Origin of the sequence: Sphingopyxis sp. MC1, from assembly GCF_000371385.1 — a bacterium.
GTDB lineage: Bacteria > Pseudomonadota > Alphaproteobacteria > Sphingomonadales > Sphingomonadaceae > Sphingopyxis > Sphingopyxis terrae.
Genome location: NZ_AOUN01000009.1, coordinates 114,849 through 222,325, shown reverse-complemented (window position 1 = coordinate 222,325; position 107,477 = coordinate 114,849). Strand labels below are relative to the sequence as shown.

122 protein-coding genes, 1 tRNA gene and 1 pseudogene (2 of these 124 cut by a window edge) are annotated in these 107,477 nt (G+C 65.0%); 72 read left to right on the top strand and 52 right to left on the bottom strand.

Features of this window, described 5'->3' with window-relative positions; translation table 11 throughout:
- Together EBMC1_RS13525 and EBMC1_RS18865 are read left to right on the top strand one after the other, a co-directional pair.
- A protein-coding gene (locus EBMC1_RS13525) for an AMP-dependent synthetase/ligase (protein WP_003047896.1) crosses the window boundary here: on the top strand, window positions 1-636 show its final stretch. It extends 1,194 nt beyond the left edge of the window; the window shows 636 of its 1,830 coding nt (coding positions 1,195-1,830); its start codon lies beyond the left edge, outside the window; the stop codon is at window positions 634-636.
- A 102-nt stretch (window positions 637-738) separates the two neighbouring features.
- Window positions 739-1,000, top strand: a pseudogene (locus tag EBMC1_RS18865) (IS5/IS1182 family transposase); the annotation flags it as partial.
- Window positions 1,001-1,037: 37 nt separating this feature from the next.
- On the opposite strand, the gene EBMC1_RS13515 reads toward EBMC1_RS18865, so the two are convergent.
- From EBMC1_RS13515 to EBMC1_RS13490, 6 genes are all read right to left on the bottom strand, one after another.
- Window positions 1,038-1,838, bottom strand: coding sequence for an acyl-CoA thioesterase (locus EBMC1_RS13515; RefSeq protein ID WP_003047890.1), 801 nt, complete (start codon window positions 1,836-1,838; stop codon window positions 1,038-1,040).
- Between the two features lie 8 nt (window positions 1,839-1,846).
- The gene (locus EBMC1_RS13510; RefSeq protein WP_003047886.1) at window positions 1,847-3,019 is read right to left on the bottom strand and encodes a saccharopine dehydrogenase family protein; all 1,173 of its coding nucleotides are present in this window, start codon (window positions 3,017-3,019) and stop codon (window positions 1,847-1,849) included.
- Between the two features lie 106 nt (window positions 3,020-3,125).
- Window positions 3,126-3,968, bottom strand: coding sequence for a 16S rRNA (adenine(1518)-N(6)/adenine(1519)-N(6))-dimethyltransferase RsmA (gene rsmA, locus EBMC1_RS13505; protein WP_003047883.1), 843 nt, complete (start codon window positions 3,966-3,968; stop codon window positions 3,126-3,128).
- Complete coding sequence (pdxA, locus tag EBMC1_RS13500; protein ID WP_081611205.1) at window positions 3,965-4,984, bottom strand: 4-hydroxythreonine-4-phosphate dehydrogenase PdxA; 1,020 nt, start codon at window positions 4,982-4,984, stop codon at window positions 3,965-3,967. The genes rsmA and pdxA overlap by 4 nt, the downstream gene beginning before the upstream one ends.
- Complete coding sequence (locus EBMC1_RS13495; protein WP_003047877.1) at window positions 4,984-6,324, bottom strand: peptidylprolyl isomerase; 1,341 nt, start codon at window positions 6,322-6,324, stop codon at window positions 4,984-4,986. Before EBMC1_RS13495 ends, pdxA begins: the two co-directional genes overlap by 1 nt.
- 128 nt (window positions 6,325-6,452) lie before the next feature.
- Window positions 6,453-8,768: an LPS-assembly protein LptD gene (locus tag EBMC1_RS13490; protein WP_040590306.1), complete on the bottom strand. Its 2,316-nt coding sequence runs from the start codon at window positions 8,766-8,768 to the stop codon at window positions 6,453-6,455.
- Window positions 8,769-8,900: 132 nt separating this feature from the next.
- Here EBMC1_RS13490 and EBMC1_RS13485 point away from each other — a divergent pair, with 132 nt between their 5' ends.
- The 4 genes from EBMC1_RS13485 (at window position 8,901) to ndk (ending at window position 11,991) form a co-directional block, all read left to right on the top strand.
- On the top strand, window positions 8,901-10,346 hold the full coding sequence (locus tag EBMC1_RS13485) for a leucyl aminopeptidase (RefSeq protein ID WP_003047871.1): 1,446 nt from the start codon (window positions 8,901-8,903) through the stop codon (window positions 10,344-10,346).
- A gap of 15 nt (window positions 10,347-10,361) precedes the next feature.
- A complete protein-coding gene (locus EBMC1_RS13480) occupies window positions 10,362-10,811 on the top strand; it encodes a DNA polymerase III subunit chi (protein ID WP_003047869.1) in 450 nt (149 codons plus the stop codon).
- Between the two features lie 118 nt (window positions 10,812-10,929).
- A complete protein-coding gene (locus EBMC1_RS13475) occupies window positions 10,930-11,466 on the top strand; it encodes a hypothetical protein (RefSeq protein WP_003047866.1) in 537 nt (178 codons plus the stop codon).
- A gap of 102 nt (window positions 11,467-11,568) precedes the next feature.
- Complete coding sequence (gene ndk, locus EBMC1_RS13470; protein ID WP_003047863.1) at window positions 11,569-11,991, top strand: nucleoside-diphosphate kinase; 423 nt, start codon at window positions 11,569-11,571, stop codon at window positions 11,989-11,991.
- Window positions 11,992-12,044: 53 nt separating this feature from the next.
- Here the strand turns inward: ndk and EBMC1_RS13465 are convergent, their stop codons facing one another.
- The 4 genes from EBMC1_RS13465 to purM form a co-directional block, all read right to left on the bottom strand.
- Window positions 12,045-12,473 (bottom strand): phage tail protein, encoded by a 429-nt coding sequence (locus EBMC1_RS13465; RefSeq protein WP_003047861.1) that lies wholly within the window; start codon window positions 12,471-12,473, stop codon window positions 12,045-12,047.
- Between the two features lie 102 nt (window positions 12,474-12,575).
- Complete coding sequence (cls, locus tag EBMC1_RS13460) at window positions 12,576-14,021, bottom strand: cardiolipin synthase (protein ID WP_003047857.1); 1,446 nt, start codon at window positions 14,019-14,021, stop codon at window positions 12,576-12,578.
- Window positions 14,022-14,190: 169 nt separating this feature from the next.
- The gene (gene purN / locus EBMC1_RS13455) at window positions 14,191-15,138 is read right to left on the bottom strand and encodes a phosphoribosylglycinamide formyltransferase (RefSeq protein ID WP_003047853.1); all 948 of its coding nucleotides are present in this window, start codon (window positions 15,136-15,138) and stop codon (window positions 14,191-14,193) included.
- Between the two features lie 153 nt (window positions 15,139-15,291).
- Entirely contained in the window at window positions 15,292-16,398 is a 1,107-nt protein-coding gene (gene purM, locus EBMC1_RS13450) for a phosphoribosylformylglycinamidine cyclo-ligase (protein ID WP_003047851.1), read from the bottom strand.
- 211 nt (window positions 16,399-16,609) lie between these two features.
- Here purM and EBMC1_RS13445 point away from each other — a divergent pair, with 211 nt between their 5' ends.
- From EBMC1_RS13445 to EBMC1_RS13430, 4 genes are read left to right on the top strand one after another with little or no spacing between them, the layout of a single operon-like run.
- Window positions 16,610-17,881, top strand: a complete 1,272-nt coding sequence (locus EBMC1_RS13445) for a hypothetical protein (RefSeq protein ID WP_003047848.1) — start codon at window positions 16,610-16,612, stop codon at window positions 17,879-17,881.
- Window positions 17,881-18,537 carry an HdaA/DnaA family protein gene (locus tag EBMC1_RS13440; protein ID WP_003047844.1) on the top strand — a complete coding sequence of 219 codons (657 nt, stop codon included), beginning with the start codon at window positions 17,881-17,883 and terminating at the stop codon, window positions 18,535-18,537. Before EBMC1_RS13445 ends, EBMC1_RS13440 begins: the two co-directional genes overlap by 1 nt.
- Complete coding sequence (locus EBMC1_RS13435) at window positions 18,528-20,699, top strand: RNA degradosome polyphosphate kinase (protein ID WP_003047842.1); 2,172 nt, start codon at window positions 18,528-18,530, stop codon at window positions 20,697-20,699. Before EBMC1_RS13440 ends, EBMC1_RS13435 begins: the two co-directional genes overlap by 10 nt.
- 3 nt (window positions 20,700-20,702) lie before the next feature.
- A complete protein-coding gene (locus EBMC1_RS13430) occupies window positions 20,703-22,187 on the top strand; it encodes a Ppx/GppA family phosphatase (RefSeq protein ID WP_003047839.1) in 1,485 nt (494 codons plus the stop codon).
- Window positions 22,188-22,211: 24 nt separating this feature from the next.
- Here the strand turns inward: EBMC1_RS13430 and rnd are convergent, their stop codons facing one another.
- Complete coding sequence (rnd, locus tag EBMC1_RS13425) at window positions 22,212-23,405, bottom strand: ribonuclease D (protein WP_003047837.1); 1,194 nt, start codon at window positions 23,403-23,405, stop codon at window positions 22,212-22,214.
- Between the two features lie 192 nt (window positions 23,406-23,597).
- Between rnd and aspS the strand changes: the two genes are divergently transcribed.
- The 5 genes from aspS to EBMC1_RS13400 all read left to right on the top strand — a co-directional run bounded on the left by aspS (window position 23,598) and on the right by EBMC1_RS13400 (window position 28,722).
- Window positions 23,598-25,388 carry an aspartate--tRNA ligase gene (gene aspS / locus EBMC1_RS13420; RefSeq protein WP_003047834.1) on the top strand — a complete coding sequence of 597 codons (1,791 nt, stop codon included), beginning with the start codon at window positions 23,598-23,600 and terminating at the stop codon, window positions 25,386-25,388.
- Window positions 25,389-25,392: 4 nt separating this feature from the next.
- Window positions 25,393-26,262 carry an alpha/beta fold hydrolase gene (locus EBMC1_RS13415; RefSeq protein WP_003047831.1) on the top strand — a complete coding sequence of 290 codons (870 nt, stop codon included), beginning with the start codon at window positions 25,393-25,395 and terminating at the stop codon, window positions 26,260-26,262.
- A gap of 61 nt (window positions 26,263-26,323) precedes the next feature.
- A complete protein-coding gene (locus tag EBMC1_RS13410) occupies window positions 26,324-27,265 on the top strand; it encodes a hypothetical protein (RefSeq protein WP_156001255.1) in 942 nt (313 codons plus the stop codon).
- Between the two features lie 81 nt (window positions 27,266-27,346).
- Window positions 27,347-28,132: a polyphosphate kinase 2 family protein gene (locus EBMC1_RS13405; RefSeq protein ID WP_003047825.1), complete on the top strand. Its 786-nt coding sequence runs from the start codon at window positions 27,347-27,349 to the stop codon at window positions 28,130-28,132.
- 53 nt (window positions 28,133-28,185) lie between these two features.
- Window positions 28,186-28,722 carry a DnaJ domain-containing protein gene (locus tag EBMC1_RS13400; protein WP_040590347.1) on the top strand — a complete coding sequence of 179 codons (537 nt, stop codon included), beginning with the start codon at window positions 28,186-28,188 and terminating at the stop codon, window positions 28,720-28,722.
- A 169-nt stretch (window positions 28,723-28,891) separates the two neighbouring features.
- Here EBMC1_RS13400 and rnhA read toward each other — a convergent pair whose 3' ends face one another.
- From rnhA to ispH, 3 genes are read right to left on the bottom strand one after another with little or no spacing between them, the layout of a single operon-like run.
- Window positions 28,892-29,338 (bottom strand): ribonuclease HI, encoded by a 447-nt coding sequence (gene rnhA / locus EBMC1_RS13395; protein ID WP_003047820.1) that lies wholly within the window; start codon window positions 29,336-29,338, stop codon window positions 28,892-28,894.
- A gap of 8 nt (window positions 29,339-29,346) precedes the next feature.
- Window positions 29,347-30,309, bottom strand: coding sequence for a homoserine kinase (thrB, locus tag EBMC1_RS13390; RefSeq protein ID WP_003047817.1), 963 nt, complete (start codon window positions 30,307-30,309; stop codon window positions 29,347-29,349).
- The gene (ispH, locus tag EBMC1_RS13385; RefSeq protein ID WP_003047811.1) at window positions 30,309-31,283 is read right to left on the bottom strand and encodes a 4-hydroxy-3-methylbut-2-enyl diphosphate reductase; all 975 of its coding nucleotides are present in this window, start codon (window positions 31,281-31,283) and stop codon (window positions 30,309-30,311) included. Before ispH ends, thrB begins: the two co-directional genes overlap by 1 nt.
- A 146-nt stretch (window positions 31,284-31,429) precedes the next feature.
- On the opposite strand from ispH, the gene EBMC1_RS13380 reads away from it, so the two are divergent.
- The 9 genes from EBMC1_RS13380 (at window position 31,430) to tatC (ending at window position 38,777) form a co-directional block, all read left to right on the top strand.
- Window positions 31,430-32,101 carry a hypothetical protein gene (locus tag EBMC1_RS13380; RefSeq protein WP_003047809.1) on the top strand — a complete coding sequence of 224 codons (672 nt, stop codon included), beginning with the start codon at window positions 31,430-31,432 and terminating at the stop codon, window positions 32,099-32,101.
- Window positions 32,102-32,240: 139 nt separating this feature from the next.
- Entirely contained in the window at window positions 32,241-33,968 is a 1,728-nt protein-coding gene (argS, locus tag EBMC1_RS13375; protein WP_003047806.1) for an arginine--tRNA ligase, read from the top strand.
- Complete coding sequence (locus EBMC1_RS13370; protein WP_003047804.1) at window positions 33,968-34,741, top strand: SPOR domain-containing protein; 774 nt, start codon at window positions 33,968-33,970, stop codon at window positions 34,739-34,741. The genes argS and EBMC1_RS13370 overlap by 1 nt, the downstream gene beginning before the upstream one ends.
- Window positions 34,742-34,849: 108 nt before the next feature.
- A complete protein-coding gene (gene nagZ, locus EBMC1_RS13365) occupies window positions 34,850-35,857 on the top strand; it encodes a beta-N-acetylhexosaminidase (RefSeq protein ID WP_003047798.1) in 1,008 nt (335 codons plus the stop codon).
- A gap of 18 nt (window positions 35,858-35,875) precedes the next feature.
- Window positions 35,876-36,646, top strand: coding sequence for a segregation and condensation protein A (locus EBMC1_RS13360; RefSeq protein WP_003047795.1), 771 nt, complete (start codon window positions 35,876-35,878; stop codon window positions 36,644-36,646).
- Entirely contained in the window at window positions 36,643-37,242 is a 600-nt protein-coding gene (gene scpB / locus EBMC1_RS13355; protein WP_003047793.1) for an SMC-Scp complex subunit ScpB, read from the top strand. The genes EBMC1_RS13360 and scpB overlap by 4 nt, the downstream gene beginning before the upstream one ends.
- 25 nt (window positions 37,243-37,267) lie before the next feature.
- Window positions 37,268-37,495, top strand: a complete 228-nt coding sequence (locus EBMC1_RS13350; protein WP_003047789.1) for a twin-arginine translocase TatA/TatE family subunit — start codon at window positions 37,268-37,270, stop codon at window positions 37,493-37,495.
- A 32-nt stretch (window positions 37,496-37,527) separates the two neighbouring features.
- Window positions 37,528-37,965 (top strand): Sec-independent protein translocase protein TatB, encoded by a 438-nt coding sequence (gene tatB / locus EBMC1_RS18860; protein ID WP_003047786.1) that lies wholly within the window; start codon window positions 37,528-37,530, stop codon window positions 37,963-37,965.
- Entirely contained in the window at window positions 37,962-38,777 is an 816-nt protein-coding gene (tatC, locus tag EBMC1_RS13340; RefSeq protein ID WP_003047782.1) for a twin-arginine translocase subunit TatC, read from the top strand. Before tatB ends, tatC begins: the two co-directional genes overlap by 4 nt.
- Before the next feature lie 12 nt (window positions 38,778-38,789).
- Here tatC and EBMC1_RS13335 read toward each other — a convergent pair whose 3' ends face one another.
- Together EBMC1_RS13335 and mgtE are read right to left on the bottom strand one after the other, a co-directional pair.
- Window positions 38,790-38,918: an entericidin A/B family lipoprotein gene (locus EBMC1_RS13335; protein WP_003047780.1), complete on the bottom strand. Its 129-nt coding sequence runs from the start codon at window positions 38,916-38,918 to the stop codon at window positions 38,790-38,792.
- A gap of 225 nt (window positions 38,919-39,143) precedes the next feature.
- A complete protein-coding gene (gene mgtE, locus EBMC1_RS13330) occupies window positions 39,144-40,604 on the bottom strand; it encodes a magnesium transporter (RefSeq protein ID WP_003047778.1) in 1,461 nt (486 codons plus the stop codon).
- 147 nt (window positions 40,605-40,751) lie between these two features.
- Between mgtE and EBMC1_RS13325 the strand changes: the two genes are divergently transcribed.
- Window positions 40,752-41,201: a peptidylprolyl isomerase gene (locus EBMC1_RS13325; protein WP_003047775.1), complete on the top strand. Its 450-nt coding sequence runs from the start codon at window positions 40,752-40,754 to the stop codon at window positions 41,199-41,201.
- A gap of 43 nt (window positions 41,202-41,244) precedes the next feature.
- On the opposite strand, the gene EBMC1_RS13320 is transcribed toward EBMC1_RS13325, so the two are convergent.
- Window positions 41,245-42,381: an NAD(P)H-dependent flavin oxidoreductase gene (locus EBMC1_RS13320; RefSeq protein WP_003047772.1), complete on the bottom strand. Its 1,137-nt coding sequence runs from the start codon at window positions 42,379-42,381 to the stop codon at window positions 41,245-41,247.
- A 94-nt stretch (window positions 42,382-42,475) separates the two neighbouring features.
- On the opposite strand from EBMC1_RS13320, the gene nadC reads away from it, so the two are divergent.
- The 3 genes from nadC to EBMC1_RS13305 all read left to right on the top strand — a co-directional run bounded on the left by nadC (window position 42,476) and on the right by EBMC1_RS13305 (window position 44,335).
- A complete protein-coding gene (gene nadC / locus EBMC1_RS13315; RefSeq protein WP_003047769.1) occupies window positions 42,476-43,324 on the top strand; it encodes a carboxylating nicotinate-nucleotide diphosphorylase in 849 nt (282 codons plus the stop codon).
- Window positions 43,311-44,012, top strand: a complete 702-nt coding sequence (locus EBMC1_RS13310; RefSeq protein WP_003047766.1) for a ribonuclease T2 family protein — start codon at window positions 43,311-43,313, stop codon at window positions 44,010-44,012. The genes nadC and EBMC1_RS13310 overlap by 14 nt, the downstream gene beginning before the upstream one ends.
- Before the next feature lie 95 nt (window positions 44,013-44,107).
- Window positions 44,108-44,335, top strand: coding sequence for a hypothetical protein (locus EBMC1_RS13305; RefSeq protein WP_003047763.1), 228 nt, complete (start codon window positions 44,108-44,110; stop codon window positions 44,333-44,335).
- A gap of 28 nt (window positions 44,336-44,363) precedes the next feature.
- Here the strand turns inward: EBMC1_RS13305 and EBMC1_RS13300 are convergent, their stop codons facing one another.
- Window positions 44,364-44,708: an arsenate reductase family protein gene (locus EBMC1_RS13300; protein WP_003047760.1), complete on the bottom strand. Its 345-nt coding sequence runs from the start codon at window positions 44,706-44,708 to the stop codon at window positions 44,364-44,366.
- 167 nt (window positions 44,709-44,875) lie between these two features.
- Here EBMC1_RS13300 and EBMC1_RS13295 point away from each other — a divergent pair, with 167 nt between their 5' ends.
- Entirely contained in the window at window positions 44,876-45,613 is a 738-nt protein-coding gene (locus tag EBMC1_RS13295) for a murein L,D-transpeptidase catalytic domain family protein (protein WP_040590304.1), read from the top strand.
- Between the two features lie 180 nt (window positions 45,614-45,793).
- On the opposite strand, the gene EBMC1_RS13290 is transcribed toward EBMC1_RS13295, so the two are convergent.
- From EBMC1_RS13290 to EBMC1_RS13275, 4 genes are all read right to left on the bottom strand, one after another.
- On the bottom strand, window positions 45,794-47,155 hold the full coding sequence (locus EBMC1_RS13290; protein WP_003047754.1) for a L,D-transpeptidase family protein: 1,362 nt from the start codon (window positions 47,153-47,155) through the stop codon (window positions 45,794-45,796).
- Between the two features lie 96 nt (window positions 47,156-47,251).
- Window positions 47,252-48,613 carry an acetyl-CoA carboxylase biotin carboxylase subunit gene (gene accC / locus EBMC1_RS13285; RefSeq protein WP_003047751.1) on the bottom strand — a complete coding sequence of 454 codons (1,362 nt, stop codon included), beginning with the start codon at window positions 48,611-48,613 and terminating at the stop codon, window positions 47,252-47,254.
- A 10-nt stretch (window positions 48,614-48,623) separates the two neighbouring features.
- Window positions 48,624-49,109: an acetyl-CoA carboxylase biotin carboxyl carrier protein gene (gene accB, locus EBMC1_RS13280; RefSeq protein WP_003047748.1), complete on the bottom strand. Its 486-nt coding sequence runs from the start codon at window positions 49,107-49,109 to the stop codon at window positions 48,624-48,626.
- Window positions 49,110-49,177: 68 nt separating this feature from the next.
- Window positions 49,178-49,630, bottom strand: coding sequence for a type II 3-dehydroquinate dehydratase (locus tag EBMC1_RS13275; RefSeq protein ID WP_003047744.1), 453 nt, complete (start codon window positions 49,628-49,630; stop codon window positions 49,178-49,180).
- Between the two features lie 78 nt (window positions 49,631-49,708).
- Here EBMC1_RS13275 and thiS point away from each other — a divergent pair, with 78 nt between their 5' ends.
- The 4 genes from thiS (at window position 49,709) to EBMC1_RS13255 (ending at window position 52,229) form a co-directional block, all read left to right on the top strand.
- Window positions 49,709-49,912, top strand: coding sequence for a sulfur carrier protein ThiS (thiS, locus tag EBMC1_RS18990; RefSeq protein WP_003047741.1), 204 nt, complete (start codon window positions 49,709-49,711; stop codon window positions 49,910-49,912).
- Window positions 49,909-50,679 carry a bifunctional sulfur carrier protein/thiazole synthase protein gene (locus EBMC1_RS13265; RefSeq protein WP_003047738.1) on the top strand — a complete coding sequence of 257 codons (771 nt, stop codon included), beginning with the start codon at window positions 49,909-49,911 and terminating at the stop codon, window positions 50,677-50,679. The genes thiS and EBMC1_RS13265 overlap by 4 nt, the downstream gene beginning before the upstream one ends.
- 70 nt (window positions 50,680-50,749) lie before the next feature.
- Window positions 50,750-51,931: a 5-demethoxyubiquinol-8 5-hydroxylase UbiM gene (gene ubiM, locus EBMC1_RS13260; protein ID WP_003047736.1), complete on the top strand. Its 1,182-nt coding sequence runs from the start codon at window positions 50,750-50,752 to the stop codon at window positions 51,929-51,931.
- A 115-nt stretch (window positions 51,932-52,046) separates the two neighbouring features.
- Window positions 52,047-52,229: a CsbD family protein gene (locus EBMC1_RS13255; protein WP_003047733.1), complete on the top strand. Its 183-nt coding sequence runs from the start codon at window positions 52,047-52,049 to the stop codon at window positions 52,227-52,229.
- A 78-nt stretch (window positions 52,230-52,307) separates the two neighbouring features.
- Here the strand turns inward: EBMC1_RS13255 and EBMC1_RS13250 are convergent, their stop codons facing one another.
- From EBMC1_RS13250 to EBMC1_RS13235, 4 genes are all read right to left on the bottom strand, one after another.
- A complete protein-coding gene (locus EBMC1_RS13250) occupies window positions 52,308-53,057 on the bottom strand; it encodes a hypothetical protein (RefSeq protein ID WP_003047730.1) in 750 nt (249 codons plus the stop codon).
- A gap of 87 nt (window positions 53,058-53,144) precedes the next feature.
- Window positions 53,145-53,585, bottom strand: coding sequence for a DUF1330 domain-containing protein (locus EBMC1_RS13245; RefSeq protein WP_003047728.1), 441 nt, complete (start codon window positions 53,583-53,585; stop codon window positions 53,145-53,147).
- Complete coding sequence (locus tag EBMC1_RS13240; RefSeq protein WP_003047726.1) at window positions 53,582-54,133, bottom strand: GNAT family N-acetyltransferase; 552 nt, start codon at window positions 54,131-54,133, stop codon at window positions 53,582-53,584. Before EBMC1_RS13240 ends, EBMC1_RS13245 begins: the two co-directional genes overlap by 4 nt.
- A 178-nt stretch (window positions 54,134-54,311) precedes the next feature.
- Window positions 54,312-54,716 carry a glycine zipper 2TM domain-containing protein gene (locus tag EBMC1_RS13235; RefSeq protein ID WP_003047724.1) on the bottom strand — a complete coding sequence of 135 codons (405 nt, stop codon included), beginning with the start codon at window positions 54,714-54,716 and terminating at the stop codon, window positions 54,312-54,314.
- A 176-nt stretch (window positions 54,717-54,892) separates the two neighbouring features.
- On the opposite strand from EBMC1_RS13235, the gene EBMC1_RS13230 reads away from it, so the two are divergent.
- Window positions 54,893-55,114: a hypothetical protein gene (locus EBMC1_RS13230; RefSeq protein ID WP_003047722.1), complete on the top strand. Its 222-nt coding sequence runs from the start codon at window positions 54,893-54,895 to the stop codon at window positions 55,112-55,114.
- A gap of 11 nt (window positions 55,115-55,125) precedes the next feature.
- Complete coding sequence (gene rarD, locus EBMC1_RS13225; RefSeq protein ID WP_003047719.1) at window positions 55,126-56,043, top strand: EamA family transporter RarD; 918 nt, start codon at window positions 55,126-55,128, stop codon at window positions 56,041-56,043.
- 21 nt (window positions 56,044-56,064) lie between these two features.
- Here rarD and pyrC read toward each other — a convergent pair whose 3' ends face one another.
- Complete coding sequence (gene pyrC / locus EBMC1_RS13220) at window positions 56,065-57,087, bottom strand: dihydroorotase (protein ID WP_003047717.1); 1,023 nt, start codon at window positions 57,085-57,087, stop codon at window positions 56,065-56,067.
- Between the two features lie 59 nt (window positions 57,088-57,146).
- Between pyrC and ygfZ the strand changes: the two genes are divergently transcribed.
- The 3 genes from ygfZ to EBMC1_RS13205 are packed head-to-tail and all read left to right on the top strand — an operon-like array spanning window position 57,147 to window position 59,475.
- Complete coding sequence (gene ygfZ, locus EBMC1_RS13215) at window positions 57,147-57,881, top strand: CAF17-like 4Fe-4S cluster assembly/insertion protein YgfZ (protein WP_003047715.1); 735 nt, start codon at window positions 57,147-57,149, stop codon at window positions 57,879-57,881.
- Window positions 57,882-57,913: 32 nt separating this feature from the next.
- Window positions 57,914-58,888 (top strand): hypothetical protein, encoded by a 975-nt coding sequence (locus tag EBMC1_RS13210; RefSeq protein WP_003047711.1) that lies wholly within the window; start codon window positions 57,914-57,916, stop codon window positions 58,886-58,888.
- Between the two features lie 35 nt (window positions 58,889-58,923).
- Entirely contained in the window at window positions 58,924-59,475 is a 552-nt protein-coding gene (locus EBMC1_RS13205; protein ID WP_003047707.1) for a retropepsin-like aspartic protease family protein, read from the top strand.
- An 84-nt stretch (window positions 59,476-59,559) separates the two neighbouring features.
- Here EBMC1_RS13205 and EBMC1_RS13200 read toward each other — a convergent pair whose 3' ends face one another.
- Window positions 59,560-59,823, bottom strand: coding sequence for a TFIIB-type zinc ribbon-containing protein (locus EBMC1_RS13200; protein WP_040590302.1), 264 nt, complete (start codon window positions 59,821-59,823; stop codon window positions 59,560-59,562).
- 257 nt (window positions 59,824-60,080) lie between these two features.
- On the opposite strand from EBMC1_RS13200, the gene EBMC1_RS13195 reads away from it, so the two are divergent.
- Entirely contained in the window at window positions 60,081-60,746 is a 666-nt protein-coding gene (locus EBMC1_RS13195) for an MBL fold metallo-hydrolase (protein WP_003047701.1), read from the top strand.
- 35 nt (window positions 60,747-60,781) lie between these two features.
- Here the strand turns inward: EBMC1_RS13195 and EBMC1_RS13190 are convergent, their stop codons facing one another.
- Window positions 60,782-61,222, bottom strand: coding sequence for an MAPEG family protein (locus EBMC1_RS13190; RefSeq protein ID WP_003047698.1), 441 nt, complete (start codon window positions 61,220-61,222; stop codon window positions 60,782-60,784).
- A 344-nt stretch (window positions 61,223-61,566) separates the two neighbouring features.
- Between EBMC1_RS13190 and rpmF the strand changes: the two genes are divergently transcribed.
- The 5 genes from rpmF to EBMC1_RS13165 all read left to right on the top strand — a co-directional run bounded on the left by rpmF (window position 61,567) and on the right by EBMC1_RS13165 (window position 64,634).
- Window positions 61,567-61,746: a 50S ribosomal protein L32 gene (gene rpmF / locus EBMC1_RS13185; protein ID WP_003047695.1), complete on the top strand. Its 180-nt coding sequence runs from the start codon at window positions 61,567-61,569 to the stop codon at window positions 61,744-61,746.
- 22 nt (window positions 61,747-61,768) lie between these two features.
- Window positions 61,769-62,803 carry a phosphate acyltransferase PlsX gene (gene plsX, locus EBMC1_RS13180; RefSeq protein ID WP_003047692.1) on the top strand — a complete coding sequence of 345 codons (1,035 nt, stop codon included), beginning with the start codon at window positions 61,769-61,771 and terminating at the stop codon, window positions 62,801-62,803.
- Window positions 62,800-63,765, top strand: coding sequence for a beta-ketoacyl-ACP synthase III (locus tag EBMC1_RS13175; protein ID WP_003047689.1), 966 nt, complete (start codon window positions 62,800-62,802; stop codon window positions 63,763-63,765). Before plsX ends, EBMC1_RS13175 begins: the two co-directional genes overlap by 4 nt.
- A 171-nt stretch (window positions 63,766-63,936) precedes the next feature.
- Window positions 63,937-64,230: an integration host factor subunit alpha gene (locus EBMC1_RS13170; protein WP_003047685.1), complete on the top strand. Its 294-nt coding sequence runs from the start codon at window positions 63,937-63,939 to the stop codon at window positions 64,228-64,230.
- 14 nt (window positions 64,231-64,244) lie between these two features.
- Window positions 64,245-64,634 (top strand): MerR family transcriptional regulator, encoded by a 390-nt coding sequence (locus EBMC1_RS13165; protein WP_003047681.1) that lies wholly within the window; start codon window positions 64,245-64,247, stop codon window positions 64,632-64,634.
- 36 nt (window positions 64,635-64,670) lie between these two features.
- Here EBMC1_RS13165 and EBMC1_RS13160 read toward each other — a convergent pair whose 3' ends face one another.
- Entirely contained in the window at window positions 64,671-66,203 is a 1,533-nt protein-coding gene (locus tag EBMC1_RS13160; RefSeq protein ID WP_003047678.1) for a class I adenylate-forming enzyme family protein, read from the bottom strand.
- Between the two features lie 101 nt (window positions 66,204-66,304).
- Between EBMC1_RS13160 and EBMC1_RS13155 the strand changes: the two genes are divergently transcribed.
- Both EBMC1_RS13155 and EBMC1_RS13150 read left to right on the top strand, forming a co-directional pair.
- Window positions 66,305-67,030, top strand: coding sequence for a response regulator transcription factor (locus EBMC1_RS13155; RefSeq protein ID WP_003047675.1), 726 nt, complete (start codon window positions 66,305-66,307; stop codon window positions 67,028-67,030).
- Between the two features lie 96 nt (window positions 67,031-67,126).
- A complete protein-coding gene (locus EBMC1_RS13150) occupies window positions 67,127-67,621 on the top strand; it encodes a hypothetical protein (protein WP_003047673.1) in 495 nt (164 codons plus the stop codon).
- A gap of 64 nt (window positions 67,622-67,685) precedes the next feature.
- On the opposite strand, the gene EBMC1_RS13145 is transcribed toward EBMC1_RS13150, so the two are convergent.
- The 3 genes from EBMC1_RS13145 to EBMC1_RS13135 all read right to left on the bottom strand — a co-directional run bounded on the left by EBMC1_RS13145 (window position 67,686) and on the right by EBMC1_RS13135 (window position 71,504).
- Window positions 67,686-68,237, bottom strand: coding sequence for a SixA phosphatase family protein (locus EBMC1_RS13145; protein ID WP_040590301.1), 552 nt, complete (start codon window positions 68,235-68,237; stop codon window positions 67,686-67,688).
- Between the two features lie 70 nt (window positions 68,238-68,307).
- Window positions 68,308-71,055 carry an ATP-dependent DNA helicase gene (locus tag EBMC1_RS13140; protein ID WP_003047666.1) on the bottom strand — a complete coding sequence of 916 codons (2,748 nt, stop codon included), beginning with the start codon at window positions 71,053-71,055 and terminating at the stop codon, window positions 68,308-68,310.
- An 80-nt stretch (window positions 71,056-71,135) separates the two neighbouring features.
- Entirely contained in the window at window positions 71,136-71,504 is a 369-nt protein-coding gene (locus tag EBMC1_RS13135) for a PilZ domain-containing protein (protein ID WP_040590300.1), read from the bottom strand.
- Between the two features lie 118 nt (window positions 71,505-71,622).
- Here EBMC1_RS13135 and EBMC1_RS13130 point away from each other — a divergent pair, with 118 nt between their 5' ends.
- From EBMC1_RS13130 to EBMC1_RS13110, 5 genes are all read left to right on the top strand, one after another.
- A complete protein-coding gene (locus EBMC1_RS13130) occupies window positions 71,623-73,224 on the top strand; it encodes a lysine--tRNA ligase (RefSeq protein WP_040590336.1) in 1,602 nt (533 codons plus the stop codon).
- A complete protein-coding gene (locus EBMC1_RS13125; protein ID WP_003047656.1) occupies window positions 73,221-73,706 on the top strand; it encodes an asparaginase domain-containing protein in 486 nt (161 codons plus the stop codon). Before EBMC1_RS13130 ends, EBMC1_RS13125 begins: the two co-directional genes overlap by 4 nt.
- A gap of 86 nt (window positions 73,707-73,792) precedes the next feature.
- The gene (gene bufA2, locus EBMC1_RS13120; RefSeq protein ID WP_003047653.1) at window positions 73,793-74,077 is read left to right on the top strand and encodes a BufA2 family periplasmic bufferin-type metallophore; all 285 of its coding nucleotides are present in this window, start codon (window positions 73,793-73,795) and stop codon (window positions 74,075-74,077) included.
- A gap of 57 nt (window positions 74,078-74,134) precedes the next feature.
- Window positions 74,135-74,986 (top strand): MNIO family bufferin maturase, encoded by an 852-nt coding sequence (gene bufB, locus EBMC1_RS13115; RefSeq protein ID WP_003047651.1) that lies wholly within the window; start codon window positions 74,135-74,137, stop codon window positions 74,984-74,986.
- Window positions 74,979-75,767 carry an HvfC/BufC N-terminal domain-containing protein gene (locus EBMC1_RS13110; RefSeq protein WP_003047649.1) on the top strand — a complete coding sequence of 263 codons (789 nt, stop codon included), beginning with the start codon at window positions 74,979-74,981 and terminating at the stop codon, window positions 75,765-75,767. The genes bufB and EBMC1_RS13110 overlap by 8 nt, the downstream gene beginning before the upstream one ends.
- Here the strand turns inward: EBMC1_RS13110 and EBMC1_RS13105 are convergent.
- Window positions 75,746-76,777 (bottom strand): fatty acid desaturase family protein, encoded by a 1,032-nt coding sequence (locus EBMC1_RS13105; RefSeq protein WP_003047647.1) that lies wholly within the window; start codon window positions 76,775-76,777, stop codon window positions 75,746-75,748. The genes EBMC1_RS13110 and EBMC1_RS13105 overlap by 22 nt on opposite strands.
- 211 nt (window positions 76,778-76,988) lie before the next feature.
- On the opposite strand from EBMC1_RS13105, the gene EBMC1_RS13100 reads away from it, so the two are divergent.
- Window positions 76,989-79,571 (top strand): EAL domain-containing protein, encoded by a 2,583-nt coding sequence (locus EBMC1_RS13100; RefSeq protein WP_231292925.1) that lies wholly within the window; start codon window positions 76,989-76,991, stop codon window positions 79,569-79,571.
- 11 nt (window positions 79,572-79,582) lie between these two features.
- On the opposite strand, the gene EBMC1_RS13095 is transcribed toward EBMC1_RS13100, so the two are convergent.
- The 5 genes from EBMC1_RS13095 to EBMC1_RS13080 all read right to left on the bottom strand — a co-directional run bounded on the left by EBMC1_RS13095 (window position 79,583) and on the right by EBMC1_RS13080 (window position 83,300).
- Complete coding sequence (locus tag EBMC1_RS13095) at window positions 79,583-80,860, bottom strand: metal-dependent hydrolase family protein (RefSeq protein WP_003047643.1); 1,278 nt, start codon at window positions 80,858-80,860, stop codon at window positions 79,583-79,585.
- A gap of 123 nt (window positions 80,861-80,983) precedes the next feature.
- Window positions 80,984-81,214 carry an RcnB family protein gene (locus EBMC1_RS18850; protein ID WP_003047641.1) on the bottom strand — a complete coding sequence of 77 codons (231 nt, stop codon included), beginning with the start codon at window positions 81,212-81,214 and terminating at the stop codon, window positions 80,984-80,986.
- Window positions 81,215-81,496: 282 nt separating this feature from the next.
- Window positions 81,497-81,850 carry a hypothetical protein gene (locus tag EBMC1_RS18845; protein WP_156001250.1) on the bottom strand — a complete coding sequence of 118 codons (354 nt, stop codon included), beginning with the start codon at window positions 81,848-81,850 and terminating at the stop codon, window positions 81,497-81,499.
- A gap of 112 nt (window positions 81,851-81,962) precedes the next feature.
- Window positions 81,963-82,508: a (2Fe-2S)-binding protein gene (locus tag EBMC1_RS13085; protein ID WP_003047638.1), complete on the bottom strand. Its 546-nt coding sequence runs from the start codon at window positions 82,506-82,508 to the stop codon at window positions 81,963-81,965.
- Between the two features lie 27 nt (window positions 82,509-82,535).
- A complete protein-coding gene (locus EBMC1_RS13080; protein WP_003047636.1) occupies window positions 82,536-83,300 on the bottom strand; it encodes a class II aldolase/adducin family protein in 765 nt (254 codons plus the stop codon).
- Between the two features lie 271 nt (window positions 83,301-83,571).
- On the opposite strand from EBMC1_RS13080, the gene rpsU reads away from it, so the two are divergent.
- Window positions 83,572-83,778 carry a 30S ribosomal protein S21 gene (rpsU, locus tag EBMC1_RS13075; RefSeq protein ID WP_003047635.1) on the top strand — a complete coding sequence of 69 codons (207 nt, stop codon included), beginning with the start codon at window positions 83,572-83,574 and terminating at the stop codon, window positions 83,776-83,778.
- Between the two features lie 83 nt (window positions 83,779-83,861).
- On the opposite strand, the gene EBMC1_RS13070 is transcribed toward rpsU, so the two are convergent.
- Complete coding sequence (locus EBMC1_RS13070) at window positions 83,862-85,643, bottom strand: ABC-F family ATP-binding cassette domain-containing protein (protein ID WP_040590299.1); 1,782 nt, start codon at window positions 85,641-85,643, stop codon at window positions 83,862-83,864.
- 135 nt (window positions 85,644-85,778) lie between these two features.
- Between EBMC1_RS13070 and EBMC1_RS13065 the strand changes: the two genes are divergently transcribed.
- Window positions 85,779-86,519 (top strand): SIMPL domain-containing protein, encoded by a 741-nt coding sequence (locus EBMC1_RS13065; protein ID WP_003047630.1) that lies wholly within the window; start codon window positions 85,779-85,781, stop codon window positions 86,517-86,519.
- Between the two features lie 46 nt (window positions 86,520-86,565).
- On the opposite strand, the gene EBMC1_RS13060 is transcribed toward EBMC1_RS13065, so the two are convergent.
- Window positions 86,566-87,246 carry a prolyl hydroxylase family protein gene (locus tag EBMC1_RS13060; RefSeq protein ID WP_003047628.1) on the bottom strand — a complete coding sequence of 227 codons (681 nt, stop codon included), beginning with the start codon at window positions 87,244-87,246 and terminating at the stop codon, window positions 86,566-86,568.
- 101 nt (window positions 87,247-87,347) lie between these two features.
- Here EBMC1_RS13060 and EBMC1_RS13055 point away from each other — a divergent pair.
- The 3 genes from EBMC1_RS13055 to EBMC1_RS13045 all read left to right on the top strand — a co-directional run bounded on the left by EBMC1_RS13055 (window position 87,348) and on the right by EBMC1_RS13045 (window position 88,996).
- Window positions 87,348-87,424: transfer RNA gene (locus EBMC1_RS13055), tRNA-His, on the top strand.
- 110 nt (window positions 87,425-87,534) lie between these two features.
- Window positions 87,535-88,584, top strand: a complete 1,050-nt coding sequence (locus EBMC1_RS13050) for a Glu/Leu/Phe/Val family dehydrogenase (RefSeq protein ID WP_003047625.1) — start codon at window positions 87,535-87,537, stop codon at window positions 88,582-88,584.
- Between the two features lie 58 nt (window positions 88,585-88,642).
- Window positions 88,643-88,996, top strand: a complete 354-nt coding sequence (locus EBMC1_RS13045; RefSeq protein ID WP_003047623.1) for a YbaN family protein — start codon at window positions 88,643-88,645, stop codon at window positions 88,994-88,996.
- A gap of 37 nt (window positions 88,997-89,033) precedes the next feature.
- Here EBMC1_RS13045 and EBMC1_RS18840 read toward each other — a convergent pair whose 3' ends face one another.
- Together EBMC1_RS18840 and EBMC1_RS18835 are read right to left on the bottom strand one after the other, a co-directional pair.
- Complete coding sequence (locus tag EBMC1_RS18840; protein WP_269208167.1) at window positions 89,034-90,497, bottom strand: TonB-dependent receptor domain-containing protein; 1,464 nt, start codon at window positions 90,495-90,497, stop codon at window positions 89,034-89,036.
- Between the two features lie 9 nt (window positions 90,498-90,506).
- The gene (locus EBMC1_RS18835) at window positions 90,507-91,646 is read right to left on the bottom strand and encodes a TonB-dependent receptor plug domain-containing protein (RefSeq protein WP_003047616.1); all 1,140 of its coding nucleotides are present in this window, start codon (window positions 91,644-91,646) and stop codon (window positions 90,507-90,509) included.
- Window positions 91,647-91,907: 261 nt separating this feature from the next.
- Between EBMC1_RS18835 and ccmC the strand changes: the two genes are divergently transcribed.
- Genes ccmC through EBMC1_RS13005 form a run of 8 tightly spaced genes read left to right on the top strand, consistent with a single transcriptional unit; the run spans window position 91,908 to window position 98,805 of the window.
- A complete protein-coding gene (ccmC, locus tag EBMC1_RS13035; RefSeq protein WP_003047613.1) occupies window positions 91,908-92,648 on the top strand; it encodes a heme ABC transporter permease CcmC in 741 nt (246 codons plus the stop codon).
- Entirely contained in the window at window positions 92,645-92,800 is a 156-nt protein-coding gene (locus tag EBMC1_RS18475; RefSeq protein ID WP_003047609.1) for a hypothetical protein, read from the top strand. Before ccmC ends, EBMC1_RS18475 begins: the two co-directional genes overlap by 4 nt.
- Entirely contained in the window at window positions 92,797-93,234 is a 438-nt protein-coding gene (gene ccmE / locus EBMC1_RS13030; protein ID WP_003047606.1) for a cytochrome c maturation protein CcmE, read from the top strand. Before EBMC1_RS18475 ends, ccmE begins: the two co-directional genes overlap by 4 nt.
- Window positions 93,231-95,198 (top strand): heme lyase CcmF/NrfE family subunit, encoded by a 1,968-nt coding sequence (locus EBMC1_RS13025; protein ID WP_003047603.1) that lies wholly within the window; start codon window positions 93,231-93,233, stop codon window positions 95,196-95,198. The genes ccmE and EBMC1_RS13025 overlap by 4 nt, the downstream gene beginning before the upstream one ends.
- Entirely contained in the window at window positions 95,195-95,725 is a 531-nt protein-coding gene (locus tag EBMC1_RS13020; protein ID WP_003047600.1) for a DsbE family thiol:disulfide interchange protein, read from the top strand. Before EBMC1_RS13025 ends, EBMC1_RS13020 begins: the two co-directional genes overlap by 4 nt.
- The gene (locus tag EBMC1_RS13015) at window positions 95,722-96,153 is read left to right on the top strand and encodes a cytochrome c-type biogenesis protein (RefSeq protein ID WP_003047597.1); all 432 of its coding nucleotides are present in this window, start codon (window positions 95,722-95,724) and stop codon (window positions 96,151-96,153) included. Before EBMC1_RS13020 ends, EBMC1_RS13015 begins: the two co-directional genes overlap by 4 nt.
- Window positions 96,150-96,800, top strand: coding sequence for a tetratricopeptide repeat protein (locus EBMC1_RS13010; protein WP_003047595.1), 651 nt, complete (start codon window positions 96,150-96,152; stop codon window positions 96,798-96,800). The genes EBMC1_RS13015 and EBMC1_RS13010 overlap by 4 nt, the downstream gene beginning before the upstream one ends.
- A 43-nt stretch (window positions 96,801-96,843) precedes the next feature.
- Window positions 96,844-98,805, top strand: coding sequence for a potassium transporter Kup (locus EBMC1_RS13005; RefSeq protein WP_003047592.1), 1,962 nt, complete (start codon window positions 96,844-96,846; stop codon window positions 98,803-98,805).
- 107 nt (window positions 98,806-98,912) lie between these two features.
- On the opposite strand, the gene EBMC1_RS18675 is transcribed toward EBMC1_RS13005, so the two are convergent.
- Window positions 98,913-99,140 carry a hypothetical protein gene (locus EBMC1_RS18675; RefSeq protein WP_196795425.1) on the bottom strand — a complete coding sequence of 76 codons (228 nt, stop codon included), beginning with the start codon at window positions 99,138-99,140 and terminating at the stop codon, window positions 98,913-98,915.
- A gap of 111 nt (window positions 99,141-99,251) precedes the next feature.
- Here EBMC1_RS18675 and EBMC1_RS13000 point away from each other — a divergent pair, with 111 nt between their 5' ends.
- Window positions 99,252-99,683: a hypothetical protein gene (locus EBMC1_RS13000; RefSeq protein ID WP_196795424.1), complete on the top strand. Its 432-nt coding sequence runs from the start codon at window positions 99,252-99,254 to the stop codon at window positions 99,681-99,683.
- A complete protein-coding gene (locus EBMC1_RS12995) occupies window positions 99,683-100,156 on the top strand; it encodes an AHH domain-containing protein (RefSeq protein ID WP_081611203.1) in 474 nt (157 codons plus the stop codon). The genes EBMC1_RS13000 and EBMC1_RS12995 overlap by 1 nt, the downstream gene beginning before the upstream one ends.
- Here the strand turns inward: EBMC1_RS12995 and EBMC1_RS12990 are convergent.
- Window positions 100,153-101,130 (bottom strand): NAD(P)H-dependent flavin oxidoreductase, encoded by a 978-nt coding sequence (locus EBMC1_RS12990; protein ID WP_003047583.1) that lies wholly within the window; start codon window positions 101,128-101,130, stop codon window positions 100,153-100,155. The two genes, EBMC1_RS12995 and EBMC1_RS12990, sit on opposite strands and share 4 nt — an antisense overlap.
- 377 nt (window positions 101,131-101,507) lie before the next feature.
- Here EBMC1_RS12990 and EBMC1_RS18470 point away from each other — a divergent pair, with 377 nt between their 5' ends.
- Entirely contained in the window at window positions 101,508-101,804 is a 297-nt protein-coding gene (locus EBMC1_RS18470; protein ID WP_156001241.1) for a hypothetical protein, read from the top strand.
- A gap of 12 nt (window positions 101,805-101,816) precedes the next feature.
- Here the strand turns inward: EBMC1_RS18470 and EBMC1_RS12985 are convergent, their stop codons facing one another.
- Entirely contained in the window at window positions 101,817-102,269 is a 453-nt protein-coding gene (locus EBMC1_RS12985; RefSeq protein WP_003047580.1) for a MarR family winged helix-turn-helix transcriptional regulator, read from the bottom strand.
- 104 nt (window positions 102,270-102,373) lie between these two features.
- Between EBMC1_RS12985 and EBMC1_RS12980 the strand changes: the two genes are divergently transcribed.
- Complete coding sequence (locus tag EBMC1_RS12980; protein WP_003047579.1) at window positions 102,374-102,805, top strand: nuclear transport factor 2 family protein; 432 nt, start codon at window positions 102,374-102,376, stop codon at window positions 102,803-102,805.
- Between the two features lie 31 nt (window positions 102,806-102,836).
- Here EBMC1_RS12980 and EBMC1_RS12975 read toward each other — a convergent pair whose 3' ends face one another.
- From EBMC1_RS12975 to EBMC1_RS12960, 5 genes are all read right to left on the bottom strand, one after another.
- Window positions 102,837-103,058 (bottom strand): hypothetical protein, encoded by a 222-nt coding sequence (locus EBMC1_RS12975; RefSeq protein WP_003047576.1) that lies wholly within the window; start codon window positions 103,056-103,058, stop codon window positions 102,837-102,839.
- 37 nt (window positions 103,059-103,095) lie between these two features.
- Entirely contained in the window at window positions 103,096-103,263 is a 168-nt protein-coding gene (locus EBMC1_RS18465) for a hypothetical protein (RefSeq protein WP_156001238.1), read from the bottom strand.
- Between the two features lie 80 nt (window positions 103,264-103,343).
- Window positions 103,344-103,607 carry a translation initiation factor IF-1 gene (infA, locus tag EBMC1_RS12970; protein ID WP_040590296.1) on the bottom strand — a complete coding sequence of 88 codons (264 nt, stop codon included), beginning with the start codon at window positions 103,605-103,607 and terminating at the stop codon, window positions 103,344-103,346.
- 2 nt (window positions 103,608-103,609) lie between these two features.
- On the bottom strand, window positions 103,610-103,816 hold the full coding sequence (locus EBMC1_RS12965; protein WP_003047572.1) for a cold-shock protein: 207 nt from the start codon (window positions 103,814-103,816) through the stop codon (window positions 103,610-103,612).
- Window positions 103,817-104,119: 303 nt separating this feature from the next.
- Window positions 104,120-105,115: a hypothetical protein gene (locus EBMC1_RS12960; RefSeq protein ID WP_003047569.1), complete on the bottom strand. Its 996-nt coding sequence runs from the start codon at window positions 105,113-105,115 to the stop codon at window positions 104,120-104,122.
- Window positions 105,116-105,269: 154 nt separating this feature from the next.
- Between EBMC1_RS12960 and EBMC1_RS18460 the strand changes: the two genes are divergently transcribed.
- From EBMC1_RS18460 to EBMC1_RS12950, 3 genes are all read left to right on the top strand, one after another.
- A complete protein-coding gene (locus EBMC1_RS18460; protein WP_156001235.1) occupies window positions 105,270-105,914 on the top strand; it encodes a DUF6610 family protein in 645 nt (214 codons plus the stop codon).
- Window positions 105,915-105,926: 12 nt separating this feature from the next.
- Window positions 105,927-106,550, top strand: a complete 624-nt coding sequence (locus EBMC1_RS18455; RefSeq protein ID WP_156001231.1) for a hypothetical protein — start codon at window positions 105,927-105,929, stop codon at window positions 106,548-106,550.
- A gap of 277 nt (window positions 106,551-106,827) precedes the next feature.
- Window positions 106,828-107,184 carry an endonuclease domain-containing protein gene (locus EBMC1_RS12950; RefSeq protein WP_003047562.1) on the top strand — a complete coding sequence of 119 codons (357 nt, stop codon included), beginning with the start codon at window positions 106,828-106,830 and terminating at the stop codon, window positions 107,182-107,184.
- A 208-nt stretch (window positions 107,185-107,392) separates the two neighbouring features.
- Here the strand turns inward: EBMC1_RS12950 and leuA are convergent, their stop codons facing one another.
- Window positions 107,393-107,477, bottom strand: partial view of a 2-isopropylmalate synthase gene (leuA, locus tag EBMC1_RS12945; RefSeq protein WP_040590327.1) — the end only. The gene runs 1,574 nt beyond the window's last position; 85 of the gene's 1,659 nt are visible here — the last part of the coding sequence; its start codon lies off the right edge, out of view; its stop codon occupies window positions 107,393-107,395.

Genomic DNA, 107,477 nt, shown 5'->3' with positions numbered 1-107,477 from the left:
GATACGGTCGGCCCGCCGCTGATGAACACCGAAGTGCGGATCGCCGACGACGGCGAAATCTGCGTCCGCGGCGAGCTCGTCATGAAGGGCTATTGGCGCAACAAGGAGGAAACGGCGCGGGTCCTCGTTCCCGATCCGGCCGAACCCGACAAGGGGCCGTGGCTTCATACCGGCGACATCGGCCATATCGACGACCAGGGCCGCATCGTCATCACCGACCGCAAAAAGGATCTGATCGTCAACGACAAGGGCGACAATGTCTCGCCGCAGCGCGTCGAAGGGATGCTGACGCTCCAGCCCGAAATCCTGCAGGCGATGGTCTATGGCGACAAGCGCCCGCACCTTGTCGGCATATTGGTGCCCGATCCCGAATGGATGGCCGAATGGGCCGAGGTCGAAGGACTGCCCAAGGATTTGAAACTGCTGCGCGAGCATGAAAAATTCCGCACCGCGATCCGCGAGGCGGTCGACCGGGTCAACGGCCAACTTTCGGTGATCGAAAAGGTGCGCAAGTTCGACTTTGCCGACGAACCCTTCACGATCGAGAATGAACAGATGACCCCGTCGATGAAGATCCGCCGCCATATCCTGCGCAAGGTCTATGAGGACAAGATCGCGGCGCTCTACAAGGGGTAGGGGCGGAGCGTCGGAGGCGGGAATTGACCGATGCTGTTGAAAAGCTCTTGCAGTGTTGGCAAATCCTGATCCAGAATCTCCAGGACCGGAGATTTTTTGCAGATGCTGGGTGAACGGACCGTAATGCAGGAGGCGCTGTTTTACAGCTTCGGCCTTGAGGGACATGTGTCGACAGATCACCTGCTCCGGTTGATTGACCGGTTCGTGGACCCGGGTGATCTGCGCAAGCATCTTCACCCTGTCACAGCGAGATGGGTCGGCCATTGATCGATCCGGAGCTGATGGTCCGGATGCTTATCATCAGCTATCTCAAGGGATGCGTTGGCAGCGTCGGCGGGGCGACGAGGTACATGCGAACCTTGCTCGCCAAAGAAGGATCGAACGACCGCTTCCGGTCGTTATCAGGCGTAAATTGCGATCGCCTGGCTGCCGTGCAGCACCGGTTCGCCGGCGCGGTTCCACAGCATCATGTCCTGCACCGACAGCCCGTTGCGGGCAAAGCCGGTCTTGGCCGAGAGCAGCCACCAGCCGTCCTCGGTCTCGGGCTTTGCGGTGAGCATGTTGACCGTCCAGTTCATCGAGCTGATCGGGCCGAATTCGGTGAACAGCGCCATCGCCGCGGGCGGCAGCGCATCGCCCATCGCGAGCAGCGCGACCGCCGGATGACAGGCGGGTTCTTCGACGAAGCGCACCCAGGTCAGATATTCGCCGACATCGCTTTTCCAGTTGAAGCGCGGGCCGGTCGTCGGGCGCATATCGAAATGGCGGGTGAAGCTGGGCCGCGCCTTATGCTCGGGCACCGGCTGAAGCGTTTCGGGGGCGGGCGCGTCGGGTATGGCGAGCCGGTTGTGATCGAGATGGCTTTGCCGGTCGGGCGAGAAGGCGAAGACCGCGGCGGTGCCGAAGCCCGCATCGCTGGTGACGCCCGCGTCGATGAACAGGCTCGATTTCGATTGGCGCAGCACGCGCGTCTGCACGGTGCAATCGCCGCTGACCGGTCCGACGAAGCTGATCTGTGCATAACGCAGCGGCGCCTCGGTCGGGTGGAGCGCCATTGTCCCGGCGAGCGCGACCGCCGAGCTGATCCCGCCATAGGCGGTGCGACCCTGCATCCAGCCGTCGTCGATATGTGCCGTCGCGACATCGCGGTCGACGCGCAGGGTGGAGAGCAGCGCGTCGAGCGCGCTGGGGGAGCTTGTCATCGGAAAACTCAATCCTCGATCTGGAAGGTCAGTCCGGCGTGGGCGGTCAGCCGGTCGATCAGCGCCTGGCCGAGCAGCGCGCCGGGGGTCCATACGCCGCCCGCGCCATCGGTTTCGAGCAGCGTCATGCCGGTTTCGGCAAGCATCTTCGACGTCGATCCATAGCCGGGGTCGCGGTCGCCCTGGACGCTGGCGCGGATCGTGGTGCCGTCGGGATATTCGCCAACGAAGAGGATGTCGTAGAAGCCGTTTTCGCGTTCTTCCTTGCTCGGCCCCTCGCCGGGTTGAAGCTTGGATTCGCCGAAGGGGTTCGCCTTTGCCATCGCTTCGGCCATCGCCTTTCCGGCCTCGCCGATCGTCGTCATCACCATCTCGTCATAGACAAGGTCGGATCCCCATGCGTGGCCGAGCAGGAAATTGGTGCGGTGGACATTTTTGGTGTTGATCGGCGCCATCACGAAGGGCGCGGTCCAGGTGCCGGTCGCATGATCATATTCGGGGATCAGACCCGACGGCTGGTGCGGACCTTCGAACCCCGGGGTCAGCGCGAAGGAGGATTTGAGCAACAGCGCGAGCGACGGCTTTTTGGCGACGGCCTTCAGCGTTTCGGTCAGGCTGGCGATGGTGCCGCCCGACGCGCCGCCCTGCATCTTGCGCACGCGGCCCTTCACCCGCGGTGCGGGCTTGCCGTGGCGTTTCACCGCTTCGGCCTGGAGAAACAGCACGCCGAGATCGAAGGGGATCGAATCGAAGCCGCACGAAAAGGTGATGCGCGCGCCCGATGCCTGCGCCTGATCCTGATGCGCGTCGATCATCTCGCGCATCCAGCCGGGCTCGCCGCACAGATCGGCATAGGCGGTTCCGGCCTTGGCGCAGGCATTGACGAGGTCGCTGCCATAAAGCTGATAGGGGCCGACGGTGGTCAGCACGACGCGCGTGCGATGCGCCATCATGTCGAGGCTGGCGGGCTCGCTGGCGTCGGCAACGACGAGCGGCGTGTCGGCTGGGGCGCCGATCAGGTCGCGCACCTCGGCAAGCTTGTCGAGACTGCGTCCCGCCATCGCCCATTTCGGCGCGTCCTTGCGGCCGCCATAATGCTGTACGAAATATTCGGCGACGAGGCGGCCGGTAAAGCCGGTCGCGCCATAGACGATGATGTCGAATTCGCGGGCCTCTGCCACGGCACCCTCCCATTTACGTAAACGTCAACTAGAGGCTAGCGCAGATGTTCGGCGGTGCCAAGGGGCGTCGCATCGCGCCCGGTCCGCGGAGCTCAATCCGCCAACGTCAGGCGGCGGGCGTCAGCGACCGCGCTAGTGCCACCCATTCGGCGACGCTGACTGTCTCGGCGCGGCGGGTCGGATCGATCCCGAGCGCATCCAGCGCGTCGATTGCGCCGGGGACGCCCTTGAGGCTCTGGCGCAGCATCTTGCGGCGCTGTCCGAACCCCTTTTCGGTGAGCTTCGACAGTATCGCAGGCGAGACGCCGGGCGGTTCGTCTCCCGGGGTGACATGGACGATCGCCGACATCACTTTGGGCGGCGGGGTGAAGGCCGAGCGGTGGACCTTCATCGCGAGCTTCGCCTGCGCCCGCCACTGCGCCAGCACCGCGAGCCGCCCATAGGCCGAGCTGCCGACAGGAGCGACGATGCGTTCGGCGACCTCGAGCTGGAACATCAGCGTCAGCGACAGCCATTGCGGCGGCCAGGCAGCGGGTTCGAGCCAGCGTGTGAACAGTGCGGTGCCGACATTGTAGGGAAGGTTGGCGACGATATGATAGGGGCCGCCCGCCAGTGCGTTCGCATCGACCGCCATCGCGTCGTCCGCAACAACGGTCAGCCGGCCGTCGAAGGCATCCGCAAGATCGGCGAGCAACGGCAGACAGCGTTCGTCGCGTTCGACCGCGATCACCCGCGCGTCGGCGCGCAGCAGCGCGCGCGTCAGCCCGCCCGGTCCGGGACCGACCTCGAACACCGTCGCGCCGTCGAGATTGCCGGGGATCGCCGCGACGCGATCGAGCAATTGTTCGTCGAAAAGGAAATTCTGCCCAAGCGCCTTGCTGGCCGAGAGGCCGTGCGCGCGCACGACATCGCGCAGCGGCGGCAGCGGACGATTGGGCTGCGTCGTCACGCGGCGGCGGCGCAGCCGCGCGCCCGCGCCCCAGCCATCCGCGCGGCCATCGCGATCGCGGCGATCGTCGGTCCGGGATCGGCGGTTCCCGAACCTGCGATGTTGAAGGCGGTGCCATGATCGGGCGAGGTACGGATGATCGGCAGCCCAAGCGTCAGGTTCACACCGTCGTGGAAATGCAGCGCCTTGAACGGCGCCAGCGCCTGATCGTGATAGCCGCAGAGCAGCGCGTCATAGCGGTCGCGGATGCCGGGCGCGAACAGCGCATCGGCGGCGAGCGGGCCATCGACGACGATCCCCTCGGCGGCAAGCTGCTCGATCGCGGGGGCGATGATGCGGATTTCCTCGTCGCCGAGTCGGCCGCTTTCGCCGGCATGCGGGTTGAGCCCGGCCATCGCGAGGCGCGGCTGGGCGATACCGAAGTCGCGGATCAGGCCGCGCACGACGATGCGCGCCTTGGCAACGATAAGCTCGGCGGTCAGGCGTTCGGGCACCTCGGCGAGCGGGATATGGACGGTCAGCGGTACGACCCGCAGGCCGGGGCCGGCGAGCATCATCACCGCATTGGTCGCCGTAACGCCGCAGCGTTCGGCGATGAATTCGGTCTGCCCCGGATGAGTATAGCCGATGCTTTGCAGCGCATGTTTCGACACCGGACCCGTCACCAGCGCCGCGGCGGCGCCGTTGCGGGTGAGGCCGATGCCGGTTTCCAGAGCATGCAGGGCGCAAGTCGCGCCCGCCGCAGTCGGTTCGCCGGGGGTGAGGGGGCCGCTGTCCTCGAGATGCCAGACGGGCAGCGCCGTGTCGAACAGCCGTCCGGCCTCGTCCATGTCGTTGACGCGAACGATCGGGCCGTCCCAGACGGCTTCGACCACCGCAGCGTCGCCGACCGTTACGAAGGGAGGCAGGTCGTGCTTGTGGCGTTCGGCCCAGGCGCGGGCCGCTACCTCGGGACCGACGCCCGCCGGGTCGCCCATGGTGACCGCGATCGGGCGTCGTCTAATCATAGCCGTCATCAATTATATTCGATCACCGCATCCCGGCGCAGGTCGCGCAGATAGCGTTGCGCGCGCTTGTTGACCTTGTCCTCGAGCAGCTTCTGCTCGATCGCCTGAACGTCGGGAGCGGTTGCCGATTCAGGCAGGTCGCGGCCGCAAAGAACCAGGACGCTGACCCCTTCATTGGCGGCGCCGAACGGTTGAGTGACTTGCCCGATCTGCATGTTGATCAGCGTGTTCTGCAGCTGCGGCGGCAGTGCGCGCATCGAGATATTGTCGCGCGACACGACATTCGCGCCGAGCTTGGCGGCGATATCGTCGGCCGCGCCGCAACCGGCGATGCTGCGCGTCGCGTCGGCGAACTGGCTGGCGAGCTCGCTCGCCTTTGCTTCGGTCGTGCCGGGGGCGAAATCGAGTGACACCTGCTTGAGACTGAGCACCGCGTCGCGCGGGTCGGCCGTCAGAACCTGGCGCCGGTCGATCATCAGCAGGATCGATATCCCGCCCGGGACTTCGACCGGGCCGACGAGCTGGCCGGGCTGCATGTTGAGCGCCGCCTGCGCCATCGACGGCGGGAGGGTCGCGGGGCGGACCCAGCCGAGATCGCCGCCAACGACCGCGGTCGAGGCTTCGGAGAATTGGCGTGCATAGGCAGCGAAGCTGCCGCCGGCCTGAAGCGCCTGAATGATTTTTTGCGCATTCGCCATCACGGCGGCGGCATTTTCGGGCGTCGTCGCGAGATAGATTTCGCCGAGGTGCAGTTCGTCCTGACCCTTGGCCTCCTGCAGCCGCTTGACCACCGCTTCCACCTCGTCGGTCGACACATTGGTCGTCGATTGGATATTGCGTGACAGCAGGCGGTCCCAAGCGAATTCGCCGCGGATTTGCTGCTTTACCGCGGCGGCCGAAGACCCCTTGGACGCGAGATATTTGCTGAATTCGTCGGGCGTCTGCTTGAAACGCGCCGCCAGCCGGGCAAATTGTTCATTGATGACATTTTCGTCGATGTCGATCTTTGCCGCGCGGGCTTCCTGAATCTGGAGCTTTTCGTCGATCAGGTTGCTGAACACCTGCTGGCGCAGCCGCTGAATTTCCTCGGCGGGCAGTTCCATATTGTTGTTCGCAATGCGGATCAGCGCCATGCGCTGTTCGATGTCGGTCGCGGTGATGACTTCGCCGTTGACGATCGCCGAGGGGCGATAGACGTTGGGCTTGCCGTCGCCGTAAAGCTGGACATTGCCGGGAATGGCGAGGTTGGTCGCAGGGGTTTCGCTGTCGGCTACGGTCTGGGCCGACACCGGGACGGACCCCACGGCCGCAGCGGCAATCAGTCCGAACATGGTCGAAATTTTGGTCATTGCCATCCTATTCGAGTAAGAATGCGACGCTCCGTATCAGCCGAAGCGCCCGATGGTCCAGCGCAATCCGCCATCCGGACCTTTGAAGCCGGGAGATAGCGGGAAAACGCTGAACGCAGGCTGAGCGATCAGAAACCGAGGTTGCGGAACGCGACGCGGAACGAGAAGCTGTTGCCGCGCCGCGCGTCGCCGGTGTCGACATAGTCGCGCCGCCAGGTGAAGGCGATCGACAGGCAGTCGTCGTCATAGGCGACGCCGAGCCGGTGGCGAATCGGGTCGAAGCCGTCCGATGTGCTGAGCGGATCGTCGGCCTTGCTGGTCAGATCGACGATCGCCGAGCCGAAGATCGACCAGTTTTTCGCGACCGCCACACGGCCGCCGACGCGCGCTTCTTCGCGATCCTGCAGATCTTCGCCGAGCAGGGTGATGTCGCGGTTGAGGCGCGAATAGCCGAGCACGGCATAGGTCGAGCGGCTGCCGATTGTCGCATCGAATTCGTTGCGGCGGATCGCCAGATTATCCTTGTCGAGCCGGAAGCGGTGGGTAAGGCGCAGGAAATCCTTGTAGGCGACGGTCGTCCGCCCGACGATGTCGGAGAGCCGGTCGGTGAGCCCGGTCCCGTCGGGGAACAGCGTCGGCTTGTCCGACAGGCGATAGCTTTGACCGATGACGCTGCTGATGTTGAAGCCGGGGCGGCTGAAATTCCATTCAACGCCATAGGTGATGCGCGCGCCGTCCTCGAACCGGTCGTAGCCGTTGAAGCGATTGATCGCGAAGAGATTGCCGTCCTCAAGATCGAAGGCGCGCGAATCCTCGTTCGGTATATCGACATTCTTGAGCGGCGGCGTCGCGACGATCTGCACCCGCGGGGTCAGCGTTTGGGTGCCGCCGAGGAATTCGCCGATGAAGGGCCAGCGCATGTCGGCGGCGATGGCGGCGATGCCGCGGGCCTGCCAACCCGACTTGCCGCGATAGTCGGCGATCGGCGTCAGCAGATTTTCGTCGCTGTGATAGACATCGCCGCGCACCAGCGCGGTCAGCGTGACTTCCTGGCCGAGCCCGGTCAGCCCGCGCAGATCCCAGCGGGCGCCGGCGAAGGCGCGCTGCGTATCCTGTCCCGCGGTGCGGGCGATCGACAGCGTGTTAAGCTGAAGCTCGAACTGACCGCCCAGCCACGGATCGGGCAGGCGTTGGCGATAGTCGATGATCGGAAGCGCGATCGGTTGCTGCCCCTGGCTGTCGCCCGCGCGCAGCGTCTGCGTCGCCCAGCCGGCGATCGACAAATAGCTCTGCCCGCCGATCCGCTCGAGCTCGAACATCGATCGCAGTCGGTCGTCGCGGCTGATATCGTAGCGGCGCATGAAGGTGCGGTCGGTGGTGATCCGGCCCGAATAGGTCAGGCTCCACTTGGGATCGAACTGGAACTTGCCTGCGCTTTCCAGATAGCCGCGAAAATCGTTGCGCTGATCGGCGGCGGTGCCGGTTCCGGTCAGCGGCACCACCGAGCTGTAGGTCGCGTAGCCATTGATGCGGAAAGCGCCGATATCGGTGAGCGCGCGGAACTCGCCTTCGATCATCGGCGCCGTATTGGTGTAGACGTGCGGTGTGATCGTCAGGTCGCGGTCGGGAGCGAGCCGCAGATAATAGGGTAGGGCAATTTCGAACCCGTTGGTGCGGCCGAGGCGGACGTCGGGGACAAGGATACCGCTGCCCGCATCATTGTTGGCGGGGTGGCTGAGCCCCGGGAGCGGGATGAGCGGCAGGCCGAAGACTTCGACGCGCGCGCCCTTGTAGCGGATCTTGTTCTTCGCCTGGTCGTAAACGACGCGGACGGCGCGGATCTGCCAACTGGGGTTCTTGGGGCAGCCCGCGTCATCCTCGACCGGGCAGGGCGTGTAGGCGGCGTTTTCCAGCTCGATATTGCCGTTGTCGAAGCGCCTACCCTTCACCGCCGCGAGCCGCGCGCCATTATCGAACACGACGAGCATATTTTGGACGATGCCGTCGCGCAGCGTGTCGGTCAGCACGATGCGGTCGCCATAGGCGGTGTCGCCTTCGGGATTCTTGATCGCGACATCGCCCTCGGCGACCACTTCGCCGGTCTTGCGGTTCCACGTCACCTTGTCGGCGCGCATCGAGATGGTGTCGCGGTTCATTTCGACATTGCCGTCGGCAACCACGATGTCGGCATCGCTGTCGTAATTCAGATTGTCGGCGGCAAAGCCGATCTGTTCTTCGTCACCGGGCTTCGGTGCATCGACCGTGACGGCCGAGACGTCACGATTCTGGAGGTCGGGCTGCGCAGCCGGAGTAGCAGGCTCGGCGGCGGGCGCGGGCATGCCGGTCTGCGCCGCGGCGGGCACGGCGACAAGGAGCATGCCGCTCGCGGTGGCGACCCAAAGGGGCCGCGCGCGCGCCGCGTGGGGGAACAAAGTCCGACTCATTTAATTTCTTTGTCCCACACCTTATCTTGCGTCCACCCTTTGCGGGCTGGTTGCTTTAGTTTTGCAACTCGCGAGCGAAACCCCTATCGGTCCGGCACGTTCCAATCAATCATCGCATAAGAGAGTTAAAAGATGGACATTCAGTTTGTCGCGCAAATCGATGCGTCTGCCGACGTTGTCGCTTTTCCGGTCCGCAAGGGCGAGGCCGGCGCGCTCGGTGCGCTGCTCGGCGCGCTGGCGAAGCAGGCGCGGTTCGATGGCGCCGCGGGTTCGGTGGCCGAAACCGCCGCCTTCGACGGCGACCGGGCCACGCGGCTGCTGCTGGTGGGCATCGGCGAGGGGACGGTCCATGATCTCGAGCGCGCTGGCGGCGCGCTGACCGCGCGGCTGCAGACGAGCGGCGTTGCGGTGCTGCACGTCGATTTCGCCAGCGCGGGCCAGATCGACGAGGATGACGTGCTCGCCTTCGCGATGGGTGCGAAGCTGCGCGATTGGCGTATCGACACCTATCGCACTCGCCTTTCCGACACCGCCAAGCCCAGCCTGAAAACCATCGTGATCGCGTCGCCCGCGGGCGATATTTCGGCGCGCTGGGGCAGCTATTCTGCGGTGGCCGACGGCGTGGCGCTGACCCAGACGCTGGTCGCCGAGCCGCCAAACATCCTCTATCCCGAAAGCTTCGTCGAGCGCTGCCAGCATCTGGCCGACCTTGGCGTCGAGATCGAGGTGCTCGACGAACGGCAGATGAAGGCGCTCGGCATGGGCGCGCTGCTTGGCGTCGCGCAAGGGTCGGTGCGGCCGCCGCGGCTGCTCGCGATGCGCTGGAACGGCGGCAATGCTGACGACAAGCCGGTCGTGTTCATCGGCAAGGGCGTGACCTTCGACACCGGCGGGATCAGCCTGAAGCCCGGCCCGGGCATGGACATGATGAAGTGGGACATGGGCGGAGCGGGCGCTGTCGCGGGCGCGATGAAGGCGATCGCGGGCCGCAAGGCCAAGGCGAACGTCGTCGGCATCGTCGGCCTTGTCGAAAATATGCCGGACGGTAATGCGCAGCGCCCCGGCGACATCGTCACCACCATGTCGGGACAGACGGTCGAGGTGCTCAATACCGACGCCGAAGGCCGGCTGGTGCTGTGCGACGCGATCACCTGGGCGCAGAAGGTCTATGAGCCCAAGGTCATCGTCGATCTGGCGACGCTGACCGGCGCAATGGTGATCTCGCTCGGCCACGAATATGCGGGCATTTTCGCCAATGACGACGGGCTTTCCGAAAAGTTGATCGCTGCGGGTGAGGCGACGAACAACAAGCTGTGGCGTTTTCCGCTGTCGTCGGCCTATGACAAGCTGATCGACAGCCCCATCGCCGACATGAAGAATATCGGTCCGCGCGAAGGCGGGTCGATCACCGCGGCGCAGTTCCTCAAGCGGTTCGTCGAGGACGGAGTCGCCTGGGCGCACCTCGACATCGCCGGCACGGCATGGAGCGACAAGGACGGCCCGGTGTGGGCGAAGGGCGCGACGGGTTATGGCGTCCGCCTGCTCGACCGCTATATCGCCGACAATCACGAAGGCTGATCCGGTTCGGGGAGCATGGCGCGCGTCGACTTCTATCGGCTGACCCGCGACCCGGTCGAACGGGTGCTCCCCGCGATCGCCACGCGCATATTGGATGGCGGCAACCGGCTGCTCGTCGTCGCTGCCGCTGCGATGCAGCGGCAGGCGATCGACGAGGCGCTGTGGACGCTGCAACCCGCGAGTTTCCTGCCGCACGGCGCGGCAGGATCGCCCGACGAGGCGATCGAGCCGATCCTGCTCAGCGGCACGCTGGGCACCCCGGCGATCAACGGCGCCACCCATGTCGCGCTTGCCGATGGCGAATGGCGCGAAGAGGCGCTGGCGTTCGAGCGCGCATTCCTGTTGTTCGACAACAGCCGCATCGACGATGCGCGCGCGACCTGGCGCGCGCTGACCAAGGCCGAGGGCGTGGAAATCCACTTCTGGAAACAGGATGAGCGCGGACGCTGGTCCGAAGGGCCGTGACGCGATAGGCTGGCCGGGCCGGGGAAAGAAGCGTCTTCTGTGAGGGCGATCACCGACGGCAATCGGGTCGCACCCTAGGGACAGCAGCCGAGAGATTCGGGGCAACAGGAGGTAGATTATGGCGACGCTCAGGACATTTACGCTTGGCACCGCAATCGCGCTGGCGATGACGCTTTCGGCGTGCGGATCGAAATCGGAAAAGGAAGTCGCGAGCGGCACTTACACCGACCCCGAAACCGGAAAGACCGCCGACTATAAGGTGACGTCCGACACCAGCGGCGAAAATGGCACGATCAGCATCAAGACCGAGGATGGCGAGATGCAGTTCGGCGGCGGCGCGGGCAATGCGAAATTCCCCGCGGGTTTCTCGCCCTATCCGGGTGCCAAGGTTACGGGCGGCTTCACCGCGACGAACAAGGATGGGGCCGGCGGCATGGCGAGCTTTGAGGTCAAGGGCCAAGCGGCCGACGTGATCGCGCATTTCCGCAAACAGGCCGAAGCGGCGGGCATGAAGATCACGACCGAGGTCAAGGCCGGCGAAACCGCGATGTTCGGCGCCGAACGGCCGGGTGACAGCAAGTCGGGTGTGCAGGTTACGGCGACGCAGGCGGGCGACATGGTCAACGGGTCGATCACCTACGGCCACGGCGGCTGACGCCGCGCCGGGAAAGCCCCCCGCGCTCTTTGCTTGCGGAGCGGCGAAAGCGCGGCTAGAGGCGCGCCCATTCCGACAAGATATAAAGCAGGAGCTTTCCCAATGGCGGTCACCCGCACCTTTTCGATCATCAAGCCCGACGCGACCCGCCGCAACATCACGGGCGCCGTCACCAAGATGCTGGAAGACGCCGGCCTGCGCGTCGTCGCGTCGAAGCGCATCCACATGACCAAGGAACAGGCCGAGGGCTTTTACGCGGTCCACAAGGAACGCCCCTTCTTCGGCGAACTCGTCGAATTCATGACCTCGGGCCCGGTCGTCGTCCAGGTTCTGGAAGGCGAGAATGCGATGCAGCGCAACCGCGACGTGATGGGCGCGACCAACCCCAAGGACGCGGCCCCTGGCACGATCCGCAAGGAACTGGCCGAAAGCATCGAAGCGAACACGGTGCACGGCAGCGACAGCGATGAAAATGCGGCGATCGAAATCGCCTATTTCTTCAAGCCCGAAGAAATCGTCGGCTGAACCAGCCGAGCCGCAAGGCCAAAGAGGCCGCCGGAGCGATCCGGCGGCCTTTTTCAGTTGCGCGACGGGTAGATGCCTTGGATCGCGACGCAGTAGCGAATGGCTAGTGTCGGCTGCGTTTTGACTGTGCCCGATGCCGCGGGGTCGCGGGCGACGCTGGTGTTGCCGCCCTTTTGGCCGAGCACCAGCGGCGGTACATCACGGCCGTTACCGACATGGACCGGCGCGCGTCCCCGCAGATCAGGGAGCGCAAAGGTCTTGCTCCCATCCCCGCCATAAGTCGTTCCCAGCAACGAAAAAAGCGCCATATTCTCGCTGATTGATACGAGTTGGCCATTGGCCTCGGTCCAACCGCGCGGACAGAAGGTCGCGGCTGTCATCATTACTTCGCCGATAAAAGGGTCGCTCGCTGCATGAGCTGGCACAGATGTGGCCAGCAGCGCCACGCCCACGATCGAAAATGCATTGAATTCCTTGCCCATCGTCAAATCCCCCAGATCTAGCAGTGCACTTCTCGGGAAGGGGCGGCGCGCTGTCAACATGCCCGCCATCAGGTGGAACGGGCGGTGGTGGAGCGGCTGGCGCTAGAGCAGCGGACTGACCGTCGCGACGAGGTTTTGCCATAGCCGCCGGACGATGCCGAAGGATACGACATCGGCGGCGCCGACGGGTATCGAATCGGCGCGGTAAACTTCCTGCCGCGTACGAAGTTCGGCAGCAAAAGCCTTGTCACGCAACAGGATATTATTCTCGAAATTGAGTTCGAAGCTGCGGCGATCGAGGTTGGCGGAGCCGATCAGTGCGACTTCGCCGTCGACCACCATCGTTTTGGCGTGGAGCAGGCCGGGACGATATTCGTAGAGCTTTACCCCCGCATCGACGAGGTCGGCATAATAGCTGCGGCTCGCGCCCGCGACGACGCGGCTATCGTTGCGGTGCGGCACGATCATCACCGTCGCGACGCCGCGCCGCGCGCAGTCGAGCAGCGCGAAGAGCAATTGTTCGTCGGGGACGAAATAGGGGGTGGTGACGACCAGCTCGCGCCGCGCCGAATGGATGAGCGCGGTGAAACAGGCGGTCATCGCGGCGTAGCGGACATTGGGGCCGGTCGCGATTACCTGCGCCGCGATGCCCGGATCGGCGGCGGCCGGAGGCTCGGCATCGTCCTGCAAAAGGTCGCCGATGTCGTCGCCGCGCTCGCTTTCCCAGTCGGCGGCAAAGACGAACTGGCAGTCTCGCACCACCGGGCCTTCCCAGCGCGTCATGATGTCGACCCACGGCGCATATTTCGACTTGATGCGAAATTCGGGGTCGGCGAGATTCTGACTGCCGCACCAGGCGATGCGATTGTCGATGATGAGTTGCTTGCGGTGATTGCGCAGGTCGAAGCGCCCGCGGATCAGCGTCCAGATCAGCCCGCCGATCGGCAGCGCGATGCGCGCATCGATCCCGGCATTTTCGAGTTCGATCCAATAGGCCGACCGGATGAAGCCGCGCGAGCCGAGCGCGTCGGCGAGGACGCGGACCTTGACGCCGCGCCGGGCCGCGCGGACCAGCGCGTCCTTGATCCTGAAGCCGTTATTGTCGGCGAGCCAGATATAGAAGCAGAGGTGGACGGTGGACTTCGCATGGTCGATATCCTCGACCATCTCGCGGATCGCGGCGTTGCTGTCGGCGGCGAGATGCGCGCGATTGCCCGCGGTGGGCGGTAGAGCGTTTACGGTCTCTGCGAGCGCGAAGGGGGCGGCCCAAGCGCTGCGCGCGAGCCTGCGGCGCACGTCGGCATTGTCGTGCGGATGCGGCAGATGCGCCTCGATCGCGGCATAGCGCGCGCGCCGCTTGGCGCTGATCCGCGCCTCCCCGAGCAACAGATAGGCAAGGATGCCGACCACGGGTACCGCGATCGTCGCGATCAACCACGCGAGCCGCGAGGCGGGCTCGCGCTGCGGCCGCAGGATGATCCGGCCCAGGATGACGATGAAGACCGCGACGTACGCGGCCCACAGGATCAGGGCGAAATCATACTCCATCGCCGCCAGTTCACCGTGCTTTGGCGCAAAAGGCCAGCGCGAATTTTGGACGGGGCAAGTATGGCGCCCTTGTTCGTCATTTGCGAGCGGCGACGCCGCGCGGCAATCCAGAGTGCGCGTGAACCGCTCTGGATTGCTTCGCTCCGCTCGCAATGACGCGGGTGGCGACTTAAAAGTCCTCGGCTGCCGCCATCAGCCCCGCGAGCTTTTTCGGCGCGATCGCCAGCCAGCTCTTGCGGAGCCAGTCGCCGATCGCATCCCAGTCGGTGTCGCCAAGGTCCAGCCGGATGCCGACCCAGTCGTCGCCGAAATAGGCGGGGCGGTAATAGCGTTCTTCGTCGAGCTCGATGAGTTGCGCCTGCTCGTCGGCGCCGCTGATTTTCACCAGCAGCGCGGTCTTGCCGTCGCCATGATGATCGTGGGTGAAATAGGCGAATTTCTTGCCCTTCACGATCCCGAAGCAGGGCATGCCGTGCGACGTCACTTCGTCGGCTTCGGGCAGCGCCATCGCCAGCGCGCGGACGCGGCCAAGCAGCCAGTCGGGCGCGCGTTCGCGTGTCACGAAGGCGGCGAGCGCGGCGGGGTAAAGCTGATGCTCGGCAAAACGGACGCGTTCTGCCAAGGTTTCGGCGGTGTCGCCGGGCACGATCGCGACCGGGGTCTGCGCCAGCACCGGCCCATCGTCGAGTGCGGGCGTGACGACATGGACGCTGCACCCGCCGAAACGGTCGCCGGCGTCGATCGCGCGCTGATGGGTGTCGAGCCCCTTGTAGAGCGGCAGCAGACTGGGGTGGATGTTGAGCATCCGGTCGGTCCAGCCGGCGACGAAATCGTCGCTGAGGATGCGCATATAGCCCGCAAGCGCGACATAGTCGGCGCCCGCGGCGCGCAGCCGTTCGTCGACCAGCGTGTCGAAAGCGGCGCGCGTCATTCCCTTGTGCGATTGCGCCCAGGTCGCGATGCCTTCGGCGGCGGCGAGCGCGAGGCCCGGGGCGGCGGGATTGTTGCTGGCGACCAGCACGAGTTCATAAGGGCAGTCGGCGGCCTTCGCGGCATAGAGCAGCGCCGCCATATTGGTCCCGGCGCCCGAGATCAGGACGGCGACGCGGGCTTTCATGCCGATCCTCCACGGAACGGGGAGGGGGACCATGCGAAGCATGGTGGAGGGGCACAAGCGGCGTCGTGCGGTGTCTTGAGGATGGATGGCACCGCATGTGCCCCTCCACCCCCCGCGACACGGGCGGTCCCCCTCCCCCTGTGGGGGAGGATATTATGCATTATGCGTCGCGCTCCACGCCGCCCGGGCGCTCCACGTTTCGGCGCCGCCGCTGACGGTGCAACCCTTGTCGCCCGCCGCGATATGCCCGATCCGGTGCACCGTCTCGCCCGCCGCTTCGAGCGCCGCTGTCACATCGGCGACGTCCGCCTCCGCTACGACGACCGCCATGCCGATCCCGCAATTGAAGGTGCGCGCCATTTCTTCGGGCTCGATATTGCCCTGCGCCTGCAGGAACGCCATCAGCCGCGGCTGATCCCAGGCATCGGCGTCGATGTGCGCGTGGAGCGTTTTGGGCAGCACGCGCGGAATATTTTCGAGCAGGCCGCCGCCGGTGATGTGCGCGAGCGCATGGACCTTGCCGGTCTTCACGAGCGGCAGGAGGCTTTTCACATAGATGCGCGTCGGCGCCATCAGCGCGTCGATCAGCAGGACGGTCTGATCGAACAGCGCCGGGCGGTCGAGCTTCCAGCCCTTGTCGGCGGCGAGGCGGCGCACGAGCGAAAAGCCGTTCGAATGCACCCCCGACGAAGCGAGGCCGAGGATCACGTCGCCCGCCGCGACCTTGTCGGCGGTGATTACGTGGTCGCGCTCGACCGCGCCGACGCAAAAGCCCGCAAGATCATAGTCGCCGTCCGAATACATCCCCGGCATCTCTGCGGTCTCGCCGCCGATCAGCGCGCAGCCCGCCTGTTTGCAGCCTTCGGCGATGCTGGCGACGACTTCGGTCGCTTGCGTCTGGTCGAGTTTTCCGGTCGCATAATAGTCGAGGAAAAACAGCGGCTCGGCGCCCTGCACGATGAGGTCGTTGGCGCACATGGCAACGAGGTCGATCCCGACCCCGTCATGCTTGCCCGATTCGATCGCGAGCTTCAGCTTGGTGCCGACGCCGTCGTTCGCCGCGACGAGCAGCGGATCGTTGAACCCCGCCGCTTTCAGGTCGAAAAAGCCGCCGAAGCCGCCGAGGTCGGCATCGGCGCCGGGGCGGCGTGTCGCGCGGGCGAGCGGGGCGATGGCACGGACCAGCGCATTGCCTGTCTCGATCGATACGCCGGCCTGCGCATATGTATAAGGGGCGGGTTGGTTATGCTTGGAATCCATGGCCCGCGCGACTAACGCTTCCGGCCGACAAATGCCATGATTTCCTTGTCGGTGACCTCGACTTTCGCGTAGGGCATGCAGGAATCGTCATCCCGGCGAAAGCTGGGATCTCGCCGGGGCATTATGGCACGAGGTCGAGATTCCGGCTTTCGCCGGAATGACGGACAGAGTGATGGTTGCATCTTGGTTGGGAACAAAGCGTAAGAACCCTATGACTTCGGCCGCTTTCCCCCGTTCGACTCCCGGTTTCCCGCTCCGCTCGTTCGGGCCTCGCGATCGGCGCTGGGCGGCGCTGTTCGGGCTGTTCCTGGCGGTTCTGATCGCGGGCCTCGTCCAGGGGCAGATCGCGCATGGCGACCGCGGCATCACGCCGATCAACAGCAGCGGCGATTTTCTGGCGAGCGGCATCGCGATCGACGTCACCGGCGACAATCCGGAGGATGCGCGCGAAAAGGGCTGGCGCGAGGCGCAGCGCAAGGGGTGGCAGCAACTCTATCGCAAGACCAACGGCAGCGACGGTCCGGCGCTGTCCGATTCGGTGCTGGACGGCATCGTCACCGCGATCGTGGTGGAAAAGGAACAGGTCGGGCCGCGCCGCTATGTCGCGACGCTTGGCGTCCAGTTCGACCGCGTCCGCGCCGGGCAGATACTGGGCGTCAGCGGCCGCACCCTGCGTTCGCCGCCGCTGCTGGTGATTCCCGTCTATTCGATCGACGGCATTCAGCAGGTGTTCGAACAGCGTAGCGCGTGGCAGCGCGCCTGGGCCGAATATAACACCGGGCAGAGCGCGATCGACTATGTCCGCACCGCGGGCACCGGCGCCGACACGTTGCTGCTCAATCCGGGGCAGACCGGACGGCGCGGCCGCGTCTGGTGGCGCGTCATCCTCGACCAATATGGCGCCGCCGACGTGCTGATCCCGATCGCGCGGGTCGAATACAGCTATCCCGGCGGACCGGTTGCCGGCCATTTCGCCGCGCGCTACAGCCCCGACAACCGTCTGATCGGCGCCTTCACGATGACCGCGCCCAACGCCGCCGCAATTCCCGACATGATGGAAAAGGCGGTGGCACGGATGGATGCGCTCTACACGCAGGCGCTCGCCGCGGGACAGCTGCGCACCGACGCCTATCTCGTGCTCGAAAAGCCGGTCGAGAAGGAGGATCTGCCCGAAGATGTGGCGACCGACGACACGGTGGTGGCCGGCGAGACCGACACCAGCCTGCCGACGACGGCGCCTGCGGGGCTGCAGACCTTCACGGTCCAATATGCATCACCCGACGTCGAATCGGTTTCGGCGACCGAACGCGCCGTGGGCGGCATTTCGGGGGTCCAGTCGGCAGCGACGAGCAGCCTCGCGCTCGGCGGCATGTCGGTGATGCGCGTCACCTTCCGCGGCGACGTCGGCGCGCTGAAGGCGGCGCTCGCGGCGCGCGGTTTCAAGGTGCAGGAAGGCGGCGGCCAGCTCAGGATCAGTCGCTGATGCCCCGCGGTTCGGGACAGATCGCGCTGCCGCTCGACTGGAGCGCCGGCGGCGCCAACGACGGTCCGCTGATCGTCGGGACGAGCAACGCCGACGCGGTGCGCTATCTGCGCCATGTCGCGACCTGGCCGGTGCGCACCGCGGTGCTGACCGGGCCGCGCGGATCGGGGCGCAGCCTGATGGGGCGGCTGTTCGCGCGCGAATCGGGCGGGCGCGTGATCGACGGTCATGCCAGCGTGTCCGAAGAGGAGATTTTCCACGCCTGGAACGCGGCGCAGGCGTCGGGAACGCCCCTGCTCATCATTGCCGATGCGCCGCCGTCCGAATGGGCGATCGCGCTTCCCGACCTCGCTTCGCGGTTGCGCGCAGTGCCGGTGCTGACGATCGGCGAGCCCGACGATTGCCTGGCGCGCGACCTGATCGACGCACTTTTTGCCCAGCGCGGGATGGCGATTTCGCCCGACGTCGCCGCCTATGTCGTGCCGCGGATGGAGCGCAGCTATGCGATGATCCACCGCGTCGTCGCGGCGCTCGACGCCGCATCGCTCGAAAAAGGGCGCGCCATTAGCATTCGTCTTACGCGTGAAACATTACTGTCACAGGGGCTCATCGATCCCGATTTGCTCGAAAGGCAGGAAACAGGCACATGTCGATAACCGGTCAGCCCCTTCGCGCCGATAATGATCCGGTGGTTCCGGGCTTCGACAAGACGAACCCCGACCGCTTTTTCAACCGCGAACTGTCGTGGCTCGCCTTCAACCGGCGGGTGATGGAGGAGGCGCGCAATCCGGCGCATCCCTTGCTCGAGCGGCTGCGCTTCCTGTCGATTTCGGGGAGCAATCTCGACGAATTCTTCATGGTCCGCGTCGCCGGCCTGAAGGGGCAGCAGCTTCAGGGGATCGACGATCCGTCGGCCGACGGTCGCTCACCGGGGCAGCAGCTCGCCGAGATTGAGGCCGAGGTGAACCGGCTCGTCGACGAACAGCAGAGCGAGTGGCAGAAGCTGCACGGTCTGCTCGCCGAACAAGGGGTCATCGTTCACGGCGCCGGGTCGGAGCGCGAGCGGCTGCGCGCTTCGCTCCGCCAATATTTCAGCGAACAGATATTCCCGATCCTGACGCCGCAGGTGCTCGATCCTGCGCACCCCTTTCCCTTCATCCTCAACCGCGGCCTTGGCGTGATCTTCGATCTCCAGCGCCAGGCGACGGGCGACACGGTGCGCGAACTGGTGATGATCCCCGCTTCGCTGCCGCGACTGGTGCCGGTACCGGGCGAAGCGACGAGCTTCGTGCCGATCGAATATCTGGTCGAACTGTTCGCCGACCTGATTTTCCCCGGCTATACGAGCCGCTCGATTGGCGTGTTCCGCATCATCCGCGACAGCGACATCGAAATCGAGGAAGAGGCCGAGGATCTGGTGCGGCTGTTCCGCACCGCGATCCGCCGCCGCCGGCGCGGACGGGTGATTCTGCTCGAACTCGAGGCCGACATGCCGGCCGAACTGGCCGCAGTGCTCAATGCCGATATTCAGGGGCATGAGGCGATCGTCGCGAAGATCGGCGGTTTCGTGGGGCTCGCGGCGCTGTCTGCGCTGGTCGATGTCGATCGCCCCGACCTGAAATTCCCGGCCTATTCGCCGCGTTTTCCGGAACGCATCCGCGAACATGGCGGCGATTGTTTCGCGGCGATCCGGTCCAAGGACATCGTCGTCCATCACCCCTATGAAAGCTTCGACGTCGTCGTGTCCTTTCTGCGGCAGGCAGCCGCCGATCCCGATGTCGTCGCGATCAAGCAGACGCTCTATCGTGCCGGCAACCAGTCGCCCGTCATCCGCGCGCTGATCGAGGCGGCGGAGGCGGGCAAGTCGGTGACAGCGGTTGTCGAACTCAAGGCGCGCTTCGACGAGGAGCAGAATCTGCTCTGGGCGAACCAGCTCGAACGCGCTGGGGTGCAGGTCGTCTACGGTTTCATCGAGTGGAAAACGCACGCCAAAATCTCGATGGTCGTGCGCCGCGAGGGGCAGGGGTATCGGACCTATTGCCACTTCGGTACAGGCAATTACCACCCGATCACCGCGCGCATCTATACCGACCTCAGCTTCTTCACCGCCGATCCGCGCGCGGGGCGCGATGCTGCGCAACTGTTCAACTATATCACCGGTTATGTCGAGCCCGAGCGGCTCGAGCTGGTGACGATGTCGCCGCTCAACATGCGCGCGCATCTGTGCGAGCTTGTCGATGCCGAGATTGCGGCGGCGCGAGCGGGATTGCCGTCGGGGCTGTGGGCCAAGATGAACAGCCTCGTCGACCCCGGCATCATCGACAAGCTTTACGAGGCGAGCGCGGCGGGGGTGCCGATCGAGCTGATCGTGCGCGGCATCTGTTGCCTGCGTCCCGGCGTTCCCGGCCTGTCGGAGACGATCCGCGTCAAATCGGTCGTCGGCCGCTTCCTCGAACATAGCCGCATCTGGGCCTTCGCCAACGGATCGCGCCTGCCGCACCAGCGCGCCAAGCTTTATATCTCGAGCGCCGACTGGATGCCGCGCAACTTCGACCGCCGCGTCGAATATATGATCCCGATCGAGAACCCGACCGTCCACGACCAGATATTGGATCAGGTGCTCGTCGCCAATCTGATCGACAATGAACAAAGCTGGGTGCTGCAGGCCGACGGCACCTATGTGCGCGTCGATCCGGGCGACAAGCCGTTTAACCTGCACCATTATTTCATGAACAACCCGTCGCTTTCGGGGCGCGGGACCGCGCTGCACAAGCGGCAGGATGTGCCGACCCTCGATTTCAACATGCGCGAAGACTGACACTTGCCGATCGCCCGTTCCAACAGACTGACCGCCCATCGTTCCGCCGTCATCGATATCGGGTCCAACTCGGTCCGCCTCGTCGTCTATGAAGGGCCGCCGCGCGCGCCCGCGGTGATCTTCAACGAAAAGGTGCCGGCCGGGCTGGGCCGCGGGCTCGCGATCGACAATCGCATCGCGCCCGAAGATGCCGAACGCGGGCTGATCGCGCTGCGCCGCTACGCGCTGCTCGCGCGGCACATGGAGGTGAAGGACCTGCAATGCGTCGCGACCGCGGCGGTGCGCGATGCAGAGAACGGCCCCGATTTCATCGCCGGTGCTGCCGATGCGGGATTGAAGATCCGCCTGCTATCGGGCGAAGAAGAGGCCGAAGCGGCGGGCTGCGGCGTCATCTCGGCAATCCCCGACGCGCACGGCATCGCGGTCGACCTGGGCGGCGGTAGCCTTGAGCTGGCCGAAGTGTCGGGCGGCACCGTCGGGCGGCGCGTGTCCTTCCCGCTCGGCGTGCTGCGCCTGCCCGCGCTGCGCAAGCAGGGGCAGCAGGTTTTCGAGCGATCGGTGCGCAAGATGCTCAAGGGCGCGGGCTGGCCGGACAATATGACCGGGCTGCCGCTCTATCTTGTCGGTGGATCATGGCGCGCACTGTCGCGTCTCGACATCGAACTGACGCAGGACCCGCTGCCGGTGCTCGACCATCATGTAATGCCGCGCGCCGCGCTGCGCCGGCTGCTACGCGCGACAAAGCGGATGAGTTTCGAGGAGTTGCGCGCGATTCCGGGCATGGCGTCGAACCGCGCTGCAACGCTCCCCGATGCCGCGGCGCTGCTCGCGGCGCTGGTCAATATCATCGATGTGCCCGAGATGACCGTCTCCTCATCGGGACTGCGCGAAGGGCTGCTCTATCAGGCGCTCGACCCCGCGACCCGGGCGCAGGATCCGCTGATCGTCGCGGCGGAGTTCGAGGGGCGGCGACTTGCTCGCTTCGCCCCGCACGGCCGCGCGATCGCCGAGTGGATCGCGCCGCTGTTCGCCAATGAGGAGGCGAGCGACAGCCGCATCCGGCTCGCCGCCAGCCTGCTCAGTGATGTCGCCTGGTCGGCCAACCCCGATTTCCGCGCCGAACGCGGGACCGAGATCGGACTGCACGGCAACTGGCGCAGCATCGACATTCCCGGCCGCATCCTGCTCGCGCGCGCATTGCACGCCGGGTTCGGCGGCGCCGACGTCGATTTTCCCGCTATGACCAGCCTCGTTCCGGCGGACCGCATCGACCGGGCGCGGCAGTGGGGGCTTGCGATCCGGCTGGCGCAGCGGCTCACCGGGGGGGTCGAGGCGCCGCTCAAGGCGAGCGCCATCGCACTCGACGACGGCAAGCTGCGGCTCAGCCTCGATCCCGGCTGGCATCATCTGGCGGGCGAATCGGTCGACCGGCGCCTGCGCGCGCTGGCGCAGGCGTTCGGGGTCAAGCCGGAGCTGGTGCTGCTCTAAGCGGGGCAGCGAGGGAGCGCGCCCTCAGGCGTCGGTTTCGGCCGGGGCGGGGGCTTCGATCTCGCTCATGACCAGCTTGCCGTTCTTGACCGCAAAGCCGACGCGGCCTTCGACAAGGTCGAGCGCGGCGTGGCCGAACACGTCGTAACGCCAGCCCCGCATCATCGGGATATCGTCGCGGCGCCCGGCCGCGAGCGCTTCGAGATCGTCGCTGCGCGCAATCAGCCGCGCCGCGGCATTGAGTTCGCGCGAGCGGATCTTGAGCAGCAGCTTGAGCAGGTCCGCGACGAGCGCGCCTTCCTTGCCCAGCCCCGGACCGCGCGGGGCGCGGTCGGGCATGTCGTCCTTGGGCAGCGGCTTGGCGTTCGCGAGCGCGTCCATCAGCCGCCCGCCGATGTCGTTTGACCGCCATGTCGCCGACAGGCCGCGCACGCTGCCGAGGCCGTCCTGACTTTTCGGCGGGTGCGCGGCGAGGTCGGCGAGCGTCTCATCCTTGACGATGCGTCCGCGCGGCAGATTCTTGTTGCGCGCCTCGCGCTCGCGCCATGCGGCGAGAGCCTTGAGCCGGCCGAGCGCATCGGGCTTGCGCGACGGCACCTTGATCCGCTGCCACGCCTTTTCGGGGTCGATCGCATAGTTGGACGGATCGGCGAGCTTTTCCATTTCCTCGTCGAGCCAGTGGCCGCGGCCCGTCTTGATGAGCTTTTTGAGCATCATCGGGAAAATCTTGGCCAGATGGGTGACGTCGCCGATCGCATAGTCGATCTGCCGCTTGTCGAGCGGCCGGCGGCTCCAGTCGGTAAAGCGCGCGCCCTTGTCGAGCTGCAGACCGAGCCACGCCTCGACGAGATTCGAATAGCCGACCTGTTCGGCCTGACCGAGCGCCATCTGGCCGATCTGGGTGTCGAAGATCGGGTGCGGCGTCTTACCGGTCAGGTTGAAGATGATTTCGACATCCTGCCCGCCCGCGTGAAAGACCTTGAGCACCTCCTCATTGTCGACGAGCAGGTCGAGCAGCGGGGCGAGGTCGATGCCCGGCGCCATCGGGTCGATGGCGGCGGCGTGGTGCGCGTCGGCCACCTGGATCAGGCAGAGTTCGGGCCAGAAGGTGTTTTCGCGCATGAATTCGGTGTCGACGGCGATGAAGTCGCTGCCCTTGATCAGGTCGACAAACTGGTGAAGCGCTTCGCTGGACTCGATTAACGGATGAATTTGCATGGGGAGCCTATACAGCGCCCGCAGCATAATCGTCAGGAAAATTTACCGCTGTTCATCGCAGGGACATGGGCGGCGCCGTTCGGGGCGAATCGCGGGTCCACCCTTGACAAAAGCCCCCGCGACCTGCCTTAGGCGCGGCCATATCGGCGCGTTTTCCGGCGCGCCTCCCCGGACATTTGAAAGACGAACATAATGCACGCCTATCGTACCCACACTTGCGCCGACCTTCGCGCCGCCAACGTCGGCGAGGAAGTCCGTCTTTCGGGCTGGGTGCACCGGACGCGCGAGCATGCCAATGTGCTCTTCGTCGATCTTCGCGACCATTATGGCATCACCCAGATCGTCGTGGAGACGGGTTCGGACCTGTATCCGACGGTCAACGGTGTCGGCCCCGAATCCGTCCTGACCTTCACGGGCAAGGTCGCCGCCCGGTCGCCCGAGACGCTGAACCCCAAGCTTGCGACCGGCGAGATCGAAATCTATCCGAGCGCGGTGACGGTGCAGTCGGCCGCCGACCGCCTGCCGCTGCCGGTGTTCGGCGACGCCGAATATCCCGAGGAAATCCGCCTTACCAACCGCTTCCTCGATCTCCGCCGCGAACGCTTGCACAAGAATATCGTGCTGCGCTCGAACGTCATTTCGTCGCTGCGCCGCCGGATGATCGATCAGGGCTTCACCGAGTTCCAGACGCCAATCCTTACCGCGAGCAGCCCCGAGGGCGCGCGCGACTATCTGGTCCCCAGCCGCGTCCACCCCGGCAAATTCTACGCGCTGCCGCAGGCGCCGCAGATGTTCAAGCAGCTGCTGATGGTTGCGGGCTTCGATCGCTATTTCCAGATCGCACCCTGTTTTCGCGACGAGGATGCGCGCGCCGACCGTTCGCCGGGTGAATTCTACCAGCTCGATTTCGAAATGAGCTTCGTCACGCAGGACGACGTCTTCAACGCCATCGAACCCGTGCTGCACGGCGTGTTCGAGGAGTTCGCCGATTTCGACGGCAAGGGACGCACCGTGTCGCCGCTGCCGTTCAAGCGCATTCCCTACCGCGAATCGATGCTGAAATATGGCAGCGACAAGCCCGACCTGCGCAACCCGCTGCTCGTCCATGACGTGGGCGATTTCTTCAAGGGCTCGGGCTTTGGCCGCTTCGCCTCGATGGTCGAGGAAGGGCAGGTTGTCCGCGCCGTCGCCGCGCCCGAAACGCACGAGAAGAGCCGCAAATTCTTCGACGAAATGAACAGCTGGGCGCAGTCCGAGGGTTTTCCGGGGCTCGGCTATGCGACGCAGAAGGACGGCGTGTTCGGCGGCCCGATCGCCAACAACCACGGCCAGGAAGGCATGCAGGCGATCGCCAACGCTATGGGCCTCGGTCCGAACGACGGCATCTTTTTTGCCGCGGGCATCGAAGCCAAGGCGGCGAAGCTCGCCGGTCTTGCGCGTACCCGCGTCGCCGAACAGCTCGACCTCATCGACAAGAGCCGCTTCGAATTCTGCTGGATCGTCGACTTCCCGATGTTCGAGGCCGACGAAGAAACCGGCAAGATCGATTTCAGCCACAATCCCTTCTCGATGCCGCAGGGCGAGATGGAGGCGCTGGAAACCAAGGATCCGCTCGACATCCTCGCCTATCAATATGACATCGTCTGCAACGGCGTCGAACTGTCGTCGGGGGCGATCCGGAACCACCGCCCCGATATCATGTACAAGGCGTTCGAGATTGCGGGCTACAGCCAGCAGGATGTCGACACCAATTTCGCGGGTATGATCAACGCCTTCAAGTTCGGTGCGCCTCCGCATGGCGGTTCGGCGCCGGGCGTCGACCGCATCGTGATGCTGCTCGCCGACGAACCGAACATCCGTGAGGTGATCGTCTTCCCGATGACGCAGAAGGCCGAGGACCTGATGATGGGCGCGCCGGCGCCGGTCAGCGACAAGCAGCTCAAGGAACTGCATATCCGCCTAGTGGACGGTCCCAAGAGCTGATCCGATGAACGGGCCGCGCGAACACCGGCTCGCTACGCCGGAAGGCGACATCTGCTGGTTCGAATGGGGTGAGCCGGGGGCGGGGCCCTCGCTGCTCCTCCTCCACGCGACGGGTTTTCATGCGCGGCTGTGGGATCAGGTCGTCGCGGCGCTGCCCGCGGACACGCACGTCATCGCGCCCGACCATCGCGGGCATGGGCGCAGCTTTCGCCCCGCGACGCTCGCCGATTGGGGGGCGACTGGCGACGCGCTGTTGCCGCTCGTCGATCGCTTTGCCGGAACGCCGCTGATCGGGTGCGGGCACAGCATGGGCGGCCATGCGCTGACCCGCCTGTCGGCGCAGCGGCGCGATGCCTTTCGCCACCTCGTCCTGATCGATCCGGTCATCATGGCGCCCGACCTTTATACGGGCCAGGATGCGCTGCCGATCCCCGATCCCGCGGAGCATCCCGTGGCGCGTCGGCGCAACGATTGGGACAGCGTGGAACAGATGCGCGCGCGCTTCGCCGACCGTCCGCCCTATGCGCACTGGCAGTCGGCGGTGCTGGACGATTATTGCCGCTATGGCCTGCTGCCCGCGTCCGGAGGGACGGGGCTGGAGCTGGCTTGTCCGCCGCGGCTGGAGGCGTCGGTCTATCAGAATGCGCTGCGCATCGACCCCTATCGCTGGCTATCGGGGCTGGCGGCGCCGGTGACGCTGATCCGCGCGCCGAGCGGCGAACGCGGCGGTTCGATGGACTTTTCGCAAAGCCCCACCTGGCCGGGGCTCGGCGCGCATATCGGCGCGGTGCGCGACGAGCGCTGGGACGACCATAGCCATTTCATCCCGATGGAAAACCCGGCGCGCGTCGCCGCGCTGCTCGCCGCGTTTTGACAAGGTGGCAGGGCTGCGATAGCTCCGCGCATCGGCAGGTTTGACGCGCAAGGGGGCGAAGATGCGACGTTGGCGAATGGCACTGGTGGCGCTGCTGTTCGGGTTCGCGATGCCGGCGGCGGCGGAGACTTTGACGATTGCCGCGAACGATCCGCCCGAGCGCGCGAACGTCAATGATCTGGTTCGCATCGCGGTCGATCGCTTCGAAGGCGAGGACGGGGCCGAACTTGCGCAGGGCATCGAAGCCGCGCTCGGAACCGTTCGGTTCGGTAATCGACCCTATTTCCGGATGATCGGCCTCGAAACCGGGGCGGCCTATGACGCGATCGTCACCGGTTCGGCGAAGACCGCGCTCAGCGAAAGCAATGTGACGGAAAAGCGCAAGCGCTGCGTCGAGAAGGATCCCGCGAACAAGGACAAGTGCCTGAAGGAGAACGAGGTCGATATTCGCTGTCGCAGGCGGATCGTCACCGTATCGAGCACCGTGCGGCTCGCGGCTGTCGCCGATGGCAGCGTTCGCTATTCGCGTCCGCTCGTCACGCGCGACGAGCAAAATATCTGCCCCGACAGGCAGGCCAGCCGGACCATCGAGGATTTTGTCGCGGAAGCGTTGAGAGGGCAGGTCGACACCATTCGCGGCGATGTGGCGCCTCGCGCTTACACGATCGACGTTCGTGTCGATGAAAATCGCAAGGGGCTCGACAAGCCGGTGGCCGAGGCGTTCAAGGCTGCGGTACGGCAGACCAAGACCGATCCCGCCGGCGCGTGCGATGCCTGGGCGGCGATGACGCGCGATGCCGAGCCGACCGCCGCGCTCGCTTTCAACCTGGGCCTGTGCGCCGAGCAAAGGCACGATTTTGCCGCCGCTGGCGACTGGTACGGGCAAGCGCAGCGGCTGGGTTCGAAGAGCCGCGATATCCCCGCGGCGTTAGAACGCATGGCGCGCACGCAAAGGACGCTCGCCGACTGGGAGGCGCGCCAGCGATTGATGGACGGCAACTGACGCCGGATGGAATGTTCCATAAGCTGACAGTCCGCATCGACCGCTTGGTGTGCGAGCGGCAAATGCGCTACGAGGTCGCCCATGACCATCTCTCTCGCCGACTATGAAGCCGGTACCAAATATGACGGCGATTATGCCAAGGATCTGGCGGCGCTGCAGGCGCGGCTTGAAAATGTCCAGGCGGCGCACATCACCCATGGGCAGCGCAGCATCATCATGCTCGAAGGCTGGGACGCGGCGGGGAAGGGCGGGATCATACAGCGCCTGACCGCGCAGCTCGATCCGCGCTATTTCGAGGTCTGGCCGATCGGCGCCCCCACCGACGAGGAAAAGGCGCGTCATTTCCTGTGGCGTTTCTGGACGCGCCTGCCCGGCAATTGCGACATCTCGATCTTTGACAGGAGCTGGTACGGCCGCGTCCTTGTCGAGCGGGTCGAGGGGTTCGCGACCGAGGCCGAATGGCGCAAGGGCTATGACGAGATCAACGAGTTCGAGGCGCAGTTGACCGGGAGCCGCACCAATCTGGTCAAGCTGTTCGTCCATGTGACGCAGGCCGAGCAGGACAAGCGCCTTGCCGACCGCCTCGACGATCCGTGGAAACGCTGGAAAACCGGGGCCGAGGATTATCGCAACCGCGCGCACCGCGGCGCCTATCTGGACGCGATGCACGACATGTTCGCGCACACCGATACGCGCTGGGCGCCGTGGAGGGTTATCGACGGCAACAACAAGAAGGCGGCGCGGATCGCTGCGCTGTCGCATGTTGCGGCCACGCTGGAGGCGGCGGTTCCGATGACCCCGCCCGACCGCGATCCCGCGGTCGTGAAGCTGGCGCAAAAGGCGTTCGGATATAAACCGAAGACTTAGGATTTTGGCCCGCTCGGGTAGCAATCGCCGTTGCGAGCCGCTACATGGTCCCGATGAGCCGCGCCAAGAGATCCGACGATTGGGGTTTCCCCCGCTGGCGCGCCTATGGGCAGGGCCGCGAGGCGCAAAAGGTTCGTCTGTGCGACCGTCATGGTTGCGACGCCCCCGGACAATGCCCCGCACCCAAATCGCCCAACAGTCCTGAACGCTGGTATTTCTGCGAAGCCCATGCCGCTGAATATAATCGCGGCTGGGACTATTTCGCGGGCCTGAGCGCCGAGGATGCCGCGGCGCGCGCCGCGGAGGAGGCGCAGGGCGCACGCAGCTACGCCCGCGCACAGCATTATGGCTGGGGCGGCCCCGGCGACGGCAGTCGCAGCGCGGACGAGATGCGCGCGCTGGAGGTGTTCGGGCTCGACAGCGACGCCGACTTCGACGCGGCCAAAAAGGCCTGGCGCGCCTATGCCAAGGAATGCCACCCCGACGTCAAGCCCGGCGACGCCGACGCCGCCAAACGCTTCGCGGCCGGGCAGGCGGCGTTCGAGGTGCTTAAGCAGGCCGAAGACCGCAAGAGCTGGAAGCCGGCCTGAGCGCGCTTTGCGGGCAAAGGCGGCGGGCGATGCGGAGGTGTTCGGGGCCGACCGGTGTCGGACTTATCCTTCGTCGTCATCCCGGACTTGATCCGGGATGACGAAGGGATGTTATGGCCTAAGCATCCCACGCCAGCCGCCAAAGCCGCATCGCGTCCGCCCGTGCCGCCTAACGTTTTATCGCCAATGCGGCGTCGCTCGCGAGTTTGTCGGCGAGTTCGTTGTCACCGTGGCCGGCGTGGCCCTTGACCCACAGCCATTCGATCTCGTGCCGTGCGGCCTCGCGCACCAGGCGTTGCCACAGGTCGGCGTTGGCGACAGGCTTTTTCGCGGCGGTTTTCCAGCCGTTGCGCTGCCACCCATGGACCCATTTGGTGATGCCGTCGCGGACATAGACGCTGTCGGTCGACAGTTCGACCTTGCACGGGCGCTTGAGCGCGGCGAGCGCCTCGATCGCGGCGAGCAACTCCATGCGGTTGTTGGTGGTATCCGCCTCGCCGCCCGACAGCGTCTTGACGACATCGCCCCAGCGCAGCACCGCGCCCCAGCCGCCGGGGCCGGGATTGCCCTTGCACGCGCCGTCGGTCGCGACGATTACGGTATGGCCCTTGCCCATTGCAGCGCTCATCCCGCGCGGAACAGATCGGCGGCGTCGGCGGCCTGGTAGCGGCGCAGGCGTTCGAGGAAGGGCGCGGGATTCTTGCGCGTGACCAGCGCATCAGCGGGGGTGTGGATCCAATCGTGCGCGCGGGTGAGCAGAAAGCGCAGCGCAGCGCCGCGTGCGAGCAGCGGCAGCGCGGCGACTTCGTCCGCGCTCAGATCGATTTCCGACGCATAGCCGCGCATCAGCGCCGATGCGCGCGCGCCGTCGCAGGTCCGGCCGTCGTCGGAAAAGGTCCAGGAGGCATGGGTGACCGCGAGGTCATAGGCCCGAAAATCGGTCGCCGCGAAATAGAAATCGATGAGGCCGGTGACGCGGTCGCCGAGCATCAGCACATTGTCGGGGAACAGGTCCGCGTGGATGACGTGGCGCGGCAGGTCCGTCGGCCAGCGATCGTCAAGAAAGGCCAGTTCGGCATCGACGATCGCCTGCAACCCCGGAAGCACGGTGTCGAGGTCGCCCGCAGCGGTGGCGACGCTGCGCCAATGCGCGCAGCCCATGCTGTTTTCGCGGGCGCCGGAAAAATCCTCGACCGCCTTGTGCATCGCGCCGAGCGCGGCACCCGCAGCGGCGCATTGCGCGGGGGTCGGATGCGTCAGCGAAATGCCCGCGAGAAACTGGATGATGCAGGCGGGGCGCCCCGAAATCTGCTGGATCGCGCGGCCGTCGTGGTCGCGGATCATCGCCGGCACCGGGCAACCCCGCCGCGCGAGATGGCCGAGCAGATCGACAAAGAAGGGCAGGTCGCCCTCCTGCACCCGCTTTTCGTACAGCGTCAGGATGAAGCGCCCGCCGGTCGTTTCGAGCAGGAAGTTGCTGTTTTCGACGCCCTCGGCAATGCCCTTGCACGACAGCACCGTGCCGATGTCGTAACGGCCGACCAGCGCGGCGAGATCGTCGGGGTCGACCGCGGTATAGACGGCCATCAGGCGGCCGCCGGCTCGAGGCCGCGGGGGAGCTTGAAGGTCATATGCTCCTCGGCCGTGACGACGACGTCCTCGACGATCGCGCGATGCGCCGCGACCGCGTCGATCACCTCGCGCACCAGCGTTTCTGGCGCACTGGCTCCGGCGGTAATGCCAAGCGTCGCGATCCCGGCCAGCCATGCCGGATCGACGTCGGTGCCGCGCTGGACGAGATGGGCAGGGGTGCCGAGCCGTTCCGCGACTTCGACGAGACGCAGGCTGTTCGAGCTGTTGGGCGCGCCGATGACGATGACGCGGTCGCACTGCCCGGCTATTGCTTTCACTGCTTCCTGCCGGTTCGACGTGGCATAGCAGATATCCTCGCCGCGCGGCCCCTGGATGGAGGGGAAGCGATGCTGCAGCGCCGCCACAATGTCGCGCGTGTCGTCGACCGACAATGTGGTCTGGGTCAGGAAGGCGAGATTGTCGGGATCGGCGGGCGACAGCGCGGCGACATCGTCGACCGATTCGACCAGCGTCATCGCGCCATCGGGCAATTGGCCGAGCGTACCGATGACTTCGGGGTGGCCGGCGTGGCCGATGAAGATGATGTGACGGCCCTGTTCGTTGGCGCGCTCGGCCTGTTTGTGGACCTTGGAGACCAGCGGACAGGTCGCGTCGATGTAGTCGAGCCCGCGCGCTTCGGCCTTGGCCGGAACCGCCTTTGGAACGCCGTGCGCACTGAACACGACCGGAACGCCGTCGGGCACCTGATCGAGCGATTCGACGAAAATCGCCCCCTTCGCCTTCAGCGATTCAACGACATAGCGGTTATGGACGATCTCGTGCCGGACATAGACGGGCGCGCCATAACGCTCGATCGCCAGCTCGACGATGCGGATCGCCCGGTCGACGCCGGCGCAAAAGCCGCGTGGGGCGGCCACCAAAACCTTGAGTTCCGGGGCTTCGGCGGCGGATTGCGTAAGATCTGTCATGACCCGCGCGCTCTAGCGCAGCGGCCGTGACAAGGTAAAGCCGCTTCGTCCATGTTGCGCCTTGTTCATCGCACCGATAAGAAGCGGCGCGCATGGAGCGGTGACGTTCGTCCTCCGCGGCCCGCGCCTGATTGGAAAGCTATATCATGATGCCCAGTTTCGTCCCGCCCCGTAAATCAATCGCCATGCTGTGCGGCGCGGCCGCCATGGTCATGGTCGCGGGGTGCGCGAAAGACAATGATATCGACCTGTCGTCGGGCGTCGGCATCACCGCGACGCGCAGCGCTTGTCCGGCGGTTGCCGTGCCGCTGCACACCGGCGACATCACGCTGTTCGATCCGGCGACGAGCCGCGATGCGAGCGCGGTCGACGTCGTTGCGACGATCACCCATGTTGTGCCGCAGTGCAACGATCAGGCCGAGAAAGTCTATCAGCTTGCCGATTTCGACGTCGTGGCGACGCGCCGCGATGCCGGCCCGGCCCGGACGGTCGAGCTTCCCTATTTCGCCACCGTCGTCCAGGGCGGCACCGCCGTCGTCGCCAAGCGGCTCGGCACCGTCACCGTCTCCTTCCCCGAAGGTCAGACGCGCGGTAGCGGCCATGCCCAGGCGGCCGCCTATGTCGACCGCGCCGCCGCGACGCTGCCCGCCGATGTGCAGGAGCGCATCAACCGCAAGCGCCGCGCGGGCGACGCCGACGCCGCGATCGACCCGCTGAGCATCCCCGAAGTGCGCGCCGCGGTGCAGCGCGCGAGCTTCGAACTGCTCGTCGGCTTTCAGCTGACGCAGGAACAGCTCGAATATAACGTCCGACGATAGGCGTCGCGGCGGCGCGCCCGTGCGCGCCGTTCGCATCCGGTTCGCCCTGCGCCGCCATCCGGGCGACGCGGGGCTTTTCGTGCCTGCCAAGCTGCGGTAGGGCGCCGACCGACCTTTTGACCGAAGATTGACCTGACCCATGACCCTGTTCAGCCGTTTTTCCGCCCATATCGATACCGCTCTGGATGCGCTTGTCGCGCGCGAGGCGCTGCCCGCCGGGCTCGATCGCGGCGCGATCAGCGTCGAACCGCCGCGCGACCCGGCGCATGGCGATGTCGCGACCAATGCCGCAATGGTGCTCGCCAAGCCCGCGGGGACGAACCCGCGCGCGCTCGCCGAATTGCTCGTCGGCGAACTGACGGCGATCGACGAGGTGACCGAAGCGAGCGTCGCCGGGCCGGGCTTCATCAACCTGCGCGTCGCCGATAATAGCTGGCGCGACGAACTGGCGCTGATCCATGCCGAGGCGGACGACTATGGCCGCTCGGCGATGGGCGCCGCGCGGCGCGTCAATGTCGAATATGTGTCGGCGAACCCGACCGGCCCGATGCACGTCGGCCATTGCCGCGGCGCGGTGGTGGGCGACGCACTGGCGGCGCTGCTCGAATATTCGGGGCACAAGGTCACGCGCGAATATTATGTCAATGACGCTGGCGCGCAGGTCGATGTGCTCGCGCGCTCGGTCCACATGCGCTACCGCGAGGCGCTGGGCGAAGATATCGGCGCGATCCCAGAGGGGCTCTACCCCGGCGATTACCTGAAGCCCGTCGCTGAAAAGCTCGCCGCCGAATATGGCGACCGCTATGTCGGCGCGCCCGAAAGCGCGTGGCTCGGCCTGTTCCGCGCCGAGGCGGTGAGCGCGATGATGGACATGATCCGCGCCGACCTCGCCAAGCTGGGCATCCATCATGATCTCTTCTCGTCGGAGGCCGAGCTGCAGGCCGAGGGCAAGCCCGCCGCCGCCGAAAAATGGTTGCGCGAGCATGATCTGGTCTATGACGGTGTGCTCGAAGCGCCGAAGGGCGAGACGCCCGAGGATTGGGAGCCGGTTGAACTGCCGCTGTTCCGCTCGACCAAATTCGGCGACGATCAGGACCGGCCGATCAAGAAATCGGACGGGAGCTGGACCTATTTCGGCGCCGACCTCGCCTATCATTATCAGAAGGCGCAGGACGCCGACGAGCTGATCGACATCTGGGGCGCCGACCATGCGGGGACGGTCAAGCGGATCAAGGCGGCGGTCGCGGCGCTGACCGGCGGCGCCAAGAAGTTCGACGTCAAGCTGGTCCAGATGGTCCGGCTGCTCAAGAATGGCGAGCCGTTCAAGATGTCGAAGCGTGCCGGCAATTTCGTCACGCTCGCCGACATCGTCGACGAGGTCGGCAAGGATGCGGTGCGCTTCACCATGCTGACGCGCAAGGCCGACGCGCAGATGGATTTCGACTTTGCCAAGGTGGTCGAGGCGTCGCGCGACAATCCGGTCTTCTATGTTCAATATGCACACGCGCGTATCGCGTCGCTGAAGCGCAAGCTCGCCGATGCGGGTATCGATGCGGCGACGCCCGACATCGCGCGGCTCGATGCCTATGAGCTGGGGCTGGTCAAGTTGCTCGCGCAGTTCCCGCGCACGGTCGAGGCGGCGGCGACGGCGCGCGAGCCGCATCGCATCGCTTTCTATCTGGGCGACGTTGCCGCCGCTTTTCATGCGTGGTGGAACATGGGCAATGATCGGCCCGACGCCCGTATCATTTTGGCAAATGACGCCGAACTGACCGCAACCCGCCTTTATTTGGCCGATGGAATCGGGCAGGTTATCCGCAACGGGCTGCACCTGATGGGGGTGGAGGCGCTCGAGGAGATGGCGTGATGGCGACGGATGCGGGATTGGGGCTGGAGGACGAGGATCGCCTGCCGTGGCTGGAACCCGCCGAAGGTTTCGAGGATGATGCCGAAGTTTCGCCCGCACGCCTGCTCATCATGGTGCTCGGCGGCTTGCTGCTGATCGGGGCGGTGCTCGGCGGGCTGTGGTGGGTCCAGAACGGCGGCGCGCGCGGGCAGGGCGAGCTGATCGTCGCCGACAAGGGCGACTACAAAGTGCCGCCAAAGACCGACGGCGCCAAGACGTTCGAGGGTGAGGGCGCAGCGAGCTTTGCCGCGAGCGAAGGATTGACCCCCGGGGGCAAGGTCGATCCGACCCGTATGCCCGAGGAGCCCGCGGTGACACCCGCCGAACGCGACGCGATGGCGCAGGCCGAGGCCGCGAAGGCGCAGGCCGACAAGGCCGCCGCTGCAAAGGCTGAAGCGGCGCGGATCGCGGCCGCGGACAAGGGCAAGCCCAAGCCCGCGGCGATGTCGGTCAAGACCGGCGAAGCGACAGGCGCGCAGGCCGAGGCCGCTGGCGCCGCGACCGGACTGGTCCAGCTCGGCGCGTTCAGCAGCGAGGCGGCGGCGAACAAGGCGTGGGGCAATTTGAGCAAGCGCTTTGCCTATCTGTCCGAATTGAACCGGTTCGTTTCGCCGGTGAAGACCGGGAGCGGCACCGTCTACCGTCTGCGCGTGGCGACGGGAACGGCGGCTAACGCATCGAATTTGTGCGGGAAATTGCGCGTCGCGGGCGAAAATTGCGTCGTCGTTCGCTGATATCGCCCGTTTTGCCGCACCCGCCGTTGGTTCGCCGCGGCGGCTATGGCATAGTCGATCCCTTGGCCGATGCCTGAGGGGGCGTCCGCCGGTGGAGGTTGACGTACGATGATACCCGCGATCTTCGGCCTGTCGGGCCTGACGCTGACCGACGACGAGCGCGCTTTCTTTCGCGACAGCGCGCCCGCGGGTTATATATTGTTCGGCCGCAATATCGAGAACCGCACCCAGCTTCGCCGCCTGACCGACACGCTGCGCGAGCTTGATGGGCGCGCCAATCTGCCGATCCTGATCGATCAGGAAGGCGGCCGCGTTGCGCGCATGAAGGCGCCCGAATGGCCCGATTTTCCGAGCGGGGCGGCGTTCGATGCGCTGTACGAACGCGCGCCGGCGAGCGCGATCGAGGCGGCACGGCTCAACGCGATGGCGCTCGCTTCCATGCTTGCCGAAGTGGGGATCACCGTCGATTGCCTGCCGCTGCTCGACGTACGCCAGCCGGGGGCAAGCGATGTGATCGGCGATCGCGCGCTGGGCAGCGAGCCGATGCGCGTTGCGGCGCTGGGCCGCGCGATCCTGAGCGGATTGCAGGACGGCGGCGTCGTTGGGGTCGTCAAGCATATTCCGGGGCATGGCCGTGCGCTGCTCGATTCGCACAAGGCACTGCCCGTCGTCGATGCCCACGACCGCGAGTTGCAGACCGACCTTGCGCCCTTTGCTGCTCTGCGTGACGCGGCGATGGCGATGACCTGCCACGTCATCTTCAAGGCGTGGGATCCCGATCTGCCCGCGACGCTGTCGCCGACGATCATCGGCAGCGTGATCCGTCAGCGCATCGGCTTTCACGGCCTGCTGATGACCGACGACCTCGATATGGAGGCGCTGTCAGGCGACGTCCCGTCGCGCGCGGCGGCGGCGATCGCCGCGGGCTGCGACCTGGCGCTCAACTGCTGGGCGAAGATGGACGACATGGTCGGCATCGCCAACGCACTCGACCCCATCGGCGCGGACTCGCTCGCGCGGCTCGAAGGCGCGATGGAGCGGATCGCCGGGATGCATGACGAGCGCCAGTTCGCGGCGCTGATCGACCAGCGCGACGCGCTGCTGGCGCTGGCGTGATGGCGGGCTGAGGCGTCGATGGAGGAACTGCCGCTCGAATATGAAGTCGTGCCGGCGGCGGCGGAGCGCGAGGATGCGCTCCAGCTCAATCTCGAAAGCTGGGAAGGGCCGCTCGACCTGCTGCTGACGCTCGCGCGCAGTCAGAAGGTGGACCTGCGCCAGATTTCGATCCTGGCGCTGGTCGAACAATATCTGACTTTCATCGCCGAGATGCGGGCAAAGCTGGAGGTTGCGGCCGATTATCTGGTGATGGCAGCGTGGCTTGCCTATCTGAAATCGGCACTGCTGCTGCCCAAGGATCCGACCGAAGACCCGTCGCCCGACGAACTGGCGCTGCGTCTGCAATTGCGCTTGCAGCGGCTCGCGGCGATGCGCGAGGCGGCGGCGCGGCTGCTGGCGCGCGACCGGATCGGCCGCGACGTCTTCCTGCGTCCGAATCCCGAGGGGTTGCAGGATGTAAAGGTGCGGCGCTGGGACGCGAGCCTCTACGATCTTCTCGCCGCCTACGGACAAGTCAAGCTGCGCACCGAACCCGTCGTGCATATGGTCGCGCGGCGCCCCGTGGTGACGCTAGACGCGGCGCTCACCCACTTGCAGCGGATGCTGGGCGTCCAGCTCGATTGGGCCGAATTGTCGGCCTTTCTGCCCCCCGATTATCAAGGGCCGCTGCGCCGGTCGGCGATCGCGTCGAGCTTTGTCGCCGCGCTGGAACTGGCGCGGCAGGGGCGGGTCGAATTGCGGCAGGAGGCGGCGTTCGAGCCCCTTTATCTGAAAGCGAGCCAGGGATGAGCGAGATCGACGACCGCGAACGCGCGATAGAGGCAATGGTCTTTGCCAGCGACGAGGCGCTCGACGCGCGCCAGATTGCCGGGCGTTTTCACGACGAACTGACGCCGGGCGAAGTGCGCGCGATCCTGCAGGCGATCGCGGCGCGCCACGCGGAGAGCGGTATCGAACTGGTCGAGCGCGGCGGCCACTGGCATTTCCAGACCCCCGCCGATCTTGCGCATCTGCTCCGCCGCGAACGCGACGATCCGCGCAAGCTGTCGCGCGCCGCGGCGGAAGTGCTGGCGATCATTGCCTATCACGAGCCGGTGAGCCGCGCCGAGATCGAGGCGATCCGCGGCGTCCAGACGTCGAAAGGGACGCTGGACGTGCTGATGGAGGCCGAATGGATCGCGCCTGCCGGGCGGCGCGAGGTGCCGGGGCGGCCGCTGATCTACAAGACCACCGACGCTTTCCTGCAGCATTTCGGGCTCGCGAGCCGCAAGGATCTGCCCGGGATCGAGGATCTGCGCGCGGCGGGCCTGCTCGACCCGGTCGATCTCGCCTTCGATGCGGCGATGGACGAACTGGACCTAGTAAAAGACGGCGAGGAAGCCTAGATAGCGGCCTCAAGGAGAATTTGAGATGGGTAGCTTCAGCATCTGGCACTGGCTCGTGGTCGGGATTCTCGTCCTGCTATTGTTCGGCAAGGGTCGCTTTTCGGACATGATGGGCGACGTCGCCAAGGGCATCAAAAGCTTCAAGAAGGGCATGGCCGAAGACGATGTGCCGCCGCCCGCACCGCGCCAGCTCGACGGTCAGCGCGCGCCCGAGGCCACCCCGACCCCCACCGCGGAAACCGAAAACCGCTGATCGCGGCCCGCACGCGGGGGAAGGCCTGAACGATGTTCGACGTCGCGCCGACCGAGTTGCTGCTCGTCGTGGTGGTAGCCCTGGTCGTCATCGGACCCAAAGATCTGCCGAAGGCGATGCGTTTTGTCGGCAAATGGGTCGCCAAGGCCCGCGGCATGGCGCGCCACTTCCGTTCGGGACTCGACACGATGATGCGCGAGGCCGAGCTTGAGGAACTGGAAAAGCAGTGGCGCGAACAGAATGACGCGATCATGCGCCAGTTCCCGCGCGTCGATGGCGTCGATGCGCCGCCAATGATTCCGGCGACCTCGCTGCCCGACGCGGGCGCGGCCGACGCCGGCGAAACGCCGCCCGTCGATCCCGATCATGCCGCGGCCCTGACGCCGCCTACCGCCGCCCCGGCCGGCTCGTCAACCGAAACTCCGCCGGAAACCCACGCCGTTCCGCCGAAGGACGGCCCGTTACCATGAGTGCCGATACGCCGGTCCATAAAGAGGATGAGGATGGCGCGGGCGGCAAGATGCCGCTGCTCGACCATCTGATCGAGCTGCGGTCGCGGCTGCTGAAATCGCTACTCGCGATCGCGCTCGCATTCGGCGTTTGCCTCTATTTCGCGCGGCCGATCTTCGGCGTGCTAGTGCATCCGCTCGTCGCGGCGGGGCAGGGCAAGCTGATCTATACGCAATTGTTCGAGGCGTTTTTCGTCGAGATCAAGGTTGCGCTGTTCGCGGCGATGATGATCGCCTTTCCGGTGATCGCCAATCAGCTGTGGAAATTCGTCGCGCCGGGCCTTTATCGCAAGGAGCAGCGCGCCCTGCTGCCCTTCCTCTTCGCAACGCCGGTCCTGTTCGCGATCGGCGCCTCCTTCGCCTATTTCATCACGATCCCGATCGCGCTGAAATTCCTGCTCGGCTATCAGGGCGAGATCGGCGGCGTGACGCAGGAAGCGCTGCCGTCGGTAGGCAATTATCTGAGCTTCGTGATGCAGTTCATCATGGCGTTCGGCATCGCCTTTCTGTTGCCGATCCTGCTGATGCTGGTTGAGCGCGCCGGGCTGGTGACGCGCCAGCAGCTGATCGGCGCGCGCCGCTACATGATCGTCGCGGCGTTCGCGATCGCCGCCGTGTTCACGCCGCCTGACGTGATGAGCCAGCTCCTCCTCGCGGTGCCGCTTGTCTTCCTTTACGAGATTTCGATCTTTGCGATCTGGTTTACCCAGCGCCGACGCAAAACAGGCGCCGAAGCGGCGCCTGTCGAGCCTCCGGAAGAGGCTAAAGGGTAAGTAACCCGCCGATCAGTGAATGGCGTCGTCGCCAGCTTGGCCGACCGATTCGATATCGCGGCCGACGCCCTTCACCGTGTTGCAGCCAGCGACCAGAAAGCTGGCGAGCAGGGTAAGAAGGATTACGCGAGCACTCGTCATAGTCTGTCACCTCTCACGGGATTTTTGCAAAATGGCCCGGCGCGCTTCGAGGGGGGGGGGAGGGAATGCGAGCCGGGCCAATGTTGCTGAGCAGCGCTGCGGGGGGGCGATGATCGCTGCTCGAATGGGAAACCCGTGTTGCGAGCGATAAGTTCCGCAAAAAAATCGCCGCGATGAAAAAATTTTCGGGGAGCCCGGCGAAGCGTGCAAATCCAGCGACTTGGGTCAGCCCATCGCCGTCAGGCCGCTGAGCACCGCGAGCCCGAGGAACGAGAAAAAGCCCATCATGTCGGTCATCGTCGTTACGAAGACGGCCGATGATACCGCCGGATCGATGTCGAAACGGTCAAGCGTTACCGGCACCAATATGCCCGCGAGCCCCGCGACCAGATTGTTGATGAGCATCGCCGAGGCGATCACCGCACCGAGCAGCGGGTTGCCGAAGATGAGCGCGGTGCCGGCGCCGATCAGAATGCCGAGCGAGAGACCGTTGACTGTCGCGATGCGAAATTCGCGCAGGATCATACGCATCGTGTTCGACGCGGTAAGCTGATTGGTGGCGATCGCGCGCACGGTCACGGCCAGCGTCTGCGTCCCGGCGTTGCCGCCCATGCCCGACACGATCGGCATCAGCACCGCGAGCAGCGCATATTTGGCGATCGCGGTTTCGAAGATGCCGACGACCGATGCGGCGAGCATGGCGGTGCCGAGATTGACGACCAGCCAACTCAGCCGGGTGCGGATGGTCAGCGCGATCGGTTCGTTGATGTCGCCGTCGCCGGCGCCCGACAGGCGCAAGATATCCTCGCCTGCCTCTTCCTGGATGATGTGGACGACGTCGTCGACCGTGATCATCCCGACGAGCCGCCCCGCCTTGTCGACCACCGCGGCCGAGATGAGCGCATATTTCTGGAAGCGCAGCGCGACCTCTTCCTGGTCCATGTCGACCGGGATCAGCGTCTGTTCGCGCCTCATGATGTCGTTGATCGCGACGCTGCGCGGCGCCCGCAATATCCAGCTCAACTGGCAGGTGCCGACCGGGCGGTGCATCGGGTCGACGACGAAGATTTCCCAGAAGTCGGTGGCGAGATCGACATCCTCACGCAGCCGGTCGATAACGTCGCCGACGGTGACATGTTCGGGCACCGCGACGAATTCGCGCTGCATCAGGCGCCCGGCGGACTCCTCGGGGAAGGAGAGGGCGTCCTCGATCGCGGCGCGATCTTCGGGCTCCATGGCGCGGAGGACGGCCTGCTGCTCGTCCTCCTCCATATCCTCGATGATCGCGACGGCATCGTCGGTGTCGAGTTCGGACGCGATTTCGGCGACCTGTTCGGGCGCGAGCAGATCGATCAGCCGCTCGCGCACATAATCGTTCATTTCCGCCAGCACGTCGGGCGACAGAAGGTCGCCGAGCACCTGGGCCAAGAGCGGGCGGTCTTCGTCCGAGACGAGCTCGAAAAGGTCGGCGATGTCGGCAGGGTGCAGGCGGCCGACGCGTTCGCGCGCCGCCTCGACCTCGCCCTCTTCGGCAAGATCGATGACGTCGCGCACGAACGCGGGTTTCAGGCGATCGTCTTCGTCGAGTTCGGTTTCGGTTTCGCGCGGGGGATGGCCGGGGTCATGATCGAGCCCGTCGGCGGTGAGCACGTCTTCGGGCGGCAGGGAATCTTCGCGTTTGTCCATCGCGCGGTCCTCCCTGGCTGCTACGGCGTCGAAGGCCCTCCACTAGTCGCGGACGCGCGTCATGGCAACGCTGCAGCCGAATTTAGTGCGTGGCATTGGCGCGGCGCACCGCTATGGCGGCGCCAACTCATTCGAAGGAGAGACACCATGTCCGAACAGACCCTTACCCTGTCGCTGTCGACCGGCGACGTCGTCATCCGCTTGCGCCCCGACCTCGCGCCGCAGCATGTCGAACGCATCACCCAGCTCGCGCAGGAAGGCTTTTACGACGGCGTCGTCTTCCACCGCGTCATCCCCGGCTTCATGGCACAGGGCGGCGATCCGACCGGCACCGGCATGGGCGGCAGCAAGCTTCCCGACCTTCCGGCCGAATTCAACGCCGAACCGCATGTCCGCGGCGTCTGTTCGATGGCGCGCGCGCAGAATCCGAACAGCGCGAACAGCCAGTTCTTCATCTGCTTCGACGATGCGCGCTTCCTCGACCGCCAGTATACGGTGTGGGGCCAAGTGATCGAAGGCATGGAAAATGTCGACGCGCTGCCCAAGGGCGAGCCGCCGCGCGAGCCCGGCAAGATCGTCAAGGCGACGGTGGCGTAAGACCTGATAGCTCCTCCCCGTCGCGTAGCGATGGGGAGGACACTTACTCTCCCACGAATCCATTCAGCCGTTCGCAGGCGGCGATCCAGTCTTCCTTGAACGCCTGGACGACCTGGCCCGCGCTCATCGCCTCGTTCATCAGGCCGACGCCCTGGCCGACCCAATAGGTTGCGAGCTGCTTGGCGCCTTCATGACCGCCCTCTGACAGCTTGTCGACCTTGCGCAGCGCGGGTTCGCTGACCAGCGATTGCAGCGGCATCGGGAGCGGTTTCGGCGCGCCCTCGGCCTCCCATGCGTCGGTCCATGGCGAGCGGAGCTGACGCGAGGGCTTGCCCGTCCGGCTCTTCGATCGCACTGTGTCGCGCGACGAGGCGGCGAGCATTTTTTCCTTCACCACCGGATTGGTCTCGGCCTCCGACGTGGTCAGCCACACCGATCCGCACCAGGCGCCATGCGCGCCCATCGCCATCGCCGCGGCCATCTGACGCCCGGTGACGATGCCCCCCGCAGCGAGAATCGGCGTCGTCGCGCCGACGGCATCGAGCGCCGCAGCCACCTCCGGCACCAGCACCATCGTTGCGACCTCACCGCAATGGCCGCCCGCTTCGCCGCCCGCAACGACAAGGATATCGACCCCGGCGCGGACCTGCGCCAGCGCATGATCGCGGGTACCGACGAGCGCGGCGACCGGCACGCCATGCCGCTTGCCGAGTTCGAGCATCAGTTGCGGCGGCACGCCGAGCGCGTTGGCGATCAGGCGAATCGGATGGCGAAACGCAACTTCGAGCAGCTTCGCCGCGCCTTCTTCATGCATATTGTCGCCGAAGCTCTGCCGCGCTTCGGTCGCACCGTCGAGGCCGGCCGCATCGACGCCGAATTTGTCGAGCACATCGGCCGCGAAGCCGAGATGCGTCTCGGGCACGCGCGCCGCGCCCGCCGCCGGTGCCTCGCCCTTGCCGGCGAAGCTGTTGGGGACGATCAGGTCGACGCCATAGGGCTTGCCGCCGATGTGCGCGTCGATCCACGCAAGCTCTTCCTCAAGTCGCTCGGGCGGCAATGATGCGGCGCCGAACACGCCCATGCCGCCGGCTTTCGACACCGCGACGACGACGTCCCGGCAGTGCGAAAAGGCGAGCAGCGGAAATTCGATGCCGAGCATGGCGCAGATGGGCGATTGCATGTCTCTCTCTCCAATTTGCTATTTGCACCCATGTCAGCGCCAGTTGACGTAAACGTCAAGTTGATTTGCGCCCGCCACGCTTTATCGCCGGGGCATGACCGGATTTTCCTTACCCGAATTCGACCTCGACGCCTTCGTCCGCGCGACGCTTGCCGAGGATCTGGGGAGCGGCGGCGACATCACGTCGATGGCCGTCATTCCCGCCGACGCCGTTTTCACGGGGGTGATGGACAGCCGCGATGCGATTAGCGTTGCGGGGCTGCCGATCGCCGAGCGATTCTTTCGCGCGCTGGCACCCGATATGGTCATCGAGATTCTGGTCGAGGAGGGCACATGCGTTCCCGCCGGCACCGACCTGATGCGCCTTTCGGGCAATGCGCGGGCGATGCTGACCGCCGAGCGGTCGGCGCTCAACACCGTCCAGCATCTGTCAGGCATTGCGACGATGACGCGAAGCTATGTCGATGCGATCGCCGGCACCGGCGCGACGCTGCTCGATACGCGCAAGACGATCCCCGGTCTGCGCGTGCTGGAGAAATATGCAACCCGCATGGGCGGCGCGACCAATCACCGCATGGGCCTGTGGGACGCGGCGATGATCAAGGACAATCATGTCGCGGTCGCGGGATCGGTCGAAGAGGCGGTGCGCCGCGCGGTGGCGGCGGGAATCGCCGATATCATCGTCGAGGTCGACCGTATCGACCAAGTCGAGGCCGCGCTGGCATCGGGCGCGACGCATCTGCTGCTCGACAATATGACCCCCGACCAATTGCGCGAAGCTGTGGGGATCGTCGCCGGGCGCGTTCCGACCGAGGCGTCGGGCGGGGTGCGGCTCGACACGATCGGCGCCATCGCCGCGACCGGCGTCACCTTTGTTTCGGTCGGGCGCCTGACCCAGTCGGCGCCGGCGGCCGACATCGGGCTCGATTTTGCGCTGGTCTGATACAATCGTCGCCCCCACCGCGGCGCAGGCGCAATCGCTGGCCTGTGTCGCGCCCGACCGGACGCCGGTGCCGCGGCTCGAGCGGCCTGCGCGCGGCGAGCCCGTCCGCAAGCCGCCGACGACCGGCTATCTCTTGAGCATGAGCTGGTCGCCGCAGCATTGCGCAGGTGCGCGCAATCCCAAGGATGCGCGCGACCGATTCCAATGTTCGGGCGAAAGCGGACGCTTCGGCTGGGTACTGCACGGCCTGTGGCCCGAAGCCGATACGCCGGCCTATCCCCAATGGTGCCGTCCCGCGAAGATCGTCCCCGCGCCAGTGCTGCGCCGCCATATGTGCATGACCCCTTCGGCGCAGCTTTTGCAGCATGAATGGGCGAAGCACGGCACCTGCATGAGTTCCAACCCCGCCGCCTATTTTCGCGCCGCCGAAATCCTGTTCCGCGCCGTGCGCTTTCCCGACATGAAAGCGCTGTCGGGGCATGTCCGCACCGCGGGCGACGTGCGGCGCGCCTTTGCGAAGGTCAATCGCGGCATCGACGAGCGGATGATCGCGGTCGCGACCGATCGCGGCGATTGGCTGACCGAGGTGCGGCTGTGCCTGGGGCCGCGGATGCGGCCGCAGGCGTGCAAACCCTTTCAGCGCGGCCTCGCCGATGCGCGCGCGGTGCGCGTGCGGCCGATGGATTAACACCTGCAGGGCAAGGCGTCCCGCGCCGGGACGGCGGCGATGTTAACACTCTTTTAACCTTATCGACTCGTTAACGGGCGCCTAGCCTGCCGGGCATGGATTCGGACGAGCATATCGACATCCGCGAGCGCATCCGCGCTTATGGCGCCCGGCAACTGGTCCTTGCGCGGCTGAGCGCGCCGGGGGATTGGCAAGGCGAATTACGCGGCGCGCTTGCGGCGCAGCGCGAGCGCCCGGCGCTCTGGTCGCGTGACAGCGATTTTCGCCTGTTTGCCGAAAGCTTCGCCGTATTCTTCACCGCGGCGATGATGTTCCTGATCTGACGGCCGATCGCCGATCAGGCGTCCACCCTTACAAAATCTCGCGCACGACATCCTGCGGGCGGCAGAGGCGGACGCCCTTGTCGGTTTCGACGAAGGGGCGGTTCACATAGGCGGGATTGGCGACCATCGCGGCGATAATCGCTTCTTCGTCGGCGTCGGGCAGGCCGCGTTCCTCGGCATCGGTGCCGCGCAGGCGCAGCGCGTCCCGCGCGCTCAGACCTGCGTCGCGAAACAGCTGGCGTAGCTTGTCGGCGCTGTAGGGCATTTTCAGATATTGAATCACCTCGACATCGACGCCGGGGGTTTCCTCGAGAATCGCCAGCGTCTTACGCGAAGTGCCGCAGGCGGGGTTATGCCAGATGGTTGCCTTCATGGCGCAGTTCCTAACGGGAGCGTAATGGAACGTAAACGCACTATTCATGGCATATATGGCACATTTGCCCGCATGAAGAGGCTTGGACTCCTTGCCTTTGGTGCGCGAACCACGGCTTATAGACGGCCGAGGGACCGCCAAAGGCGGCAATGAGGGCTGGGTTGCACGTGAAAGAATTGATCGATCGCAGGGCTATGCTGGCGGCGATGGCGGGCGCGGGGGCGCTGGCCGCGACATCGGCGCGCGCAGCCCCACTTCCGGACTGGATCACCGGGCATGGGCAGGCGGCGACACCGCCGTCGGTCGACTATCTGGCCGTCGCGCGGCAACAGCTGGCGCGGCAGGGCAACCGGATCGCGCAGGCCGACCGTGTCGGGATCGTCGATTTCGGGCTGCCCTCCTATCGCCCGCGCTTCGCGCTCGTCGATCTGATCGCCGGCAAGGTGGACATGTATCCCGTCACCCATGGCCGCGGATCGGACCCGCAGCATGACGGCTGGCTCAAGACTTTTTCGAACGTCCCCGGCTCGCTCGCCTCGTCGCGCGGCGCCTATCGCACGAGCGATTATTATTGGGGATCGAACGGATCGTCGATGCGGCTCGCGGGGCTGGAGGCCGACAACAGCAATGCCGACATGCGCGCGATCGTCGTGCATGGCGCCTGGTACGCCGAACCGTCGCTGATCGCGACGCAAGGCAAGCTGGGGCGCAGCGAGGGCTGTTTCGTGTTCGGCGAGGAGTTGCTGCCGCAAATTCTGTACAAGCTCGGGCCGGGCCGGCTGCTCTATGCCGACAAGCTGAGCGTAGCGCCCGCTTCGCCACCGCCCTTCGAGTTGCCGCCGGTCGCCGACAATATCATCCGCACCGGCGCCACGCAGGGATCGATGCCGACCAAGGCCGATTGAGGATTCTCGGGTTTCAAGCCTGGGATTCGTCATTGCGAGCGCAGCGAAGCAATCCAGAGTGCGCGTAAACCGCTCTGGATTGCTTCGCTGCGCTCGCAATGACGGGGATGTCAAAGCAAAGTTATCGGATTCCGCGAGGAAGCACGGGGCCGGGGGCATCGCCGCCCGGTCGCCGCTTCATCAGTAGATCGCGCCCTTTTCGGGTTTAGGCGCCTGCACCGTCTGCGTCGTCGGGACGACCGCAGACGGCGTCGGCGAAATCACCACCGCGGCGGCGCGGCCGGGCTTGGCGAAGCTCGTCACCACCGGCGCGTCGCGGCCGTAAAGATCGTTCAGCTTCTTGATGCCGCCTTTGCCGTCGGGGACGACGGTCCAATACGCGACATAGACAGGGAAGGGCCTTTCGAAGCCGAAGCGCGTCGTCTTGCCACTGGCGACCACATCGCCGAATTCCTCGGGCGTGCGGCCGGCGAACATCACCGCCATCAGGCCGGAGAAGTGCAGCGCCTTTTCGGTGCGGATGCAGCCGTGGCTAAAAGCGCGCGAATCGGCGGCGAACGCGCCCTTCGAGGGCGTGTCGTGCAAATAGATGGCGTGCGGGTTCAGCATTTCGAGCTTCATGACGCCCAGCGCATTGTTGGCACCCGGCTGCTGCACCACCGACAGCGACTTGCCGCTGCCCGTCCAGGTATAGCCCTGCGCGCGGGCGCGCGCCGGATTGGTCGCGATCGTCGATCCGATGCCTTCGGCGATGATGCTCTTGGGTAGCGTCCAGGTCGGGTTGACGATGATCCCCGTCGCCATCGGGTTGAGCTGCGGCGTCGGGGTCGACGGCTTGCCGACGACCGCCTTGTGCGTCGCGATGACGACGCCGTCATGAACGACGCGGGTCAGATATTCGGGCACGTTGCTGACGACATAGCCTTCGCCAAGATCGCGGGGCATCCAGCGCCAGCGTTCCATGTTGACACGGATCGCGTTGGCGTCGGCGGGCGTCTTTGCGGTCTTGAGCGCGGCTTTCAGCACCGCGAAATCGGGATGAACGGGGTCGAGGCTGATCAGCGCCTGCGCGACGTCGTTCGCGGTGAGCGCGCTGCCGAGCAGCGGGATCAGCGGTTCGGTCTGCGCGTCGCCATCGGTCATGAACCATTGTTTGCGCGCAGCATTGGGCGTGCGGCCTTCGCGCATGTGCGTGGCGAGCAGCAGGAAGCTGTCGGTCGCGACCTTGTCGAGCGTGATCTGATTGCCGCCATCGATCGCGGCCTTCAGCGCGTCGGGATTGTAATCCTTCGGGAACAGGCCTTCATCGCCCGCCGACTGGATGAAGGCGAGCAGCGCCTTGGCATTGTCGACGCTCCAGCTGGGCAGATTGGCCTCGGCGACCGTTTCGATCTCGGGCGCGTCATCGGTCACCTTGTCAGGTTGCAGAACGACCGAGTCCTCCTTGACGCTCGTCTGCGCGGCGACGGGCGCCGCAAGCAGGGTCAGCGGGAGGATCAGCGCCGCGGCCGGGCGCGCGTAAAGGGGGAGATTTCTGGCCATGGTTAAGGCCCATAGCCAATAATCCCCCCGTGCGAAAGTGAGCTGGGACACATTCCGTCGTGTCCGCGCGCGAACCCGGCGTCGATGGGCGCAGCGTCAGGCCTTGTTGTCGGCGTCCTGCTTCGCCAGCCATTCCTCCAGCCACTTGATCGTATAATCGCCGTGGATGACGTCGGGATCGGCGAGCAGCGCCTGATGCAGCGGAATATTCGTCTTCACCCCGCCGATAACCATTTCCTCGAGCGCGCGGCGCATCCGCATCATGCAGCTTTCGCGCGTGCGGCCATAGACGATCAGCTTGCCGATCATACTGTCGTAATATGGCGGGATCGAATAGCCTGCATAAAGCCCGCTATCGACGCGCACATGCATGCCGCCGGCGGCATGATAATTGGTCACCTTGCCCGGCGAGGGGAGGAAGTTGCGCGGATCTTCGGCGTTGATCCGGCATTCGATGGCATGGCCGCGGAATTCCAGCTCGTTCTGCTGCACCGAAAGGCCCATGCCGTCAGCGATACGGATCTGTTCGCGGACGAGGTCGAAGCCGGTGATCATCTCGGTCACCGGATGTTCGACCTGGATGCGCGTATTCATTTCGATGAAATAGAACTCGCCATTTTCCCACAGAAACTCGATCGTCCCCGCGCCGCGATAGCCCATCTTTGCCATCGCATCGGCGCAAATGCCGCCCATGCGGGCGCGCTCTTCGGCCGAGATGACGGGCGAGGGGGCTTCTTCGAGCACCTTCTGGTGGCGGCGCTGCAGCGAACAGTCGCGTTCGCCGAGATGGATGGCGTTGCCCTTGCCGTCGCCGAAAATCTGAAATTCGATGTGGCGCGGGTTGCCGAGATATTTTTCCATATAGACGGTCGGATCGCCGAACGCCGCCGCAGCCTCGCTCGATGCCTGACCCATCAGGCTTTCGAGGCCGGAGGGGTCGGGGACGACCTTCATCCCGCGGCCGCCGCCGCCCGACGCGGCCTTGATCAGCACCGGATAGCCGATTTCCTCGGCCATCCGTTTCGTTTCCTCGCCATAGGTGACGGCGCCGGGCGAACCCGGCACCACCGGCAGACCGAGCGCGACCGCGGTGCGCTTCGCCTCGACCTTGTCGCCCATCGTGCGGATATGTTCGGGCTTCGGCCCGACGAAGATCATGTCATGCGCTTCGATAATCTCAGCAAAGCGCGCATTTTCCGACAGGAAGCCATAGCCGGGGTGGATGGCGTCGGCGCCCGTCACTTCGGCAGCCGAAATGATTGCCGGGATGTTGAGATAGCTGTCCTTCGCCGCTGGCGGACCGATGCAGACGGCTTCGTCGGCCAGGCGGACATGCATCGCATCGGCGTCGGCGGTCGAATGGACCGCGACCGTGCGGATGCCCATTTCGTGACACGCGCGGTGGATGCGCAGCGCGATCTCGCCGCGGTTGGCGATCAGCAGTTTCTCGATGGCCATTGGCTGTCCCTCAGCCGATGGTGAACAGCGGCTGGTCATATTCGACCGGCTGGCTGTTCTCGACATGCACGGCCTTGAGCGTGCCCGAGGTGGGCGCGGTGATCGGGTTCATCACCTTCATCGCCTCGATAATCAGGATGGTATCGCCTTCCTTCACCGCCGAACCCACGCTCGCGAAATTGGGCGCACCCGGTTCGGCAGCAAGATAGACGGTGCCGACCATCGGGGACTTCACGGCGTCGGCGAAGCTGTCGGCGGCGGGGGCAGCTACGGCGGCCGGCGCGGCGGCCGCGGGTGCGGCAGCGACGGGCGCGGCAACCGGGGCCGGCGCGAAAGCGACCGGCGCCGCGGCGGCGGTCAGCGTGCGCGCAACGCGCACCTTGCGTTCACCGTCCTCGACCTCGATTTCGGAAAGCTGCGTGTCGTCGAGCAGTTCCGCGAGCGCACGGACGAAGGCCGGATCGATGTTGATGCCGTGCTCTTTATGGTCACCCATGAGATATTTCCTGTTGTTGCGGCACTGTTGATCGCGTGCCTTGACCCCGTTTCTGATCGCGCCTCTTGTCAGAAGCGCGCGGCGGCGTCCAGCGCCAGCATATAGCTGTCTGCGCCGTGGCCTGCAAAATGCGCGGCCGCCGCCATGCCGATATAGCTGAGATGGCGAAAGGATTCGCGCTTCATCGGGTCCGACAGATGGACCTCGATCACCGGAACGCGGATCGACTTGATCGCGTCGTGCAGCGCGACCGATGTGTGCGTATAGCCCCCGGCATTGAGCAGCACCGCCTTGGCGCCGGCGAAATGCGCTTCGTGCAGCCAGTCGATCAGCGTGCCTTCGTGGTTCGACTGGCGGCAATCGACGCGCAGACCCAGTGCCGCCGCACGCTCGGCGAGCCGCTGGTGGATGTCCTCCAGCGTGTCATGCCCGTAGATTTCGGGCTCGCGCGTGCCCAGCAGGTTGAGATTGGGCCCCGAAAGGACAAAGACGGCGGGCGTTTCGGAACACTCGTTGGACAAGGGCACGGTCTTTCGGTTGCGACGCGGGTCGCTCCCCCTATATGGGCTGCACGTCAAAAGGCAAAGCAGGCGGGACTCGTGATTTCCATCATTCTCAACGGCGATGCGCGGCAGGTGCGCGCAGGCAGCATTGCCGATCTGGTCGCGTCGCTGGGCCTCGACGTCAAGAAGGTCGCGGTCGAGCGCAATCGCGAGATCGTACCGCGCTCGACGCTCGCCGACGTCACGCTTGCCGAGGGCGATGCGCTGGAAATCGTTCATTTTGTAGGAGGCGGTTGTTGACCGACCAGTGGAGCGTTGCCGGACGGACCTTTAACTCGCGCCTGATCGTGGGCACGGGCAAGTACAAGGATTTTGAACAGAATGCAGCGGCGGTCGCCGTGTCGGGTGCGGAAATCGTCACCGTTGCGGTGCGGCGCGTCAATGTGTCGGACCCGACCGCGCCGATGCTGACCGATTATATCGACCCGAAGAAGATCACCTATCTCCCCAACACCGCCGGTTGCTTCAATGCCGACGATGCGATCCGCACCTTGCGGCTGGCGCGCGAGGCGGGCGGCTGGGACCTGGTGAAGCTGGAGGTGCTGGGCGAAGCGAAGACGCTCTATCCCAATATGCGCGAAACGCTGGAGGCGACCGAGGTGCTGGCCAAGGAAGGCTTTCTGCCGATGGTCTATTGCGTCGACGATCCGATCGCCGCCAAGCAACTCGAGGATGCGGGCGCGGTTGCGATCATGCCGCTCGGCGCGCCGATCGGGTCGGGGCTGGGCATCCAGAACCGGGTGACGATCCGCCTGATCGTCGAGGGCGCGTCGGTGCCGGTGCTGGTCGATGCGGGCGTCGGGACGGCCAGCGATGCGGCGGTGGCGATGGAACTCGGCTGCGACGGCGTGCTGATGAACACCGCGATCGCCGAAGCCAAAGACCCCATCCGCATGGCGCGCGCCATGAAGCTCGCGGTCGAGGCGGGGCGCGATGCCTATCTCGCCGGCCGTATGGGCCAGCGTCGCTACGCCGATCCGTCGAGCCCGCTCGCCGGGCTCATCTGATATTGATCCAGCGCAATGCGCCGCCCGCGCGGCGCTGCCATGCCGGTGTCTCTGACAAGGAGGCATGGGCATGGGTGGCACGCGGCGCCGGATCGTCATCGTCGGGGCGGGACCGGCGGGGCTGAGTTTCGCGCGCGCGCTGGCGGATACGCCCGCCGAGATTACGCTGATCGAGCGCGCGCCGCTTGCCGCGCTGGCCGAACCGCATTTCGACGGGCGCGAGATTGCGCTGACGCACCGGTCCGAGCGCGCGCTGCGCGACCTGGATGCCTGGTCGCGGATCCCGGCGGCCCAAATTCACCGCCTGAACCGTGCCGAGGTACTGAGCGGCCGGGCGCGGTTTGCGATGCGGATCGATCCGGGCGACGACGACGCGCGGCCGCTCGGCCATCTCGTGTCGAACCATCATTTGCGCCGGGCGCTGTTCGAAAGCATTGCTGGACGGGGCAACATAAGCCTGATGGCCGGGCGCGCGGTCGCACGGGTGCACGCCGGCCGCGACGGCGTGACCGTGGTGCTTGCCGATGGCGCTGCGATCGAGGCTGATCTTCTGGTTGCGGCAGACTCGCGTTTTTCGGCGATACGCGACCAACTCGGCATCGGTGCCGACGTCAGGCCGGTCGGCAAGACGATGCTTGTCGGCCGGGTAGGTCACGCGCCCTGCAAGGCGGGTATCGCGACCGAATGGTTCGCCCGGCACCACACACTCGCGATGCTGCCGCTGGGGGAGGGGCTTTCGTCGGCAGTCATCACCCTGACGCCCGAAGCCGCAGACGCCTTCATGGCCGAATCCGGCGAGGCCAAGGCGCGCCGGATCGCGGCGATGACGCGCGACAGATGGGGCGCGGTCAGGTTGGCGAGCGATTTTCACGCCTATCCGCTGACGACGACATTTGCGCATCGCTTTGCGGCGCCGCGTGCGGTGCTGATCGGCGATGCGGCGGTCGGCATGCATCCGGTGACCGCCCATGGCTTCAACTTCGGGCTGGCGGGCGCGGTCCGGCTCGCGAAGCTGTTGGCGTCGGCGGAGGATGTCGGCGACCCGCGCCGCCTTGCGCGCTACGCCGCCGCGCATCGTGCCGAGACCTGGCCGCTGTTTCAGGCGACGCGCGCGATCGTCGGCCTCTTCACCGATGACCGCCATCCGGCGATGGCGCTCCGCCATGCAGCGCTGCGGCTTGGCGCGCTGCCGCCGGTTCGGATGGGCCTGCGCGCGCTGCTGATGCAGCAGCGGGACGCGCGGGCTGCCTGAGCCGTCCGGTCGACGCTTCGTCTCGTTTCGTCCCGCGACGACGGAACAATGCGCGGGGGCAAGTCGTTGATTTGACAAAAGGCGCGATCGCCTCTTGCAGCAAAGGAGACTCCCCATGGGTGAACTGACGGAAAAGGCGAAAGGCCTGACCAACGAAGCGATCGGCAACACCAAACAGGCGATCGGCAAGGCGACCGACAATGAACGCCTGCGCGCCGAAGGCGAACTTCAGGAACGCAAGGGCGAAGCCCAGAATCTGAAAGGCAAGGTGCAGGGCGCGCTTGGCGACAAGGTCTGATCGACCGCCCCGGCCATCGGCCAACAAAAACCCCCGGGATCGCTCCCGGGGGTTTTTTGTTGGCCTGCGAATGCGGCGTTATTTGCCGCCGGACGCGACCAGATCGACGTCGGTCATCCCGCCATCGGTGCGGATGAACAGGACATAGGCAAGATCGCCCTTCGTTCCGCCCAGAATATGTTCGTTGCCGCGCACGCGGTGGTCGCTCGTATAACCCGCACGCACCGCCATCGTGTGATAATAGTCGAGAACGCCCTGGATCGAGGCGGCGGTCTGGAAATTGACGACGCGGATGTTGCACTTTCCGCCGGCCACCCCTGCCGCCTCTCGCAGCGTCGCGCGCGGATAGAGCTTGAACGCGGGCGGCAGACGGTCGGCCCACTGGTTGCCGTAGGTCAGCTTGGCGTCGCAGCTGCCCTTTTGCTGTTCGCGCGCCAGCGCGCCGATGGTGACCGGGCGCTTGGCGGCGCAATCGCCGTTGCAACCTTCCTCGAACGGCAGCGCCTTGGGCGCGGCGAGCAGCTTGCCCGCGGCCTGCGCCGCCGCCGCTTCGGCCGCCGCGGCCGCCTTGCCGCTCGCCACGCCCGGAACGCCGCCGTCGACGGGCCGGTTGCCCGGGGTCGCCGCATTGCGGTTCGCCTGCCCGGCCAGCTTGGGATCGACCATGATCTTGTCTTCAAGCGCGCCCTTCAGCGCGGGGTCTTCATTGGTCAGCCCGTCGTCGAGCGGTTTGAGGTCGGCCTTTGCCTGCGGATTGTCGCGGCACCCCGCGAGCGGGGCCGCGGCCATCAGCAGGCCGGCAATCAGCCATTTTCCCCGGACGATCATTGCTAACACTCCCTTAATCTCTCACCCGGACTTGCCGGAAGCTGGTTAAGAAGATGTGAGCAAAAAGCGTTAATTGGTAAGACTTTGTTAGCCGAAAACTGTCTCGGACCGAGACGGATTGCTCGCGCAGCGGATCAGACGGGAGGTTTCGACCGCCGCCTGACGGTGGACAACCGCCTGACGATAGACCGGATCGGTGACCATTTCCATGAAAGCGCCGCTGTTCGGATAGTGGGCGATGAACATCGCGTCCCAATGCTCCGCCAGAGGGCCGATCACCATCGCCTCCATCATGCCGCTCCAAACGACACTGCCGCCGACGCGCGAAAAGACGGCGCTGCTGTCCTTGCCATAGTTGGCATAGGCTTCCGCGCCGGTGAGCGCTTTGCCGGCGAGGGGGTGATCGTCGGGATAGGTCGCCCTGTCCTTGAAGCGGACGAGGTTGAGCATGTGGATCGGCGTATCGCGCGGTAACGCCTTGAACGCGTCGAACTGCGCGCGTTCGGGGTCGATGTGACGATCGCTCATGGCTGGAACTCCTTGCGTTTGATCCGCCATGCCTCGGCGCTTTGCGTCCAGGCATCGACGCGGGTCTGTTCGAACGGGGCGGGGAGGTGCGTCGGGCCGCTGTTGGTCGCGCCCAGCCTCTTGGCCAGCGCTTGCGAGCGGACATTGTCGGGAGCGATGCTGTGCATCAGCTCGGGCCATTTAAGGAATTCGACCGCGAAGTCGCAGGCGGCGACCGCCCCCTCGAACGCATAGCCTTTTCCGGCGAATTTGGCGCGCACGCCATAGGCAATCTCCGGCGCGGGCCAGCCGTCGGGCTCCCACGGGCCGAGCCGCCCGACCCATTCGCCGCTTGCGCGTTCGAGGACCGAAAACATCGAAAAGCCGCGGATATGCCATGCCCCCGCGAGCGTACACCATTGGCGCCACGCCTGCGATCGGGCGCAGCTGCCGCCGATGAAGGTCATTGTCTCCTCTTCGGCGCACATTTCGGCGAAGGCGTCGAAATCCTCGGCCGCGGGCGGGCGGAGGATCAGCCGCTCGGTGACGAGCAGGGGGCCGTTAAGCATCGATATTCTCCCGCAGCAGTGGCCGACGCTTCTGGGAGAAAGCAGGCTGGCGGGCAAGCCGAAACACGCGCCGCGGGCGCGCGATCGGCCTTGAGGGCGTCGGCCGGAACCGACGCCCTCGCCATCACAGAGTGCGGATGGAGGGGTCTCGGACCCGCACCCGGACGGTTTCTGTCAATTAGCGGCAGCGATATTTGTCGCGGTCGATCTCGCGGCCGAGGAGCGCGCCGGCGCCCGCGCCGAGGACCACGCCGAGCAGCTTGTCGCCTCTGCCGGCGATTTCATGACCGGCCAAGCCGCCGACCGCAGCACCGATCAGCAGGCCGGTGGTGCCATTATCCTTCTTGCAGTAATATCGGCCGTCGTTACCGCGCCAGATCCGCGTGTTGGCGCCGACGCGTTGGTCGCGGCTCGCATAATAGCGGCGGTCGTGATGCTTGCGCTTGTAAAAGTCGGCCGTGGTTTCGCTCTTGTGATAGCCCTGCGCCGGAATGGCGGTTGCCATGCCGGCATAGGCGGGGGCGGTCGCGACGACACTGGCGGCCGCAATTGCGCCCATCATGCCTTTGGTAAGAATAGCCATATCCTGTCCTTTCCTGGTTCGCGCCTCGACCGTTCGGGAACGAGCGCTTCACCCGAAACAACGAGAAGGGTCCGCACAGCGTTGCATGAACCTTCGGCAACAAGACGAAACGAGTGCCGTCATCGACGAACCGAAAGGCACTTGCCCGCCGTCCGGCGGCGTGCGAAACATTGGAAATGCTGAACATTGCTTCGATTTTCATCGGTCTGGTCGCGCTGATTCTCGCGATCCCCGCGTTCATTCCGTTTCTGGGCTGGGCGAACTGGGTCATCATCCCGATCGCCGTGGTCGGGCTCGCGCTCGGCGCGATGTCGAGCCGCACGAGCGGGCGCAATCTGAACATCGTCGTGATCGTCGTCGGCGTCGTCCGGCTGATGCTCGGCGGCGGTCTGCTCTAAACGCGCATAGAATGCCCGCGCCCGCCGCTCCGTCGGAGAGCCAGCAGAACGGCTTGCCCTTCGCGCTCGCCGCCTATGGCATCTGGGGTTTCGTCCCGCTGTTCTTCAAGCTGCTTGCGAGCGTGCCGCCGGTCGAGGTGCTGGCGCAGCGCATCGTCTGGTCGCTGCCGCTCTGTTTCTTCATCATGGCATTCCGGCGGCAGATCGCCGACTATCTTGTCGCCTTGCGCGACTGGCGGGTGCTTCGGATGCTGTTGGCGAGCGCGGTGCTGATCGCGGTGAACTGGCTCGTTTATATCTATTCGATCTTCACCGATCATGTCCTCGCTGCCAGCCTTGGCTATTATCTCAACCCGCTGGTCAATGTGATGCTGGGGATGGTCTTCCTCGGCGAGCGTCTGTCGCGATTGCAGATGGTGGCGGTCGCGATCGCCGCCGTCGGGGTGGCGATCCTGCTCGGCGGTGCGCTCGATACGTTGTGGATCAGCCTGACGCTCGCCTTCAGTTTCGGCTTCTATGGCCTGCTGCGCAAAGTGGTGCCCGTAGGTTCATTGCCCGGTCTCGCGATCGAAACGACGCTGCTCATGCCCTTGGCGCTCGCGGCGTCGGCCTGGTATCTGTGGATAGGCGACGGGCGCGGTTTCGGATCGGACCCGAAAATCAGCCTGCTGCTGATGGCGGGGGGCATCGTCACCGCGGTACCGCTGCTCCTTTTCGCCACCGCCGCGCGGCGGATGAGTTATGCGGCGCTCGGCTTCGTCCAGTATCTGGCGCCGACGCTGCAATTCCTGCTCAGCCTGTTTGTCTTCGCCGAACCGCTGAAGCCCGTGCAACTGGCGTGCTTCCTGCTGATCTGGATCAGCATTGCGGTGTTCAGTTTCGACATGTGGCGCAAGATGCGCGCCGACCGGATGGTCGAGATTGCCTAGGACCCATTAGATTACCTAGGCCTAGACGATCCGCCAGCCGAGCGTTTCGCCGGCATGGAAGGGCACCACATCGCCGATCCGGTCGGGAACCATGGTCGCGCCGCGTTCGAGTGTGATCGTGCCCTGATTGAGCGGCAGGCCATAGAAGCGCGGGCCATGTTCGCTCGCAAAACCCTCGAACCGGTCGAGCGCGCCGTCTTCGTCGAACGCCGCGATATAGCTTTCGAGCGCGAAGGGGGCGTTGAAGATGCCGGCGCAGCCGCACGGCGCTTCCTTGGTATGCACCGCGTGCGGCGCGCTGTCGGTGCCGAGGAAGAATTTGGGTGAGCCCGAAGTCGCGGCGGCGCGCACCGCGAGCCGGTGATGCTCGCGCTTGGCGACGGGCAGGCAATAGGCGTGCGGGCGGATGCCGCCGACCAGCATCGCGTTGCGGTTGATATGGAGATGCTGCGGCGTGATTGTCGCGGCGACATTGGCGGGCGCATCGGCGACGAACTGCGCTGCCTCCGCGGTCGTGATATGTTCGAACACGATCTTGAGCTCGGGCAGCCGCGCGACGAGCGGCGCGAGCGTGCGATCGATGAACACGGCCTCGCGGTCGAAGATGTCGACGTCATGGTCGGTGACTTCGCCGTGGATCAGGAGCGGCATGCCGATATCGGCCATGCGTTCGAGCACGCCCATGATGTTCGCGACATCGGTCACGCCGTGGGCGCTGCCCGTCGTTGCATGCGCGGGGTAGAGCTTGGCGGCGGTGAACACGCCCTCGGCATGGCCGCGCGCCATTTCCTCGGCATCGGTGCCGTCGGTCAGATAGGCGACGATCAGCGGGGCAAAGTCGAGCGCCGCGGGGATCGCCGCGACGATCCGCTCGCGATAGGCGCGGCCCTCGGCCACGGTCGTCACCGGCGGCGACAGATTGGGCATGACGATCGCCCGCGCGAACTGCCGCGCGGTATAGGGCGCGACATGCGTCAGCATCGCGCCATCGCGAAGATGGACGTGCCAGTCATCGGGGCGGCGGATGGTCAGGCGATCGGTCATGGCGGGCTCTCGGGCAAATCGTGGCTTGGCTTTGGCTGCCCCGCCCCTAAATTATCGGCATGGCCAATACCACCCTCAACGACCGCGCGCTGATCCGATTGTCGGGCGACGATGTCCGCGGCTTTCTGCAAGGCCTCGTCACCAATGACGTGTCGGGCAATCTGCCGGTATGGGCGGCGCTGCTGACCGCACAGGGCAAGGCGCTGTTCGACTTTCTGATCTGGGCCGACGAGGCGGATGTGCTGATCGATTGCGAAGCGGCGGCTGCCGACGATCTGACCCGGCGCCTGACGCTCTATCGCCTGCGCCGCTCGATTACGATCGAGCGCGAAGAGGTTTTGCGGGTTCATTGGGCGCCCGAGGGCGATCTTGGCGTCGTCGACCCGCGGCTTGCCGAACTCGGGCAGCGCTGGCTCGCTCCCGCCGACGAAGACGGCGCGGCGGGCGTCGAGGCGGCATGGCGCGCGCACCGCCTGGCGCTCGGCGTCACCGAAGGGCGGGCCGAACTCGGCGACGGCACGACGCTGTGGCTCGAATGCAATGCCGCCGAACTGAACGGCGTGAGTTTTTCCAAGGGCTGTTACGTCGGACAGGAAAATACCGCGCGGATGAATTGGCGGCAGAAGGTCAATCGCCGGCTCGTCGTCGTGCCGATCGCCGAAGCCGACGAAAAGCGTCAGATCATTGCCTACCCCGAACTCGGCTGGTCGGTGGAGCATCGGCGCGTCGAGGGCATCGATCCGGCGAAAGCACCCGCCTGGATGCGCAGCGCCCTTCTTTCGCCCGGTTCATGACCGGTGCAGCGCGGGCGCGGTAGAGGGGAAGGATGATCGCGCCGCTCGCCCTGCTTGCTCCCGCCGCGCTGGCCGCCGCCGGTCCGGCCTCCTGCCCGGAAGATAATGCGCGCACGATGACGCTGGCCGAAGCCGCTGCGGCGGAGCCGGGGCTTTGCGTGCGGCTGGAAGCCATCGCGTGGAACGGCCGCCTCTACGCCGATGTGGACGCCATCTATGCCGGGGTGTCGATTGCCTATCGCGGCGACGTGCCGGGCCGGCCGATGCGCGGCGGGCCCGCGCGGATGGTCTTCGACCCGGCCTCGCGCGAATTTGTCGATGCGGGAAATTCCGGTGCGCCGCGTGCGCCGATGCCGCAATGGCTGCACCTGACGGCGCTGACGGCGCGCTGCACGGGCGTGCAATGCGCGGCCGATGCGGCGCCGACGCTCGATATCGTGATGGCGGACAGGGTTCGCGACCGGCCGGTGGAACGGCAACTGCGCGCCGATGTCGCGCCGGCGGCATGGAAGCTTCGCCCGCTTGCCGCGGATTCGCCGTGGACGGCTCGCTTTGCCGCTGCGGCCGATGCGTTGTTTCCGGCACTCCGCTCGCGCGATCCGCGGCAATGGGTGCCGATGCTCGGCGGGCGCTGGCTGGCTACCGCCGACCGCGCGCGGGTCGAACGGCTGCTTGGTGCACAGACAAGCCCCTTTGCATCAGCGTTGCGCGCTCCGGCAAAGCTGCAGCGCGTGATTTTGGGTTGGGACGCGGCCACGCTCGATGCGGGCGAACGGGCGCTGGTCGATGCGGGGCAGGAGGCCGAGGCAATCGTTTGCTGGTCCGATCACGCCGATGCCGAGCCCCTGTGGCCAATCGCCGCCTTCGATGCCGACAACCGGCCGGGACGCCCCTATGCCTGCGCGCGGATAGCCTACAGCATCCGGGGCGGGGAGCCGCAATGGCGCGCCTTCATCGATCAGGCGGAAGGCGGTCTTGCCGAACCACAAAATCGCGGCGCCATTTAACCATTCTCCAACCCCGATTTGCGAATAAACCGGGCATGGTGAGGCGTTTCATTACCCTGGTAGCGGGGATCGCGGGCGTATCGATCGGCATGGCGAGCATCGCCGGCCGGCAGGTCGCCGATGTGCCGAAAGCGCCTGCGGATCCTTATGCCGGTGAGAGCAACTGGACGACCGGCGCGCACGATAAGGCCGCCGTGACTGCCAGCGACGCCGCGTCGCGGCCCAGCGAAGTCCGGATCCGGCGGGCATCCGATTCGCACTTCTATGCGGACACCCGTGTCCAGGGCAGGCAGGTTCGCATGCTGGTCGACAGCGGCGCATCGCTCGTCGCGCTGACGCGGAACGATGCCGAGGCGATCGGCATCGATGTCGACCGTCTGCCGATCGGCGGCACGGCCCAGACCGCGGGCGGCACGGTGCCGATGCGGACAGTCCTTCTCGACAGTGTCGAGGTCGATGGAATCACGATCCGCAATGTCGAGGCGGCGGTGGTCGATGCCAATATGGGGGTGTCGCTGCTCGGCCAAAGCTATCTTGCAAAGCTCGCCGCGGTGAATGTCGAAGGCGACACGATGACGCTGCGTTAGGGCGGCGACCAACCGCTGGAGGCTTGCCGTCGTTCACGGGATGCGACGGACGCGCCACCCGGATGGCGTGCCCGTCGCCGGGAGTCAGTCGAACAATTCCTCCAGGAAAGATTTGCGCCGTTTGGGGTAGCCGCGGCGATAGTCGTTGCCATGGCCGTAAGCTGGCGGCGGCGCTGCCGGGCGGGGAGCGGCTTCGGCGGCGCTCCGTTCGATGATCTTGTCGAGTTCGCCGCGATCGAGCCATACGCCGCGGCATTGCGGGCAATAATCGATTTCAACGCCTCGCCGGTCGCTCATCGCGAGCGGAACCTTGCAGATGGGGCAGGGCATATTGTGGGCAGATGTCATGGTCACCTCGTGGAAAGATTTCGATCCATCGAGGGTGCGCGGAGAGCGAAGGCCATGGCCGATCACGCACCGAGCACGCTCGATGCGGTCCGACATCACGATCCTGGGATCGCCAGAGGGGCCCGGCCCGCACCGGGTAAATGGGGACTGTCCGGGAACCTTCAAGCCCTCACGCAGCGGCATCGGTCGCGGCGCGGTTCTTTTTCGGGGCTCGCGCCTGCTTGCCATTTGCGCGGCATTTCCCCACATCTGCGAGCATGAACGCTCCCAATCCGCCGCTCAAGGCCGCCATCGTCCCGGTCACCGCCTTTCAGCAGAATTGCACCCTCCTTTGGTGCACCGAAACCAACAAGGCGGCGCTCGTCGATCCCGGCGGCGACCTGCCCAAGCTGCGCGAGGCGATCCGGCAGACGGGGGTGGAGGTCGAAAAGATCCTCGTCACCCACGGCCATATGGATCATTGCGGGCAGGCGGGGGTGCTCGCCCGGGAATTGGGCGTGCCGGTCGAAGGGCCGCACGAGGACGATCGTTTCTGGATCGAGCGGCTGGGTGAGGATGGCGCGCGCTTCGGCATGACGGGCGAGGTGTTCGAGCCCGACCGCTGGCTGGTCGATGGCGACACGGTTAAAGTCGGCAATCTGACCATCGACGTCATCCATTGTCCGGGTCACACGCCCGGCCACGTCGTCTTCTATCATGGCCCCTCGAAGCTCGCGATCGTCGGCGACGTGCTGTTCCAGGGGTCGATCGGCCGTACCGATTTTCCGCGCGGCAATCACCAGCAACTGATCGATTCGATCACCGGCAAGCTGTGGCCGCTCGGCGATGACACCATCTTCCTGCCCGGCCATGGTCCGCACAGCAGCTTTGCGCAGGAACGGCGCACCAACCCCTATGTCGCCGATGGCGTTGTGGGCGGCTGAGGCGCCGCCCTTACGCGCGCGGCGCCAGCGCTATTTCATTTCGGCTGGATGGCGACGGTTTCGGTGACTTCGGTGCTGACGATTTTCGTCGGGGTCAGGTAGACCGAGAGCAGCGCGGTGATCGCAAGCCCGAGCAGGGTCAGCATGGTGATAACGGTGCCGACCATGCGGCCCCACATCATGCCGTCCATGCCGATCGCGTGCAGGATGCGCCCGACGAGATAGAGCGCGCCCACCGCCCACAGCCAGATCGACGAGCCGATCCCCAGTTCGACCAGCGCAAGCAGGATCAGGACGAAGGGCGTATTCTCGACATAATTGGCCTGTGCGCGCATGCGGCGAATCAGCCGGTCGTTGCCGCCGTCGCCGATCGAGACTTTTTCCTGTCCGCGCACGCGCCCGACGCGGGTCGCGAGCCAGAGGTTGAGCAGGGCGGCGCCCGCGGCGATGGTCAGGCTGATCGGCAACATGAACATGAAATTCCCCCTCTTGTTATCGGCCGGCGCTCGTGCTGGCGCGACCGGGTGCAGATGTGGCACCGGCGCGCGTCCGCGGCAAGGGGCGACGGGGAAGGTGCATCCGCCCGGGTTCCGACGCGCGGCGAGGGGGTTGCCTTTGCGGGCAAAAACGCTATAGCCGCGCCCGATCCGGCACCCGACACCATCAGGCGTTGAGGCACCTTCCGGCGGAAGATTATACTGCAGTTCCAAAGCAGTTATGGTTTTCGGCGCGGCGGGCGGGCCAGTCATTCCCCGGCATCGGGGGGTGACAACACCGGGTTTGCCGATTCGTATAAACATTTGAGAATGCAGGATTTAAAATGGCCGTCCCCAAGCGAAAAACCTCGCCCTCGAAGCGCGGCATGCGTCGCAGCCACGACAGCCTGAAGGTCGAGGCCTATCAGGAATGCCCGAACTGCGGCGAACTGAAGCGTCCGCACAACCTTTGCAACGCCTGCGGCCATTATAACGGCCGCGAAGTGGTTTCGGCTGGCGCCTAAGCATTAGCCGGAGGGCGTTGGTATGAGCCTTACACCGCGAATCGCGATCGATGCGATGGGCGGTGACGTCGGCGTGCGCGTGATGCTCGCCGGCGCGGCGATGGCGCGCCACCGGCACGACGGCCTGCGGTTCCTGCTCGTCGGCGACGAGCAGCAGATCAAGGCTGCGCTCGACAACCACCCCAATCTGCGCGCCGCGTCGGACATCATCCACACCGACAAGGTCGTGTCCGGCGAGGACAAGCCCAGCCAGGCGCTGCGGAGCGGCCGCGGCAGCTCGATGGGGCTCGCCATCGATGCGGTGAAGCGCGGCGATGCCGGCGGCGCCGTTTCGGCGGGCAACACCGGCGCGCTGATGGCGATGTCGAAGCTGGCGCTGCGCACCATGCCCGGCATCGACCGACCCGCGCTCGCGGCACTGCTGCCGTCGCTTGGCGACAATGACGTCGTCATGCTCGATCTCGGCGCGAACACCGACTGCGACGCCAACAATCTCGTCCAGTTCGCGGTGATGGGCGCAGCCTATGCGCGCACCGCGATGGGGCTGGAGCGTCCGCGCGTCGCGCTGCTCAATATCGGCACCGAAGAGCTCAAGGGCACCGACGAAATTCGCGACGCCGCCGCGATCCTTCGCGATGCCACCGGGCTGCCGATGGAGTTCGCGGGTTTCATCGAGGGCGACAAGCTGTCGCGCGGCAACGTTGACGTCGTCGTCCACGACGGTTTTTCGGGCAATATCGCGCTCAAGACGATCGAGGGCACCGCGCGGTTCGTGACCGATCTGCTGCGGCGCGCCTTCACCTCGTCGGTGCGGTCGAAGATCGGTTTTCTGATCTCGCGGCCGGCGACCGAATTGCTGCGCCACCATCTCGACCCCAATAATCACAATGGCGCGGTGTTCCTCGGCCTCAACGGCGTGGTACTCAAGAGCCACGGCAGCGCCGATGCGAAGGGCGTCGCGAACGCCGTGCATCTGTGCGCCGAACTCGTCGAAAAGGACATTACACGCCAGGTGACCGAGGATCTTGCCAATTTCCGCAGCGACGCCGCGGCATGACCCGGCGCGCTGTCCTCGCCGGCACCGGCTCGGCGCTCCCGCGCACCCGCGTTTCCAACGCCGAACTCGCCGAACGCGTCGATACCAGCGACGAATGGATCGTCGAACGCACCGGCATCCGTTTTCGCCATATCGCCGAACCCGATGAAACGACCGCGACGCTGGGCGCCGATGCGGCGCGTGAGGCGCTGAAGGCGGCGGGTCTGTCGCCTGCGGACATCGGCCTGATCATCGTCGCGACCGCGACGCCCGACAACACCTTCCCCGCCACCGCCACCAAGGTCCAGGCGCTGCTCGGCGCGCCAGACTGCATCGCGTTCGACGTGGCTGCGGTCTGTTCCGGCTTTCTCTATGCCGTCTCGGTCGCCGATTCGATGCTGCGCACCGGCGCGGCCGAACATGCGCTGGTGATCGGCAGCGAAACCTTCAGTCGCATCCTCGATTGGGAGGACCGCACGACCTGCGTCCTGTTCGGCGACGGTGCGGGGGCGGTGGTGTTGTCGGCAAAGGACGTTGCGGACGACCAGGGCATCCTCGCGACGCGGCTGCACGCCGAGGGGCAATATTGCGACATGCTCTACGTCGACGGCGGTCCCTCGACCACCGGCACCGTTGGCCATGTCCGGATGCAGGGCCGCGAAGTGTTCCGCCATGCCGTCACCAATCTTGCCAATGTGCTGGGCGAGGTGCTGGCCGACGTCGGGCTGAAAGCCGAGGATATCGACTGGGTCGTTCCGCATCAGGCGAACAAGCGCATCATCGACGCAACTGCGAAAAAGCTGGGCCTGCCCGCCGACCATGTCGTGCTGACGGTCGATCAGCATGCGAATACGTCGGCGGCCTCGGTCCCGCTGGCGCTCGACCTTGCGGTGCGCGACGGGCGCATCAAGCGCGGCGATCTGGTCGTGCTGGAGGCCATGGGCGGCGGCTTTACCTGGGGTGCGGCGGTCCTGCGCGTCTAGTTTTTGCAGTCCACGAACGGGCTTTCGACGCTCGTCGCATCAACTCCACGCTCCATCCGTTTAAGTTTGGCGGATTAATTCGCTTTTGTTACATATAATCCCGGGACTCGCGACGGTGGGGGCTGTCTGGGTTCCTCTTGTGCATCCGCTTCAGGAGGGGAGGGGTCAATTATGACAGCAGGAACGCTTACCCGCGCCGACATTGCCGCGCGCATCAATCAGCAGGTCGGCCTGTCGCGAAACGAATCGGCGACGATCGTCGAATCGATTCTCGCGCATATGTCGGACGCGCTGGCCGCGGGCCAGAATGTGAAGATTTCGGGCTTCGGCACCTTTGTGCTGCGCGACAAGGCCGAACGCGTCGGCCGCAATCCCAAGACGGGGATCGAGGTTCCGATCCTGCCGCGCCGGGTGATGACCTTTCGCGCCAGCCAGGCGATGCGCGCCCGCGTTGCGGGCAAATAAGCCGGTCGTATCCGATGGGCGATCACGATAGCCGCAACGGGGACGGCAAGGCGGTCGGAGCGATGCTTGCCATTGGCGAGCTCGCAGACCGTATCGGGGTGCCGACCCACGTCCTGCGCTACTGGGAAACGCGCTTTCCCCAGCTTCGGCCGCTCCAGCGGTCGGGCCGCAGGCGCTATTACCGGCCCGACGATATTGCGCTGGCGGAACGCATCCATCACCTGCTTCACGTTAAGGGCTATACGGTCGATGGCGCCCGCAAGGCGCTGTCGTCGGAACCCGACGGCGCTGCCGCGATATCCCGCGACGTCCCGGTCGCGCGGGCGTCGCACAGTGAAGCGAAGGGTATTCCGGTCGCCGCGCTGGTGGCACTGCGCGAGCGGCTGGCCGCGGCGCTGCGCTGAGACAGCGGCGCCCCATCTGAACAATTCGCGCTCCGTCTACCGGGCGTAGGCGTCGCGCAATTCGCGTTTCAGCACCTTGCCGATCGGGCTGCGCGGCAGTTCGTCGACGGTGGTGATCGCGCTCAGCCGCTGGGTCTTGCCGACCTTGGCGTTGCAATCGGCGCGCACGCTTTCCGCATCGGCGCCGGGTTTCAGCACAACGAAAGCGACGGGGGTTTCGCCCCACTCCTCGCTCGGCATGCCGACCACCGCCGCTTCGACCACGCGGTCGTCGGCGAGCAGGATCGCCTCGAGGTCGCTTGGGAAGATGTTGAACCCGCCCGAAATGATCATGTCCTTGGCGCGGTCCATCAAGGTCAGGAAACCGTCCTCGTCAAAGCGGCCGATGTCGCCATGACGATAGAAGAGATTCCCTTCCGCATCGTGCCAGTGCATGGCCTTGGTCGCATCGGGGCGGTTGTTGTAGCCGGTCATCATCGCCGGGCTGCGACCGACGATTTCACCGACCGACCCTTGCGGTAATTCCCGGCCTTCTTCGTCGATGACCTTAGCGATATGGCCCGGTGCGGGCTTGCCGACGGTGTGCAGCTTGTCGGGGAATTGATGCGCCTCGAGGATGAAGGCCGCGCCGCCCTCGGTCATGCCATAGATTTCGACGAGGCCGCCCGGCCAGCGCTTCAACACATCGGCCTTGAGTGCGGCGGCGAAGGGCGCCGAGGTGCAATATTTCATCACGAAGCTGGACAGGTCGAAGCGGTCAAAATCGTCGAGTGCCATGATGCGGCGATACTGGACGGGAACGAGCATCGTGTTGGTGGCGCGTTCGCGCTCTGCCAGTTCCAGAAAGCCGCGCGCATCGAATTTCTTCATCAGCACGACCTGCCCGCCCGAACCGACCGTCGGCAGAAAGCTCGCCATCGTCGTGTTCGAATAGAGGGGCGTCGACAGGATCGTCACCGCGTCCGGCCCATAGGCCGGAACGCCGCGCTGGATGTGTTGCCAGCGCATCGCATGGCTGTGGACGATCCCCTTCGGCGTTCCGGTCGTCCCCGACGAATAGATGATGTTGAATCCGTCGAGCGGATCGATCGCGACCGCCGCAGGCGTGGTGCCTACGGGCGCCATCCATTCGTCCAGCGCGACGCCGACGTCGCTGCCGTCCATCGCGATGCGATCGCTGGCGGTGACGGTCTGGCCTTCGAGGCTTGCCGACGCCGCGCTGTCGAGGAACAGGTGACGCGCTCCGGTATCGGCGATCATAGCCGCCATCTGTTCGCCCGTGGCGCTGTTGGTGATCAGCCCGGCAACGCCGCCGGCCCGCAGTGTGCCGAGAATGACCGCCATCTGTTCGACGCTGTTCAGGCCCGCAATCGCCGTCCGGTCGCCCTTCGCCAGTCCGTCCTGCTGCAGCCGCGCGGCGATTCGGTCGACCATCTGATCCAGTTCGGACCAGCTCAATCGCCGCGCCGGGTCTGCGGCCGCTACGGCATCGGGACGTTCGGCGGCGTGGGCGCGAACGAGGTCGGGCAGGGTGGCGAAGGTGCTGTCAAGCAATTCGATACTGGTCATGGCTACCGGTTAGCACAGCAGGGGGGCGGTGCAATGCCGGTGGGGCGGCGGCGCGACAACAAGTTGCGTCACGGCAGGGGCGAACGATGCATCCATCGGGGATGGCGGCAGAAAGCGACACGAAGTTGCTCGTCGCCCTCTATCATCCGGAGCCTGCCGTGGCGGCACGGATCGCCGCGACGGTGGTCGCGGCGGGCTGTGCGGTCGACATTCTGCCCGACCCCGACGCGGGGCTGCGCCCCTGGCTCAGCCAGTGTTTCGATCTGTTGCTCCTGGGCTCATCGGCTGGCGCCGCGGCGGCCGATGCGCTTGCGGCCGTCCGTCTCGCGCGCTCGGTCGCAGGACGCCGGCCGCTTTTCGTTTTGACCGATCGCGATTCGCCCGCCGCCCGGCTGACGGCGCTTGCCGGCGGCGCCGACGACGCGCTCGGCTGGCGCGGCAACCTGCCCGAGGTGGCGGCGCGGATCGCGGCCTTGCTCCGGCGCAGCCAATTGGCCGCCGGGCAGCTTGGTGCGGGCGATCTGCGCATCGACCTGATCGACCGCCGCGTCGAGCGCGCCGGAAAGCTGATCCGCCTGCCGCAGCGCGAATTCGACCTGCTCGCCCATCTCGCCCGCGTTCCCGGCCGCCCGATGTCGCGCGCCGCGCTGCTCAAGGCGGTGTGGCGGATCGACTTCGATCCCGGCACCAACCGCGTCGAAGTTCATGTCGCGCGGCTGCGCGCCAAGATCGACCGCGGCTTCGACTGGCCGATGCTGCACACGATCAAGGGCGAAGGCTATGCGCTGCACCCGCATCGGGGCGTGCTCGGTCTCACGACGTGTTAGCCTGAGCTGGCATCGGGAAATTTGGGCGGCTGGGAACGATCGCGATCGTGCCTGGCAATTAGGACTCCCTTCACCAGGAGATGCAATGCTTGTCAGATGCAAGCGCTCGAACCAACAAACAGGATTGAACAGCTGTTCATTCCCGCGGCGGCAATTTTTCTTCCCGCCCGGGAAGTTGAGATCATTCGCCTGAACAACGGTTCGTTGAGGTACTCTTGGCAGTCGCCCTGCAGTGCATTGGAGCGTCTAAACGCGCATATCCTAGAGAGCGAGATCATGCTTTCTACGAAAATCAGTCACACCCATATTGAGGGTTGGCGATTTGGGCAGGGCGAGTTGAATGAAGACCAGCGTGCCGTTCGTATTGCCGTTGGCGCGATCAAAGAGATACTGGAGATAATGGACGGCGATCTGGTCTTTACAAAAGACTATGATTCGGCGGGAAACGAATTGACGTCATCGGGCATGTCACCGAGGACCGTCTGGTTGTATCCACCTTCCGACATGTCCAGCCACAAGTCGCATACCGCGAACGGTGTCACTGAACGTGCATGGGATTGGTTCGGTGAGGTGACACGCACGAAGGCCTGAAAGGGTTGATACTGGAGGTTGGGTCAAAAATTACCGCTTCCCACCTCGAAGCCGCCAAATCCCCTCAGTCGTCGTCCATCGCGGGGGACAGCGACGCGTCGAGGTCGCGCGGCCGGATGAAGGCGACGAAACGCGCGCTCTTTGTATCGAGGTCGCGCCAGTCGGCGATATCGAGTTCGAGGCGGGCGAGTGCCGATGTCGGCAGTTTCTCCTCGACCTTGGCGCGCAGTTCGTCGTCGGGCGATTCGGGGACGAGTTCGAGGATCAGGTCCTCCAGCCCCGGATTATGGCCCACGATCAGCAAATTCTGCGAGTCCTTGCCGATGTCGCGGATTACATCGATCAGCGTCGCCGACGAGGCAAGATAGATGCGGCGGTCCCAATCGGGTTCGATTGCGTCGATTCCGGCGGCGGGTTGAAACAGATCGAGCGTTTCGGTCACGCGCACAGCGGGCGAGGCTATGATGCGGTCGATCGCCATCGCCTGCCGCCTTGCATATTGGCCGACGAGTTCGGCGCCGCGGCGGCCGCGCGCGTTGATCGGGCGGTCGAAGTCGCGTTCGACGGTCGCGTCCCAGCCCGATTTCGCATGACGCAGGATAGTCAAAGTCTTCAAAATCTCTCCCCGCGCCGCTGCGCCAGCCCCCGAGCCCAATAGCCTTGCTGCGCTGCCTTCTGCCGGAAACTCATGACGGTGAAAAGGCAGCAAACGCTCTTTTTCGCTGTTCGCCGTTCGCCGCCGCAACATGGTTCACGACCTCGTCGAGCGGCAGGCGGCGGATCGGCGTCCCGGCGGGAAAAGCGCTGAGCAGCCGCGACGGAAAGCTGGGCGACAGCATGACGAACTGTCCGAAATCGTCGGCGCGGCGGATCAGGCGGCCGAACGCCTGCCCGATGCGCGCCCGGATGACGGCGTCGTCATAGGCGCCGCCGCCCTGCGCCGCGCGCCGCGCCGCATGGAGGATGGTGGGACGCGGCCACGGCACCCCCTCCATGACCACGAGCCGCAACGATTCACCCGGCACATCGACCCCGTCGCGCAGCGCATCGGTGCCGAGCAGCGAGGCGTGCGGATCGGCACGGAAAATGTCGACCAAGGTGCCGGTGTCGAGCGGATCGACATGCTGGGCATAGAGCGGCAGTCCGGCGCGCGCGAGCCGGTCAGCGATGCGGGCGTGGACGATGCGCAGCCGGCGGATCGCGCTGAACAGGCCGAGCGCACCGCCACCCGACGCCTCGATCAGGCGGCTGTAGGCGCCGGCGAGGGCGGGGAGATCGCCGCGCGCAATATCGGTAACGATCAGCACTTCGGCCTGCCGCGCATAGTCGAAGGGGCTTGGCACTGCGAAATGGCGGACGCCGCCGTCGATGTGCCGCGCGCCGGTGCGGATGTCCGCGTCGGTCCAGCCGCTGCCTGCATCGTCGGTCGCTTGCGCGCCGCTGCGCAACGTCGCCGAGGTGACGAGCACGCCCTGCGCCGGCGCGTAGACGATGTCGGCGACGGGGCGCGCCGGATCGAGCCAATGGCGGTGCAGACCGATATCATATTCGCGCCCGTCGAAGCGGTCGACCGCCAGCCAGTCGACGAAGTCGGGGTCGGCCGGGCCGCCGACGCGCCCGAGCAGCGACAGCCACGCGCCGAGCGTGTCGATGCGCGTGCCGAGGCTGGCGCGGGCGCCGTCGACACGGGCGCGGGCCTGTCCGTCGAGCCAGTCGGGCGGATCGTCGACCAACGCGTCGAGCCGCTTGCCGAGCGCCATCAGCGGCCGCAGCAGCGCCTCGATCGCATCGCTCGCGTCGGCGGCAGCCGCCACCAGATCGGGGCCGGGATCGGCAAGTTCGGTTTCGAGGCCATAGCCGCTGTCGGCATTTTTCGGATCGGCGCCGCGTGCATAGACTTGCCCGCGCGCGGCGACGAGCAGCCGCTCGATCGCGCCCCAAGGGTCGTTCTCGGCAATGCGCGCGAGCCACCCGTCGCCGGGAAGCTGGCCCGCCGCCTCGATCGCCGCCTGAATCGCCGTGTCGCCGGCCTCGTCATAGCTTGCGACGTCGGCCAGCCGCGCCGCGAGACCGCGGCGGCGGCCGCGCGACTTGCCCTCCGGCCCCAACACCCAGCGGCGGATCTCGATCGCTTCCTGCCCGGTGAGCGCGGCGGCGAACATGCTGTCGGCGGCATCCCACAGATGGTGGCCCTCGTCGAAGATCAGCCGCGTTGCGGGGGCGCCGCCGTCGCGGGGCCGTGCGGCCTGCACCATCGTCAGCGCATGGTTCGCAATGACGATGTCGGCCTGCGCTGCCGAGCGGGTCGAGCGTTCGATGAAACATTTGCGGAAATGCGGGCAGCCCGCATAAATGCACTCGCCGCGCCGATCGGTCAGCGCGGTCGTGCCGTTGCGGCGGAACAGCGCGGGGAGCCAGCCGGGCAGATCGCCGCCCACCATGTCGCCGTCGCGCGTATACGCGGCCCAGCGCGCGACGAGCTGCGCCAGAACGGCCGCGCGGCCCGAAAAGCCGCCTTGCAGCGCATCCTCCAGGTTGAGCAGGCAGAGATAATTTTCGCGTCCCTTGCGCACCACCACCTTTTCGCGGTGCGTCCGGGCATCGGGGTATAGCCGCTCGGTCTCGCGCGCCAGCTGGCGTTGCAGCGCCTTGGTATAGGTCGACACGCAGACGCTGCCGCCCGACTGATCGATCCATTGCTTGGCGGGGGCGAGATAGCCCAGCGTCTTGCCGATGCCCGTGCCCGCCTCGGCGACCAGCATCTGCGGCCGGTCGCGGCGTTCGCGCGGTTCGAAGATCGCGGTCGCGGCGCGGGCATAGTCGCGCTGCCCCGCACGGCGTTCGGCGCCATCGCCGGTGAGCCGGTCGAGCCGGGCGGTCACATCGTCGGGATTGACCGTTACCTGGCGCGGCTGCGGGCGCGGGGCAGCTTCCTCCCATTCGGGCAGCCGCGCGAACAGCCAGCGCTCGCTGCGTTCGGGCGCGCCGATGCGCGGCTGCAGCAGCGGCGCCCACGGCCAGCGCTGGCGCGACAGCGCCTGCAGGCCGTGCCACGCGCCCTCGCGCTCGGGCCACGCGGCATCGCCCGCGCGATCGAGCATCGCGGCGGCGGCGCGCGGCAGGAACGCCGCAACATCGGCTTCGCTATCGGGCGGGGCGATGCCCATCGCGGCGGCGATCCCCGCCGGCGTCGGCACCGCGAAGCGCGCGGGAAACAGGAAAGCGAAGAGTTCGAGCAGATCGAGCCCCGACAGCTCGGGATAGCCCAGCCGGTCGCCCGTCAGCGTCGCGCCGAGCAGGACATGCGGGGTTGCGGCGACCGCCGCGATCGCTTCGCCGCGTCCGACGCGCTGGACGCGGCCCGATGCGTCGGCGATCCAGATGCCGACATGGCTCGCGTGGATCGCGGGGAGGGAGAGCGGATCGGGCGGCATTGCCCCACGCTAGGCACAAAAGGCGAACGCGGCAAGGCGGGTAAATCCGACGCGTCTTTAGGGCTACGCGGAAAGGTGGCTCAGCTTAGCCCGCGCCGTCCGAAACCTGCGCTGCGGTTGGACAGAAATATCTGCGCGGGATGCGCGCTGGCGGCGCTGCGCGCGCGTTCGAGCGCATTGAACAGCGGGCCGTGTGACAGTTCATAGGGAAAGCGAACGCCCATGCGGTCGAATTCGGACCACATGACGACCGCATAGACGACCTGGCCACCATAATGGATTTCGCAACGCGACCGAGCCGGCATGCTCGCGCCGTCGATGCGGGCGCCGCCTTCCGACAGGTCGCAGATGCGCCCTTCGATCTGGTTGAGCACGCCGTTGACGATCACCTCGATGGCGACCGGGGTGCGCTTGTGAGCGCGGGTGATGGGAGTGTGGGGACTCGTCATGGCCCGAGGCTAAGACGGACGTGGTTAATTTGGCGTAACCATGTTTGGCGCCGTTCCGTTGCGGCGTGCGGACAATTTTGCCTTTCGATTCGGGGGCGCTTGCCGCTATGGGCGCCCCATGACCGACTTGCACCTTCATCCTTCGCTGCGCGAGCCCGCGCAAACGTCCAAGGCCTGGCCGTTCGAGGAAGCGCGCAAGCTGATCAAACGCTATCCCGACGGCAAGCCCAGCGGCGCGCCGGTGCTGTTCGAAACCGGCTATGGCCCCTCGGGCCTGCCGCATATCGGCACCTTCAACGAAGTGCTGCGCACAACGATGGTGCGGCGCGCTTATGAAACGCTGACGGGCGGTGCGCCGACGCGGCTCGTGGCGTTCAGCGACGACATGGACGGGCTCCGCAAGGTGCCCGACAATGTACCGCAGCAGGAAATGCTACGCGAACATCTTGGCAAGCCGCTTACCGCGATTCCCGATCCGTTCGGCAAGTATGAGAGTTTTGCGCATCACAACAATGCGATGCTGCGCGAATTTCTCGACCGCTTCGGCTTCGAATATGAATTCGTCAGCTCGACCGAACGCTATCGCTCGGGCGCGTTCGACGATGCGTTGAAGAATGTCCTGCGCCACAATCAGGATATTCTCGACATCATGCTGCCGACGCTGCGCGCCGAGCGCGCCGCGACCTATTCGCCAATTCTGCCGGTGAGCCCCAAGTCGGGGATCGTGCTGCAGGTGCCGGTGACGGTCGTCGATGCCGATGCGGGCCTCGTATCGTTCGAGGATGAGGGCGTGACGATCACCCACAGCATCCTGTCGGGCGGTGCCAAGCTGCAATGGAAGGTCGACTGGGCGATGCGCTGGGTCGCGCTCGGCGTCGATTACGAGATGTACGGCAAGGATCTGACCGACAGCGGCATCCAGTCGGGCAAGATCGCCAAGGCGCTGGGCGGACGCAAGCCCGAGGGGCTGATCTACGAAATGTTCCTCGACGAAAAGGGCGAGAAGATTTCGAAGTCGAAGGGCAATGGCCTGTCGATCGAACAATGGCTGAGCTATGGCAGCGAAGAGAGCCTGGCTTTCTACGCCTATCGTGAGCCGAAGGCGGCGAAGCAGCTTCATATCGGCGTCATCCCGAAGGCGGTCGACGAATATCTGCAGATGCGCGGAAGCTATCCGGCGCAGGAACCTGACAAGAAGCTGGGGAACCCCGTGCATCACGTCCATGTCGCGCGCGGCGAAGATGTGCCCGACGCGGTGCTGCCGGTGACCTTCGGGCTGCTGCTCAACCTTGTCGCCGTGATGGGCGCCGATGCGGCGAAGGACCAGATCTGGCGCTACCTCGGCCAATATGTCGCGGGCGCCGACGCGGCGACCTGGCCCGAACTCGACCGGCTGATCGACAATGCGATGGCGTACAATCGCGACTATGTCGCCCCGACGCTGAAGCGCCGCAAGCCTGTGGGCGGTGAGGGCGCTGCGCTCAAGGAACTCGACGACCGGCTTGCCGCGCTTTCCGCCGATGCGTCGGCCGACGACATCCAGAACATCGTCTATGAGATCGGCAAGAGCGAAGCCTATGGCTTTGAAAATCTGCGCGATTGGTTCAAGGCGCTTTATGAAACGCTGCTCGGGTCGAGCGCAGGTCCGCGCATGGGCAGCTTCATCGCGCTGTTCGGGATCGACAACACGCGGCGCCTGATTGCGGAAGCTTTGGCATGATCGACATCTTCACCACCGGCGGGACGATCGACAAAGTCTATTTCGACGCGCTGTCGGAGTTCCAGATCGGGCCGGCGGCGATTCCCGACATGCTGCGAGAGAATAATGTTCATGTGCCGCACCGCGTCACCCAGTTGATGCGCAAGGACAGCCTGGAACTCACCGACGCCGACCGCGAGGCGATCCGCGCGGCAGTCGCCGCGAGCGATTCGGCGCATGTTCTCGTCACGCATGGCACCGACACGATGGTCGTCACCGGCCGGGCGCTGGCGGGAATTGCGGGCAAGACGATCGTGCTGACCGGCGCGATGCAGCCTGCGTCGGTGCGGGCGAGCGATGCCGAGTTCAATGTGGGCTTTGCGCTGGCGGCGGTGCAGACGCTGCCGCCCGGTGTCTATGTCGCGATGAACGGCATGATCTTTGATCCCGAGACCACGGTAAAGGATCGCGCGGGCGGCCGTTTCGTCGCGGCGGGCGAATAGCGCCGACTGTAACCTCGCGCGCGCGCCTCCGAATATAGGAGCATGGACGGACATATTGTCCCTCCATCCCGTCTTCGGAGGATAGCATGACCAACACGAAATTCGCCGCTGCCATTGCCGCTTCGGCCACTGCCCTCGCACTCGCCGGCGCCGCTTTGGCCGCTCCGGCGCCTGCCGGCAGCTCGGGCGCCGCGGTCGGCGCCAAGGACACCGTGCATTGCTATGGCGTCAATAGCTGCAAGGGTACGGCCGACTGCAAGACCTCGGCCAACGAATGCAAGGGTCAGAACGAATGCAAGGGCCATGGCTTCAAGGCCATGACCGCCGCCAAGTGTCTGACCGGCGGCGGCGTCATCGGCGACCTCGGCTGATGCCATTCCCTCCTGCGCGGCTCTGCACCGTGCAGGAGGGAATAATCGAGCCCGATCATGCCTCAAGATCAGCGGATCGCGATCCCGTCGCCCGGCTTCGGTTTGGGACTGCGCCCCGTCCATTATCCCGATTTCCTGGCGCGGCCCCAACCGGTCGAGTGGCTGGAGATCATATCGGAAAATTATATGGTGCCCGGCGGACGCCCGATGGCGACGCTCGACCGGATTCGCGCCGATTATCCGATCGTCATGCACGGTGTGTCGCTGTCGATCGGGTCCGACGAGCCGCTCGATAACATCTATCTGTCGGCGCTGAAGGCGCTCGCCGAACGGGTCGAGCCGCTGTGGATCTCGGATCATCTGTGCTGGACCGGGATCAACGCGCATAACAGCCATGATCTGCTTCCGCTGCCCTATGATGCACCGACATTGCAGTGCGTCGTCGACAATATCGGCCGCGTGCAGGATTATCTGGGGCGGCGGATCCTGATCGAAAATCCGTCGAGCTATGTCAGCTTTCGTGCCTCCGATCGCAGCGAATGGGATTTTCTGGCTGAAATGGCGGAACGTGCCGACTGCCTGCTGCTGCTCGACGTCAACAACATCTACGTCAGCGCGCGCAACCATGGCTTCGATCCGCTGGACTATCTGAGCGGCTTGCCCGCCGGGCGTATCCAGCAAATCCATCTCGCGGGCCACAGCGACATGGGCGATTATGTCATCGACACGCACGATGCAGCGGTATGCGATGCGGTATGGGATCTTTACGCCCGCGCCATTGCGATGGTCGGCCCCGTCGCGACGATGATCGAACGCGATGACGACATTCCGCCGCTGGCGGCGCTGTTGTCCGAACTCGAACGGGCCCGCAAGCTGGCGCAGGCGGCGCTGGAGCCGGTCGGTGGCTGACGCACTGTACGCCATCCAGCAACGCTTTCTCGCCGCGATCATGGGCGAGGATGCGGATGCCGAAGCCCTGATTGTCGATGACGCGCGCGTCGGCGCGGCCCGCCGGATCGGCATCTATCGCAACAATTACCGCGCGAGCCTGACCGGCGTCCTCGCCGATCATTTCGAGCGGCTGCACGCCTATCTGGGCGACGCGCAATTTGGCCATATCGCCGATGCCTATGTAAAGGCGCACCCGTCGACGACCCGAAATCTGCGCTATTACGGCGCCGCGCTGCCCGGCTTTATCGCGCATCATTTTCCGGAAGACGGCGAATTGGCCGAACTTGCCCGGCTGGACTGGGCGCTGCGCCACGCCTTCGACGCGCTCGACGCATCGCCGCTCGATGCCGGTGCGATCGGCATGCTCGGCGAGCAATGGGTCGGCGCCAGCCTCGCGCTGCATCCGTCGGCTCGGCTGCTCACCATGCACCATAATAGCGCGGCCCTGTGGAGCGCGCTCGACGCCGGCGAAGCCCCTCCGGCGGTGGCGGTTCTTGCCGCGCCCGTGGATGTGTTGGTGTGGCGCAGCGGACTCCAGCCGCATTTTCGCAGTCTGGCCGCGGTCGAGGCGGCTACGCTGGTGCGGATCGGGCGCGGCGCCAGTTTCGCGGATATCAGCGCGCATTTAGTGAACGAAGTTGAGGAAGCGACCGCGATGGAAACGCTGGCCGCGCTGCTCGCCCGGTGGCTGGCCGACGGCGTGCTGATATTGGCCGATCAGGCCGCAGCGGTAACTTGACGCAGCACCGCAGCGTAATTCGGCGCGATGGTCATCGCATCATGCTTGCCGGCGCGGCCGAGCGCGGCATGGACTTGGGGCAGGCGATAGCAGGGCACGCCCATGAAGAGGTGATGCTCGGCATGATAATTCACCCAATATGGCGCAACCGTCGCGCGCGCGAGCCAGCCGGCATGCGTCGTGCGCGCGTGGCTGAAGGGATCGTCGCTCCCTGTCGCGGTGCAGGCGTGTTCGGCGATGTTACGGATGCGCAGATAGAGCTGAAAGGTCGTCGCCAGTCCGGCAAACCAGAGCAGATAGGGCGTCCAGCCGTAGAGCAGCAGCGACGCCGCGAGCAATATGGCCTGAACGAGTAGAAAGCGGCCGACAGACCGTGTAACCGTCATCGCGCCGGCAACATCGATCGTGGGCGATGTGACGCCATCGTCGGATTGCTTGTTGAACGGCGTTCCAGCCTTGGTGCTCGCGCCTATTTTTTCTGCCCGTTCGCCGCGAAGCATTGCCCTCAATCCGACGAGCGCTAAGCGGAACTGGGCGATGCGTTGTTTGAAAAATGTCTGTCCGGTCAGGTCGCGAACAATCTTTCGCATCAGGCTGGCGCGGGTGGTCGGGAATGGCTTGGACAGCGCAAGGTCGGGGTCTTCGGCCTGCTGCGTATATTTATGGTGCTGGAGATGATAGGTGCGATAGGCGATCAGATCGGACCCGACCGCCGCTCCGGTGAGCCACTGCCCCAGAAAATTGTTGATCTTGCGATCGGGGTGCAGCGCGCCGTGCGCGGCGTCGTGCATCAGGATCGCAAAGCCGAGCTGTCGTCCGCCGACAACGATGATGGCGAGCAGCCAGGCCAGGGGATTGCCACTCCACGCCGCCAGGCCGATGGCAGCGACGCTGACGATCCAGCCGTGTGCGACGAGCCAGATGCCGTACCAGGCGGAGGGCTTGGTGATCGCCGCCCACTGCTGGCGGTCGAAAAAGCGATCGGGCGGCAAGAGGCGGACGGCGGGCATGCGCCGGTGTAACCCGTTGCGAAGCGAAACCCAACCCCTTCCATTTTGGCACAGCAATGGGGTTAACGATCCGCCCGCGGTAAGGATTTGGAAACCCCGCCGGCGACAGAGCGGTGGGCGGGACCAGATAGCGGGATTGGCGAACACATTGGGGGTCAGGCACAGCATCAGCCGGGGCGCAAGCGGCGGGTCGTCCGACGACGAATCGCTGTTGCAGACACCCGAATTCGTGGGGCGCATGATGCGCGTCGCGCAGCTGTGGCACTATGTGCTGATCGGCCGGACCGTCGCCTTCTTTGCCTTTGCTTTCGTCCCCGGCCTGTCGGGCTTCCTATCGCATCCGCTGCAATGGGCGACTTTGGTGGCCGGACTGCTGTGCGATGTCGCGCTTACCGTTATCGGCCAATGCTCTCGCTTGCGCTGGGCGCATCGGATCGAATGGCTGCCGACGCTTGCCGCCGCCTCGCTGGCGCTGGTCGGCGCAGGAACATTCTTCGTTTCAATCGGCACCTTCGCAGCGCTCGGGACGCCTGACGCGCTGTCCCACCTCGATGCCTTTTCGGCAATCCGGCTGGGTACCGTTCTCGTAGCCGCGGCCGCGGCGGCGATTGTGCGTCCGGCCTTCTTTGCCTTTGCCGGCGGCACCGCGATCGGCGGCGCGATCGGTATCGCATCTTGGCCGTTCGGGATTGCGGGTATCATCTTCCTCGGCATGCTCGTCGTGATGATGCGCGAGGATATCCGGCATCAGCGGCGCGCGACGCGCGTGCGCCGCCAGTCGGGAAGCGAGCAGCAGCGGGCGCTTGGACTGATGCGCGATTTCGAGCGCGCCGGACGCGGCTGGTTCTGGGAAACCGACCGCAACGGCGACCTCGTCTATATTTCGCCGACCGTCGCGGCGAAGCTCGATCGGCCGGCCGAAGACCTGCTCGGGCGCCCCTTTACTGACATGATCCGCAAGCGCGGCGGCGCCGACGAGAGCGAGGAGCGCACGCTGGGCTTCAGCCTGTCGTCGCGGACGCCGTTCAACGACCTGACGGTCCAGGCGGCGGTCGCGGGCGAGGAGCGCTGGTGGTCGATTTCGGGCCATCCGATTTCGAACGCGCTCGGTAATTTCCAGGGCTTTCGCGGCAGCGGCACCGACCTCACCGAAAAGCGCAAGTCCGAACAGCAGATCAATCAGCTCGCGCGGTACGACACGCTGACCGGCCTCGCGAACCGCCTGCATATCACCGATCTGCTCGAGCGCGCGCTCAAGAATCATCTCGGGCAGGCGCAGCCCTGCGCGCTGCTGCTGATGGACCTCGACCGGTTCAAGGCGGTCAACGACACGATGGGGCATCCTGTCGGCGACCAATTGCTGCAACAGGTCGCGGCGCGGCTGACGCAGGTCGTCGGCGACAAAGGGCAGGTGGGTCGACTGGGCGGCGACGAGTTCCAGATCGTGTTGCCGCAGATCACCCAGGTCGAAAAGCTGGCGGGGATCGCCAATGCGATCATCCTGAGCCTTGCCAAGCCCTTTCTGATCGAAGGCGAGCGCATCCGCATCGGATCTTCGATCGGCATCGCCATTTCGGAAAGCGACGGCATCGGCTCGTCGGCGCTGGTGCGCAACGCCGACCTTGCGCTCTATGCGGCGAAGGACGCCGGGCGCGGCGTCTATCGCTTCTATGCCGACGCGATGCATAATCAGGCAAGCGAGCGCAAGGCGATCGAAGATGCGCTGCGCGATGCGCTGGCAAAGGACGAACTGAAGCTGCTGTACCAGCCGATCGTCAACGTCGGCAGCGAACGGATCAGCGGCTTCGAGGCGTTGATCCGCTGGCAACAGGGCGGCGATGCGGTCATCAGCCCGTCGAAATTCATTCCGATTGCCGAAGAATCGAACCTGATCGTTCCGATCGGCGAATGGATCATCCGCACCGCTTGCGCCACGATCGCCCGGCTGGGGTCGGGGTATCGCGTTGCCGTCAATGTGTCGCCGCGCCAGTTCGCCAATGAAAAATTGCCCGCGACGATCCTGAGCGCGGTCGCTGCCGCGGGCATCCGGCCTGATCAGCTCGAACTAGAAATTACCGAAGGCGTCTTCCTCGATGAAAGTCCCGAAAATCTGGAGATGTTCCAACGGTTGAAGCGCACCGGGGTACGGCTCGCCCTCGACGATTTCGGCACCGGCTATTCGGCGCTCGGCTATCTGAAGAAGGCGCCGTTCGACAAGATCAAGATCGACCAGAGCTTCGTGCTCGGCGCGGCCGATCCCAGCAGCATGAACGCCGCGATCATTTCGTCGATTGTCGGACTGGCGACGGCGCTCAAGATGGAAACCACCGCCGAGGGGGTGGAAACGCACGACGATCTGGCGCTGATCCGCGGCCTCGGCTGCAGCCATGTCCAAGGCTATATCTACGGCAAGCCGATGACCGTCGAGGAAGTGCTGGCTTTGCTCGCCGACGGCAATGGCAAGGCGGTCGCGCAGGGTTACAAGAGTGCGCGCGAAGCGCGGATGCGGACCTTCCGGACGATCCAGATCGCGAGCGGCGGCTATCGCTATGAAGCGATTGTGCGTAATCTGTCGTCGCGCGGTGCGCTGATCGAAGGTTTGTGGAATGTCCCCGAAGGAACGTCGCTGTTGATCGAATTTGGCGCTGATGTGGTGATGGACGCCGAAGCGCGCTGGTCCGACGGGAACCGCGTCGGCGTCCGTTTTGCGCAAGCGGTCGACATCGGTGCGCTGGTCGGCGGCGCCGGGGCGAAGGAACGCCGGACAGGCGGGCGGATCGACCGCGCCGCCTGATCTCCCACGTCTCAGTCGGCGATACGTCCGCGCGCCATCACCCAGCGCACATGTTCGAGGGTCGTCACATCGCCGAGCGGATCGCCATCGACCGCGATCATGTCGGCAGACATGCCCGGTGCGATGCGGCCGATCTCGTTTTCCATCGACAGCAACCGGGCGGCGGTGGTCGTCGCGCTCGCCAACGCCTCGCGCGGGGTCAGCCCCGCCTTGACGAGCAGCGCGAACTCGCCAGCGTTGCGGCCATGTTCGAACACACCGGCGTCGGTGCCGAACGCGATCGGCACGCCCAGCGCCTTTGCCCGCGTCACGGCCTGACCCACGCGGCCGAGCGTCATGCGGACCTTTTCCTCGACAGTGGGGGTGTAGATGCCCTTGCCGAGCCGTTCGCGCACGCCCTCGAACGCCATCAGGGTCGGGACGAGATAGGTGCCTTTGGCCTTCATGACCTTGAGCGCCGGATCATCGGCGAAGGTGCCATGTTCGATGCTGTCGATCCCGGCGGCGGCCGCCGCCTCGATCCCCCGCTCGCCATGCGCATGCGCCATGACCTTGAGGCCCAGCGAATGGGCGGTATCGGCGATGCTGACGAGTTCATCATTGGAGAAATGCGCACCAAGGCCGCGGCCCTGCTGCGACAGGACGCCACCGGTCGCGGTGATCTTGATGACATCGGCGCCGGCGCGCGATGCCTTGCGCACCTTTTCGGCGCATTCCACGGCGCCCGTGCAGGTATATCCCTGATCGAGTATAGCGTGGACATCTTCGCGGAAGCCCGTGACGTCGCCATGGCCGCCGATGATCGACAAGGGCACACCGGCGGCGACGATCCGCGGTCCTTCGATCAAGCCTTCGGCGGTACCGCGGCGCAGCGAGAAGGCGGTATATTGCGCCGACCCCGCCTCACGCACGGTGGTAAAACCGGCGCGCAGGGTGATTGCGGCATTTTTGACGCCGACGACAACGCCCCATTCGTCGGGATCGACCGCCTCGTTGCGGAAATCGCCGCCCGGATCGCCGGTTAGATGAACGTGGAGGTCGATCAGGCCGGGAAGCAGCGTCTTGTCGCCCAGGTCGATGACATCAGCCCCTGCCGGCGCGGCAGCACGGCCCGGCTCGATCGTCATGATCCGGCCATCGGTGACGGTCACGGTCGACGGGCCGAGCGAAGGCTTGTCGGGATCGGTAATGACGCGCGCGGCATAGACGAGCGTCGTTTTCGCTTCGGCGGCAACCCCGCCCAGCATGGCGGCAACCGCCACGGCGGCGAGCAGGCTTTTCTTCAGCATGATGTCTCCCCTGTCTTTCGCCCACCGTGGCGCGACCGGAGCGCGAGGGCAAGGGGAGGGTGCATAAAAGAAGGGCCGGACGAACCGGCCCTTCAGTTTGGCTTCTGATAACCGAAAGGAATATTACCAGAAGAAGTCGTAGATCACGTCGACGACCTGACCCGTGTAGGTGTTCACGAGCAGCGCATCGTCATAATAGCGCACCCAACGATAGGGGCCGTAAGCGGGCGGCAGGCGATAATAGCCGGGATCGTTGATCCAGTACCGCTGGCTGTAGAAGAGCGAACCCAGCGAAAAACCGATGCTGAAGCGCGTGTAATTGCGGCCCCGGTACGGGTTGTAATAGCGCGGCATCCGGTAATAGCTCCGGTTGTGGTCGCGATAGCTGCGCCAGTCGTAGCGACGGTCGCTGCGCCAGCTGCGGTTCCAGTTGTTGCTGCGCCGATTGTCGTAACGACGGTCGTTATCATAGCGCCGGTTGTTATCGTACCGGCGGTGGTCGTTCCGGTCATAGCGCCGATTATCGTTGCGGTCGTAACGCCGGTCGTTCCTGTCATTGTCCTGACGATAGAAACGGCGGTCGGGCTGGCCGCTGCGATCGCGGCTGCGGTCTTTCGTGCTACCGCGCTGGCCTTGTCATTGCTGGCGCTGGCTGTCGCCGCGCTGACCCTGCCATTGCTGCGGGCGCTGCGTATCGCTGCGCTGTCCCTGACTCGGCTGCCCCTGCGGCGGCGCGCGCCGGTCGGTGCGGTAATTGCGCTGCTGCGGCTGGGCCTGCGGTTGCGGTGCGGGCTGGGCGGTCCGGTTCTGGCCGCGATTGCCGCCGTTCCAGTCGCCACGGCGGCCATCGGTCCCGCGCGAACCGCGGTGGTCGCCGCGATCGCCACGCTGGGCAATCTGAATCCGCTCGCCATTCGCCTGAGCGGCGGCGGGCGCGATGGGGGTGAGGATCGTCGCTGCGATCAGCAATCCTCCGAATGTCTTCTTCATTTCGGCACACTCCAGATCCATGTCCCATGCGGCACCCGGCCGATCGGGATGATGAATCGGAAATTACCGCCGGTCAGATGAGTGAGCGCTGAACCGGACTGTTGCCTGTCGTTCAGTTTCCCTCCGCCGGGCGCAGCGCCGGGACGGCGCGTGCGGCATCGTCGGGACGGATGCCCGGCGGCGGTGCGGCGGCGATGCGCTCCTCGCCCCGGATTACCCGGCCGGCGCGGCGGATCGCTTCGCGCATCCGGGGGTAACTGCCGCAGCGGCAGATGCCTGTCATCGCGGCGTCGATTTCGGCGTCGCTGGGGTTGCTGTTCTTGCGCAGCAGTGCGGCGGCCGTCATGATCATGCCCGACTGGCAAAAACCGCACTGCGGCACCTGTTCGGCGACCCAGCTTTGCTGGACCGGGTGACTACGGTCGCGTGACAATCCCTCGATCGTGGTGACGAAACGGCCCTCGCATTCGGCAATGGTCACAAGGCAACTGCGGATCGCTTCGCCGTCGATATCGACGGTGCAGGCACCGCAATCGCCCGTACCGCAGCCATATTTGGTCCCGGTCAGGTTCGACGCATCGCGCAGCGCCCAGAGCAAGGGCGTTTCGGGATCCATGCGATATTCGACCGGGCGGTCGTTGACCGAGAATTTCGTCATGCCGCCCGTCTTAGCGAAACGCGGTGATTAGTCACGCCAGCTCGTATCGATCTTGTCGACCTTGCGCACCATCGCGTCGAATTCGGCCTTGCCCGACTGGCCGGGAATCGCGGCCATATAGAGGTCGCGCTGATGGACCTTGATCACGTCTTCAGGGACGGTGATCGGCTTGCCCATGCTCATCGTTGCGAGCTGGATTTCGCAGGCGCGCTGGAGCGCCCAATATTTGATGAAGGCGTCGGTCAGCGTCTTGCCCATCACGACGGGACCGTGATTCTTCAGCATCAGGATGCGCTTGTCGCCCAGATTTTCGACGAGACGTTCGCCCTCTTCCTCGCGCACCGTCACACCCTCGAAATCATGATAGCCAAGCTGGCCCATGAAATTGCAGGCATAGAAGTTCACAGGCTGGAGCCCACCCTCGAGCGAACAGACCGCCGTTGTCGCGGTGGTGTGAGTGTGGATGATCGCATGGGCGTCGGGCAGCACGCGGTGGAACAGGCTGTGCTGGACGAAGCCCGCCTTGTTGACGTGCCAAGGATTGTCGGCGTCGACCTTGTTGCCGTCGATGTCGATCTTGATCAGACTCGACGCAGTCACTTCGCTGAAGTGCATGCCATAGGGGTTGATGAGGTAGCTGCCGTCCTCGTCCGGCACCTTCACCGTGATGTGGTTGAAGATCATTTCGTCCCAGCCCATCATCGCGAAAATTCGGTAGCAGGCGGCGAGTTCTAGCCGCGCCGTCCATTCGGCTTCGCTATATTTGCTGTTGCGCTTGAGCTGGGTTGCCATCGGGCGATCCTCTTCCTGTCGGTTTCGTCTTGCTACCTATGCCACAGGCGAGCGGGCGCGCGCAATGGCGGCGGCGGGCATCTGCGCGCGGAAGAGCGACGCTTTGCCGCGTGGGGGCTTGCATTTTGGCGCGAATCTCTCTAGTGGCCGCCCCAACGGAACGTCGCGCCTTTGCGACGCTCTTTTTATTGCCCGAATATCGGCGACCTATGGCAACCCGGATTTCCGCCGGAAGCCTCGGCCGTCTGACGAACAGGAGACGACACGGCGTATGCAGATCATCGTTCGCGACAATAATGTCGACCAGGCCCTCCGCGCGCTCAAGAAGAAGCTGCAGCGGGAAGGCGTGTATCGCGAAATGAAGCTGCGCCGTCACTACGAAAAGCCGAGCGAAAAGCGTGCGCGTGAACGCGCCGCCGCCGTCCGCCGCGCCCGCAAGATGGAGCGCAAGCGGATGGAACGCGACGGTATCAAGTAAGACCGTCTTCGATACGAAATCCTGTTTCGTAAAAGGGCGCTGCGGCAACGCAGCGCCCTTTTTCTTTGCCGGTGGCGCGGGGCTTATCCCAGCGCTTCGACTTCTTCGGCCAGCGCCAGCCAGCGATCCTCGGCTGCGGCCTTTTCCGCGCGCAACGCGTCGAGCTTTGCCGTCAGGGCACTGAAACGCGCATTATCGCGCGTGAACAGACTGCCGTCGGACAATTCGGTTTCGATGCCCGCCATCTCCTTCTCGATCTCCTCGATACGGCCCGGAAGCAGGTCGTAGTCGCGCTGGTCCTTGTAGGAGAGTTTCCGGCGTGCCTGCGGCGGTGGGGGCGGCGCGGTATCGGCGCCGGCCGCCTTGGCTTTCGCCGACGCGGGCTTGCTGCGCTTGGCTTCCCAGTCGGCATAGCCGCCCGCGACGATATCGACCTTGCCCGAGCCGTCGAGGCCGAGGGTGACCGTTACGGTGCGATCGAGGAAGTCGCGATCGTGGCTGACCAACAGCACGGTTCCCGCATAGTCGGCGATGACCTCTTGCAAAAGGTCGAGCGTTTCGAGATCCAGATCGTTGGTCGGTTCGTCGAGGACGAGCAGGTTCGATTCGCGCGCGAATTCGCGGGCGAGCAGAAGCCGGGAGCGTTCACCGCCCGAAAGCGCGGCGACGCTAGCCTCGGCAACCGAAGGATCGAAGAGGAAGTCCTTGAGGTAACCCTGGACATGCTTCTTGACGCCGCGCACCTCGACCCAGTCGCCGCCGTCGGCGAGGATGTCGCGTACGGTCTTTTCGGGCGACAGCAGGCTGCGCTGCTGATCGATGACGATGCCGTCGAGCGTGGGGGCGAGGGTGACCTTGCCCTCGTCGGGTTCGATTTCGCCAGTGAGCAGCTTGAGCAGCGTCGATTTGCCCGCGCCATTGGCGCCGACGATCCCGATGCGATCGCCGCGCTGGACGCGAAAGTCGAAGTCCTTGATGATCGTGCGGTCGCCGAAGCGCTTGCTGATGTGGTCGGCGACGATCACCGATTTCGAGCGGACGTCGTCGTTGGCCAGGCCGAGCTTGGCGACGCCGGGACCGCCGATCATCGCCGCGCGCGTGGCCCGCATCTCCATCAGCTTTTCGAGCCGGCCCTGGTTGCGGCGGCGGCGCGCCGTCACGCCGCGCTGGAGCCAGTGTGCTTCCAGCTTCAGCTTCGCATCGAGCTTTTCCGCGGCGCGCGTTTCTTCGGCATAGATGGCCTCCATCCACGCATCGAAGCCGCCGAAGCCGATTTCCTTGCGCCGGATGCCGCCGCGGTCGAGCCAAAGGGTCTGGCGGGTCAGGCGCGTCAGAAAGGTGCGGTCGTGGCTGATGGCGACGAAGGCGCCGGAGAAGCGCGAGAGCCAGCCCTCGAGCCAGTCGATTGCGGCGAGGTCGAGGTGGTTGGTCGGTTCGTCGAGCAACAACACGTCGGGGTTCTGCGCCAGCGCGCGCGCGATGGCGGCGCGGCGACGCTCGCCCCCCGATGCGCTCGCCGCTTCGCGTGCCATGTCGATGCCAAGCTGGTCGGCGATCGCCGCCACCTCATGCTCGGCGGGCGGGTTCGCGCCGCCGATCGCATAGTCCATCAGCGTCGCATAGCCCGTGAAATCGGGTTCCTGTTCCAGCAGTACGACGTGGGTACCGGGGACGATCGTCCGCTTGCCCTTGTCGGGCTCGATGCGTCCGGCGAGCAACTTGAGCAGCGTCGTCTTGCCCGCGCCGTTGCGGCCGATCAGTGCGAGCCGATCGCGCGCGCCGACATAGATGTCGAGATCCTGAAACAGCCAGCCGGTGCCCTGCACCAGGGCCAGGCCTTCGTAAGAGAGAATGGGAGCTGCCATGATGAACGGCTCGCTACATAGGCGTTCAGCGTCATGCAAGCGCCGAGCGCCCAAAGGCGGGAACGGGCCCGCTCCGTCCTGCGTATGGGGTAGGTATCCACGATCGGCCGGGGGTCCGGCCTACAGGAGTTTGACATGACCAAGCATATGTTCACCGCCATGGCGACCGGCATCGCGCTGCTGGCTGCGACGCCGGCCATTGCACAGCAGGGAGGTTCGACGGTGACGACAGCGACAACGGAAGGCCCGATCCTGAGCTTTAGCGTGAGCGAGGAAGTGCGTTCGCGGCCCGATCAGGCGACGGTGGGCGCCGGCGTGACGACGACCGCGCCGACCGCAGTCGAAGCGATGCGGCTCAATGCCACCGCGATGGACAAGCTGATCGCCGCTGCCAAGGCGCGCGGGATCAAGGCCGAGGATATTCAGACGAGCGGCATCAGCCTGTCGCCGCAATATGACTATAATAATCGTAGCGACGGTCAGCCGCCGCGCTTCCTGGGCTATCAGGTCAGCAACAGCGTGCGGGCGACGACGCCGAAGATCGACGATATCGGGCCGCTGCTCGATGCGCTCGTCGCGGCGGGCGGGACCAATATCGATGGCCCCTGGTTCGCGATGAAAGACCCCGATGCGCAGCTTGTCGGCGTTCGCGGCGCGGCGATCAAGGCCGCCGAAGCGAAGGCGGCGGACTATGCCAAGCTGGCCGGCTATCGCGCCGCCGAACTGGTTTCGATCAGCGAAGGCGGCGCGGTCGGTGGACCGGTGCCCATGCCGCGCGTGCAGATGATGGCCGCAGAGGCCAAATCGACGCCGGTCGAGCCGGGTCAGGTCGGCAACACGTTGACGCTGAGTTTCCAGTATCGACTGGTACGCTAAAGGCTTGGGCCGTGTCTCGGTAGGCGCCGGGGCACGGTCGGCCGGATCAGCCTAGCTCGCCCTCGGCCCATGGCCAGGCGCGTTCGCGGAACCATTTGGTGATGATATATTTGCGGCCCTTGCGCACCTTCATCCCGTGATGGAGCGTCTCTGGGTTCGGCTTTCCGTCCGCGCGGACATTGTTCCACGCGACGAGTTTGCCCGTTTCGGGCTGGTGCATCTTGCCCGTGGCGAGAAAGCGCGTCGCACCGCCAGCCTCGGGCTGGTTTAAATAGACCATCAATGTCCAGGTGCGCTGTCCGGGAATCGCGCAATAGGTCTCCCAGTCGGCGCCTTGCGGGTCGAAATAGTCGGTATGCGCCTTGAATTCCTGCCCCACATCATAGCGCTGCCCCTGTAGCGGCTCGCCATGATCCAGCGGTATTCCGGTGATGTCGTGCAGCCGAGCGTTGACCGTCCGCACCAGCGGATCGCGGTGATCGAGGTCGCAGGTCGTGCTGGTCCGGAACGCTTCGTCGCCATTGGGATCGGCAATCGTCGAAGGGCGCACGTCGCGGTCGATCTGCGCCATCAGCCCGGCGCATGTTGCGGGATCGAGAAAACCCGCCAGCATGAATTGTTGCAGCTTGGAAGTCGGCGCGCGTCGGATGCCGGGAAGCAGCGCGAGCCGCTCGGCGGTGCGGTCGGCGCCCGATGGCGCCATATCGACATGCTCGTTTCCGGACATGGCCTCTTTTAGGCGGCGTTGGCCATGCGAACAATGCTTGACGAAAGGGGTAGCCGCGCCTATCGCCGCGCGCTGTCGCAGGCGGTCTCGCCCGGCATATGGCGATCGTAGCTCAGTTGGTTAGAGCACCGGTTTGTGGTACCGGGGGTCGCGGGTTCAAGTCCCGTCGATCGCCCCATTTTCAAAGCTTTTCGTTGATCGGAAAACCGGCGATCCCTTTGGGGGTGACTCGCGCGGGCTATTTCATTATTACGTCCCTACGTAATTTTTTAACGCGAGGGTGACGCCATGTCCGCAGTCTGGGATTTCGCCGATTTCGACGATCATGAACATGTTCACATGTTCCGCGATCGCGACAGCGGACTGACGGCGGTCATCGCCGTGCATTCGACCCACCTCGGCCCCGGCGCGGGCGGGGTGCGCTTCTGGCACTATCCGCAGCGGTCGGCCGCGATCGTCGATGCGCTACGCCTCTCGCGCGGCATGAGCTATAAGAATGCGATGGCGGGGCTGCCGATGGGCGGCGGCAAGGGCGTAATCCTGGCCGACGAAGCGGGCACCAAGACCCCCGAATTGCTCGCCGCCTTCGGGCGCGCGGTCGAATCGCTGGGCGGCGCCTATGTGACCGCGGAAGATGTCGGCATCACCGACGCCGACATGGTCCAGATCGCGAAGCAGACCAAACATGTCAGCGGCCTGCCGGTGGCGAGCGGCGAGGCGGGGGGCGACCCCGGCCCCTATACCGCACTCGGCGTCTATCTGGGCATAAAGGCGGCGATCCGCGAAGGGCTGGGTACCGACAGCGCTGCGGGCGTGCGGATCGCGATCCAGGGGGTAGGCAGCGTCGGCGGCGGTGTTGCGCGGCGGCTCGCGGCCGAAGGCGCGAAGCTGACCCTTGCCGACGTCAATCTGACGCGCGCAAAGGCGCTGGCAGAGGAATTGGGTGCCGATCTCGCCGACTCGGCCGCGATCATGGAAATCGAAGCCGATGTGCTCAGCCCCAATGCGCTGGGGGCGATCCTGACCGAACGCAGCATCGAAAAATTGCGCGTGCCGATCGTCGCGGGCGGGGCGAACAACCAGCTCGCGACCGCCGCCGACGGGCAGCGCATCCACGATCGCGGCATCGTCTATGCACCCGATTATGTGATTAACGCCGGCGGCATCATCAACGTGGCGCTCGAATATCTGGGGCAGGGCAGTCAGGAGGAGGTCGAAAGCCGCATCCACCTGATCCCGGGTCGCCTCGCCGAGATCTGGGCCGAGAGCAAGGCAAGCGGCACGCCGGCATCGACGGTGGCGGATCATATGGCGCAAAAGCTGATCGGGCGGCGCTGACGACCGGCCGGTTGCAACATGGGATGGCGCGCGCGCCAAAACGCGCTAAGCCGCTCCCATGAAGCGGCATTTCTATCTGGTTTCGGGATGGGCCTCATTGGGGCTCGGCGCGCTCGGCGCGTTTCTGCCGCTGCTGCCAACCGTGCCTTTCGTGATCCTTGCCGCCTTCTGTTTCGCGCGCTCGTCACCGCGCCTTGAGGCCTGGTTGCTCACGCATCCGACCTTCGGACACCATATTGTTGCCTGGCGCGAGAAGGGGGCGATCAGCCGCCGCGGCAAGCTTGCCGCAAGCGCCGCCTTTGTTTTCAGCATTGCGCTGGCGCTGCTCTTTGCGCCGTGGCCGTGGATGATGGCGCCGATCATCGCGGCCATCGTAACGGGAAGCTGGATATGGACAAGGCCGGAGGCATAGCCCCCGGCCTTGGCCGTTTCAGCAATGTCGTCCGAGCTTAGAAGTCGACCGACACACGCCCATAGACGAAGCGACCGCTGAAGCCGAACGGCGACTGCGACGAATAGGGCAGGAAGCTGTTGTTCGTTCCAAAGTTGACCCCGTTTACCGTCCCGTAGGGCAGGCGGTCCGGATATTCGTCGAGCAGATTGTTTGCCCCGACAGCCAGACCCACAGTGTCGAACAATTTGTAGCGCAGCTCGAGATCGACAACCCATTTTGGCGACAGCGTGATATCACCTGGGGCGTCGCCCTTGCCGACCCGGATATCGTCGCGGACCGCCGGGTTGCTCAGGGTAACGGGCTGACCGTTTGCCGCGACCGAGGTCACGCCGTCGGGAAGGAAAACGCTCCCGTAGCGGTTGGCATTCACCGTCAAGCCGAAGGCGCCGATGTCCCAGCTGATGCCCGCGTTGAACTTGTTGCTCGGCTGGCCGTCGGTCAGTCGAAAGCTTTCCTGTCGTGCATAAAGGCGCTGTGCGTCAAAGGCCGAAAAGGCGCGGCGGTCGGTAATCTTTGTGTCGTTGATATTATAGCCGACATTGATGCGCAGCGTTCCGAGGCCGAAGTCCGGTACGCGATAGCTACCGACAATATCCAGGCCCTGCGTTCGCGTGTCGATCCCATTGATGAAGAAGCGTGCCGATGTGCCCTGCACATTGGCAGCCTGAAGGATCGCGACGACATCGGCGCCTTGCAGATTTTCGGTGAGCGTGATGCGGTCCTTGATCTTGATGCGGTAATAATCGACCGTCAGGCTAAGCCCTTGGACCATGTTAAAGGCGATGCCGCCGCCGAAGTTGACCGATTTTTCCGGCTTTAACGGCTGCGCGCCGAGTGCGACGGCAATCGGCGACGCCACCGGGAAGGTGCCGATCTCGATCAGCGTGCCGCCGACATTGTTCGTCGAGGTGGTCGAGAAAAACTGCTGCGCCATCCCCGGTGCACGGAAACCGGTCGAAACCGACCCGCGAAAAGCAAGCCCGTTGACGGGTTCGAACCGCGCCGCAAGCTTTCCGTTTACCGTGTCGCCGAAGTCCGAGAAATGTTCGTAGCGGCCGGCGGCCTGGACGTTGAACATATCGCTGATATCGGCATCGAGTTCGAGATAGCCGGCAAAGCTGTCGCGCGATTTGTCGATCGCGGTGGTCGGCGAAAAGCCGGGGAACACCTGCGCGCCCGGCGCCGCGCCGTTCGAGAAGGTGTAGGGGCCTGCGATATAGCTTTCGAGCTGCCCCGGAACGATCCGGTAATTCTCGTTCCGCCATTCCGCGCCGAGCGCCAGCGTGGTGCTGCCGATCCCGACGTTCAGGTCGCGGCTTGCGTCGAGGTTGACTGACGTCTGCCCCGAACGGAGACCGCCAGCGTCGAACTTGCGCGGGCTATGCAGGCTGCCGAGCGAGGTGTTGATGCTGTCCTCGACACCATAATCGAGCCGGTTCGATCCATAATTAACCGACAGGTCGAGGTTTCAGCCCGCAGTTTCGCCGCGCAGCCCGCCGGCGATGGCGATGTCCTGAATGGTGCTGGTGATCAGCGGCAGGAAGCCGTCGGGATAGATCGGCTGGCCACCATTGTCCCAGTCGGCGTTGCGCGAGTCGAGCGAGCGACGGTAGAAGCCAGCGCCATTGGCGTCGCGGATGCCGTAGCTGCCGAAGCTGTAGAGTTCGAAGCTATCGCCAACATCCATCCCGGCGTTGAAGAAGAAATTCATGTCCTTCGATTCGCCGTCGCCGAAGCGGTGTTCAAAACGGTTGAAGGTCACTTCGCGCGGATCACCCGCACCGGCATAGTTGCGGCGCAGATCGGGGCCCGATCGGTTGGTCGGCGAACGGTCCTTATATTCCGCCGTGAAGTTGAAATAGCCGCCATCTCCCACCGGCAGACCGATGTTGGTCGCCATGGTGAGCGTTCCGCCGTCACGGCGTTTGCGATCATTATCGGACAGCGTGATGACCGGATTTTCGCTGGAGCTGCCGGTCAGGGTCGGCGAAACGCTGGCGACGTCCTTAACATCCTCCATCGTTGTGATATATTTGCCGTAGGTGATCTGCGCGCGTCCTCCGACGCTTTTCTTGAGCTGGATGTTGATAACACCCGCAATCGCGTCCGAGCCATATTGCGACGACGCCCCGTCGCGCAGCACTTCAATACGCTCGATCGCCATCGGCGGAATCGTGTTCATATCGACGCCCGCCGAGCCGCGTCCGATCGAACCATTCAGGTTGAGCAGCGACGACAGATGGCGGCGTTTGCCGTTCACGAGCACGAGCACCTGATCGGGCGCGAGGCCGCGCAGCGTCGCCGGACGCAGCGAGTCCGTTCCGTCGGTCAGCGACGGTTGCGGAAAATTGAACGAAGGCACGAGCTGGTTGAGCAGCCGGTTCGTTTCGGTCGTCCCGCTATTCTGCAGCGATTCGCTCGAGATCACGTCGATCGGTACGGTGCTGTCGGCGATCGTTCGGTCGGTCCGGCGGGTGCCGGTTACGATGATCGTTTCGTTCGCATCCGTGTCGTTGGCGCCTTGCTGTGCGAAAGCCGGTGCAGTCCACCCGCTTGCGACCAGAGCGGTGGCGAGCGCGAGGCTCGATAATTGGGTCGTGTTTTTCATGGTCATCTTTCCCTGTTGATTGCCCCTAGAGACGACCTGCACAGGTTTGATGAGAAATGCCGACGCTTCCACCCCTCACGCGGTCGAACGAGGCGCTATTATTTCGTTTTGGTGACATCTGTGGCAATTGAGCCACACAATCTCCGCACGCCAAGTAATTTTATGTCTCCTAAGCATTGCTATCGATATCATTCGTGCGCACTGCCGATGGCGTCAATTGTCTAGACCGCGGGCGTGCGCTCGCCTAAGGCTCGGCGCGCGATGCACGCCTATGCGAATCCGACCCGTTTTCTGGCCATTGCGCGTCCGCTGACGCCGTGGCTGCTGTGGCTGGGACTGGCGTTCCTGCTCGCCGGGGCGTGGGCCGGGCTGACGGTGGTGCCGGGTGAAGCCAAGCAGGGCGAAACGGCACGCATTCTCTATGTTCATGTTCCTGCCGCCTGGCTCGGCATGGGTGGTTGGACGTCGCTCGCTCTTGCAGGGCTGGTGCAGCTCGTGTGGCGGCACCCGCTGGCCGGGATTGCCGCGCGTGCGATCGCGGTGCCCGGCATGCTGTTCACCGCGCTTTGCCTTGCGACCGGATCGATCTGGGGAAAGCCCACCTGGGGCACCTGGTGGGAATGGGACGGGCGCATGACGTCGATGCTCGTCCTCTTGTTTCTCTATGCCGGTTTCGTCGCTTTGACGACGGGCGACGAAAGCGAGCGGCAGGGTGGAACGCTGTCGCGCGGGGCCGCGATTTATGCGCTGGTCGGCGCGATCAACATCCCGATCATCAATCGCAGCGTTGTGTGGTGGAACAGCCTGCATCAAGGGCCGAGCATCACCATGCGCGGATCGAGCATCGACGGCAGCCTGTTGTGGCCGCTGGGCTTGACCTTGGCCGGATTTTCGCTGCTATTCGGGGCGATCGTGCTGATGCGCATGCGGCGGATCATCGCCGACAATCGCGTCGCTGCGCGTCTGCGCCGACTGGCCGACGATGAGGGGACCGACTTTTGACCGGCGTCATAACCGGAAACGGCCAATGGGCCTATGTCGCGGCGGCCTATATGCTGACCGCGCTCCTGACCGGAGCGGTGATCTGGCATAGCTGGCGGGCGATGACGAAGGCTGAAAGGCGTAGCGACGCGCTGCGCAGGGACCGGGCATGAAGGCGAAACATCAACGACTGATCCTGGCGGCGGTGGCGCTGTGCGGGGTCGGCGGCGCGGGGGTTCTCGCGGCAAGCGCGCTGCGCGACGAGGCGGCCTATTTCCGCACGCCCGCCGAAGTTCAGGCCGGCAAAACCGAAGTGGGCGAGGCGATGCGGCTGGGCGGAATGGTCGCGGCCGGCAGCATCAGGCATCAGCCCGACGGCGTGACGATCCGCTTCGTCGCCACCGACGGCAAGGCGTCGATCCCCGTCGAGTACAAGGGCATCGTCCCCGATCTGTTTGCGGAAAATTCGGGAATGGTCGCCGACGGCCGGATGCGGGCCGACGGTATTTTCGTGGCCGACCGTATCCTCGCCAAGCATGACGAACGCTATATGCCGCCGCAAATGGGCGATATGCCCAAGGCCATGAAAGCGGCGCCGAAAGCATGATCGCCGAACTGGGTCTCGCGCTGTTGTGGATGGCGGCGGCGCTCGCCTGCCTGTCGCTGGTCGCCGGCAGCCTCTATCTGCGGAACGGGAAGAGCGATCTTGCGGCCCTCGTCCGGCCCGCGAGTGTCGCGCAGGGCGTTTTGACCGCCGCGGCCTTCGCGATGCTGATCGCGCTTTTCGTGCGATCCGACATGTCGGTCGAACTGGTGGCGCGCAACAGCCACAGTTTGAAGCCGATGCTGTTCAAGGTCGCGGGCGCCTGGGGCAATCATGAAGGGTCGATGCTCCTATGGCTCACGATCCTCGGCCTGTCGGGCGCGCTCGTTGCGATCTTCGAAAAGCGGCTGCGCGAGGATACGCTGGTCGCAACGCTTGCTGCGCAGGCAGCGCTGAGCCTCGGCTTTTTTGCGTTTCTGCTCTTTTCATCGAACCCCTTCAAGCGGCTGCCGATCGCGCCGCCCGACGGGCAGGGGCTGAACCCGCTGTTGCAGGATCCCGGGCTCGCCTTTCACCCGCCGACGCTTTACGTCGGCTACGTCGGTTTGTCGGTCGCCTTCAGCTTTGCGGTCGGCGCGCTGATCACGCGCGAGATCGGCCCGGCCTTCGCGCGCGCCATGCGGCCGTGGGTCTTGGGAAGCTGGATTTTCCTGACTCTGGGAATTACCGCCGGCAGCTATTGGGCCTATTACGAGCTGGGCTGGGGTGGCTGGTGGTTCTGGGACCCGGTCGAAAATGTATCGCTCATTCCGTGGCTTGCAGGGGCGGCGCTGCTCCACTCGGTGAGCGTGACCGCGACGCGCAACGCGTTGCGCGCATGGACGGTGATGCTCGCGGTTGTCGCTTTCTCCATGTCGATGGTCGGCACGTTCATCGTGCGGTCGGGCCTGCTCACGAGCGTCCATAGCTTTGCCGTCGATCCCGAGCGCGGAACATTTCTCCTTGCGCTGATGGCGATATATATCGGGGGCGCATTGACGCTGTTCGCGCTGCGCGCCAGCAGCGTCGCCGAAGGAAAGAAGTTCGCGCTGCTCAGTCGCGAAGGTTCTTTGGTCATCAACAATCTGTTGCTGACGACGATCCTCGCGCTCGTCCTGCTCGGTACGCTCTATCCGATCGTCGCCGAGGCGATGGGCGAAAAAATCTCGGTGGGACCGCCTTATTATAACAAAGTTGCGGGCCCGCTTGCGCTGATCCTGTGTCTGGTCATGGTGGCCGGTCCGCTGCTCGCCTGGCGCAAGGATGATGGGCGCAAGCTGTGGTCGCGACTTCCTGCCGCGATCTTTGCCGGGTCGGCGGTGCTGTTCGGTCTGATCCTGTTCGGCGGCAAGGTCGGCGTGCTGCCGCTGCTTGGCATGACGGTCGCCGGGATCGTGGCGGTCGCCAGCCTGGCGCCGCTGTGGGGTCGCAACCTGCGCCGGACGCCGCTGCCGACATGGGGCATGGTGATCGCGCACTTCGGCGTCGCAGTCGCGCTTGCCGGGATGGCCGCCGAAAGCGCATTCATCAAGGAACGGCTGGTGGCCGCCGCGCCGGGCGAGACCGTCACCGTCGATGATTTCACGGTGAAGTTCGTCGGCGTCCGCCCGATCGCTGGCCCCAATTATACCGCGGTCGAAGGAACGCTGATCGCGACAACGCCTTCCGGACACAGCTTCACCCTGCGGCCCGAGGCGCGAACTTTTCCCGGGCTGATGGGCGGCGCGCCAACCGAAACCAATGAGGCTGCACTGCTGACGCGGCCGGGCGGGCAGCTTTATGCTGTGCTCGGCCAGCCCGTCACCGGCGCCGATGGCCGAGCCGATCGCTATCAGCTTCGCCTGTGGTGGAAGCCGCTGGTCTGGTGGATCTGGCTGGGCGGGGCCTTGATTGCGATCGGTGCCGCGCTGTCGCTGCTCGGCCGCGCCCAATTGCTGACCCTGTGGCGCAGTCACCGCGCGCGCAAGGCCGAAGGGCGCTACGCATGAAGACCCGCTGGATCCTGTTCATGCCGTTGGCGATTACCGCGCTGCTATTCGGGGCCTTCATCTATCGCCTGACGACTCCGCCCGAAACGCTGATCCAGTCGCAGTGGATCAACAAGCCGATGCCGTTGTTCGACCTGCCGCCCGCAACTGCCGGCGTCGAAGGCCTGAAAAGCAGCGACCTTGCCGACGGGCGGCCGCGCCTCGTCAACGTCTTTGCCAGCTGGTGCATCCCGTGCCGCGCCGAGGCGCCGCAGCTTGAGGCGCTGAAGGCCGCGGGCGTGCCGATCGACGGAATCGCGATCCGCGACCGGCCCGACGATGTGGCGCAATTCCTGCGGGAAAATGGCAATCCCTTCGACCGCATCGGGTCGGATGTGCAAAGCAGCGTCCAGATCGCGCTCGGCTCGTCGGGCGTCCCCGAAACCTTTCTGATCGACGGAAAGGGGATCATCCGCGAACAGATACAGGGCGTAATCCTTCAGGAGCAGGTGCCGGAAATCGTCGCCAAGCTGGAGAAGATGAAGTGAGGGGCTGGACCATCCTGCTCGCCTCGCTTGTTCTGGCCGCTGTGCCTGCGGCCGCGCAGGATCGCCTGCCGCCGGCGCCCTATGCCTATCAGGAGCTTCCTGATCCCGCGCAGGAGGAAAAAGCGAAGGCACTCATGGAAACGCTGCGCTGCCTCGTCTGCCAGGGGCAGTCGATCGCCGACAGCGATGCGCCGCTCGCCGGCGACATGCGGCATGAGGTGCGCACCAAGATTGCCGCGGGAGAAAGCCCCGAGGCGATCCGCAAATGGCTGGTCGCGCGCTATGGCAATTGGGTCAGCTATGATCCGCCGTTCGATGCGGCCACCGCCCTGCTGTGGCTCGGCCCGCTCGCTTTTCTTTTGCTCGGGGGATGGCTGGCCTTCGGACGCTTCCGCCGCGACGCGGGCGATGCGGAGAACGCTCCATGATCTGGATGTGGATATTGCTTGTCGCCTTGGTCACGCTGGGCGCCATCTTCTTGTTCGGCAAGCTGCCGGCAGCGGCTCGGCCGCTCGCTGTCGCTGCGGTCATGGTGGGCGTCGCCGGTTATGCGTTGCAGGGTAGCCCATCCTTGCTCGGCAAGCCTATCGTAGCGCCCGAACAGCTTGAAGGTTTCGGCGAGGCGATCACCGATCGTCAGCAGGGTATGGCCGACCGTTTTGGACCGGCCGCACAGTGGATCGCGATGTCAGATGGCTTTGCGCGAACCGGCAAGACGGCGCTCGCTGCGCAAACGCTCGAAAAGGGGCTGGAGCGTTATCCCGACAATGTCGATCTTTGGGTGGGCTTGGGCAATGCGCTTGTTGCGCATGGCGGCGGCGTGATGTCGCCCGCCGCCGCGCTCGCGTTCGATGAGGCCGCAAAGCGCGATCCGAACCATCCCGCGCCGCCTTTCTTTGCGGGCCTTGCGATGGCGCAGAGCGGCGATCTGAAAGGTGCGGACGCGGTGTGGAGCCAGCTTCTGGCGCGCACCCCGCCCGATGCGCCGTGGCGCGCGGACCTCGAGATGCGGCTGGCCCAATTGCGACAGGCGATGGGGCCGGACCTGTCCCCCAATGCGCCGACCGGGCCTTGATTCAATGCTATTCCTGTCTCTCCCGCTGGTCTAAGGCGCGCCAATGACTGTCGAGTCGCAACAGGGTCAGGCAAGCGCCGAAAGCGCCGCGCCCACCGGAATCGAAATGGGCCAAACGGGTCACGGCCATCACGGTGACGGCACGCTGAAGCTGGCGGTCGGCGCCGTCGGCGTCGTTTTCGGCGATATCGGCACCAGCCCGCTCTACGCTTTCCGCGAAACCTTCGCCGGCCATCATTCGATCGAAGCCGACCAGCTGCACATCTATGGCGTGCTCAGCCTCGTCTTCTGGTCGATGATGCTCGTCGTCACTTTCAAATATGTGATGACGATCATGAAAGCCGACAACAAGGGCGAGGGGGGCAGTCTGGCGCTGCTCGCGCTGATCAGTCGCTCGTCGGGCGGTGCCCGATGGACCTGGCCGATCGTTTTGCTCGGCGTTTTCGCCACCGCGCTCTTTTACGGCGATAGCATGATCACTCCGGCGATGTCGGTGTTGTCGGCCACCGAAGGCCTGCAATATGTCAGCCGCGGTTTCGAACCCTATATCGTCCCGATCGCGCTTGCGATCCTGATCGGCCTCTTCGCGATCCAGTCGCGCGGAACGGCGAAGGTCGGGATGCTTTTCGGGCCGATCATGCTCGGCTACTTCCTGATGCTCGCGGTGTTGGGCGTGATGCATATCGTCGATCATCCGACGATCGTCATGCACACGCTGAACCCCATCAATGCGATGCGCTTTTTCTATTATGACGGGTTCACCGCCTTCATCGCGCTTGGTGCCGTCGTTCTCGCGGTGACGGGCGCTGAGGCGCTCTATGCCGATATGGGCCATTTCGGACGCGCGCCGATCGGGCTGAGCTGGTTGTGTTTCGTGCTACCCGCGCTGATGCTCAATTATATGGGGCAGGGCGCGATGGTGCTTGCCGGACAGGTCGCGCCCACGGCGCAATTGATTCAGGATCCCTTCTTCCTGATGATGCCCGACGCGTGGCGCGTCCCCGTCGTGCTGCTCGCGCTGCTGGCGACGATCATTGCCAGTCAGGCCGTCATTTCGGGCGCCTTTTCGCTGACTCAGCAGGCCATCCAGCTCGGTTTCGTACCGCGCCTGCGGGTCGAACATACCAGTGCGTCGGCGCAGGGGCAGATTTACATTCCCGTCGTCAATTGGGGCCTGATGGTCATGGTCATCCTGCTCGTGCTGTTCTTCGGCTCGTCGAGCAATCTGGCCGCGGCTTATGGTATCGCCGTGACCGGCGCGATGTTCATCGACACCTGTCTGATGAGCGTGGTGCTGTTCAGCCTCTGGCGCTGGCCGGCGTGGAAAGCGCTGCCCGTTCTCGCGGTGTTCTTCATCGTCGATGTCGCCTATTTCGGCGCCAATCTGATCAAGGTACCCGATGGCGGCTGGGTGCCGTTGGCGATCGGTCTGACGATCTTCACCATGCTGACGACCTGGTCACGCGGTCGCAAGCTGATGCAGCAGGAAATGGCAGAAAGCGCGATGCCGATCCCGGTGTTCGTGAAGTCCGCGGCGAACAGCGCAACGCGCGTCCCCGGCACTGCCGTTTTCATGACGTCGACGTCCGATGGGGTGCCGCACGCGCTGCTTCATAATCTGAAGCACAACAAGGTGCTGCACGAACGTATCATCCTGTTGACGATCAAGATTGCCGACGTGCCGTTCGTGCCGGAAACGAAGCTCTGCCAGCTTGACGATCTGGGGCAGGGATTCCATCGCCTGATCCTGCACTATGGTTTCATGCAGCCAGTGGACGTGCCCGATGCGCTGAAACGCACGACCGCGTGCGGCGGCGAATTCAAGATGATCGAAACGAGCTTCTTCCTCTCGCGTCAGACGCTGATTGCCGCCAAGAAACCCGGCATGCCGATCTGGCGCGAAAAGCTGTTCGCATGGATGCTCCGCAATTCGGAAAGCGCGATGGAGTATTTCCGTCTCCCAACCAACCGCGTTGTCGAACTGGGAAGTCAGGTTGCCATCTGATCGTCCGCACCGGACCAATAAGCATTTGAACATCGGCGTGTGCTTTGCGATGCTGGCGCGAACCCATCGGGACGCCCGACATGCAAGCAGGGATTAGCTCCGCGTCATTACTGCCCGCCGCGCCGGCGCCCTTCGCGCTGATTGCGGGAAATGACTTTTCGACCCTGCCGGCGGACGCTGAAGTCGCGCTGCGTCATATGGGCCTTCGCCCGGAGCGGCTGGATGTGTCCGGAACATCTGGCGAAGGCGCTGCCTTTCGCTTGCGCCTTGGCGACTTGTATCTCACGGCAGCGCCAGCAGGCGATGGTGCGGTTGCGCGTATCGATCCGGCGCATCCGTCGACGAGTTCGCTCGCCGCCAGCCTTCCCGCCGATTGGCGGACCGGAGGGCGATGCTGGTTTTTCGAGCCCGCACCGATCGGGAGCGAAGACGAAGAGAAGCCCTCAATGCGCGATTTCTTCATGATGGCTTCGCTGCTGATCGATCTCTTCGACGCAAGTCACTTCTTCTGGGGGCCAGCGCGGCTGTGGTCCGACGCAAAGCAGTTCCGCGCATCGACTGCGGAGATGCTTGCGAGCGGGATGCCTCCGGTGCTCCACCTCATCGCTTTCCGGCAGCACGACGCAGGCGAGGTGGAGATCATCCGGACGCGCGGCCTTGCGCATTTCGGAGGGCAAGAGATGGAGGCCGCGCGTCCGACCGGATGGACCGTTGCCGATCTGGTGCGCCGCCTTGCGCGGCTGTCGCTCGACATCATCATCAATGGCCCGGTTCGGGGGGCGCGCCGCTTGCCCGGCCTTGATCCGGGCGAGTGGATATCGATGGCACCGCGCGGACCGTCCGAAGCGCTTTTGGTCGAGTTTGGCCGCAATCCTTGATGGCAAGGAGGCGGTGGTATGGCGCCCCGCCGCCGCGACGTGGATTTCAGCGCCATCACCTGATCCCACTCGCGCTTCTCGCCCAACCGCAGATGGCGACGATGTTCGGAGCGCTGAAAAGTGAAGGGTTTTGCCTCAGTGACTTTCCGCGCAATGGATTGAGCCTGCCGGCGTGCGAGCGGCTGGCGCTGTCGTGCGGACATGCTCTCCATCGCGGCCCCCACCATGGTTATAATGATGTGATGACGGCGCGGGTCGATATGATCCGGATATGTTTCGAGCGGCAAATTAATCGCGACGCCCGCGCGGCACGGCGCACGGCCGCGATGCGTCTGACGTTGTTGCAGGACACCATGCGCCGCGCGCTCACCGACCGACATGGCGCGGGCTTCTGGCTCAACCGGCGCGATCCGATGCGCTTGTTTGCGGATCGCCCCTATCTTGACGAAGCGATCACGCGGCTGTTCGGTTAGCCTTGGAGCCGCACCTTGCCCTGCAATTCGGCCCATGCGTCCTGATATTGCGCTTCGAGTTCGGCGACGAATTCGGCAACCGGGCGTACGCCGCGGACCGAGGCGATCCCCTGACCCGAGCCCCAGATATCTTTCCACGCTTTCGCTTTGGTGTTGCCGCCGGACCCGAAGTTCATCGTCTTGAGGTCGCCTTCCGGCAGGTCGTCGGGATCCATCCCCGCGGCCACGATCGACTGGCGCAGATAATTGCCGTGTACGCCGGTGAAGAGGTTCGAATAGACAATGTCGGCCGCGCGCCCTTCGACGATGCCGTTCTTGTAGCCGTTGTCGGCATTGGCTTCGGCAGCGGCGATGAAAGCGCTGCCCATATAGGCCAGGTCGGCGCCGCATGCCTGGGCGGCGAGGATCGAGCGACCGTGCGCAATAGCGCCCGAAAGCGCCACCGGGCCATCGAACCATTCGCGGATTTCCTGCACCAGCGCAAAGGGCGACTGGGTACCGGCATGGCCGCCGGCGCCCGCGGCAACGGGTATCAGTCCGTCGGCGCCCTTTTCGATCGCCTTGCGGGCGAAGCGGTCGTCGATGACGTCGTGCAAGGAGATGCCGCCCCACCCGTGGACCGCCTGGTTCAATTCCTCCCGGGCGCCCAATGACGTGATGGTGATCGGCACCTTCCATTTTTCGCAGGTTGCGATATCCGCCTCGAGCCGATCGTTCGAGCGGTGAACGATCTGGTTGACGGCAAAGGGGGCGGACAACCGGTCAGGGTTGGCTCGGTCCCACGCCGCCAATTCCTCGGTGATGCGGTGGAGCCACTCGTCGAGCAGCGATTGCGGCCGGGCGTTGAGGGCAGGGAAGCTGCCTACGATCCCCGCCTTGCACTGCGCGATGACCAGATCGGGCCCCGAAACGATAAACAGCGGCGAGCCGATGACGGGCAGGCGCAGGCGGTCGAAAATCGGGGGAAGGGCCATGAATCAGTCTCTCCAAGATGGTCTTGAGCTTACCCTAACGTAAACGGAAGGTTGCGCAAGCATGAAGGGCCGCGCTCTGCTTGGCGTAGCCGCGTATGGGGGCGTCGAGCGTGTTGGGCATCAAGACAGACTTGCGCCGTTGTTTGGAAGTGTGGTGCCGTCGTTCGTCGAGCCGCAGCGTCCGCCCGTCGAAGATACGATGCTTAGTAGGTAAAGCAAAAATATCTCAATCTTTCTATAAGTTGGACTAAGCGTGTGCCGGTGGGGCGGTATGCGATTCGGAGTTCGCGCGTCGAAATATTGTCCTCCTCAGGTCGCGGGCTGGCCTGACAAGCCTGCCGGACCCCTTCGTTTCCCCCCGCCGAAGGATTTATGCCATGCCTATCCCCTCCCCAAATGACGGTGTGCCGCGTGGCGGTTGCGACTGCCTGCCGCGACCGGCTGGTGATGTGCCCGCTATGCCGCCGCCAAACGCATACGTCCTGCGTTACGAAGATCGATGGTTTGGCATCGAGAAACACGTCGCTTTCGAGGCGGCAGATCTCATTGTTGCGCTAGCCGTAGCTGAAAACGAGCCGATTGGTAGCTGGGCCGAGCTTTGTGATGGTGAAGGCGTGTTCATCTGCCGCCGCGGCGGGGCATTGGGTGCCGCGGATTACTGGTCGGTCGATTAGTCCGGCGCTGCATCAGCGGAGCGCTGCGACCAGCTGACGCATCGTGGCGTGAAGCCGCATCATTTCCACTTCGCCTAGCGTTATCGCCAGCTCGGCCTCGGCCTCGCGGCTTAGACGGGCAAGGGTGTCGACCGCGGCTTTGCCCCGTTCGGTAAGCACAATCCGTTTCGCTCGCCGGTCGTCGGGATCGGGGCCGACGGCGACATAGCCGAGTTTGGCCAGGCTGTCGGTCAGATAGGCCATGCTCTGTTTCGTCATGCCGGCCCGCTCGGCGAGGTCGACGACCCGCGACCCGGCGGGGTCGATGTTGCGCAGCAGGCTGGAGTGAGCGGGGCGGAGGTCGGCGAAGCCGGCGTCGCGGGCCTGGCCGTAGATGCGGGTGCGGAGCCGGTCGTAGGCAAGGTGGAAGAGCTGGGCGAGGCGTTGGCCGTCGCCGGATGGCGGGGGAGGGAGATTGTCGGTCATCGCAGCCTCTTGACACAAGACAGATGATCTGTCTATTGCGCCATTAGACAGAATAACTGCCTATATCGGCGATCCGCCGGAGGCTGTGATAGAAGGTGACGGCAATGGAGCAGGTGGTGGAGGCGATGGACCGCGGCGACGAGATGGTTACGCGCAATCTGGCGGTGGCGGCGGAGCATATCGAGAATGAGGCGCGCGATCCGGCGTCGGTGATGGACCTTTATACCGATGACATCGTCCTGGAAGTGCCGGGACGGGGGCTGTATCTGGACAGCAAGGCGGCGATCGAGGCCAATTACCGCCGCATGTTCGCCTCGCTGGCCGAGGTCGAGCTGGAACCGCTCGACCGTTTTGCCACCGAAACCCGCGTCGTCGACGACATGAAGGTGCGTTTTCGCCTGACGGGTGACGGGATGGTCAATGCGCCGGTGGCGATCGGGGCGCGGGTCGAGTTGCGGCTGGTGCATGTCTTTCACATGCGCGGCGGGCGGATTGCCCGCGAAATCGTGCATGAGGAGTGGCGCACCATCGGCTGAGCGGCGCCCCCCCCCCCGTGCGGCGCACCTGTCAGGGCGCGGGCGCCGCGGTCGTTCCGGTTTCAGCCGCTTCCACGACCCGCGCTTCCTTTTCGGCGCGCAGGCGTTCGGAGTGGAGCAGCTTGTCGGCCATCGCCTGCCACGCCGCGGCGGCGCGCAAATTGCGGTCGCGCACCTGCGTCAACGACGAGGCGTCGGCATCGGTGCGGCACTTGTCCGCCTGGGCGATGTAGAATTCGGTGGTGGCCGACATGGCTGCGCTTCCTTGTGCGGTTATCCGTTACGGTCGATCAATCGACCATATCGGCGATCAGGCGCCGAAGCTCGCGGCGCGACAGCGTCGGGCGGCGGCGCGGCGCGCGGGCCGGAGAAATCCGGGCCGTCTGCGCCCGGCCGGCCAGCGACAGCGCGGGCAGAGCGGGAAAAATCGAAGGGTTGTTATAGAAGTTCGTCATCATCTTTATCTTTGCTTTGGATGTTGTGGTTTTTGGAGACCGGCGCCACTGCGCCGATCCCGTATCGTTTGACCCCTGAAGGATCAGAGCCCGCGCCGTTTGCGCTGGCTGGGCGGAACCGGCCCGCCGCCGCGTTCGCGGTAGACAAGGCGGCCCTTGCTGAGGTCATAGGGCGTCACTTCGACGCGCACGGCGTCGCCGACGACCGACCGGATGCGGAAACGCCGCATCCGGCCCGCCGTATAGACGATCAGCCGATGACCGTTTTCGAGCGTGACGCCGAAGCGCCCGTCGGGCAGGATCTCGTTGATCTGCCCCTCGAAGGTCATGACTTCCTCTTTGGCCAAGATCAGGCCGACTGGAGGTTGACTGCCGACGTCTTGCCGTTCTTGCCGGTTTCGAGTTCGAACTGGACGCGCTGGTCCTTGTCCAACGTCGTCATGCCGGCGTTCTGGACGGCGGTGATGTGGACGAATGCGTCGCCCGAGCCATCTTCATTTTCGATGAAGCCATAGCCCTTGTCCTGGCTGAAGAATTTTACGGTGCCGATCGGCATAGGGTGTTTCCTTTCACGAGAAACGGGAATCCCCCGGCAAAAGCACCGGAGGAGCTGGTAGCGTGTGAAGGGAAGAGTCTGCCCCAAAGGGCCGTCAAATTCCGTCGCAGGCGACGTTAGCGAGGCCGATATGGAGGATTGTTCCCGAAAAGTCAAGGTGCCGCGCAAATGGCGGTAAAATTGCGCGCCGCAAAGGCCGCCGATTTTAAGTCACGCCGAGCCGGCGAAATATAGGCGAAACGCGCCATTCTATTGTCCACGATCGCCGCAATATTCGCCTTTATTCAGCCGCGCAGCGCCGTTTTACGTGCCCTGCGCCGCGCGTCCGGCGGCGGAGGCAGGACAGGCCGCGCGGTCGTTCGCGGGGGCGGGCAGGCAAAAGAAGGCGCGGCGCGCGGCCTCTCCGGCGAGGCGCAGCGGCGCGGTCTCGGCATCGCGCAGCACTTCGTAGCGTTCGAGTTCGTCATCGTCGAGCGCGCGGGCATAGGCGGGGTCGCCGAACTGGCCCTCTTCTTCGCCGTAAAAATCGTCGGGCGGCGGAAAGTCGGTGCGCCAATCGTCGGCATGATCGTCGAACCAGACGGTCATCGCGGCGGCCGCCTCTTCGGGCGTTTCGGCGCTTTCGGGCTCTTCGCCAAAATCGGCGGAAATCTGTGCAACTTCATTCGCGATTTCGCTGCCGCGCCACAGCGCGGCGAGCGGATTGGCGTTGTTGTCGCGGCCCGCGAGCCAGAGCGCGAGCGCGGCGGCGAGGCCGGCGGGGGCGTCGGTGGCGCAGGTTTCGGCGGCGGGCGTTTCGCTGTCGGGAGCGGTTTCGGCGGCGCGCGCGGCTTCGGCGGCGTCGAACAGCATCAGAAAGCCCGGCCAGTCGCCCGCGACGATCTGTGCCAGCATCTCCTCGCCCGCGCGCGCCCGCGTTTCGACCATGCGGTCGAGCCGCGCGAGCATCGCGAGGCCAAGGCGGCTGTCGATGCGGCGGCGCTTGACGAAGCTGCGGCCGTCCTCGCGTTGCAGTTCGGTGGTCTCGTCATGCCCCCAGATCGCGCGGTCGAGCAGCTCGTCGGCGAGCCGCGTCCGCGCTATCAGCACCGCCGCCGCGCAGCCGATCCGAAACGCTGCCCCCTCGGGCCGCTGTTTGAGCTGATAGACGGCGGACGGCGACATGCCGACCTTCGCCGCCGAAATCTTCACCGACCCGTTGGTGGCGAACGCCTCCAGAAAGTCGCGCTGGAGACGGGGTGTCCAGTGGTAGCTGGCGGGGGCGGGGAAATGCGCGGGATCGTAAGGGGAGTCGTCCATCGATTCATCCTTTCGGTTAAGTGAAACTGGCAGAATGAACCATATGGGAGAATTGTAGGAAAGGGGTTCTCATGGAGTTTTGCGTTTGTAGGCAAATTTTGGCAACAAGTGCGTCGTGTTGCGATTTGGAGGGTTCAAATTGTCGCGTGCAGTTTTGAAGTTTGTTGCTCACGGTCGGAAGGTGATTAGAATAGCGGACGAGTTCGGTTGGCGTCCCGGTGCGCGCTATACCAATTTACGAGACGTAAGGGATGTCACCTTCGAACGCCGCGGATTTCTCGATATCCATTGGAAGAGCTATAATTTCAAGAAGCATATCGAAGCTGCGGAGCTTGCCTGCCCTTTCGTTACGGTTGCGCGTGACATCGAATGCATCTCGGAACTGACCGGAATTTTGAAAGAGGCTGAAATGCTCAAAAAATTTTCTGAGCATGTAATCGTCGTACCAAAAGATTTGAAAATGAAGGGACGGATTAGCCAGCTTATTCCGGCAGATTTTTTGCTCGGCTACAGCGTGCCGACTAAATACGGAGGGACGCAGTTGCCGCCTGAAGATTTCTGTCGGCCAGTCCATCTGCTCGGCGGCCGCCCCGATGTTCAACGAGGCCTAGCTAATCAAATGCCGGTCGTTTCATTTGATTGTAATCGCTTTACGCTCGACGCGAGATTTGGAGACTATTTTGATGGAGACAAATTTCGTCCGCACCCCAAAGGGGGTTATGAAGTTTGCCTACGAGATTCGTTTTCAAACATCACTCGGCTGTGGGCAGATTATGAGCCTGAGGCAGGGATAAGTTGACGGAGGAGCGCAATGGACGATCGCCGGACGTTTTTGATTGAAATGTATAATCAGATGTTTTCGGACATAAATCGGCACATCACTGTTATATGGCAATCCGTCGGTGTGGTGGTTGGTGCATTTGCGATTTTCTCTTTAGTAGAAAAAAACGTCATTTCTATTGATATTGCAACTTCAATTATTGTCATATTATGCTTTTGGCTTTTTGCGCACATGCTTGATGCAGGATATTGGTATAATAGAAACTTGGCAATAATCTCTAATATAGAGAGGCAGTTTCTGGAAATTTCTGATTTAAAAAATATCCAATACTATTTTGGAATGCATCGAAGCAAAAATAATAAAATGATAACTCATCTTAGGGTACAGGCAGCATTAGGATGGGGAATACTTGTTCTCGTAATCTTATATCACTTCGTCGAACGCATTCTTCCTGGAATAAAAGCGGCGCACGCTGAAATTGATCCGGTGCGCGGTTTGCCTTACTTATTCTTAGTTGCGGGATTGGCTTATGGCGGGTGGCTTTGGAGAGATCGCGATGCATCCTATTCCAATTTTGTGACCAATTCTCCCGGCATAGAAATTGACACTTCCTCGGTCGAGTACGGCACGGGGCATACCACTGATCCCAAATAGCGTTTGGTTGGTGTGTTTTGCATGCCCCTCCACCACTCGCTGCGCGAGCGATCCCCCTCCCCATCGCTTTGCGACGGGGAGGATTTGGGTGGTCCGTTTTGGCGGGGGTTCGGCTTTCTGAAATCCTCCCTGTGCCGTAGGCATGGTGAGGGGGACCGCCCGTAGGGTGGTGGAGGGGCGGCGGCGCCCGCGTTTTTGCCCCTCCGTCAGCCGCCTTGCGGCTGCCACCTCCCCATGGCCTTTCGGCCACAGGGAGGATTGGGTTGGGAGTGTTGGGATGCGGTCGACTTCCAAGGCTACAGTGAAGATCGCGCGGGGGTTGCGGCGGGCTTTGTCGCCGCCGGAGGTGTTGCTGTGGCAGCGGCTGCGTTTGCGGCCTTGCGGGGTGAAGTTTCGGCGGCAGCATCCGGTGGGGCGCTATGTGGCCGATTTCTATGCGCCGGACGCGCGGTTGATCGTCGAGGTGGACGGGGTGGCGCATGACCGGGGCGACAGGCCGGAGCGCGACGCTTTGCGCGATGACTGGTTGCGGGAGCAGGGGCTTGTTGTGGTGCGCATCGCCGCTTCGGATGTGTTGAAGGATGTCGATGCGGTTGTGGATGGGTTGGTTCGGTTGATTTTGGCGTCGCGCTAGTGGCCCCTCCACCACTCGCTACGCGAGCGGTCCCCCTCCCCATGGCCTTCGGCCACAGGGAGGATTTGAGTATGCCAATCCTCCCTGTCGCGTAGCGATGGGGAGGGGGACCGCGAAGCGGTGGAGGGGCGGCGACGGTGCGCGTTTGGCCCCTCCGTCAGCGCTTCGCGCTGCCACCTCCCCATGGCTGCGCCACATGGAGGATGGTTCAGGCGCCGTTGGCTGCGCTAAGGATCGCCCGCACGCTCGCGGTCGCGACGTCGGTATCCAGCCCGCAGCCGAACAGGCTTTTC

Excerpts from the sequence above, each read along its gene's own strand:
- ndk (WP_003047863.1), top strand. The coding sequence starts at position 11,569 with ATGGCGGTCACCCGCACCTTTTCGATCATCAAGCCCGACGCGACCCGC.
- EBMC1_RS13095 (WP_003047643.1), bottom strand. The coding sequence starts at position 80,860 with ATGCTGAAGAAAAGCCTGCTCGCCGCCGTGGCGGTTGCCGCCATGCTG.
- cls (WP_003047857.1), bottom strand. The coding sequence starts at position 14,021 with ATGGAGTATGATTTCGCCCTGATCCTGTGGGCCGCGTACGTCGCGGTC.
- tatB (WP_003047786.1), top strand. The coding sequence starts at position 37,528 with ATGTTCGACGTCGCGCCGACCGAGTTGCTGCTCGTCGTGGTGGTAGCC.
- EBMC1_RS13495 (WP_003047877.1), bottom strand. The coding sequence starts at position 6,324 with ATGACCAAAATTTCGACCATGTTCGGACTGATTGCCGCTGCGGCCGTG.
- purN (WP_003047853.1), bottom strand. The coding sequence starts at position 15,138 with ATGAAAGCCCGCGTCGCCGTCCTGATCTCGGGCGCCGGGACCAATATG.
- nadC (WP_003047769.1), top strand. The coding sequence starts at position 42,476 with ATGACCGGATTTTCCTTACCCGAATTCGACCTCGACGCCTTCGTCCGC.
- EBMC1_RS13190 (WP_003047698.1), bottom strand. The coding sequence starts at position 61,222 with ATGTTCATGTTGCCGATCAGCCTGACCATCGCCGCGGGCGCCGCCCTG.
- EBMC1_RS18850 (WP_003047641.1), bottom strand. The coding sequence starts at position 81,214 with ATGCCGCGCTATTACAACCCGTACCGGGGCCGCAATTACACGCGCTTC.
- mgtE (WP_003047778.1), bottom strand. The coding sequence starts at position 40,604 with ATGGACAAACGCGAAGATTCCCTGCCGCCCGAAGACGTGCTCACCGCC.
- EBMC1_RS12975 (WP_003047576.1), bottom strand. The coding sequence starts at position 103,058 with ATGTCGGCCACCACCGAATTCTACATCGCCCAGGCGGACAAGTGCCGC.
- EBMC1_RS13200 (WP_040590302.1), bottom strand. The coding sequence starts at position 59,823 with ATGACATCTGCCCACAATATGCCCTGCCCCATCTGCAAGGTTCCGCTC.
- rpmF (WP_003047695.1), top strand. The coding sequence starts at position 61,567 with ATGGCCGTCCCCAAGCGAAAAACCTCGCCCTCGAAGCGCGGCATGCGT.
- ccmE (WP_003047606.1), top strand. The coding sequence starts at position 92,797 with ATGAAGGCGAAACATCAACGACTGATCCTGGCGGCGGTGGCGCTGTGC.
- EBMC1_RS18455 (WP_156001231.1), top strand. The coding sequence starts at position 105,927 with ATGGACGATCGCCGGACGTTTTTGATTGAAATGTATAATCAGATGTTT.
- EBMC1_RS13210 (WP_003047711.1), top strand. The coding sequence starts at position 57,914 with ATGATCGCGCCGCTCGCCCTGCTTGCTCCCGCCGCGCTGGCCGCCGCC.
- EBMC1_RS12985 (WP_003047580.1), bottom strand. The coding sequence starts at position 102,269 with ATGACCGACAATCTCCCTCCCCCGCCATCCGGCGACGGCCAACGCCTC.
- ccmC (WP_003047613.1), top strand. The coding sequence starts at position 91,908 with ATGCACGCCTATGCGAATCCGACCCGTTTTCTGGCCATTGCGCGTCCG.
- EBMC1_RS13005 (WP_003047592.1), top strand. The coding sequence starts at position 96,844 with ATGACTGTCGAGTCGCAACAGGGTCAGGCAAGCGCCGAAAGCGCCGCG.
- EBMC1_RS13105 (WP_003047647.1), bottom strand. The coding sequence starts at position 76,777 with ATGCCCGCCGTCCGCCTCTTGCCGCCCGATCGCTTTTTCGACCGCCAG.
- EBMC1_RS13290 (WP_003047754.1), bottom strand. The coding sequence starts at position 47,155 with ATGGCCAGAAATCTCCCCCTTTACGCGCGCCCGGCCGCGGCGCTGATC.
- EBMC1_RS13050 (WP_003047625.1), top strand. The coding sequence starts at position 87,535 with ATGTCCGCAGTCTGGGATTTCGCCGATTTCGACGATCATGAACATGTT.
- argS (WP_003047806.1), top strand. The coding sequence starts at position 32,241 with ATGACCCTGTTCAGCCGTTTTTCCGCCCATATCGATACCGCTCTGGAT.
- EBMC1_RS13380 (WP_003047809.1), top strand. The coding sequence starts at position 31,430 with ATGATGCCCAGTTTCGTCCCGCCCCGTAAATCAATCGCCATGCTGTGC.
- ygfZ (WP_003047715.1), top strand. The coding sequence starts at position 57,147 with ATGGCCAATACCACCCTCAACGACCGCGCGCTGATCCGATTGTCGGGC.
- EBMC1_RS13320 (WP_003047772.1), bottom strand. The coding sequence starts at position 42,381 with ATGCAATCGCCCATCTGCGCCATGCTCGGCATCGAATTTCCGCTGCTC.
- EBMC1_RS13475 (WP_003047866.1), top strand. The coding sequence starts at position 10,930 with ATGGCGACGCTCAGGACATTTACGCTTGGCACCGCAATCGCGCTGGCG.
- EBMC1_RS13160 (WP_003047678.1), bottom strand. The coding sequence starts at position 66,203 with ATGACCAGTATCGAATTGCTTGACAGCACCTTCGCCACCCTGCCCGAC.
- EBMC1_RS13250 (WP_003047730.1), bottom strand. The coding sequence starts at position 53,057 with ATGATCGTCCGGGGAAAATGGCTGATTGCCGGCCTGCTGATGGCCGCG.
- EBMC1_RS18835 (WP_003047616.1), bottom strand. The coding sequence starts at position 91,646 with ATGAAAAACACGACCCAATTATCGAGCCTCGCGCTCGCCACCGCTCTG.
- EBMC1_RS13045 (WP_003047623.1), top strand. The coding sequence starts at position 88,643 with ATGAAGCGGCATTTCTATCTGGTTTCGGGATGGGCCTCATTGGGGCTC.
- EBMC1_RS13135 (WP_040590300.1), bottom strand. The coding sequence starts at position 71,504 with ATGACGAGTCCCCACACTCCCATCACCCGCGCTCACAAGCGCACCCCG.
- EBMC1_RS13410 (WP_156001255.1), top strand. The coding sequence starts at position 26,324 with ATGCGACGTTGGCGAATGGCACTGGTGGCGCTGCTGTTCGGGTTCGCG.
- EBMC1_RS18465 (WP_156001238.1), bottom strand. The coding sequence starts at position 103,263 with ATGATGACGAACTTCTATAACAACCCTTCGATTTTTCCCGCTCTGCCC.
- EBMC1_RS12995 (WP_081611203.1), top strand. The coding sequence starts at position 99,683 with ATGGCAAGGAGGCGGTGGTATGGCGCCCCGCCGCCGCGACGTGGATTT.
- EBMC1_RS13165 (WP_003047681.1), top strand. The coding sequence starts at position 64,245 with ATGGGCGATCACGATAGCCGCAACGGGGACGGCAAGGCGGTCGGAGCG.
- EBMC1_RS13480 (WP_003047869.1), top strand. The coding sequence starts at position 10,362 with ATGGCGCGCGTCGACTTCTATCGGCTGACCCGCGACCCGGTCGAACGG.
- aspS (WP_003047834.1), top strand. The coding sequence starts at position 23,598 with ATGCACGCCTATCGTACCCACACTTGCGCCGACCTTCGCGCCGCCAAC.
- EBMC1_RS13085 (WP_003047638.1), bottom strand. The coding sequence starts at position 82,508 with ATGACGAAATTCTCGGTCAACGACCGCCCGGTCGAATATCGCATGGAT.
- accB (WP_003047748.1), bottom strand. The coding sequence starts at position 49,109 with ATGGGTGACCATAAAGAGCACGGCATCAACATCGATCCGGCCTTCGTC.
- EBMC1_RS13140 (WP_003047666.1), bottom strand. The coding sequence starts at position 71,055 with ATGCCGCCCGATCCGCTCTCCCTCCCCGCGATCCACGCGAGCCATGTC.
- EBMC1_RS13445 (WP_003047848.1), top strand. The coding sequence starts at position 16,610 with ATGACTTCGGCCGCTTTCCCCCGTTCGACTCCCGGTTTCCCGCTCCGC.
- plsX (WP_003047692.1), top strand. The coding sequence starts at position 61,769 with ATGAGCCTTACACCGCGAATCGCGATCGATGCGATGGGCGGTGACGTC.
- thrB (WP_003047817.1), bottom strand. The coding sequence starts at position 30,309 with ATGGCCGTCTATACCGCGGTCGACCCCGACGATCTCGCCGCGCTGGTC.
- EBMC1_RS13155 (WP_003047675.1), top strand. The coding sequence starts at position 66,305 with ATGGCGGCAGAAAGCGACACGAAGTTGCTCGTCGCCCTCTATCATCCG.
- EBMC1_RS18470 (WP_156001241.1), top strand. The coding sequence starts at position 101,508 with ATGCCTATCCCCTCCCCAAATGACGGTGTGCCGCGTGGCGGTTGCGAC.
- EBMC1_RS13170 (WP_003047685.1), top strand. The coding sequence starts at position 63,937 with ATGACAGCAGGAACGCTTACCCGCGCCGACATTGCCGCGCGCATCAAT.
- EBMC1_RS13125 (WP_003047656.1), top strand. The coding sequence starts at position 73,221 with ATGATCGACATCTTCACCACCGGCGGGACGATCGACAAAGTCTATTTC.
- EBMC1_RS13305 (WP_003047763.1), top strand. The coding sequence starts at position 44,108 with ATGGATTCGGACGAGCATATCGACATCCGCGAGCGCATCCGCGCTTAT.
- EBMC1_RS13370 (WP_003047804.1), top strand. The coding sequence starts at position 33,968 with ATGGCGACGGATGCGGGATTGGGGCTGGAGGACGAGGATCGCCTGCCG.
- EBMC1_RS13335 (WP_003047780.1), bottom strand. The coding sequence starts at position 38,918 with ATGACGAGTGCTCGCGTAATCCTTCTTACCCTGCTCGCCAGCTTTCTG.
- rpsU (WP_003047635.1), top strand. The coding sequence starts at position 83,572 with ATGCAGATCATCGTTCGCGACAATAATGTCGACCAGGCCCTCCGCGCG.
- EBMC1_RS13240 (WP_003047726.1), bottom strand. The coding sequence starts at position 54,133 with ATGCTTAACGGCCCCCTGCTCGTCACCGAGCGGCTGATCCTCCGCCCG.
- EBMC1_RS12950 (WP_003047562.1), top strand. The coding sequence starts at position 106,828 with ATGCGGTCGACTTCCAAGGCTACAGTGAAGATCGCGCGGGGGTTGCGG.
- EBMC1_RS13400 (WP_040590347.1), top strand. The coding sequence starts at position 28,186 with ATGAGCCGCGCCAAGAGATCCGACGATTGGGGTTTCCCCCGCTGGCGC.
- EBMC1_RS13515 (WP_003047890.1), bottom strand. The coding sequence starts at position 1,838 with ATGACAAGCTCCCCCAGCGCGCTCGACGCGCTGCTCTCCACCCTGCGC.
- EBMC1_RS13010 (WP_003047595.1), top strand. The coding sequence starts at position 96,150 with ATGATCTGGATGTGGATATTGCTTGTCGCCTTGGTCACGCTGGGCGCC.
- EBMC1_RS13080 (WP_003047636.1), bottom strand. The coding sequence starts at position 83,300 with ATGGCAACCCAGCTCAAGCGCAACAGCAAATATAGCGAAGCCGAATGG.
- ispH (WP_003047811.1), bottom strand. The coding sequence starts at position 31,283 with ATGACAGATCTTACGCAATCCGCCGCCGAAGCCCCGGAACTCAAGGTT.
- EBMC1_RS13230 (WP_003047722.1), top strand. The coding sequence starts at position 54,893 with ATGCTGAACATTGCTTCGATTTTCATCGGTCTGGTCGCGCTGATTCTC.
- bufA2 (WP_003047653.1), top strand. The coding sequence starts at position 73,793 with ATGACCAACACGAAATTCGCCGCTGCCATTGCCGCTTCGGCCACTGCC.
- nagZ (WP_003047798.1), top strand. The coding sequence starts at position 34,850 with ATGATACCCGCGATCTTCGGCCTGTCGGGCCTGACGCTGACCGACGAC.
- EBMC1_RS13175 (WP_003047689.1), top strand. The coding sequence starts at position 62,800 with ATGACCCGGCGCGCTGTCCTCGCCGGCACCGGCTCGGCGCTCCCGCGC.
- EBMC1_RS13025 (WP_003047603.1), top strand. The coding sequence starts at position 93,231 with ATGATCGCCGAACTGGGTCTCGCGCTGTTGTGGATGGCGGCGGCGCTC.
- EBMC1_RS13360 (WP_003047795.1), top strand. The coding sequence starts at position 35,876 with ATGGAGGAACTGCCGCTCGAATATGAAGTCGTGCCGGCGGCGGCGGAG.
- pyrC (WP_003047717.1), bottom strand. The coding sequence starts at position 57,087 with ATGACCGATCGCCTGACCATCCGCCGCCCCGATGACTGGCACGTCCAT.
- purM (WP_003047851.1), bottom strand. The coding sequence starts at position 16,398 with ATGGATTCCAAGCATAACCAACCCGCCCCTTATACATATGCGCAGGCC.
- EBMC1_RS13325 (WP_003047775.1), top strand. The coding sequence starts at position 40,752 with ATGTCCGAACAGACCCTTACCCTGTCGCTGTCGACCGGCGACGTCGTC.
- rarD (WP_003047719.1), top strand. The coding sequence starts at position 55,126 with ATGCCCGCGCCCGCCGCTCCGTCGGAGAGCCAGCAGAACGGCTTGCCC.
- EBMC1_RS13000 (WP_196795424.1), top strand. The coding sequence starts at position 99,252 with ATGCGCGATTTCTTCATGATGGCTTCGCTGCTGATCGATCTCTTCGAC.
- EBMC1_RS12990 (WP_003047583.1), bottom strand. The coding sequence starts at position 101,130 with ATGGCCCTTCCCCCGATTTTCGACCGCCTGCGCCTGCCCGTCATCGGC.
- EBMC1_RS13350 (WP_003047789.1), top strand. The coding sequence starts at position 37,268 with ATGGGTAGCTTCAGCATCTGGCACTGGCTCGTGGTCGGGATTCTCGTC.
- EBMC1_RS13150 (WP_003047673.1), top strand. The coding sequence starts at position 67,127 with ATGCAAGCGCTCGAACCAACAAACAGGATTGAACAGCTGTTCATTCCC.
- EBMC1_RS13490 (WP_040590306.1), bottom strand. The coding sequence starts at position 8,768 with ATGAGTCGGACTTTGTTCCCCCACGCGGCGCGCGCGCGGCCCCTTTGG.
- EBMC1_RS13205 (WP_003047707.1), top strand. The coding sequence starts at position 58,924 with ATGGTGAGGCGTTTCATTACCCTGGTAGCGGGGATCGCGGGCGTATCG.
- EBMC1_RS12965 (WP_003047572.1), bottom strand. The coding sequence starts at position 103,816 with ATGCCGATCGGCACCGTAAAATTCTTCAGCCAGGACAAGGGCTATGGC.
- EBMC1_RS18845 (WP_156001250.1), bottom strand. The coding sequence starts at position 81,850 with ATGAAGAAGACATTCGGAGGATTGCTGATCGCAGCGACGATCCTCACC.
- tatC (WP_003047782.1), top strand. The coding sequence starts at position 37,962 with ATGAGTGCCGATACGCCGGTCCATAAAGAGGATGAGGATGGCGCGGGC.
- EBMC1_RS13485 (WP_003047871.1), top strand. The coding sequence starts at position 8,901 with ATGGACATTCAGTTTGTCGCGCAAATCGATGCGTCTGCCGACGTTGTC.
- accC (WP_003047751.1), bottom strand. The coding sequence starts at position 48,613 with ATGGCCATCGAGAAACTGCTGATCGCCAACCGCGGCGAGATCGCGCTG.
- EBMC1_RS13245 (WP_003047728.1), bottom strand. The coding sequence starts at position 53,585 with ATGAGCGATCGTCACATCGACCCCGAACGCGCGCAGTTCGACGCGTTC.
- EBMC1_RS13060 (WP_003047628.1), bottom strand. The coding sequence starts at position 87,246 with ATGTCCGGAAACGAGCATGTCGATATGGCGCCATCGGGCGCCGACCGC.
- EBMC1_RS13435 (WP_003047842.1), top strand. The coding sequence starts at position 18,528 with ATGTCGATAACCGGTCAGCCCCTTCGCGCCGATAATGATCCGGTGGTT.
- EBMC1_RS12980 (WP_003047579.1), top strand. The coding sequence starts at position 102,374 with ATGGAGCAGGTGGTGGAGGCGATGGACCGCGGCGACGAGATGGTTACG.
- EBMC1_RS13405 (WP_003047825.1), top strand. The coding sequence starts at position 27,347 with ATGACCATCTCTCTCGCCGACTATGAAGCCGGTACCAAATATGACGGC.
- EBMC1_RS13255 (WP_003047733.1), top strand. The coding sequence starts at position 52,047 with ATGGGTGAACTGACGGAAAAGGCGAAAGGCCTGACCAACGAAGCGATC.
- EBMC1_RS13070 (WP_040590299.1), bottom strand. The coding sequence starts at position 85,643 with ATGGCAGCTCCCATTCTCTCTTACGAAGGCCTGGCCCTGGTGCAGGGC.
- ubiM (WP_003047736.1), top strand. The coding sequence starts at position 50,750 with ATGGGTGGCACGCGGCGCCGGATCGTCATCGTCGGGGCGGGACCGGCG.
- pdxA (WP_081611205.1), bottom strand. The coding sequence starts at position 4,984 with ATGACGGCTATGATTAGACGACGCCCGATCGCGGTCACCATGGGCGAC.
- EBMC1_RS18675 (WP_196795425.1), bottom strand. The coding sequence starts at position 99,140 with ATGCGCCGGATCGATACGCGCAACCGCACCATCGCCTGCTGGCGCTGC.
- EBMC1_RS13065 (WP_003047630.1), top strand. The coding sequence starts at position 85,779 with ATGACCAAGCATATGTTCACCGCCATGGCGACCGGCATCGCGCTGCTG.
- EBMC1_RS13235 (WP_003047724.1), bottom strand. The coding sequence starts at position 54,716 with ATGGCTATTCTTACCAAAGGCATGATGGGCGCAATTGCGGCCGCCAGT.
- EBMC1_RS12960 (WP_003047569.1), bottom strand. The coding sequence starts at position 105,115 with ATGGACGACTCCCCTTACGATCCCGCGCATTTCCCCGCCCCCGCCAGC.
- rnd (WP_003047837.1), bottom strand. The coding sequence starts at position 23,405 with ATGCAAATTCATCCGTTAATCGAGTCCAGCGAAGCGCTTCACCAGTTT.
- rnhA (WP_003047820.1), bottom strand. The coding sequence starts at position 29,338 with ATGGGCAAGGGCCATACCGTAATCGTCGCGACCGACGGCGCGTGCAAG.
- bufB (WP_003047651.1), top strand. The coding sequence starts at position 74,135 with ATGCCTCAAGATCAGCGGATCGCGATCCCGTCGCCCGGCTTCGGTTTG.
- EBMC1_RS13415 (WP_003047831.1), top strand. The coding sequence starts at position 25,393 with ATGAACGGGCCGCGCGAACACCGGCTCGCTACGCCGGAAGGCGACATC.
- scpB (WP_003047793.1), top strand. The coding sequence starts at position 36,643 with ATGAGCGAGATCGACGACCGCGAACGCGCGATAGAGGCAATGGTCTTT.
- EBMC1_RS13020 (WP_003047600.1), top strand. The coding sequence starts at position 95,195 with ATGAAGACCCGCTGGATCCTGTTCATGCCGTTGGCGATTACCGCGCTG.
- EBMC1_RS13465 (WP_003047861.1), bottom strand. The coding sequence starts at position 12,473 with ATGGGCAAGGAATTCAATGCATTTTCGATCGTGGGCGTGGCGCTGCTG.
- EBMC1_RS13195 (WP_003047701.1), top strand. The coding sequence starts at position 60,081 with ATGAACGCTCCCAATCCGCCGCTCAAGGCCGCCATCGTCCCGGTCACC.
- EBMC1_RS13440 (WP_003047844.1), top strand. The coding sequence starts at position 17,881 with ATGCCCCGCGGTTCGGGACAGATCGCGCTGCCGCTCGACTGGAGCGCC.
- EBMC1_RS13300 (WP_003047760.1), bottom strand. The coding sequence starts at position 44,708 with ATGAAGGCAACCATCTGGCATAACCCCGCCTGCGGCACTTCGCGTAAG.
- EBMC1_RS13130 (WP_040590336.1), top strand. The coding sequence starts at position 71,623 with ATGACCGACTTGCACCTTCATCCTTCGCTGCGCGAGCCCGCGCAAACG.